This window comes from Kordia sp. (assembly GCF_965283645.1).
GTDB lineage: Bacteria > Bacteroidota > Bacteroidia > Flavobacteriales > Flavobacteriaceae > Kordia.
Genome location: NZ_CBDIPG010000001.1, coordinates 3,618,840 through 3,734,182 on the forward strand (window position 1 = coordinate 3,618,840; position 115,343 = coordinate 3,734,182).

Below are 115,343 nucleotides of genomic sequence, written 5' to 3' on the forward strand. Positions count from 1 at the left end.
GTCGTCACGAACTGATGTTATTAGCTTGAATGGAAGTTCAAAAGCAGTAGTCAAAAAAGGATAACTAATCAAAATTAAGAACATTCACGCATGTGGATGTTTTTTATATATTTCTAATTTTCAGAAATATAACTATCTAAAAGATCGCGAATATCACTGCTTTTAGGACTTGGAGCATTCTTGTGGATAAGCTGACCATCTGCATCGAAGATTAAATATCTAGGAATCGTTTTTAATTGTAATTCCCTAAAAAAGGTAGCTTTCGGATAATTTATCGCCAGCAGACTATGTTTGTAATATATGATGTTTTCGTCTTTAGCGGCTTTTTTCCAACTCTTAAAATTAGTATCAATGGAGACAAACAAGAATACAATATTCTTGTCTTCATACTCCTGTATTAACTTTTTAGAATCTGGCATTACTTCTCTACAAGGAACGCACCAACTTGCCCAAAAATCTACATAGATGATTTTTCCTTTATGGCTTTGAATGACTTCATTCAAGGTTTTTCTTTCCTTTGCTAGATTGGTAAGATTCACATCAGCCGTTTCGGTTTTAAGTGAAGAAAAATCAAGTAGAAAATCTTCTAATATTCTATTTACCAAAATGCTGTCTTTTACCTCTTGTTTAAATCTATTAGAATACTTTGTTACTTTAGATTGGTCGTAGTTTTTTATAATATTCCTTGTGGTGTTGTAGAGGAGATAGTTTTTAATTTTCTTCGAGAACAGGCTACTGTGCTCTATGGAATCATATAAACTTAGATAATCAGGTGTACTCTGATATCCTTTTTTGAAATATGAAATATCAAAATGTTTAAAGGTGAAACTGTTTAAGAAGTGTTGGTAGCTCTGAATAAACAGCAGTGAATCATTTTTTAATTCAATTTCATCAGCTTTGTAGTCAGAATGAATAATCTTATTCTTGTAGTGAATGGTAGTTTTTAGAAAAGAATAATAGTCATTTGAAAGTTTTTTTAAAGCATATAGAGAATCAAGAGTTTCCTCTTTTTTAATAATATTCTCTTTTAAAACATTTCTATACGCTTTTTTCTCTTCCTGTGTTCTAAACCTTTTATCATGTTCATCGTAAAATTCAATAGCACCCTTATAAACCGCATGAGATAGGTTGTAATCTACTTCAACATTATAATCATTCTTTTTTGTGCTATTTAAAATAGAAACATAAGGAGCATCATTTGGATAGTTAAAGACTATCGTGTCGCCAACATTAACCTTGTATGAGGAATCGTAATAGAAATGATATCGATGATTAATAACAAGAGGAGTATCCGTATTGATGGTAATAGTGTCACTCTTATGAACATTGTGAGGATTCAAAAAGACTTTTTCATAGGTATTACTATTTGTATATGATATGGGTTTGTCTCGTTTTAAGGTATATGAACCATCTGAAGCATAGAGCGTATCTTTCTTATACGACCTTTGATTAAAGATGAGAACAACTTTGTCTAATTTCACAATCTTTTCTACCTCTTTCTTAGAAACTTTATCTTCTTTACAAGAAAGAAACATAATAGCAATCAATAGAAATATAATATTTTTCATCCTAAATAGTTAAATTAGAGGGAGAAAAAGTTCTCCCTCAATAGGTTTAAATTTTTACATCCAAGCTAACCAACTAGCTGTTGAACAGCCTTCGCAACACCAACGACCTCCACCAGAAACAAATGCTTGTGCTTCTTTCTTAGAGACATTGTGTTTGTACTGTCCACCTCCACAAGAATCATCATGTTCTCCAGGAATATTACAAGGAATAAAAGCTGAACACGTTCCTGTTCCATTTCCTGCAATAACAATATTTTGTTCTGTCTTGGTTAAAATAGTAATTCCTTCTAACTTTAAAATGTTTTGTAACATAATTTATGTTTTAATTATTAAAATAGTATTCTTGAACATTTAGAGACACTCAAGATGTATGTCTTATTTAATTGAAATACTGATGTTCAAGCAATGTCTTTTAAAACCAAAGTTTGATTTTAAAAATAGATAAAGGCTATTATTAATGAGGTTGGGAGTAGTTATTGTAAGATAAAATGAACACTATTATTGCAATATTTTCGTTAATTAGTAAAAATTAACGCTTCACAAATATAAATAAAAAACTTACATATTGTTGAAATATTGTATAGGCGTCGAGTTTTTTCAATAAGCGTTAAAAAAAACAGCTATTTACTCCTTAATTATCTTATAAGTAGATACTCGATTTTCGGTATCAGTTATTTTCAAGATATATATTCCCGATGATATGTGATTCATATTAAGTTTTCCATTCTCGTAGTTACAGGAGATTTTTTGTCCTTGTAGATTGCGTACTTCTACATTCACAATCTGAGCCTTAGTTTCAATCGTTAAGAAGTTTTGAACGGGATTTGGATATATCTTGATTGCTGATACTTCAAACTCATTTACTCCAAGTAAGCTACACATTCCACTATTGAAATCTGAAACTGTTGGATTGTACAAGTTGCTTGTAACAAAATAAGCTCGTGTCAATCCGTTGTTAATAGCTGTTTCAACAGCACAAAAATCTTCAAGAAGTGTATTTCCTGTAAATTGTATATCAGCTTCAATATTGGTAAGCGATTCAAATCCTTCTAACGAAGTTAACAAGTCGTTATTAATGATCTGAAAATCTGTAACAAGAGCTCCATTACCAATAGATTCAACAGAACTAAGGGCAGATAATGTTGTTAGATTGGGATTGTTCTCAATACGAAGTGAATTGCCAATGATAGTTATATTACCAAGACCATTTAATGAAGTTAAATTAGTATTATAGATATTCAATTGATCTACATCCAAGAAGTTATGGAGACCAATAAGGTCAGTCAAAAGGGCATTGCCATCAATGGTTAATCTTCCCGATGTGTAATTTGATAGTGCGGAAAGGGAAGGGATCATATCATTGTCTTTAATGGTTAATCTTCCCGATGTGTAATTTGATAGTGCAGAAAGGGAAGGGATCATATCGTTGTCTTTGATCGTCAGCGTATATTGAGTAAAGTTATTTAGGAAATCAATATTAGTTAATGATGGGTTATTTTCAATGAGAACTAATGCAACACTTGATAAGTTCGTGTTGAGCCCACTAAGTGTTTGAAGGTTATCATTGTTCATAATCCGAATGGTTCCTGAAGCTATAAATAATCCACTCATGAGCATATTTTCTAAGCCTGAAAAGTTTGTCAGAGCATCATTGTCATCAATAACTAGATCTCTTACAACACGTTCAATAGTGATATTTGAGAAGCTTGTTAGATTATCATTGTTAATAATGAAAAATCTGAAAACATTATTATCAGCCGACAGATTTTCTAGTGATACTAAGGATGAATTATTTTCAATAAGGACTTCTGAACCATCGAAACTCAAGTTCGCAATAGTCAGTAAGTTATCGTTATTGAGAATATTAACGTCACAGCTAATTAAGACAGTATGAAGCCCATCAAGATTGCTAAGCATATCATTGTTGTCAATCGTAAGATCACCGACAAGATTTGGCGTTGCAAAAAATGCTTCCATATTTCCTAAGGCTGATAATGATTGTAGTAAGGCATTATCCTTAATTCTTGTAGAAGCAAACAGACTCTTAAGATTCTGCAAACCTTGTAAAGATGTAAGATTATCGTTGTCACTAATTTCAAAAACATCACTCTCACTTTCTATTCCAATAGTATGTAGAGAACTTAATGGTGATAGATCACTAATGTCTGTGCTCGTTCCGGCCACTTGTGGAACGATACCAAGTGAACCATTTACTTTAGAATATCCCATAGCTCCGAAATCATTAACTTCTTGTTGTGACGTAATAACTGCGTCACCATCAAACTCACGATATGCACCACCACTTTGTGCCCCTTGAATATTATCAATGTAACAAGTAGTTGTAGCAGGGAAGTTATTATAGATGTATACTGAGATTTTCCCATACTGACTGAGCACCACTGGTTCAGTATTATGAGGAAATAGATTCAATGCATTATCAAAATCAAAAGAAAGTGTTTCCCAACCAACGACTCCAGAAGTGGTCGTTGATATTCCAATTGGATGTCCTCCAAATTGTTCACTATCGAGAACCAAAAACACCTGTACTGACTCATTGGTAATATTATAGTAATCAAAAGTTATCGTATTGTTATTAGGATCACTCACATCAATAAGCGTAGCTAATCGTAATTCGTATTTACTAAAATTTCCACCATTATTATTATTAATGATTTCAGCTACATCATTGCTAGGGTCGTTTGGGTCAGTGATTAAATTGAACTGGGCTGGACTGGCAATTGGGTCATTAATGAATTGGTGTAGTGGATCGGAAAAATTAAGCGGTAACTCTTGGGAGAAAGCTGGAGAGTCAAGCAAAAGTGCACAAAAAAGGAGTAAAAGTTTCTTCATAATGTTCAGATTTAGATTACACGTTTAACAAACATAGTAAAAAAACATTTACCCAACAATTTTGTTGGGTAAATAATCAACCAATACTCCTACTTTACGAAATAACTTAAGATTTCATTGTTTGAAGGATAAAGAACTAGCGGAACTAATTCTAAGTATTGGTAAGCGTATACGTGAATTGAGAAAGGAACAAAACATGACCCAACTTGATTTAGCAGTTAAGGCAGGCATGGAAGAAAACGCCGTTCAACGACTTGAAACAGCTCGGACGAGTCCTACAATTAAGACTTTGCACAGGATTGCAAAAGGATTGAATGTTGAGTTAAGAGAGTTGTTTTAGTTTCTTCTAACAATAAAATGTTTGATTACAAACGTGAAGGATTTACATTTTTCAATTCTAAAACTCCCTTGTCTGTAATAATTATTTATACTCATAAATGGATTATCAGCTAATACATAATCATACTTGCCAATAGGCATATCTATAATATTGGCATACTCAGTTGGAAGGACACTGTATGAGGCTATTCTTTTTCCCTCTTTTTTTAAACTTATATAGTATTTTATCTGAGATTCATTTTTAAAATAGTAATCTCCTGTTTTTAATTCTTCACAATTTTTATCAGTAGTTTTTTGATTATTTTCTACTTCATTTTTATCAATTCGGTAATTCTTCGTTGTTTTATTTTTTGCTTCAAAATTTGTTTGGTCTAAAATTAATTTCATGTTTTCATCAAGACTTACATTGCTAATCATCGCTGAAAGCTGTCTACCTGTTTCTACATCAATAATTTTTATTCGAATACGAAGTTTATGTAAACCATAATCAACTGTTCCAGTAACTATTGCATCAGCAGACGTAATCATACCAACTTGTTTAGCGGTTTGAGGGTTGATAAAACCTTCTTCATTCCATTTGTGCTCTTCGGAAAGTTGTTCAATATGGTCTCTATCAATAACATTGAAGCCTTTACTTGCATTGGTAAAGTGAATTGAAAAATCTCGTCCAATATAATCTCCAAGTTCATTTTTCTTTCCACGAGTACTATGGAAAAACCATACAGCGATGTTAAGTTTTTTGGTTTTCTTGACTTTGAGTGCTGTTTTTTCAGCTAGCTGTTCCATTTGTTTATCATATTCGGTTTCTTGTGCTGTCCCTAAGGAAAAATGTAATAGAAATATGATGGTTAGTAATTTAAAATAAATTTTTTTCATTTTTTAGTTTATTTAGAGTGTTATTTTTCGCTTTATTTTTAGTAGTTCCATTTCCATATACTGTCTTTGAATATGAACCCATGACTTCTCTGGTGCTTGTAGAAAAAAGGGTGTAATTTATTGTAAGAGTACAGGCTATTCTGCTCACAATAACAGTACTTTTACTAAACACATAATCTACCTTTCCAATACAGAGATAATCTATATATGTATTCAAATCTGCTTTAAAGTAATTTTTATCTAATGCCTGTAAATGAGTTACTATATCTTCGGATAATTTGGCTTTAGGAATAAGCGAAGCTGTAATGGTGTATCCTTTTTTTCCATACTGTTCTTGTATAATATTTGTTACATCTCTTTCGACTGTATAGAGACTATCTACTATCATTACACTAAGTTGCTTTTGTTCTGGAATATTTTTTAGTGAAGTATTGAGTAAATATGGTTTTACAGGAATTTTTGTATTTTTTTCTACAAATATGGTTTTAATTATTTCTCTTGTTACAGGTTTTAGGACTTCATTGGTTTTTGGATGAACACCCAGTGTATTATAAAACTCTAATGTCCCTTTATAATGGGCATACCATACTTTTGGTTGATTTTTAGAATCAAAGAAAGGTGTATTTTCATCAGGAATAACCCTATTGAGATCACTTACAATAATATCTTTAGTGTTGATAGTAATATGGGGTTGAGTTGTTTTTTCTTGCAATGGATTATCTCCTTTATTATTAATACTCAATGCAACTATGCTTACCAACGCAACAACGATAGCGACTATTGATACGAGAGCAACGACGGAAAATTTATTCGTTGACTCTGGATTTTTTTGGTCACTTTCAGAAGCGATAATTTCATCATCATTTTTCCTTTCTTTATGAGAAGACTTTTCAAGTTCTTTTTTATCTATAAAAGGAACGTCTTTTTCAAAGTCAATAGATGGACTATTTTCAAGAAATTGTTTGTATGACTGAAAATTTATGTATCGAAGTAATGCATCAATAGAATCATTACTAGGAGTCGTTTGTTTACCAAGATCAAGAAAAAAATAGTTAAAATAATTTAAGAGAGATTTATAAGTCAGCGTATTTTTAACTATTGGATGGTCTGCAATTTTTTTAGACAATTCAGTTTTGTTGGTTGTCTCTGGATTGTCATCTTTCCCTTTTTTAAAAGTTAAGCCGATTATTTTTTTTAAAATCTCTAAGTCCTTCATTGGTTGTTATGGAAATTACATGGAATTGATATTTATTGGCGTATGGTATCACTACTTAGTTCTCTCATGTTTCCATAACGCTTCTATGGAAATTTAGTCTTCTTAGCATCTATTTAAGTCACATTTGCATTGTATTCAATGAAATACAACTTTGTGCACAAAGACTCGTCTTTCAGTCCAATTGGTGGCGAGCCAAATCCGGATCAGGACATTTTAAAATAAATGTCATGATTAAAAAAATCAGTATTATTATTCTATTGTGTTTAACACAAGGAATGCAGACATCTTGTACAATGGATGACGATCATATCGAAGTCCCTGTAGAGCAAAGTACAGGAGACGAAGTTGACGACCCTGCTAAACCAGATGATGATGACTAATAAGTTATCTCAGTAAAAGCAAATCCCTACGTGTTAGGGATTTGTCTTTATTAGATGAAGAAAGTTACAATAATTATTTATATTTGAGGTAATTATTATCCCACTTTGTATGAATAAGTTTCGTATTACCTTATCTACACTTCTCATATTTTTCACACTTTTAATTCATGCTCAATCAAATAATTCTAATGTAGATAGTGTATACATTAATATTATTTCACTTCTTGAAAGAATAGAGAGCAAAAGCCTTAATGATTCTATTGCATATAATCTGAGCAAAGAAGCATATATATTAACCAAAAGACTTAACAATGATTCATTAAAAAATAGCGTGCTAAAAAAATGCATTTTATTTAGTTACAGAAATGATGACTGGAAACAATTTAATGTATTTAGAGCAGAACAATTACCAATAACTAGAAGGCTTTCAGATTCTCTGGCAATTGCTAAGAATTTTGATTATGGAGCATATTATCACAAAGTAGTTACTAACAATCTTGATAGTGTATATAAATACTACTACAGCAGTTATAAAATATATGATGCACTCAAAGACTCCTTAGGTGCAGGAAAGATGAAGCTCAATATAGCTATTGTTAAAAAAAATGTACACGACTATAAAGGAAGTGAAATTGCTTCTGTTGATGCACTAAAGTATTTTCTACCAATCAAAGAAGAAAGAAGAATTGCTTCAACGTACAATAATCTCGGTATTGTTTTTAATCAGTATAAAGATTGGAACAAATCACTCGAATATCATCAAAAATCTGCTGAGATACGTGAACGACTTGATAAGCGAATATATTATCTCCAATCCTTGAATAACATAGGGAAAGTATACAAAGACATCGGTGAGTATAACAGATCAAAAGAATATTTTAGGGAGATACTATCAAATGATTCTATTATATCTCAAGCTAAACATTTATGGTTTAAAGCTGTTGTCATTGATAATCTTGCACATACCCGATTTAAAGAAAATTCAGATTCAAAAGTACTTTCTGATTTTATGGAAGCATTGAAAATTAGAGAAGATAAAAAAGCTTTTTCTGGAATGGTTATCAGTTACATTCATCTAGCGGAATATCATAAAGAAAAAGAAGATTTCATAAAAGCAATAGATTATGCTGAAAAAGCTGAACAATTAGCCCACGAAACTCATAATTATAGAGATTATTTAGAATCACAAGAACTCCTTTTAGATGTATACGATGCGGATAAAGCTAAACAATTGATGAAGCGATATATCTTCGTTCGAGACAGTTTGGATAAGGTTGATCGAATGCAAGAAAATAGATTTGCAATTATTGAGTTTGAAGTAGATGCGAAAGATAAACAGATAACGTCACTTGAAGCGACAACTAAAAAAGATAAATGTTTTATTACGTTTTTGGTAATTGGTTTTATTCTGTTAATATCCTTATCGACTTTCTTAATAAATAAGAAGCTTAAACAAGGAAGAAAACTAAAATCTGAATTAAAGAAAACCGAACATCAATTATTAGAACAAACACAAGATCAAGTAACTCCCAATGATGAGAATCTAATTCAATACCATCAACACTTAAGTAATACATATAATATCAGCAAAAAGCTATTGGAATACTGGGCTCTTAAAGCCAATAGATTTACCAATCAACAAATCGCAGAAAGATTAAAAATTACACTCGGAGCTACCAAAAAAAGAAATACACTTTTACTACATAAAATTTTTGAAGTAGAAGAAAAACAAGAGATTGATAAATATTTTTTATTAAATCTCTATGCAGAAAAACTACGGGAATTCAAAAATAGGACATGATTTCTTAACAGGTTGATTTGCAAAGAAACAAAAGGTATCCGAAAAGGGATACCTTTTAAATTCATTCGCCACAAAAGGCTAAAACCATACTTTCTTATAAAGAAGATTTATTAGTATTGAACGACACGATCCTAAAAAGTGTATCAATATGTATAAAAAAATACTTCTCTTTTTTCTTTTACTCTGTTCACAGCATATCTATTCGCAATGTACAAATGATTGTGTTCCTCGTTGGGGATTAGCAACGTATGTATATGACCGAGTTTACGATTATAATAATCCTGACAACTATCCGTCAATAAATTACCCTGTTCCATTTCTTGACTTATACAGCTCGAATCCAACAATAGATAAGAAAATACGTGTATTAAGCTACCTTGACTATAATGATGGAATAACGGTTCTTAGTCACCTTTCTTCTAATGGTTATTTTCTTCCAACAGGAACGGTAAGTAGATATGAAGCACTAGCAGTCATCATGGAAGCGTGGGATATTCAGCCTGACTATACAGGTTCAGTTCCTTTCAATGATATCGGTCAAAGCAACCCATACTTTGGCTACATAAATGAAGCGGACGATAGAAATTTTCTTGATGGTTTGTTTGGAAGTAATTTCAATGGAAATTACGGAATAACGTTTAATGAAATGCAGACCATTATTTCTCGGGTAATGAATTCAAACTTTCATCCAGTTTCAAATTCAACACTTTTAAATCCGAGTAATTATTTCATGCCCAACAATTATACGCCTCAAAACCTTGGTATGGCTCGTGGTTTAGAACAAGGTGTATTTAGTCACTACGCTAAAAATAGTTTTGTCATTCCTGATAGAAAATTGAATTTAAACTTTTCTCATTATTACAGTACTCAAATGGTTGAGCTTCCTGAGTCATACTTTCCCATAAAACCCTTAGGTCGTGGTTGGACACATACATACAACTCTTATGTCATACGAGAAGATAATGTTGGCGAAGATTCAGTTGATTATTACTATATCGTTTGGGCAGACGGAACTATTCATATTTTCAATGAAGATGATGAGGAATATGTCAGCAAAGGAGTCTATGATGATTTTGATGAACTTAATAACGATAGATTGCGAATAGAAAAAAAAGATCAAACACGGTATTATTTTGAAAAATTAGACAACGACCAAAAAATATATTACCTCGTAGAAGTAAGAGACAAAAATGGAAATGAAATCAATATTGAATATCAGACAAGTGATGTTGATAATGATTTTGAGCGTATTGAATACGTTGAAGCACCTTCGGGAAAACGTCTAAACTTTTACTACCACAACAATACTGATCTTATTGATTACATAGATGATCCCATAGGAAGAGTTATACGATTTACATACAATGAAGAGCGATTGAAAAACTTTTACGATGCTAAAGATCAAAGAACAAGATATTACTATGTTTCAAATGATGAAGGCGCTCCCGAACAACATCAGTACAAACGTTTTTTACTCAGAAAAATAAGACTTCCCGAAAATAATACCATTGAAGCAGAATATGATGACGATGAAGACGGAAAACTTGAACACTACACAATAAATAACAATGAAGCTGTAGATGTAGATGTTCAATTTCATTATGGAGACAGCAATCCTATTACGGCAGATGTTTCTGTGCCAATGCCCAATGGTGGAAATCAAAACTATCATTATGAGTTCAACGGAGACGGAATGATTACTCAGTTTCAAGATGACGTTAACGACTTAGACATTACCTATCCTTCTTCTTCATCAAGCTTAACACCACTACTACCAACCAATGTTGACCTTAACGGTTTAGATATTGATTACGAATATGACGATAGGGGAAATGTAACTGAAATACAAAAGGAAGGCATTACCGATGAAGATTTTTGGTATGACAACGATAACAATCTTATTCGTTATGAAGATGCAAATGGTAACAACACTTACTTTAATTATGATAACAACAGCAACTTAACTTCAATTGAAGATGCTTTGGGTCACTATGTATCCTTAACTTATGATAATTACGGGCAATTAACGTCAATTACTAACCAAGAAGGAATTACAGTTAACTATACCTATGAAAACGATGGTGCGGTTTCTACCATTACGGCTCCAGAAAATCTAACATCTTCTTTTACCTATGATGGGGTAAATAGAATGCTCACTAAAACAATCAACGGATTAACTTCTTCGTATACCTATGATCCTAATGATAATCTGAATACTCAAACAAATTCTATCGGATTAACAACAAGCTTTAATTACGATGAGAATGACAATATGGTTTCAATTATCAATGCCAACAATATAGAAACAAGTTTTACCTATAACGATAAAGATCAGCTAACAAGTGAAACCTTCGGTTCATTAGTAAAACAATACATCTACAATGATGACGGAACCTTGGATAAATACATCAAACCAAGTGGTGCAGAAATAGAATATGATTATTTGAGTGATGGAAAACTCAATGGTGTCGGAACTATTACTGATCTTGACTATTACGGCTCAGGAAAAAGAAAAGACTTAATCAAAAGTATCGCAACAAATGATATCCGATATAATTTTGATTATGATCCATTAAATAGATTGGATGAAGTCGTTAATGACGATACCAATGAAACGGTAACGTATGATTATGATGATGTTGGAAACATTACTAAAATAACATATCCAAATTCAAGTTCGGGCGTGTCCGTAGAAGCACGCTATACCTATGATGTTAAAAATAGACTCATACGAGTACGAGCAAGAATCAATGGAAGTAATACAACCATTGCAGAATATCAATACCGTAATGATGATTTAATCAACAATATAATTTATGGAAATGGAATTACTACATATTTTTTCTATGATGAAGCAGGGAGGAAAACAGGAGTAAATCATACAGGAGTAAATAATAATCCACTATATAAAGAAGCTATTGAAATTGATAACAGAGGAAATATTATCAATCAAGGTGTAGAATATGAAGTAGCCTATGAGCACTTACATTTTAGCCCTAATACCAACGAACAAAACTTCAGTTACAATGAAAATAACCACATAGAAGGATCATATTCATTCAATGATGACGGAAATTTAATTTCTGATGGATATGCAACACATACATACAACATAGACGACCAACTTATCAGCCGATCAGCAAGTAGCGAAAATTTTAGCTTTACTTATGATGCCTATGGAAATAGAGTGTCAAAGACACATACACCCAATCTAGGAACGCGACGTTATATTTGGGATATTTTAGCTCAAAATATTATCCAAGAAACGAATGCTAGTGGATCGAATGTGCTCAGTAATCATATCTATGGTTTAGGTTTGGAGGCAAGTATCTCATCAACTGGCTTTATTCGTTACTATCATGGAGACTTACGTGGAAATGTTGTAGTAGTAAGTAATCAAGATGGAGAACGAATCAGAGACTACGTTTATGATGATTTTGGGAATGTAAAGCGTTTTAGCGTTGGATACAATCCTGACAATAATCCATTTACATTTTTAGGGAAGTATGGTATCATTGAAGACGATGGAGATAAAGGTCTCTATTATATTCGGGCACGATATTATGATGCAAGTATCGGTAGATTTTTAACCCAAGATCCAATTTGGAGTACAAATTTGTACCCGTATGCGGATAATAACCCGATTAGTAAGATTGATAGGAATGGTAAGTTTGTAGAAACTGCTCTTGATGTTATTTCACTGGGAATGAGCGCTAATGACTTTAACAATGATCCTAGTTTGACAAATGGTCTATTTTTAGCTTGGGACCTGGTTTCATTAATACCAGGAGTGCCTGGGAGTTGGGCTTTAAGAGGATTAAAATACGGTAACAAACTAATCGGTTCTAATACTCTTGCTAGATCAGCATACAAAGCAGTAGGCGAAATTACGACATCTATTAAAAATCAAGACCTTTTAAATCATTTAAACTCTTCATCAAAAGGAAATTGGGTTAAGGTTTATGAGGCAGGAATATTAAAAGGGAAGAAAGTCGAGATGCATTTTTTTAGAAACAATAATACAGGAGAAATATTTGATTTAAAGAAAAAATATGATTATTGGCATCAACAATATTTTAACAAGTTATGAATAAAAAATTAAGAAAAAATTTAATAGATCAAGCGATGAATGATTGGATTAATTACCATTCATCTTTCAATGATTATGTAAAAGATATTGAAGGATTTATAGAAGGGGAATCTACATTTGAGAATATTCAAAAAAAGCTTAATAATATTGATTTTAATAAACATGCATGGCAAGCAGAATCCTTAACACAAATTATAAAAATTTTTAATGCTGATAAAACTCTACAATCTCTAAGAGAAATTAAAAACTGCTAATAAAAATGAAAAATTTAATAAACATACTATTATTCATTATCCCAATCACACTCTTCGCACAAGTTCACGAAGAACAACGCATGTATGAATACGACAACCTAAACCGCTTGGTAAAGGTTGTTTTTTATAGCGGAATCGTTTACGAGTACAACTATGATAATCTTGGGAATCGCTTGGGTAAAACAGTAGATGTCGAGCTCCCGTACAACAATTTTACGGTAAATGCCATTGGTTTAAGCTGTATCAACTCAAACGATGGAAGTGTCATTATTGAAGCGTTAAGAAAAAATATATACGTGGTTCGCTTGGTAAATAGCGATAGTAATGTAGCGCAAACAATCACTTCACAAGCTATCAATAACTGGGAATTGCAGTTTGATAACTTAGATGGTGGCGAATATTATCTATATATCACTATTCAGGATATACCTGAAACTATATTTCAAAAAACATTTATTCTTAACATTGACGAACCTGAACCTTTAGAAATTGTGAATAGAATAGCAAACAACGGCAATAGTTTTGATATAGATTTCATTCACGGAACAGCTCCATATACGATAACAATCAATGGAGAAGTTATTGGAACAACCAGTAATTCAAGCTTTAATTTTGAGGGAAAAAATGGAGATATCTTAGAAATTACATCTTCTAAAGCATGTGAAGGAAAATATACGGAAATATTGAACATCGCTGACATGATTACCTTGTATCCCAACCCAACCAAAAAAATGCTGTTCTTTTCAATGCCATCTTCTTTCAAAGAGACCAATGTCATCATCCAACTCTTTGATATCAATGGAAAACAAGTTGGAAACTTTACACCAACTATTCAAGATGGAAAAACTAACATTAATATTGAATCACTTCCATCGGGCGTATACATTGTTAAAATTTCATCAGTCAACAATCAAACATTTAAAATCATTAAGCAATGAGAAAATTGTTATACATATTCGTAATTACAATCTTTGTGTCTTCATGTACTGATGATGAAATAGAAAACAATAACATTGCGCCGAATCCACCAAGCTTAATATTACCAAGTAATAATTCAACAGTGCTACAACAATACGAAGATCAAGAAGTGTTTTTTGAGTGGACAAACGCAACCGATCCAGATGATGATATTGTAGGCTATCGTTGGTATAGTGACACAGATCCAAATTTCAATAATCCGTATCATCATTTTACAACCACAAACAATACAACGGCATATTTTTACCCAAATCAAACGTACTATTGGAAAGTCCGAACCATTGACAGTAATGATAACATGAGTAATTATAGTCAAACATGGTCATTTTATTTAGATGGTTACAACGATCCACCATTTGAACCAATGTTGATCTTTCCAATTAATGAAACAGAATGTTCAAACAGTTATCTTACTTTTCAATGGAATAATGTGAATGATCCACAAGGAGATTCGGTAACATATAAATTACACATCGATACATCTCCACAATTTGATAATTCTCCTGATATATATAATGCATTTGGGAATAATAATTACACTTTAAATTTACCACTTGGAACGGCTCTGTATTGGAAAGTAGAAGCTTTTGATGGACAGGAAAGTTCATTTAGTGAAACAAGAAGTCTGTATACACAAGGAAATGGTGTAGTAAATTCAATTCCACAACTTCAATACCTAAGTCCTCAAAATGAAGCTGTCATTAATGGAAATTCCATAACACTTTCCTGGATAGGAAGTGACCTTGAAACCAATGGTTCAAACCTTGTGTATAGAGTATATGCTTCTCAAGTAGGAACGAATCTAGTTTTACTTCAAGAAAATAACAACATACAATATACACTTGGTAATCTCTCGTCTGGCTTGGACTATCAGTGGTTAATATATGTAACGGATGAAGATGGAGCGACCAATGTTGGAGATATACGAACCTTTAGTGTGCAATAAAAAATAACTAAAACTACAATAGCCTTATGTTTTCAATAATATACTTACTACAGAACATTCTGTTTATCCTTATAATCATTGGAGTTCTTAGACTCATTTTCGGAAAAGCTATACGAGAATATCATTCCAATTGGAGTACGCTCATTGATGGCTTCAAATACTCATCAGAAGATTTTTACGACAAGGTAAAAAAGGAGTTGTTATCTAAAGAAATTCAAGGCATTTCTACAACGTATATTTATCGTAATATTGGTGGATTGACATCAGGACAAAGAAAGTATTTAAGAGTTATGTGGAAAGAGTATGAATATGATATATGTGCATCTCCTTTTGGAACAGGCTTCTTTATCTCATGGTGGTTATTAACTAAAGATTCTTTAGCAAATAGACTCATAAAACGGATTCCGTTTGTGGGTAATTTTTTAGCTGACAAGCTATACCCAAAAACCTATTACAAAATAGATACGGCTTCCATGTTTATGACCTACGCAAACGCAACTGTTCAAAAAATAATTAAAGACATTATGAATGAAAAAGGAGTACGTGCCTTAACCGAACTTGAAAAGCAACCGGTACTCAACAACATATTCAAACGCTAGTGAATGCTGTCTTTAAGCGAACAAGCAACCCTTAATTTCTATCAATGGGAATATCAAGGTCGTGGTTACTGCCTCTTTGATACTCCCGTTCATATAGAACCGCCATATCTTCCTTTTCATCATGCTCATCTTTCATATGATGAATATATTGACGATGGTGAAATTCCTTCTCTGTTTAATCAGATAATAAGTATTTTTGATACACCAAAACAAGAGAAACAAACAAAGGAGGTTATCATTGAAGCCAACTTTCTGTCGGTAGATGAAGTTCCTAATCTGTGTGGAATTTCAGTATCATTTCCCAAAGCTTACGACATATCATCAACCATTACTACTGAATTCCTGAATATGCTTTCATTTAGTGAGCATAACATTTCATTTGAAATAATTGGTACTTACGACAGTATCAGCATTCAAATCGTAAGCAGTATTAATGATATGGTTCGCATTAAATCTCAACTCAAAGCATATTTTCCTCTTGCCATACTCAAACCTACTGACACTGATAGCCTTGGTTTTGATGATAACCGAACTATCGCAATATGCGACTTTGGATTACATAATGAATTTGTTCGTCCTATTCATATACCTCAATCGTTCAGTATTGACCCTTTAACGTCAATCATTGCTACCTTAGACACATTGAGAACAAATGACCTTGTCGTATTTCAAATGATATTTAAAGGAGTAACAGCTCCTTGGTCACGCGATATTCCTTATGCGGTAAGTGATGGAAGTGGCGGGTCATTCTTTTCTGATAGCCCTGAAATGTTAAGTTGTGCAAAAGAAAAAATATCTCAACCATTGTTTAGTGTTGTCATGCGTATTGCAAGTCAAGGAGCAGATGACCATCGAAGTCAGTACCTAGCAAGTGAACTTGCTCGAAGTATCTCTAAGGTATCACGTTCCAATTTCAACAGCTTAATTCCACTCTCCAACGAGGGATACGACTATGATTTTCATAAATATAACTTATTAGATAGAATTAGTAACCGATTTGGAATGATTCTCAACAGTAGTGAACTAACAACGTTTGTTCACTATCCGAATAAGACGATAGTTTCATCAAAACTTGGGATTCAGGGCGGAATGACTAAACGAGTAACAGAAGAATATATCAACAAAAAATATACTCTTGGAATTAATCATCATCATGGAGAATCACATATCGTAGGTGTTAATGATGAAGCACGATTACGACATACGCACATTATTGGCTCAACGGGAGTTGGTAAATCGACACTCATTGCTAACATGATGATTGAGGATATGAAGCATGGAAATGGTTGCTGTCTTTTTGACCCACATGGAGATATTGTTGAAGATGTTCTTTTGCGAATTCCAGAACATAGAAAAGATGATGTCATTCTCATTGACCCTTCAAATCTTGATTTCCCCATAGGATTTAATTTACTACACGCAACTACCGAAGCCGAGAAAATGGTGTTGAGTTCTGATTTAGTTTCTGCATTCAAACGTTACGCAACATCATGGGGGGATAAAATAGCTTCAGTTCTCTCGCAAGCTATCAATGCGTTCTTAGAAAATTCTGAAGGTGGAACACTCATTGAATTAAAACGATTTCTCCTAGAAGATACATTCAGAAAAGAATTTTTACAGAACGTAGATGACCCATCTATTCATTACTATTGGGATAACGAATATCAATATGCTAAAAGAGGAATTGCACCATTGCTAACAAGAATTGATACCTTCCTACGTCCCAAGGTTATTAGGTACATGTTTGCTCAAAAACAAGGCGTTGATTTTAAAGCCTGTATTGAACAAAAAAAGATTATCCTTATCAAACTATCACAAGGACTTATTGGAGAAGATAACAGCTATCTCTTAGGTTCGTTATTCCTTTCTAAGTTCAACCAAGTAGCGCAAGGCAGACAACAACTTTCAAAAGAACAACGTCATCCGTATTATATCTACCTTGATGAATTTCAAAATTTCATGACCAAATCAATTACTTCGATATTGAGTGGAGCGAGAAAATATGGTTTGGGATTAATCTTAGCACATCAAGAATTAGCACAAATTGACGACCCTAAAATATTGAATTCTGTTATCTCAAATCCATATATACGAATTTGTTTTCGTTTGGGAGATCGTGATGCCAAACAATTGGAGAATGGTTTTTCTTCCTTTGAAGCATCAGATTTACAAAGTTTAGGAACAGGACAAGCTATTATTCGTATTGGTAGTTCAAATAAGGATTGTAATATTTCTACGCAGATGCTTGCTGAGGTTAATGATACATCTACAATAATACGTGAATCAATAATCGAAAATTCTCAAAAAAACTATGGTAAACCAAAGGAAGAAATTGATGAGATATTAGAATTATTGCTACCTAAACGATCCGTTAATCATAAAGAGAAAACAGTAACAAAGATTCAAGAGAAGGAGCCTAAAGAGGATTCACAACCGCAAGTGACAAAGGAACAAACACCAATAGTAAACGAGGTTAAAGATGATAGTAATGATGAAGTAAGAACCAGTATTTCCGAAGCAGAAAAAAAGAAGTTAATAGAAGACGAAGAAGTTTCATTGCGAAATAGGGATCATAGTTACTTGCAAAATGTCATTAAGAAAATAGGACAGGAACGTAACTTTATTTCAACCATTGAAAAAGAAACAAAAGAAGGTGGAAGAATTGATATTACCTTAGAAAAAGATGCAATAAAAATTGCCTTTGAAATATCCATTACCAATAAGCCTCAATATGAAGTAAAGAACATCAAGAAATGTCTAAACAATGGATATCTTCCTGTGGTTATGATTTCAAAGAATAAACATCACTTGGATAAGATTGAAGCATTGGCAAAGCAAAAGCTCTCTGAAAAAGATTTTTCACAAGTATTATTTATCCAGCCTGATAGGATTGCTGAGGTACTTGATAGTATTGATGTAAATACGCAAACACGCCAAGAAGTAATCAAAGGATTTAGAATCACAACCGAGATAAATGCAACACCATCAACCGATGGAAAAAGTATTAGAGAACAGATTGTGAAGCTTCTTACCAAGAAAAAATAATAAAAACATATTACCTTGGATTCATTTTGGAGTCTTTGTAAATTTAGGTAAACGTAAAATAACGATAATATGAATGTAGGTATATATGTTCGTGTAAGCATTATTGATAAAAAGAATCAAGAGAGTCCTGAAATACACGAAAACAGAGGAAGAAAGTACGCAGAATTAAAAGGATGGAATGTAACAAAAGTATATACACTTCCTAGTATTTCGGGAAAGTCTACTATCAATCATAGTGAAACTAAGCGAATGCTCGAAGATATTAAAAGTGGAACTATCCAAACGCTCATCTTTAGTAAGCTTGCTCGATTGGCTCGTAATACTGAAGAATTAATCTACTATTCAAATTACTTTCAGAAGTACGAAGCCAATATGGTTTCTCTAGGGGAACATATTGATACATCTACTGCAAGCGGGAGATTATTCTACACAATGATTGGAGCGATGGGACAGTGGGAACGTGAGAACAATTTGGAGCGTATAATGGCTTCCATCGAAACAAGACGCGAAATGGGAAAAGTTGTTGGAGGTATTGCTTCGCATGGATATAAAATTGAAAACTCATATTTAGTGATCAATGAAGAAGAAGCACCTGTACGAAAACTTATTTATGAACTATTTCTTGAACACAAACGAAGAACTACTGTTGCTCGAATATTGAATGAACGAGGATATCGAACTCGACTCAATAAGAAATGGACAGATATGACAGTCAAAAGACTCATAAAGAATTCAGATGCAAAAGGTATTCGTAAATCAAATTTTAGAGGAAAGCGTACACCAGAAAATCCAAGTGGATTAAAACCTAAATCCGAATGGATATTTGATCCATGTCCTGTAATAGTTTCAGAAGACTTATGGGAATCATGCAACGCTATCTTAAGAGAACAAGAGGAAAAGAGCAATCAAAGAAAACCTCTTAATCAGCGAGTTCATTTATTTACAAGTTACTTGTATTGTCAAAACAATCACAAAATGTCGTTAGTAACTAAAACTAATAAATATACCTGTGTTCAATGTAAGCAAAGAATTGATAAAGATGACTTAGAAGAAATCTTTAAAACACGACTCGAACAATTTATTATTTCAGAAGAAGAAGTAAACAAATATTCTCAATCAAGTAACGAGGAAATTCAATTGAAAAAAGATGAAATTGAATTTGCTGAAAACAAAGCCAAGAAAGTTGATGAGAAAATGGATAGATTATTAACGCTCAATATTGAAGGAGAGATTCCTGTAAAAGGATTCAAAAAACATTATGAGCAATTATTAGAACAAAAAGATCAAATAGAATTGAATATTCAAACCTTACAAAGAGAACTTCAAGAGATGCTAGAAGCAAAAAGTTCTTTCTCCGAAGTGTTGCATCAATCAAAAGATTTATACAGTAAATGGCATACACTTGATCGTCCAGAGAAACGATACATCGTACAGTCAGTAGTCAATCGAATTGAATTCGATGGCAAGAATATAAACTTCAACTTAAAACAAATAGCTCCGCTATCTTCTTTGGAATTAAGTCAGAATGCCCAACACAATGGCACAACCTAATTGCGTGGAACAAAGTGGCAGAAATTGCAGAACAATACTTAGTAAAAGGAAAAGAAATTGCAATTGAAGGCAAATTAACAAATCGTTCCTACGAATCCAAAGAAGGCGAGAAACGTTACGTAACAGAAGTTGTTGTCAATGAACTATTAATGCTGGGGAAATAGATTCTTGGAATCTAATGTGGGTCTGTAAAGCGACTGATTCTTAGGAATTGGTCGCTGATTTCAGTATTGAATTCTCGCTGATTAATTTTTATAAAAAAAAGAAAGTAGTATCTTACAGGATGAAATCTATAGATTCCAATCATTTTATTTTTTAACTATGTACAAACACACCAAAAACAAAAACCAAAATAGTTTTCAATCTGTTGCAGAACAAAGAACAATTCAACAAAAAAGGAAACATCCAATTCAGTTAGTTGATAATAGAACTTCTTCTAAAAAAGCAAAAAATATGTTTAATACTTCTAAGGAAGTGATTCAAAAAGCGGATGATTGGAAAACTGGTAGTTTGAAAAATGAACATAAAAAAGCAAAAGAATACCCTGAAAGTTATTTAGCTTCTGGCGCAAAAGCAGTTGCTTCTGGAGTGGTAGCTGGTGGATTGGGACTAGTAGCTGGTGCGGCAGCAACTACCGCAGGAATTGCAGGATTGGCTGGCGCTGGCGCTTACGGACTGTATAATTTATGGAATAGAAAAAGTCATGCAGATAATACGCATACATTACATCATAAAGTAGCAAAATCTAAATTGGAAGATCATTATGGTAATTTACCGTCAGGGCAAAAACCACAAATGTTAACTGCTATGGGACTCGATCCTGGAGATGGTAGAAAAGCTATAAAATCATTTCGACCAAATCTTACACTAGGAAAAGCTCCTGATAAACGCTCCATTACTGATCCTGGTCAAGGATTTGATGGAAATGTATCTAAAGATGGATCTCATACACCGCGATCAAGACATTTAAGGCGCGTAGATCAATTGATAGACGGTGGAGGAAGTCATGCAGATATAAATACTGCATTAAGTGATTCATTAGCCGCACATAATGGTAGATTAGATACTACTTCAAACAAAACAGAAATAGATAAACGTAAAAGAAAGTTAAAAATGGCATAAGTACATCAAAGGATAAATAAAGTTTTGAATATTATTGATCACCTTCTTTTTCCTTATCCTTTTTGTTCTCTTTTCCAGTTGCTTTATTATTAGCATCTAAGCTAAAGATAGTTGCAGTATCAATATTTTCAGTATCAAATTCTAAATAAAAACCATGCAAGCCTTTAGCTTCATTCATAATTTCAGAATGTAGCTTACTAAAACTAATAGAATCGCCTTCGATAGTTAATGAAGTTGCGCAGAAGTTGCGCAATTTTTTTTGCAAATTATCATAATCAATATAAGCATTTGCATTTTGATGAATACTTATTTTTTGTTCAAACGTACTTAGTGATAAGCCAAAGAAAGACGCCATGGCAGTACAGGTAAGAAACAATGCTTTAATAAAATGTGAAGTGTTTTTCCAACCTTCTTGTGTAATTAAAAACAATGCTAATGCTGATAAAATAGAAAAAACTAAAAATAATGTTGATGAAGTAAAATGATACTTATATAACTTTAAAAAAGTAATTTCGTGTTGCTCTTTATATTTTTGAAGTGCATTATTCAGTTTTACCAAACTCTTTGATTGATTTTCAGTGGTAGCCACACAATTTTTAAGTCCTTCTTCTACATGGAGTTGGCTTACTTCATCCATTGGTTCCATAAGCTCTTTTCCCTCTTTTTCAGCATGATCCCTCAAAAGAAAAATCCCTACAGTAGTTAACACTAAAATAATAACAATCAATAATACGCTTTCTTTGAGTTGCTTTCTTTTTAACGTTTGTGCATCAGTTTCCATACGATTGGTATTGGTTTTGTGCTATTAAAGGTAGGAAAAAGATTGGAAATCACAGAAAACGAATATCAATAACAAAACCTAAGACGAACCGAAGCTTGTCTTAGATTTAGATTAATTAGTGTAAATAGTACTAATGATACGTTGTTAACATTCAGCTCTAGTAATATGATCACATATTCCAATACTCATCTGAACGCAAGGTCTTGTTGTGTATCGGATAGTAGGATCGCAATCTCTCGAATGAGGATTGCAATTAAAAGAAACGGGTCCTTTTCCTATTACTTCAATAGGAGAAAAATTAGAAATAGAATTTTTGTTAAGCTTTAATGATTTTAGATTCTTTTTTTTCATTACTTAATAATTTAGATACATCCCTAAATTTTAGAAATACGTATTAGGAATATTGACGCTTTTTCATGAAGAGTCATTTTTAATTATTTGTTACGAAAAAAAAGTGTAATTTTTTAATTGTTTAAAAAAGAGAAAGTTATGATTGTAAAAACTATTTCACTCGCTTCAAACCATCAATATCTTCAATCTTAATTTGTTTACCTTTAGTAGAAATTAAACCGTCTTTTTTAAACTGAGATAAAATACGAATAGCTGATTCTGTTGCCGTACCAACAAGATTAGAATAGTCTTCTCGTGAAAGAATAATGGAAAGCATGCCATCATCTGTTGTTCCAAAAGTAGTATAAATATATAGAAGTGCCTCTGAAAGTCGCTGTCTTACAGGTTTTTGTACCATATTCACAATGACATTGTCAGATTCTCTCAAACCTATAGCTATGCTTTTTAAAATATCCATAGAAAAGTTTGTGTTTTCGTTTAAACTACGTATAATTTCGCGCTTCGGAATAAAACATACTTGCATATCACTTAGTGCTGTTGCGCTCAAATTAGCACATTCTTTACTCACTAAAGAACGTTGTCCTAACAAATCACCTTTCACAACCAATTTTACAATTTGAATATTTCCGTTGGCACTCAATTTAGTCAATTTGCAAATGCCTTTACGGACACAAAATACACCATTCATTGTGTCACCTTCATTAAAAATAGGTTGTTCTTTTTTGATGACTTTAGATGTTTTACAATCTGAAATACGAATCAATTCTTCTTGGGTCAAAGATTTTAAAGAATGAAACTCTTTTACAATACATTGCTCACACTTATTCATAGCACGAAGTAAAGAATTATTAAAAAATTAAAGCATGACAAATATCATATTTTAAGATGGATTCATTTGTAACCTTTGTTACCATCTTATTTTAGGTATAAATGAGCAATAGTATGAATAATCAAACTACATGTTTTCATTGTGGTGATGCATGCATATCAACAGTCATACAACTAGAAGAAAAATCATTTTGTTGTTATGGTTGTAAAACGGTGTACGAATTATTTTCGGAAAATGATTTGTCGTGTTACTACGATTTACAAGCGTCTCCAGGAGCTATTCCAACAGAAATTAAAGGAAAATATGACTTTCTGTCGGAACAAAACATCATTGATAAATTACTAGAATTTAATGATGATACCACACAAATAGTTACGTTGTACATTCCGCATATTCACTGTAGTTCGTGTATTTGGATTTTGGAAAACTTGCACAAACTCAAATCAGAAATTTCGTCTTCACAAGTTAACTTTGGTAAAAAAACTGTTCGAATTACATACAATGCAACAACGTTTTCATTAAAAGAAACGGTGTTATTATTAAGTCAAATAGGCTACGAACCATACATCAGTTTAGAAGATTATTCAGCAGGAAAAAACAAAGTAAATAGGGCATTAATTTACAAACTTGGAATTGCAGGATTTGCCTTTGGAAACGTCATGTTTTTGTCATTCCCTGAATACTTTCAAGTCAGTGGATTTTGGATTGAGCAATACAAACCTGTCTTTCGTTGGTTAATGTTTGCCTTTTCAATTCCAGTGGTTTTTTATGCCGCACAAGACTATTTTATCTCAGCTTTCAAAGGCTTACGAGCTAAATTACTCAATATCGATGTGCCAATTGCATTAGGAATTTTAGTATTATTTGTAAGAAGTTCTATAGAAATAATGTTCGATTTGGGTTCAGGATTCTTTGATAGCCTTACGGGATTGGTCTTTTTTCTATTATTGGGTAAATTCTTCCAACAAAAAACATACACATTCCTATCGTTTGAACGCGATTACAAATCGTACTTTCCAATTGCGGTTACGAAAATTTCTAATGGAACAGAAACACCAATACAAGTGTATGATATTGAAAAAGGCGATCGTTTATTAATCAGAAATCAAGAGTTAATTCCTGTTGATGGAATCTTAATTAACGGAAATGCACAAATTGATTACAGTTTTGTCACAGGCGAATCGGAAACGGTTCAAAAACAATCGGGCGACAAAATATTTGCAGGTGGAAAACAAACGTCAGGCGTTATAGAAATGGAAGCCATCAAATCGGTAGAGCAAAGTTACCTCACACAATTGTGGAGTAATGCGGTATTCGACAAAAACAAAGAAGAAAGCTTTACAACCTTAACAAATACCATTAGTAAACACTTTACAATTACGGTACTTTCTATAGCGTTTATAGCAACTATTTTTTGGTTATTTTACGATCCAAGCAAAGCAATGAATGTATTTACAGCTGTCTTAATCATCGCGTGTCCGTGTGCAATTGCATTAGCCGCACCATTTACATTTGGAAACCTATTGCGCATTTTTGGAAAGTTAAAATTCTATGTAAAAAACGCAGGTGTCATAGAACAATTAGCGGCAATCAATACAATTATTTTTGACAAAACTGGAACGATTACTTCAAATCAAAAAAGTACGGCAAGTTATGACGGTGAACAATTAACCAAAGTTGAATCAACGCTGTTAAAAAATACCTTACGTGGTTCCAATCACCCATTAAGTAGGACGTTGTACAACATTTTAGAGGAACACAATATTGTAACGCTCGATCATTTTGAAGAACACCTTGGAAAAGGAATGACAGCAAGTTATCACAACACAAACATCAAAATTGGTGCGGCAACGTTTGTTGGTCATACAGAAGAATCAACTATTTTAAATACAACGGTTCACATCAGTACAAACGAAACGTACAAAGGAAAATATACGTTTTACAATTCGTATCGAAAAGGACTCTCAAAACTGTTTAACAAGCTAAAAAAAACCTACGATTTAGCAATTCTTTCAGGAGACAATGAAGGCGAACGTGAAAACCTAAAAAAACTATTACCATCCAAAACAAAACTCATCTTCAATCAAAAACCTGATGACAAGCTCGAATACATCAAATATCACCAACACGAAGGTGCAAAAGTACTCATGATTGGTGATGGTTTAAATGATGCTGGAGCCTTGGCACAAAGTGATGTCGGAATTGCTTTGTCGGAAAATGTAAATGTATTTTCTCCTGCGTGTGATGCCATTTTAGATGCTTCAAAATTCAATCAATTAGATCGATATGTGAAGGCTTCACAATCGGCAATCAACATCATCAAATGGAGTTTTGTGCTTTCGTTTATCTACAACACTATTGGACTTTATTTTGCCATTACAGGACAATTAGCACCAGTTATTGCGGCAATCTTAATGCCATTGAGTTCTGTCAGTATTGTAGTATTTACAACTATTTGCACATCTTTCATAGGAAGAAAGCTTACGTAAATTGAACACTGAATGGAGCCGAAGTTCAAAAGATAATTAGTCCTTAATTACAACAAATGTCTAGTCGAGCGCAGTTGAGACTCAATACAAGTAGTAAGTCAACTAACTTCTCGACTGCGCTCGAAGTGACACATTAAATCTTACCACTTCTTATCAAGAATCATCCTAAACTAAACATAACGACGCATAAAATCCAAAACATGATAAATGTCATTTTTTAAAAAATCATACGCCCGTACTTTTGAACCATAACTTCAATAGGTATGAGTGTTATATATGTTTTACTAACCATAAGTATTGTTGTCGCAATCTTCTTTTTCGTGGCGTTTATCATAGCGGTTCGAAGCGGACAATTTGACGACAGTTACACACCATCGGTTCGAATGTTATTTGAAGACGAATTGGTCAAAGAAAAAACAACAAAACAAAACTAACTACAACAATAAATCAGTATAATTATGGAACTCCAACAATTTTATTACGATAATAAAATCGTTAAAAAATTCATCTACGCAACCATCGTTTGGGGAATCGTTGGAATGTTAATAGGTTTACTATTAGCGTTCTTATTTTTATTTCCAACTTGGTTTGAAGGTGTTTCTTGGCTAAGTTTTGGTCGTCTACGTCCATTACACACAAATGCAGTAATCTTTGCCTTTGTCGGGAATGCCATTTTTGCGGGTGTTTACTACTCGCTACAACGATTGCTAAAAGCCCGAATGGCAAGTGATTTGCTCAGTAATATCAACTTTTGGGGATGGCAATTAATCATTATTGGAGCCGCAATTACACTTCCATTAGGATACACAACTTCCAAAGAATACGCCGAACTCGAATGGCCTTTTGATATTGCAATTGCTATTATTTGGGTTGCGTTTGGTACAAACATGATTTGGACCATCTTAAAAAGAAGACAACGTCACTTATACGTAGCGGTTTGGTTTTACCTAGCAACATTTGTTACGGTTGCAGTATTACACATATTCAACAGTTTAGAATTGCCTGTAAGTGCTATGAAAAGTTACTCGGTATATGCAGGAGTACAAGATGCGTTGGTGCAATGGTGGTATGGACACAATGCAGTAGCATTCTTCCTAACAACACCATTTTTAGGACTGATGTATTACTTCATTCCCAAAGCGGCAAACCGACCAATTTACTCGTACAGACTATCCATTGTGCATTTCTGGTCGTTAATTTTCATATACATCTGGGCAGGACCACATCATTTACTATACACAGCGTTGCCAGAATGGGCGCAAAACTTAGGAGTTGCGTTCTCAGTAATGTTACTCATGCCTTCTTGGGGAGGAATGATCAACGGATTACTAACACTTCGTGGCGCATGGGATAAAGTACGAACTGATCCTGTGTTGAAATTCATGGTAGTAGCAATTACAGGGTATGGTATGGCAACCTTTGAAGGGCCATTATTATCCTTAAAAAATGTAAATGCTATTGCACACTTTACCGATTGGATTATTGCCCATGTACATGTTGGAGCCTTAGCTTGGAACGGATTCTTAGCGTTCGGTATGATCTATTGGTTGGTGCCAAGACTATTTAAAACAAAACTATTTTCTAAAGGATTGGCAAATGCACATTTTTGGATTGGAACCTTAGGAATCATCATGTATGCATTGCCAATGTATGTTGCCGGATTTACACAAGCATTCATGTGGAAACAATTCGGAGACGACGGACGATTGGTATATGGAAACTTCTTAGAAACGGTTACAGAAATAATGCCAATGTATTGGATGCGTGCCATAGGAGGTTCATTATACATATTCGGAATGTTCTTCTTAGCATATAACATTGTGATGACAATTGTTAGATCTAAAAATAAAGTAACAGACGAATTAGCAGAAGCACCAGCATTGCAACGTGTTTCTAAAAAACGTACCAAAGGAGAAGGATGGCACACGTGGTTAGAACGTAAGCCGATAAAACTTACCATCTATGCTACAATTGCAATTTTAATTGGTGGAATTGTACAAATTGTACCAACCATCATGATTGATTCTAACATTCCAACCATTGCGGAAGTCAAGCCGTACACACCATTAGAATTGGAAGGTAGAGATATTTACATCAGAGAAGGTTGTGTGGGTTGTCATTCACAAATGATACGACCATTTAGAAGTGAAGTAGAACGCTATGGCGAATATTCTAAAGCAGGAGAATTTGTGTACGATCATCCATTCTTATGGGGAAGTAAACGTACCGGACCCGATTTGCATCGTGAAGGTGGATTAAAATCAGATTCATGGCACTTTAAACACATGTATGATCCGAGAGGAATAGAAGAAAAATCTATTATGCCATCGTATCCTTGGTTGATACGAAATGCCTTAGACAGATCGATGACGCAAGACAAAATGGAAGCTATGGTTACACTTGGTGTTCCGTATTCGCAAGAAGAAATTACAGATGCGTTGAAATCAATGGACGAACAAGCATTAGGTATTGTACGAAACCTATACGATGATCCTGATTTAAAAAAATCATTTGAAGAAGCTAAAAAAGCAGCGGCTGAAACTGGAGAAACATTCATTCCTGTAAAAGATCGTGAAATTACGGCACTCATTGCCTACTTACAACGCTTAGGAACGGACATTAAAGTAAAAGACGAACAAACAACACAAAAATAAGTAGCATGCTAAAATTTGTAAAAAATCATATGGAGAGCATCACAGGGATAGAAATATATCCACTCATCTCCTTACTCATCTTCTTTACCTTTTTCGTAATACTATTTTGGTGGGTAATCACAGCAAAAAAAGAATACATCACAAAAGTGAGCAATATTCCATTAGACAATCAACATAACAACCAAACACTATGAGAAATCTAATTCCATCCTGGATTCGAGTCTTAGTCATATTCTTCCTATTATTTGGAGGTATTGAATATTTCATGGACTCTGGAGATCGACCAGCATTTATGGCAGAACCAATGGTGATGCTATTCTTGCTCTTAGTTTTATTAATACTAATAGCAATTGAAGGTATTGTAGCTGCTTTGGAACGTATTTTACTAAATAGTTTAACACCAGCTCAAAAAGAAGCCTATTTAGCAAAGAAAAATAAAGTTCCAGAATTTAAATGGGTTAAAGAAACGTATAAGAAATTACTCGGTTCAAAACCAATTGAAGAAGAAGCCGAAATTATTCTAGATCATAATTATGACGGAATTAAAGAGTTGGATAACAACTTACCACCTTGGTGGATATATAGTTTCTACATCTCTATCTTTTTTGCTGTAATTTATATGGTTAAATATCATGTATTCAATGGAGAAAATCAATATGATGAATTGGCGGTTGAATATGTTGAAGCTGACAAAGCCTATCAAGAATATTTAAAAACAGCCAAAGATTTAGTAGACTATAAAACGGTTGTGGTACTTACAGAACCTAGCGATATCAATGCAGGAAAAGCAATATTTACCAAAAACTGTGTAGCGTGTCATTTAGTAGATGGTGGCGGAAGTATTGGCCCAAACCTAACAGATAAACATTGGATTTTGGGTGGTGGCATAAGCAATGTATTCAAAACAATTTCAGAAGGTGGACGAAGCGGAAAAGGAATGGAAGCTTGGAAAAAACAGCTAAAACCATCTCAAATAGCGCAAGTAGCAAGTTATGTGCTGCATTTTCAAGGAACAACACCTGCGGTACCGAAAGCTCCTGAAGGAGAAATTTGGGTTCCAGAAGTTTTAGAAGAAGAAGTAGATGAAACTCCTAAAGTAGAAGAAAATATCAACGTAAAAGATTCAATACAAGTACTAACGGAAACACCAACAAACTAACATAGTTACTGTGGAAACGCCAGAAAACGAAAAATTTAGAGATTCCATCGGAACGATAAATGAAGAAGGAAAACGCGCTTGGATATTTCCAAAAATGCCAAGTGGAAAATACTATGAATGGCGAAAAATTGTCAGTTACATATTACTCACATTTTTAGTAGCGGCGCCTTTTATCAAAATAAACGGAAACCAATTTTTGTTATTCAATGTGTTGGAAAGACGTTTCAATATTTTCGGATTTCCATTTTGGCCACAAGATTTCCACTTGGTAGTGATTTCCATGATTATTGGAGTCATATTTATCACACTATTTACGGTTGCTTTCGGACGAATATTTTGCGGTTGGATTTGCCCACAAACCATCTTTTTAGAAATGGTTTTCAGACGTATTGAGTATTGGATTGATGGCGACAGAGGAAAGCAAATTCGATTGGATAAACAAGCTTGGAATGCTGAAAAGATAAAAAAACGACTCTTAAAATGGTGCATCTTTTTAGTGATTTCGTTTCTAATTGCGAATGTGTTTTTAGCCTATTTAATAGGAAGTGATCAACTGATACAAGATATTACAGACGGACCTTTTAAACATTTAGGAACGTTATTTCCATTGCTAATTTTTACAGCAGTATTCTACTTTGTATTTGTATGGTTTCGTGAGCAAGTATGCATTATAGCGTGTCCTTACGGAAGATTGCAAGGTGTATTATTAGATGATAAATCAATATTGGTGGCGTACGATCATAAGCGTGGAGAAGGCGAAAATGGACGTAAAAAATTTCGGAAGAATGAAGATAGAGCCGAATTAGGCAATGGCGATTGTATTGATTGTTTTCAATGTGTAAATGTATGCCCAACAGGAATTGACATCAGAAACGGAACACAATTAGAATGTGTCAATTGTACGGCTTGTATTGACGAGTGCGATACCATAATGGAAAAAGTAGACTTGCCAAAAGGCTTGATTCGGTATACAAGTGAATCTGAAATTGAAAAGAAAGAGAAATTCAAATTTACACCACGATTAAAAGGATATACCGCAGTTTTGGTCATTTTGACTGGAGTTTTAATAGGAATGTTGATGATTCGGAATGATGTAGAAGCAAACATTTTACGATTATCAGGTCAATTATATGAAACAAAACCAAATGACAGAATCAGTAACGTATTTACCTATAAACTTATAAATAAAACAACAGATTCTATAGATGAGGTACATTTTAAAATTCGAAAATACACAGGCGGAACGATAAAACCTGTGACAAACGCTGAAAATTTTGTCATTCCAAGACAAGGAATTGCGGAAGGCACGTTGTTTATAGAAATTCCGAAAAGTCAATTGAAAAACGGAAAAAATAAAATTACAGTTGATGTGTATAGTAAAGATGAATTGATAGAAACAACTTCGGTAAATTTTATTGGTCCATCAAGTTATAACTAAGTTACCGTGAAAACGGGAATCTAAAAATTGTATCGAGAACTACTTTGAAATAATAAAAAAGGGTAAGTGTAAATATTCTCGCAATGACAAAAACGAAGACTAAAACCGCATTAAGGATTGAGGCGACATCCTTTTATCGTCAGTTTGAGTGAATTTGATGGATCAATAGCGTTGAGACAACAAATTTGTATCGAAAACAAGATAAAAGATATAGCTGAAAGCCTGACCTTCGTTTTTTCGAAGGAAATGCCATAAAAAACAACACACATGAAGATAAATTGGGGAACAGGAATCGTATTAGCATTTATAGGCTTTATAAGCTTCATAATGTACTTTGTGATTAATATGAATATTAAAAAACAATACGATCATGATTTGGTAACGGAATCATATTACGAAGCCGAATTGAAATATCAAGGTGATATTGATAAGTTGAAAAATGCGCAAAAATTGCCTGAAAATGTTTCGTCGGAACGTATCAGTTCGGGAATTGTATTGAAGTTTCCAACATCGTTAACTGAAAAAAAAATAAAAGGAAAAGTGTTCCTATATAGACCATCGGGCAAACAGCACGATTTCGAAATGCACATTTCGTTATCTGATCACACATTGCTCATACCTGACAATCGTTTGCTAGATGGTCGTTGGGACATAAAAGTAGATTGGACGTACGATGACGAAGCGTATTTGTATAAGGAGGTTTTGGTGTATTAGTAGAAAAAGGTTAAAGAGTTTTTGTTTGGAATATTGTCACTCTCATGTCATTCCTGCGAAGGCAGGAATCCATTCTACAGATACATAGATTCCGCATCAGGTGCGGAATGACAAAGAATAAAAAAATAAGTTTTTTTGATGTTGATATCAGGTTTCATATTAGGATTGTTAGGAAGTTTTCACTGCGTTGGTATGTGCGGACCAATTGCGTTTATGTTGCCTGTAGATCGTACAAATAGTTATAAAAAAGCAGCACAAATATTTTTGTATCATATGGGACGATTGTTGTCGTATGCAACGATTGGACTCGTATTTGGGTTGCTTGGAAAAAGCATTTACATTTTTGGTGTACAACAAAAACTTTCTATTGTAATTGGTGTGTTAATGATTGTTGCCATTAGTCTTCCATATAAAACATTTAGTAAGTATAACTTCTCGAAACCTATTTTCAAAATCATTTCAAAAATCAAGTCAAGTTTAGGCGCACAATTCAAAAAGAAACGCTTGGATACATTTTTCACCATCGGTTTTCTGAACGGTTTTTTACCGTGCGGATTGGTTTATATGGCGGTTTTTGGTGCTATAGCAACTGGAAGCATTTACCAAGGAAGTTTGTATATGCTATTGTTTGGTTTGGGAACAATTCCGCTCATGACAACCGCAATTTATTTGGGTAAATTTTTAAATACTTCTATAAAACAACGCATTCAAAAAGCGATTCCTGTATTAGTAGTTTTGATAGGTGTTTTGTTTATTTTTCGCGGTTTAGGATTGGGAATTCCGTACATTTCTCCTGCACCAAATGCTGGTTTGGTTACGAATACGATGAATTGTCATTAAGCTTTTCATAAAGTTTGTTCACTTTTGGTTGAATAATCCAAATGCCAATGAAATAAAACCATAGTAAAAAGAACTCTCCTAAGAATTCACTAAACTCAACTTTTCTTTGTACTTCTGCGGTTTTTATGGTTTTAGAAACAAAATATAATGTATGAAAAATACAAAACATAGAGAATAAGTGTAGCGGAATGATAAGTGCATAAATCCACTCAAAACCTTCTTGTGATGTTGCAATAATTCCTGCCATGTGAAGCATAATAAATGTGATATAAGCTAAAGGGATAAAGAAAAAAACTTTGAATTTAGTCACGTTCATTTTAATCGTTGAAGGAATACAGTGTTGCAATCCAATAGCTATGGACCAAAACCAGCCAAAAAATATAGACATAAATACGATCATAATTAATGGAAAGATTTGAAAAAAATCTATAAAATTTTCAGGATCTGGATTTGTTTCGGTACCAAAAGTTGAAAACATCGTGTACATTATGTAAAATTGAAAAAGTAATGGAAGTCCAAGTAATATGATGAATAGTTGCCAATGTTTTGCCTTTAAAAAAGTGTGTATCATATAAATTTATATTTGTGAAGCGTTGTTTTACACTTGTAACTGATTTGCTTATGTAGTTACAACTAAAACTATATTAATTTTAGCCAAGATCAAAATAAATTTCTTCAATTTTAATAGTACAAAAACTTCTTTAACTATGATAAATAGTATAGTTATTCCTGTAATTTTTGGGTGTTTTTAGTATAGAAATTAAAACCTACTTGAGGTGAAGTATTAGCGAAAAAGAATTTTATGCATTACCAATTGTTGATGCTTGACGCGAAAGATGCTATTGAGAGGAGAACATTTTTAACAAGGGCAATTAGGGAATTCTTGAAAAACCTTTATTGGTTGTGTAGCTTTTTAAAAGTCACGAATATCTTCAGACATTTCGTTTTTCCAAAAATCTATTTTGTCTTTATACATTCTGGTTATCGGAAATCCGTCAGCTTCTTGTTTTGACGACCATGTTAAATGCACAACGGCAATGCTATCATTTTCTAGTTTTAAAATAATGTCTTTGTTCGTTGTTTTTTTTGCAATTAGCTTCACATTTTTATCATATAAAACATGGTTTTTTGGTAATTCAAGTTGAAGTTGAGTAAGTAGCGTTTGTTTGTGTTCTTCTTCTATTTCGGTAGCATTCCAATACGGTTCTATAAAATTTAGCTCAAAAATAGACGTGTTTAGTACATCTTCTAAATTTCCTTTTTTCAGTAAATCAATAATTGTTTTTTCAATACAATCTCTTGTCAATTCTTCCACAAAAATATCAGGTGGAATTTGATACAAACCATTTATATTGGTATTGTTTTGCTTATCATAATTAATGGCAGTTTGTAAAAATTGATATGTCCAAACATTAATTCCGTAAAACCTTCCGTCTAAAGTGTCAACGCCAACATTAGCAAAATTATTTTCTATGTTTTCCCAATTACAGGTCTCTTCAAATTCGAGCCATAATTTGAAAGAAACACCATTGCTTTTGACAATTTTATCTCTTAACGGATTGGGTTTAAAAGTTGCTTTTTTTTGGTTCATTAGAGTTATTTTTAAGACTTTCAGTAGTGTGACAAAAGTTTTTGGGGTTTAGTAACTTTTATGAGCTATAACGTGTAACGTTCAAAATTTACTATTGTTAATAATAAATAAGGCAACGTCTTCCTTACACTTCATACTTCAAGAATAATTTGGTTTTATCAGAGTCAAATATTAGCGTTTTAGTTAAATTTACGAGAATTCAATGAATATCGAAAGTAATTTAACACTAGACATAAAAAAAGCAGAAAATCTTGTTATTGATTTTCTGCTTTTACACAATTAATAAGATTAACTAACAATCTTAAATTTTGAATGTCATTACTGGTAATGTAGAATGATTTGCAATATCTTCCGAAATACTTCCTTCAAAAAAGTGTGCCAAACCTTTGCGCCCGTGCGTTGCTACCGCAATTAAATCTGCACTTTTTGTGCTTGCAAAATTCAGAATGCCTTCTTCAATAGAATAATCGCTTACATAATGCACATTTTCTATTGCATCGGTATGTCCGTCAGCAATCTTTAAAAAGTCTGCTACGCGTGTTTCCATTTCTACAGAACTTTTAAAACTTGCGCCAGGTAAGTTTACATATACTAAGTGTAATGTAGCGCCAAGTTTTGAAAATAAAGCACTTGCGTTTATATATGGTTTAATGGCTTCTTTGGAAAAATCGCAGGCAAGTACAACGTTTTCAAAGTCCATCAAAATTGGATTGTATTTTACAACCAACACAGGAATATCTGAATGGCGTACTACTTTTTCTGTGTTCGATCCAATAAATACTTCTTTTATACCACTTGAACCGTGCGAGCCCATCACAATTAAATCGGCATTGTGTTCTTTGGCAACATCATTCACTTCACCAAATACCTTAAAATGCTTTACAATAGGCGTTACTTTCACATCTTTTAAATACGGTTTGTCTAAGAAATCTGTAAATTTTTGTTCGGCTAATTTTAAAAAGAAAACGGCTTCTGCTTGTCTGTTGCCATCCGAATCAGAAATAAGCGCATTAGACAATTCTAACATATGCAAAGCCAATACTTCTGAATCGTATTTTTTTGCTAAAATAGCGGCGGCTTCTAATGCAAATTCTGAATGTTTGGAGAAATCTACGGGTACAATAATTTTTTTCATGTTTAGTTTTTTTAAATGGTCATTGAGAATAATTGCGTCGCTGGTTTTTTTCGTTGTAATAATACGTCAAAAGCCATGCAAATGTTACGTACAAAAGGTTTTCCTTTTTTGGTAATGTATAGTGTGTTATTGTTGATGTTTATTAACTCGTCAGCTTCAAACTCTTGGAGTTTCAAACGGATAGATGATAATTCGGGAATGGCTGTAATTTCGGCGTTTAAAGAAGTTTTAAAGTGGCACATTAAGTTTAAAATATGCTTTCTAATGATTAAATCTTCTTCCGTAAGGATATGACCTCTAAATACAGGAATAATATCTTTGCGTAACAATTCGTAATAGGTTTCAATATCTTTTACATTCTGAGCAAAACCATACCAACTATCACTAATGGAAGAAACGCCCAAACCAATCATGGCTTGTGTTTTGTTAGCTGTATAGCCCATAAAATTACGATGCAAACGCTTTTCAATCATAGATGTGTAAAGTGCATCCGTAGGCAACGCAAAATGATCCATGCCAATATCAACATATCCTGCTTCTTTCAATAAAGATTTGCCCAAATTGTACTGTGCTGTTTTTTCGTTAGCTGTTGGTAAATCTTCATCTTTAAAACCACGTTGTCCGTTTCCTTTTATCCAAGGCACATGCGCATAACTGTAAAAGGCAATGCTATCGGGCGCTAATTCTTTTGTTTTAGCAATGGTTTCCGTTACATGTTCTGTGGTTTGAAAAGGCAACCCAAAAATAATATCATGTCCAACAGACGTATACCCAATAGTTTTAGCGAGTTTGGTAACTTTTTGTACATTTTCAAAAGGTTGTATACGATGAATGGCTTTCTGAACCGTTTCATTATAATCTTGTACACCAAAACTCACACGTCTAAATCCTAAGTTGTATAAGGTTTGCAAATGCGTTTCGGTTGTGTTATTTGGATGTCCTTCAAAGCTAAACTCATACGTTTTAGCAAGTGTAGCTTTGGCAAGAATGCCTTCAATTAATTCTTGTAAATTTTCTGGTGAAAAAAAAGTGGGCGTTCCACCGCCAAGATGAAGTTCTTTAACCATTGGTTTGTCCTTCAAAACGTCACAGTATAACGCCCACTCACTCAAAACTGCTTTCATATATGGAGTTTCTACATCGTGCCTTTTTGTTATTCGCTTGTTACAACCGCAAAATGTACATAAGCTTTCGCAAAAAGGCAAATGAATGTAGATACTTATTCCTTCTGTGTCATTACTTTCTTGAAACGATTTTTGTAATGAAGTTTTCCATTCTTCCAACGAGAATGTATCTAAATTCCAATATGGAACAGTCGGATAGCTTGTATATCGCGGACCTGCCACATTGTATTTGTTCACTAAATTGCACATACCTGATAATTATACTTCAAAGGTAAATGTCAGTTTTTGGCTGTCATATGATATTTATCATGTTTGTAGAATTATGCTAAACTTTTAATAAAATTTTTAAGCGATTTTTGATGCTCAATAAGATTATTGTAGCTTGTTCAATATATATATTCACTAATACCAAAAGTAACTATGAAATATTTGCCAATTATTTTATGTATCGTTTTAATTAGCTGTAAAAGTGAATCAAAAACGGAAGTAAACAATGAAAATACTGTTGTTGAAATGTGGAATAATTATGTAAAATCAAATCCTGAATTTAAAAAAGACGAACAACCAGATTCATGGTATTTTCATATGAATAGAGAAGATGCAAATAGACTTGCAATATTGACTTTAGAAGGTAAAAAACAAGCTTCATCGGGTTTGTACACTTGGTATAAAGAAGCAAATGCTGACTTGCCAACAGTTGGCACCAAACATATCATCACAGATTTTGACGGGAAAGCAACAGCAATTATTGAAATTACAAAAGTAGATACCATTCCGTTCCATAAAATTACAAAAACACATGCTGAAAAAGATATGGGAACAACTATTGAACCACTTAAAAAGTGGAAAAAATCACATTGGGATTTTTTTGAAAGTGCCTTAAAAGAAAGTGGAGAAAAACCAACAGAAAATATGTTGGTTGTTTGTGAACAATTTAAAACAATTTGGCCTCAATGATAAGCAATATATTTTACGATATTGTTAAGCATTCCGTAATGTAAGGTAGTGTGTATATTATTGACTACTTTTACAAACACAATCTTAACTTTTATTCACTAAAGTTCCCGACGAATGTCTTTAATTACAAAAGAATATTACAACAGAGATGTATCATGGTTACGCTTCAATCATAGAGTTTTGCAAGAAGCCGCAGATTTACGAAATCCATTGTACGAACGCATTAAATTTTTAGCAATTTTTTCTTCTAATTTGGATGAGTTTTTCAAAGTACGTGTATCTGCTATTCGTCAAATAAAAAGATTAGATAAAAATTTACGTAAAAAACTCATTACAAAGCCTAATAAGTTATTGCGTAAGATAAAAAAAGAAGTTGATATACAACAAGAAGAGTTTGGGCGTATTTTTAAAAATCAAATCATTCCCGAACTTGAAAAAGAAGGAATTCTTTTAACCGATTGGACGCGTTTTACAACTGCACAGCAACAATTCGCGAAAGCATATTATCAAGAAAAATTACAACCACAATTGCCGTTGGAAAATCGTGATTCTTCAGAAGATATTTTTATTGAGAACGAAGAATTATACTTAGCATCTGTACATGAAGGAAATTTAGTAGTTTTCAAAATTCCATCAGATACCGCCCGATTTGTAGTACTTCCAATTGAAAATGACACACATCATATTACATTTATTGATGATGTTTTAAAATACAAGTTGTCCGAAATATATCCTGAAAATACATTTTATGCAGTGAAAGTTTCGCGTGATGCAGAATTATATATAAACAATGAATATTCTGGAAACTTATTAGAAAAAATAAAAGATTCTTTAAGCAATAGAGATACAGGTCAGGTAACACGTATGCTGATCGATCAAAAAGCACCTGAAGTGTTATTGAACGAACTTAAAAAAGAACTCAGCGTAAACGAAACAGATGTTGTTTTGGGCGGAACGTATCACAACTTTAAAGACTTTTTTGGTTTTCCGAATCCGACCGATAAAAAATTATCTTTACCCGAATTACCGCCAGTTCGAAACAAAGAATTATCTAAATATAAAAGTATATTCACGGCAATTACAGAGAAAGATCGTTTGTTGTACTTTCCATACGAATCGTTTGACCATGTTTCCGAATTGTTAGAAGAAGCCGCGGCAGATGAAGACGTAACAAAAATTAAAATTACCTTGTATCGCGTTGCCAAAGAATCTCGTTTGACAACAGCTTTGGTGAATGCCTGTAATAATGGTAAAAAAGTCACCGTTTTTGTAGAAACCAAAGCACGATTTGATGAGCAGAATAACATCAAATGGGGAAAAATATTAGAAGATCACGGCGCACGAGTAATTTACAGTTATCCAGGTATCAAAGTACATTCGAAAATATTATGTATTGAACGAATAGAAAACGAAACGCCTAAACTATACGGATATATTGGAACAGGAAATTTCAATCAAAAAACAGCAACATTGTACACCGATTTTTGCTTGATGACAGCAAACGAAAAAGTGACTTCTGAATTGATTCAAGTATTTCAAGTATTGGAACGTGAAATTATTATTCCGAAAAGTAAAAAGTTGCTTATTTCACCATTTACAACTCGGAGTACATTTTTGGAGTTGATTGACAACGAAATTGAACATGCAAAAGCAGGAAAAGAAGCGTATATCACTCTAAAACTCAACAGTCTTCAAGATCCACGTATGATTGATGCGTTGTATGAAGCAAACAATGCAGGTGTAAAAATTGATATGGTCATTCGTGGAATGTGTTCGTTAGTGCCTGGCATTGAAGGACAAAGTGAAAATATTACTATTAAAAGTGTGTTGGGACAATTTTTAGAACATGCACGTGTGTATATTTTTGGAAATGATGGAAAGGAAAAAATGTATATTGGTTCAGCCGATTGGATGACACGAAATTTAGAACATCGGATTGAAGTCATTACACCAATTTTAGACAAAGACATTCACCAACAACTTCGTACGTATGTACAATGGCAATTGGATGATTCGGTAAAAGCTAGAATTATTGATGCCAAGCAAAAAAACAAGTATGTACAGGAAGATTCAAAAGCTATTCATTCACAAGAAAAGGCGTATCAAGAACTTACGATTTTGAATCGTTAATTTGAAGATATGTAACATTCAATTGCGCAATTATACCAATAAAGTATAGAAAAAATGTGTAAATGGAAAGAATCGCTTTTGATGTAGTAACTCCAAAAAAAGGAGTTGTATTTGATATTTCAAAATCAGGAATACTAATGCTTGTAGGTTTTGTTGGACTTGGATTCTTACTTATTTTCGGAGCGATTTTCCATAAATTTCATGAAATCATTATACTTGATTATCTAGCAGTTAAATTGATATTCTTTGCTTGCTTAATTAGTATTCTAATAGGGAATTTCACCTCTTTTGGAGATTATGATGGAAATGATCTTGCTACTACTAGCGTTCTATTTTTTGATGAAAACGAAATTACTTTTGATTATACAGAAACGTTTCCGCTTTCAGAAATTGCCCATATTAAATTTAGAATTTTCGACTACAAAGGAGTTCGAAAAGCAAGAAGTGCTCTGCAAAGTCTTGGTGCAGATAATTACCTAGAATTTAAACATGAAGGTGAAAAACATAAGTTTCAATTTATCATTGAATCTGAACGACATATGCAGTTGCTCACGGAAAAATTGATTCCAATATTAAAAGAAAAAACGAAAGTTACATATTAATTTATACAAAATGATTTAATACTCAAATACGAAATTCGTGTATTTGTGGCTGAAATTCTGTAACAAGATGATTATTTAGTATTCAGTTGTATCATTGCCAAGTAAAAGTATAAATCTGTATTTTTGAAAAAAAAAGGTATGACCTCAACTTCGTTTCTACAATTCGTAACCAACTTAGGAAAGCAATCGTTACATGTATTAGATGCAAATATCTCTAAGTCAGACTATATTGCGTTGGATTTATCGGTAACAAATGAAAAGTTGAAAACGGTTGCTGTTTCTTCTTCTGAAAAGCTTGGAAATTACATTGATACTCATATTGCTGAAAACCATGCAAAAGTGGCGTTTGGCGGATATTTGGAAACGCGTGGTATTTATAATAGAAGTGAGTATTTTAACGATCAAAATCCAGCAACTGAACGCAATATTCACTTAGGTTTAGACTTGTGGATTGCCGCAGAAACACCCATTTATACACCGTTAGATGGTGAAGTACATAGTTTTCAAAATAACACCAATTTTGGTGATTATGGTCCAACAATCATTCTAAAACATACTATTGAAAACGTTGAATTTTATACGCTTTATGGACATGTAAGCTTGATTTCAATTTCAACTTTAACAGTCGGACAACAGTTTACAAAAGGTGCACAAATTGCAACATTAGGTGATGCAACTGTAAATGGAGATTATCCGCCGCATTTACATTTTCAAATCATAAAAGATATACAAGATTATAAAGGTGATTATCCAGGCGTATCTTCTCAAAACGATGTAGCATTCTATACACAAAATTGCCCTGATCCTAATTTGTTATTGCAGTTAAAATAGTCTACACTTCTTCAATTGTATTTCCTGCTTCGTCCAACCTTAGAAACGGATTAAAAGCAATTTCCCAAAGATTTTCATCCAGATCGGCAATATAACCACTGTAACCGCCCCAAAAAACATGTTCAGGTTGTTTTACAATTTTCACACCTTTATTGGCTAAATCGGTAATAATTTCGTCTACTTCTTCTTTAGTGTGTGTATTGTAAGCAAGTGTAAATGCTTTAAACCCTGAGCCTGTTGGATCAACAGTGGCATCTTCCGCAAGTTTGTCTTTTGGATATAGTGAAAGTAACACTCCATTTAACTGAAAAAAAGAGATATTTTCATTACTGGCATTGGTCAGTTTCCAGCCAAATTTTTCTTTGTAAAAAGCGGTAGAAATTTCGAGATTATTGACACCTAATCCGATGATGGTGACACGTGGTTGCATATTTTGTATTTTTTAGTAGGGTTAAAATGTTATAATTTCTACATCATCACCCTGATCACTTTCATAAATGGCTACATTTCCTAATGAATTGATTGAAGATAACCTGAATTTTTTTAATGTTTCTATGATAAACCAATAAAAGCAAAAATCATCCTCATCTAAAAACTCTTCCGAAACTTCTTCGTCTTGATATTTTGTAAAGGTTACAACACTATAGCTACAATCTTCTAAAATAGTATCTGTTTGTGGATCGTACCAAAGGCAAGAAACATAGCTATTGGTTGTATTAATGTATAACAGTAAATTTTGAAATGCTTCAGGAATTAAAGGAGCATTGATAAGTTGATTATTAATAATAGTTGCAAGCTCCTTATATACATCTTTTTCATCAAATGTCTCTGAATATTTTTCATAGAGAGGTGTTTCTAATGATGCAACTTTTGCTTTGAGTTCTTGTAATGAATTGAATTTCATAAAGGTTGATTAGTTAAAAAGGGTTGTTATATATACAACTCCATACATCCAACCAATATACAAAAATGTATAACCGAACGCATACATAACAGCCAATCCAATATCGCCTTCTGTATGTGAAGCTTTAGAAAAAACGAGTCGCATGGCTCTAAAAAAGATCCAATACAACATAGCTAAAATTAGTGCTATGGAAAACGAAAGTACGGTTTCTAAAACTATCAGTAGAAAGACTAATATGATTGAAACTACAATCCACATTACAATAGATACTATGACGCCACCAATACCATCGCCAATATCAAAAACGGATGTACCTTCAGGAGTAAAGCCTTCACTCAACTTTTTCTTAAACTCAAAACCTTTTAGTTTTGGAAAGTTGTCTTCAATTTCAATGCCTTTGTATAATCCGTAGCTTAGAAATAAAAACAATACAGTTGCTATAATTCCTAACGACATGTAAAAGTTAGCTGTGATACTTCTCTGCAAATTGATGCCTGTAAGATACACGATGAGCGCCGTTACCGTAATGACCAATAACGAAACAATAAAAACAGATTTTCCTCTAAGATATGTTTTGTTGGGTTTCATGAAAAATATAAAAGATTTTCAGTACAATATGATGTTAATCATCGAATCCTTGGTACTTAATGCCCATAATTTCTTCGTATATATGACGGCTATCCGTAAAAGGTTTCAGTTTTTCTAAAACCTCAATAAGTACTAGTTGCATTGTACACTGAAGACTTTCGTCTACATCGTCTAAATAATGCCAAACATACTGTTCTAAAACGGTTTTTCTAAGTTCTTCATCCATAATTCCAGCGGCTAGAAAAGCATTTTCTGCGTCGGCGCCTTCATGACTTGTCATAAATGTTTTTACTTGGACAAGCATCACTTTTTTCTTGTCGTTTACCAACTGTTGTCTGATATCATTTTCTAATTCGTGATTTGTTCTGTCTTCTTGCGTTGGTGAAGTTTCTTCCGTTTTTGGTTTTACCTTGGAAGCACTTGAAAATAATTTTTTAAAAAAACTCATACTGTGTTTTAGGAATTGAAGTTCATGAAGCTTCTAATTTAGTAAATACAAATTAAATGAGCGATTTTAATTTTATGATGTGGTTGTTTTTTCTTTTTTTGATAATATCTAGAAACTCAGTTACTTCAATACTTTCCTTTAAAATGTTTGATGAATTTTTCAGAAAGGAAGATAGGTAATTTCTTTGAAGTTGAAAATGTTGGGGTTGTGGTTTCCCGTAAAGAGGAGAGGTTTACTGACAATATGTGATCAAATACAAAAGGAAACGGCTTTGCGTACTTCGGCATATCAGTAGTGTTAACAAGTGGCAGATTGCTTCGCTATCGCTCACAATGACGTGAAAAATCATCATTTTACGAAATTCGCAATAAAATCATCAAATAAAACCATTTTATTACGAAATTCGCAATAAAAATGCTTCCGAAACCTTCTCGCATCAATGCGGCAAGCTTTCCGACGCGTTTGAAACGTTCTCGCAACGATGCAGGAAGCTTTCCAACACATTTGAAACGTCCCTGCAGTCATGCAACACACTTTCCAACGCGTTTTATTTCGTCTCGCAGACCTGCGAGAAGCTTTCAAACGGATTTTATTTTGTCATGCAACACAGCGTGATGCTTAATTTAATGTCAGCTCAATGTGAAAATACAGTAGTGTTCTTTTGTTTTGTGTTTATCACATTAAGGACAGCCGAGATGATATCAAACACAAAAAACTAGCTTTTTAAATACGTATTCCGTTGCAAACCAATTTCGATTTTCTTCCGAAACCAATTGGCAACATGTTCTGTGTTTTCAACGTCTACTTTAAAATCGTCAATAATGGTTGGATGAAATTTAGCAGTCGTTTTTGCCGCCCAACCAACACCTTGGCGTATTTCCTTGTCTTTGGTATTTGCCATAGTCAACAAGAGTTTAAAAACTGTAGACACATTCTTTTTATCCAATCCTTTTTTGATGGCATAATGACTTCCCGCGCCTAACGAACGAATGACCCAATTGATTGGATGTTTGGATAGTTTTTTTAATACAGGAATAGTCTTTTTTGGGTCGTGCAATAAAGAATATCCATAGACGCGTTCGCCAATAATATCGCATACATACCAAATATCTGCTTTAGAAATATACTCGGTCGCCTTCTCCATAGATTCTGAAAAATGTTCAGTCAATCTTTTTTGCAATAAAATCCCTAATATCACATTGCCGCCTTCTGTTTTTAGTGCATGCACACCATCACAAAGCGAAATGTGTTCTCGTTGTGGAATGCGTTCATACAATTGTGCAGCACAAAATTCTAACAATGGAAATTTCACCTTTTGCGAAAGAATGTGTACTTGTAATGTGCTAATGCATCCTGCCAAGTGATCAATTTGATACGCGGTAAAACATTTTTCAAGCAACACGTTAATATCAGATTTTCGAGTAATTGTTTTCAATGATGTATGCTATATTAGATAACTATTATTCCTTTGTTTGTGCTTTATTTTGACAGTATTCTGCTAGCTTTTTTGGAGCATCAATGTCGCCTAAATTTGCGGCGCGTGTAAAGTATTCACAAGCTTTTTGTACATTTTCTTTTTGTAAATAGATTTCACCCAAATAATAATAACTAGCACTATTGTTATAGTTTCCTGTAATAGATTTTTCAAAATCAATAATTGCAGGTTCGTACGCTTCATTTTTGTAGTAACTTAAACCACGCCAATAGTAAAGTTCGCATTCTTCAACTTCATAGCCTGTTTCATCTGAATCATCAAAAGCAGAAACTAGTTCAATTTTAATTCCTTCAGGTGTAGCCGAACAAGCAACTACATATTCAGATTGCAATGCTTTGGAATAGTATTTAATTCCTTCTTCGTAGTTTTCTATTTCATTATAGTTTGCCGCAAGGTTAAAAAGTGTAAGCGTATTATTGGGTTCTAATTGTAGCGCTTTTCTATAGTCAATTGTACTTTCTTTTATTTCCCCAAGCATAGATTTACAGTAACCTCTAAAAATAAGTGCATCTTTAAAATCAGGGTTTTTGGCAATAGCTTTGTCGAGTAACGCAATAGCACTTGGATAATCGTCTTTATCTTCATGATGTATAGCGCGATTGTAATAATCTTCTTCTGTTAGAAAACCACAAGAATTTAAGATTAAAAATAGAAGTAATACATAGAATGATGTTTGTTTCATAGGAAGAATGAAGATATATAGAAATTTATTCTCTCGGCAATACATACAAATAGACCGAAATAAAGTGACACATACTACCAATTAATACGAAAATATGAAAAATAGCATGATTGAAAGGTAATTTTCGAATGCTATATAAAACTGCGCCAATGGTATAAGCAATGCCACCAGCAAATAACCAAAATAAACCTTCGCTTGATAAATTTGCTAGCAATGGTTTAATGGCAAATACAATAATCCAACCCATAAATACATACATGGCGGTAGAAAGTTTGTCAAACTTGCCTGTAAAGAAAAGTTTTAGGGTAATTCCAACCGCCGCAAATGCCCAAACCGTTCCGAAAATAATCCAGCCAGTTGTGCCTTTTAAGGTAATAAGCGCAAAAGGTGTATACGTTCCGGCAATGAGTACATATATTGCCGCATGATCAAATACGCGCAATCGATTCCGCAAATTGGGTTTGGTTGCTTTGTGATACAACGTAGAAGCCAAATACAATATAATAATACTTACTCCGTAAATGGTAATACTTACCAAATGCATTGTTTCGCCATATTGGAAAGCACGTTGTACTAAAAATATTAATGCGATAAAGCCTAATAACACGCCCAAACCATGCGAAAGGATATTGAGTTTTTCTTCTAATGGTGAATAGTAAACGGCTTCTTTTTCTGGTTTCAAATGGTGTTTGTTTTTATAAATTGAAGATGGTTATTTTTAATGTTCGTGAAAGTATATGATATTGATACGTACTTGATTATAATACAAATTTCTTCCCATAATCGTTCACGATAAAATTCAAAACAACAATTTACGACAAATATACAGTACCTAAATTAGATAGCAAGTTCTAAAAAGTTGATCTGTGTATAATATAGATTCTTGTATTGTGTTAAAAAACTCACAAAACTTATAAATAAGATATGCTATTTTTTGTTTACCCCCTTTTTTTTAATTTCTTTATACTATCAATCTATTAAAAATGAACATTATGAGACAAAAAAACAGCACTTTAGGCACAATTCTTATGAAAGAATTAAGTAATGAAGAATTACTAGAAATCAAAGGAGGTTACAATCCATGGTTGGATAATGATGATACGAATGAAGATGATTAATCTCAAAAAATAAAAGCTATCTTTTAACAAGATAGCTTTTTTTATGTTAGTACAGTAATACGTATTGAAATTAAGAAATCACTCTTCATCGTGACTAGTATAAAATACGAAACTTAATCGTGTTCTCTATCTTTTTCAACGCCGCTGTTACTTTTTTGTTATACTCTTTATCTACATCCACAATTACATATCCTACTTTACTATCCGTAGATAAATATTGTCCTGTAATGTTGAGTTCATACTTTGCCAATACTTTGTTGACCTTCGCCATGATTCCTGGAACATTTTTGTGAATGTGCAAGAAACGGTGTGCATTGTTTTGTCGTGGTAAACGAATATTTGGAAAGTTGACCGCATCAACCGTATTTCCGGAGTTTACATATGCCATAATTTTATTCGGAACAAAATCAGCAATATCACGTTGTGCTTCTTCCGTACTTCCACCAACATGTGGCGTTAAAATTACGTTGTTCAATCCTTTAAGTGGTGTTTCAAAATCGCCGTTAGCTCTTGGCTCCTTTGGGTATACATCTACAGCCGCACCCGCAATTTTTTTACTTTCAATAGCTTCTTTAAGCGCTTCAATATTTACGACAAAACCTCTTGATAAGTTAACCAAAATAGCGCCGTCTTTCATTTGATCAAATTGTGCTTTTCCAAAGAAATCTCTGTTTGCGCTATTGTCATCAACATGTAATGAAACCACATCTGAAAGTGCCAATAACTCGTCTAAAGATTTACATTTTTGTGCGTTTCCAAGTGCCAAACGATCTTCAATATCGTAGTAATGAACCAGCATTCCCATCGCTTCCGCCAGCACTGATAATTGTTTTCCGATATTTCCATATCCAACAATTCCGAGTTTCTTTCCACGAACTTCGCGTGAGCCTTTTGCCGTTTTGTTCCATTGTCCGTTGTGCAATTCGGTACTTCTAGGAAATACACTTCGCATCAACATTATAATTTCTCCAATTGCCAATTCAACCACCGAACGTGTATTACTGTACGGCGCGTTAAAGACCGCAATTCCGTTTTCCTTACACGTTTCCAAATCAATTTGCTTGGTTCCGATACAGAAAGCACCAACGACTAATAATTTTTTAGCGGCGGCAATTACTTTGGGTGTTACTTGTGTTTTGGAACGAATTCCTAATACGTGAATGTCTTTTATTTTTTCGATTAAATCGTCTTCAGACAAACTATGCGATAATATTTCTACACTAAAACCATCATCAGCCAAACGATCAAACGCGTCTGAGTGAATGTTTTCTAGTAATAGTATTTTGATTCTATTTTTTGGGTAGGATATGTTTCTTGGTAAATCATTTACAAATAAAAACTCATCCAAATTTGGAGTTACATGATCAGCTTTTTTTACCGCTTTGTCACGTGCTACATTTTCCGTGAACGCAAAGAACTTGTCTGCAACGCCAGCTTCACGCATCACATAATCGCTGTAACCATCACCAATAACTTGAATTTCTCCATCAAGATTTATGTCTTTTAAACACTGAATTTTTCCATTATGTTGTGATAATACATTGTCAGCGTCAAATCCGATAATATGACCTTCATCATCAAAAGTAAATGTATTTGCATACACACGATCAGATGGAATGTTATAATCTTTCACGATTGGATCGATAAATTCTTTAAATCCACATGAAATTACATAAATGTCATCTGAAAAGTCTTCAAAAAACTCTTTATTGCTTTCAATTGAAGATGATACTTGTTGACGTAATTTCTGTATCAATTCATCCAAGTTTGACTTGTGCGCGTTTAATAATTTAATACGTTGCTCTAAGGATTCTGTAAAGGAAATTTCACCATCAATTCCGAGGTTGGTAATTTCTTGAATTTCTTTAATAATTTCGTCTTTCTTCGGATTATTAGCCAAGGTAATTTCGGCTAAAACATCGAGTGCTTCTACACTTGTAAGTGTACTATCGAAATCGAATACGTAATTTTTTTGAGCGATTTTCATGATCTGTTAAAATAAGCGGTAAAAATATTAAAATCATTTCACAGGAACGATGCTTTGTGCAATATTCAATTAACATTTCTAATAGTTTTGTTGATAAGAAGGTATTATGCTTTCAGATTGAAAGAAAACCTTTTATTTTAGTTCGTTTTTAGTTTTGTAGGATGTTGCCTTATATCAAAAATAGTTATGATAGATTGTGAATGCTATACAGCTTTTTAGAAAGCTAAAAAATCGTCAAGCTGAACTTAATTCGGTTTCTCGTCACAATTGAAAATAGTTTGATGAGATTCTGGATCGAGTCCAGAATGACGCTTCAAGAAGCTCAAAATATTCCCTTTCGGGCAAATCGAAAGGGAATGAGAGCACTCTAATTACTAAATTATGGTAGATTGACCAACTTTTATGTTTCCTGAGTTGATATGTAAAGCTCCTATGTCTGCGATAAATTCTTCAATAAAAGTTCCTACGTTTTCTGTAGAATAACCGCCATTTGCATTTAAATCCGGTGTGCAAATTTCTAAATCAATTGCACGTTCTACGGCATTTCTAACCGTTTCTGCTTCGTCTGCTAATCCAAAATGATCCAACAACATAGCCGCGGATAGGATGGAAGCAATTGGGTTGGCAATGCCTTTTCCTGTTGCTTGTGGATACGAACCATGAATAGGCTCAAATAATGCATATTTGTTACCAATAGAAGCCGAAGCCAATAATCCAATTGATCCGCCTATGACACTGGCTTCATCAGAAATGATATCACCAAACATGTTTTCGGTTAAAATCACATCAAACTGACTTGGATTGAGCACCATTTGCATGGCGGCGTTGTCTACAAATAAAAAATCTAATTCAACAGCTGGATAGTGTGAAGCCATTGCAGTAACTACTTTTCGCCACAAACGAGATGTTTCTAACACATTGGCTTTGTCAACCAGTGTTAGTTTATTGTTTCTGCCTTGTGCCGCTTTGAATGCTAAATGTGCTACACGTTCTATTTCTTCTTTTGAGTATTCGCATAAGTCGGAAGCACTTGTGCCGTCTTCACTGAGTGTTTTCTTTCCAAAGTAAATTCCGCCAGTTAATTCGCGATAAATAACAACATCCGTATTTCTTATAATTTCTTCTTTTAATGGAGATTTCTCCAATAAGGTGTCATATGCTTTTACAGGGCGAATGTTTGCATACAGTCCTAATGCTTTTCGCAACGCCAATAACCCTTGTTCGGGACGTACTTTTGCCGAAGGATTGTTGTCGTATTTCGGATCGCCAATAGCGCCAAATAATACCGCATCTGCATCCAAACACAAGTCTAATGTTTTTTCGGGTAATGGATTTCCTGTTTCGTCAATAGCAACAGCACCAACTAACGCATCTTCAAATGTGAAGTTGTGTTGATACTTTTCGGCTACAGCCGTTAATATTTTTATAGCTTGATGTGTAACTTCAGGTCCAATTCCATCACCTGAAAGTACTGCAATGTGTAAGTTCATAGTTAAAATATGTGTTGTTGTTCAAACGCTTCAATTTTGTCAAGATTACTGACTAAAAAGTCAATATCATCGTATCCTTTTAAGAGACACATTTTTTTGTACGGATCAATGTCGAATGTTGTGTTAAGATCATTCCCAACTGAAAGTGTTTGTGCTTCTAAATTGATTTCTATTTGCGTTGTTGGATCGTTTTGTATGGTTTGTAATAGTGTTTTTAAAAATGTTGGCGCTACCTGAATTGGCAACACATGATTGTTTAGGGCGTTTCCTTTGAAAATGTCTGCATAAAAGCTGGAAACAATTACGTTAAATCCAAAGTCTTTTAATGCCCAAGCGGCGTGTTCTCTACTGGAACCACAACCAAAATTATGTCCTGCAACTAAGATAGAACCTGCATATTTGTTTTGATTCAATACAAAATCAGGATTTGCATTTCCATCTTTTTGAAAACGCCAATCTCTGAATAAATTTTCACCGAAACCAGCGCGATTTGTTGCTTTTAAAAAACGTGCAGGAATAATTTGATCTGTATCTATATTTTCTACAGCTAACGGATATGCCGTAGATGTAAATGTGTTAAATGTGCTCATACGCTAAATTTTATGCTTCTTCCAAAACTGGAATGGTTACATCTACAATTTCTCCAGCAATTGCAGTTGCTGCCGCTACTAACGGACTTGCTAATAAGGTACGTGCGCCTTGTCCTTGTCTGCCTTCAAAGTTTCGGTTTGAAGTAGAAACGCAATATTCGCCATCAGGAATTTTATCGTCGTTCATGGCTAAACATGCCGAACATCCTGGTTGACGTAGTTTGAAACCTGCCGCTTCAAATACTTTGTCTAACCCTTCTTCTTGAATTTGTTTTACTACCAATTGCGAACCTGGCACGAGCCAAGCATTGATGTTTGATGCTTTTTGTTTTCCTTTTACATAGTTTGCGGCAACTCTAAAATCTTCAATTCGTGAGTTGGTACAACTTCCAATAAAGACATAGTTTACTTTTTGTCCAACTAAAGATGCACCTTTTTGGAAATTCATGTAGTGTAATGATTTCTCCAAATTGATATCTTTTGCTTCAGGAATGTTGTCTGTTAATTTCATTCCCATACCTGGATTGGTTCCGAACGTAATCATTGGTGTAATGTCGGAAGCATCAAATGTATATTCTGTGTCAAATTCTGCGGAAGCATCTGTTTTCAATGTTTTCCAATAGGCAACTTTCGCATCAAAATCTGCACCTTTTGGCGCAAACTTTTTATCTTTTACATAGTTGAATGTTGTTTCGTCTGGTGCAATCATTCCGCCACGTGCGCCCATTTCAATACTCATGTTACAAACCGTCATGCGTCCTTCCATGGACATGTTTTCAAATACATCACCAGCAAATTCTATAAAATGCTCAGTTCCGCTATCGGTTCCAAGTTTTGAAATGATATAGAGAATTACATCTTTTGGCAATACATTTTCATGTAAATTACCATTGACAGTAACTCGCATCTTTTTTGGTTTTTTTAGTAATAGTGATTGACTTGCAAATACTTGTGCTACTTGACTTGTTCCGATTCCGAAAGCAATTGCGCCAAAAGCTCCATGTGTTGAGGTATGACTGTCGCCACAAACCATGGTCATGCCAGGTTGCGTGATTCCTAATTCGGGCGCCATTACGTGCACAATTCCGTTGTATTTATGACCTAATGCATATAATTCAATTCCGTGTTCATCACAGTTTTGTTGTAGTTGTTGTAATTGGTTTCGTGATAATTCGTCTTTTACAGGCAAATGTTGATTTACCGTTGGTGTGTTATGATCGGCAGTTGCCACAATTTGTTTTGGTCTGAAAACAGGAATATTTCTACTTTTCAATTCATTGAACGCTTGCGGACTCGTTACTTCATGAATTAAATGTTTATCTATGTATAAGATTTGTGGACCATTTGGAATGCTGTCTACCACATGTGTATCCCAAACTTTGTCGAATAGTGTTTTTTTCATAATCTAAGCATACATCCTTTTAGCAACCAAATTCATTTTTATGATCTGATGAATATCGGTATCTGTGACTTCTTTGTTTTTGTCGGCAAAATTTAAAAAGTCAATATATATTTTGTCTAATTCTATCTTCGTTAAATCGTAGCCTACATTTTTTGCTCTGTACGCCAATGCAGCTCTTCCGCTACGCGCTGTTAATACAATAGAAGAAGTTGCAGCGCCAACATCTTTTGGATTCATAATTTCGTAGGTTTCTCTATTTTTGATCACACCATCTTGATGAATTCCAGAACTGTGTGCAAATGCATTTGCACCAACAATTGCTTTGTTTGGCTGTACAGGCATTCCCATTGTGTCAGAAACCAATTGACTTATACTTGTCAACATTTTGGAGTTGATGTTTGTGTTTAATTCTAAACTAGGATGTTGTTTTAAAATCATGGTTACTTCTTCCAAAGATGTGTTTCCTGCACGTTCGCCAATTCCGTTGATGGTACATTCTATTTGTCGTGCACCATTTAAAACGCCCGCAATTGAATTTGCAGTTGCCAATCCTAAATCGTTATGGCAATGACAAGATAGAATTGCGTTGTCAATTCCAGTAACATTTTCTTTTAAATATTTTATTTTTGCGCCGTATTCGTCAGGCAAACAGTATCCTGTCGTATCAGGAATGTTTAAAACTGTTGCGCCAGCTTTGATGACAGCTTCGCATACGCTGGCTAAGAATTCGTTGTCACTTCGTCCAGCATCTTCTGCGTAAAATTCTACATCTTCCACAAAAGATTTTGCGTATCTTACGGCGGCGGCGGCACGTTCTATAATTTGCTCAGGTGTTGCTTTGAATTTGTATTTCATGTGCGATTCGGAAGTTCCGATACCTGTGTGAATTCGCGGTCTTTTTGCGTATGTTAGTGCTTCTGCTGCAACTTTGATATCGTTTTCAACGGCTCTAGTGAGTCCGCAAACAGTAGCGTTTTTTACCAGTTTGGCAATTTCTTGAACCGATTGGAAATCTCCAGGACTCGATACAGGAAATCCAGCTTCAATAACATCAACACCTAAAGTGTCTAGTTGGCCAGCAATTAGCAGCTTTTCAGCAGTGTTTAGCTTACAGCCTGGAACCTGTTCGCCATCTCTTAATGTGGTATCAAAAATATGGACTCGATTTGAACTCATGTACTAAAATTTTTAGCGTTTATTTCTTTTTATCCATACGAATGTATACTTTGTGTTTCCGAAAGTGCATGATCTATTGTTCGATTTTACACTAGCTAAAACCCTAAAAAAGTAATTTAAAATATTGGTTTTCAGTATTTTAAAAATAAATTTTTACAATGTCAAACCAACAAAAGGAATCATTATTTATTTTGATTAAATCGTTGTCGAAATCTGAGAAACGACAATTTAAACTCTATGTTGGTCGATTTGAAGGAAATACAAACGCAAAGTTTTTAGCATTGTTTACTTTTTTAGATAAGAGCAATGTATACGATGAGCAAGCTATTTTGAAGAAGAAAATTGTTACAAAACAGCAATTATCAAATTTAAAAGCAAATTTGTATAAACAGATTTTAAGAAGTCTTCGCCTAAATCCTGCACAACATAATATTCGTATTACCATTAGAGAACAACTCGATTATGCTACTATTTTGTATAATAAAGGCTTGTATTCGCAAAGTTTAAAGTTGTTGGATAAAGCCAAAGTGCTGGCGTTAGAACACGAAGAGAAGAATATTGCATACGAAATTGTGGAACTCGAAAAAATTATAGAAACCCAATATATTACCAGAAGTATTTCCACACGAGCAGATGAATTGTCTGAACAAGCAAAACAATTGAGTATTCAAAATGTATTGACAAGCAAACTTTCGAATTTATCGCTTCAGTTGTACGGTATTTTATTGAAAGTTGGATATGTAAAGAATGAAAAAGATCATGAAGAAGTAACCACCTATTTTCACAATAGATTGCCAAAGTTAGATTTGAATGAACTCGGATTTAGAGAACGATTATGGTTGTATAAAGCATATTTATGGCATAGTTTTTTGACGCAAGATTTTTTGTCAAGTTATCGGTACGCCAATAAATGGGTGGATTTGTTTAAGGCATATCCAAAGATGATTGAAATAAACCCTGTGTTTTATTTGAAAGGAAATCATTATTTGTTGGAATCGTTGTTTTATATACGACATGAAGTAAAGTTTAAAGAAGTGTTGCTACAATTGGAACACGATATTGAAAACGATGTCATTCCGCAGAATGATAATACGAGCGTGTTGAGCTTTTTGTATGTGTACATGAATAAACTTAATTACCACTTTTTGACAGGAACGTTTAGTGAAGGTTTGTATTTAGTAGAAGAAGTGAATAAACGCATTGCCACTTTTGAGAATCGAATTGATCAACATCACGTGATGATTTTTTATTATAAAATTGCTTCGTTGTATTTTGGAACAGGCGATAATAAGAATTGTATTTTGTATTTACAGAAAATCATTACTGATAAATCATTGAAAGTACGTGAAGATTTGTTGTGCTTTTCTCGAATTTTGAATTTGGTTGCGCATTATGAATTAGGCTTGGATTACCATTTGGAAACACAACTAAAAAGCACATATAAGTATTTGTTGAAAATGGACGATTTGCACGAAGTTCAGAAGGAAATGATCAAGTTTTTGAAAAGTTTAGGCGATATTTATCCACATCAAATTAAGAATGCTTTTAAAGAATTACACGCTAAGTTGAAACCTTTTGAAGATGATCCGTACGAGCGAAGAGCTTTTTTGTATTTAGATGTGTTGTCGTGGTTGGAAAGTAATATTGAGAATAAACCCGTTGCCGAGATTATTCAAGCGAAAGCGAAGAAATTGATACGATAGATTCGTATCCGTTCTTTTAATGTATCCGTTCAGCGATTAGCTGTAATAAAAAAGTTTCTCGTTCAACAGACATTCCTTTTTTATCATTTGTAGCCATTGTCTTTTTATTGTGTTTTATGGCTTCATGAATGTTAATCCATAGCGCTTTCATGCCGTTCTTTTTTTCATAAGACTCCAGATTTGATTTGCCCAATTCTTTATTAATATCGCATGTGTAGCAATACGAAATCATATGCTGAACGTCATAATCGGGCTTGTACCATGGTCTGTATTCTTCATAAATACCAAAGGGTTTAATGTTTCTAATAGCTGTGGCTCCAGTTTCTTCACTAAGCTCGCGCATCATTCCTTTGATTTTATCTTCGCCCGAATTTAGGCCTCCACCAGGAAGACTATAATCTTCATATCGTTCTGTGTACATTAGTAAAATACAATCATCTTGAATAGCTATACTTCTTGTGGCTAACCTTGTGAAAATAGATTTATTTTCTAGCGTTTTTATTTCAGGATGATAATGAGTTTTTAAATTTTGCATTTTGATGAAGTGTACTAAAAGTTCTTAGTGTGAAAGATGCCGAACTAAATTCAGCACATAAAAAAGACGATTGAAAACTCAATCGCCTTTTTGTAAGCCTAAACTATTATTTTTTTATTCTGCTGGACTTGCCGTTGCAGGTTGTACTGTAATTGCTTGCACATCTCTGTCAAACAAATACAAACCACCTTTGTCGTCTCCGATTAAGTTGATTTTGTCTAAAATTGTTCGCGCTAACGCTTCTTCTTCAATTTGTTCAGCTACATACCATTGTAAAAAGTTGTGCGTTGCATAATCTTGTTCTTGCAAACTGATATGAACCAAATCGTTGATACTTTTTGACACTTTTACTTCGTGATCAAATAGTTGTTGAAACATTTCTTTAAGCGAACCGTATTCTAATGGTGGCTTTGATAATTCTGAAATCGTAGCATGTCCGCCGCGTTCGTTTATATATTTTACAAATTTTAACATGTGTTGGCGTTCTTCATCGGAATGCATATACATAAATGAAGCTACACCTTCAAAACCTTGAACTTCAGCAAAACTTGCCATGGCCAAATATACTTGTGAAGATTCTGATTCTATTCTGATTTGTGCATTTAATGCACTTTCCATATTTTTTGATAACATAACTCTTTTCTTTTTTTGCGGTTATGTAAAAATACGTATAAACCGTGAGCTTTGCTTGCTTGCGGTATAATTTTAATTTATTCTAACTAAAGGGAAAGTGATTGTGTGAGTTTGATATAAATATATTTACATCATATTGATTTTTAATGGTATAATTAAAATGTCAAATCGAGCACAGTCGAGATTCTATTAAGCAATAGTATTCTTTAGCTTCTCGACTGCGCTCGAAGTGACAAAGGATATATTTTGTTACACTAAGTGATTAATAAGTAGCGATTTTATATCGAACTTCGATTAATTAATTGTCTCACCATTGTTCACATCATCTTCATCAGGATTTACAAAAACGAGTTTACCTTCTGGCGTTTCAGTCATTAAAATCATTCCCTGACTTTCAACTTTGGCAATTACTCTTGGTGCTAAATTGATGAGCACGGTTACTTTCTTACCAATGATTTCTTCTGGTGTAAAGCTTTCTGCAATTCCAGAAACAATGGTGCGTTTGTCCAAACCTGTATCAACTAATAGTTTTAGTAACTTTTTCGTTTTACGAACTTTTTCAGCTTCTATAATGGTTCCGACACGGATGTCTAATTTTGTGAAATCGTCAAAAGTTGCCGTTTCTTTTTGTGGAATTACTTCTTTGTTTGCCGCTTCGTTTGCCTTTTTTGTCGCTTCAAGCTTGTCTAGTTGTGCTTGGATTTCTTTGTCGTCAATTTTAGCAAATAACAATTCGCCAGGATTAATTTTATGTCCTGCCGGAATTAAAACGTCTTTCGTTGCAATATCATTCCAACCTAAATTGGCATCAAGGTTTAATATGTTTTTTAATTTGTTTGATGTAAATGGTAAAAATGGTTCTGATACTACCGCAATCGCCGCAGCAATTTGAAGCGCTATATACATGATTCCTTTTACCGTTTCAGGATCTTCTTTGATTTTTTTCCAAGGTTCGTTGGCTTGTAAAAATTGATTTCCAAGTCGTGCTAAGTTCATTAATTCCTGACTTGCTTCACGGAAACGATATCTTTCTATGGAACTTGAAATGACTGCTGGAAAATGTTTTACTTGCGTTAATTCTTCATATTCACCAGTATATGCTGGAACAATTCCATCGTAATATTTATGTGTTAATACCACAACACGGTTGATGAAGTTTCCTAAAATGGCAACCAATTCGCTGTTGTTTCGGGTTTGAAAATCTTTCCAAGTGAAATCGTTGTCTTTACTTTCGGGTGCATTCGCGGTTAACGCGTATCGCAACACGTCTTCTTTTCCTGGAAAATCTTGTAAATATTCGTGCAACCAAACTGCCCAGTTTTTAGACGTAGATAGTTTGTTTCCTTCTAAGTTTAAAAATTCGTTGGCAGGCACATTGTCTGGCAAAATGTAATCGCCATGTGCTTTTAACATTGACGGGAAAATGATACAGTGAAATACAATATTATCTTTTCCTATAAAATGTACCAACTTCGTGTCTTTATCTTTCCAATACGGTTCCCAATCTTTTCCTTCGCGTGCGGCCCATTCTTTCGTTGCCGAAATGTAACCGATTGGCGCATCAAACCAAACATATAATACTTTTCCTTCTGCACCTTCTACTGGAACTGGAATTCCCCAATCTAAATCGCGCGTTACGGCACGTGGTTTTAAACCATCATCAACCCACGATTTTACTTGTCCGTATACATTTGGTTTCCAATCTTTTTTATGCCCTTCAATTATCCATTCCGTAAGGAAATCGCTATATTTATCTAAGGGTAAAAACCAGTGTTTTGTTTGTTTCAACGTTGGTACGTTTCCTGTAATTGCCGATTTTGGATTTATGAGTTCTGTTCCACTTAACGAGCTTCCACAATTTTCACATTGATCGCCATAGGCTTCTTCGTAGTTACATTTTGGACACGTTCCAACAACAAAACGATCTGCTAAAAACTGATCTGCTTCGGCATCGTATAATTGTTCGGTAATTTCTTCAATAAATTCACCGTCTTTGTATAGTTTTTTGAAAAATTCAGAAGCGGTTTCATGATGAATTTTCGCAGATGTACGCGAATAGTTGTCAAACGAAATTCCAAAGTCTTCAAACGATTGTTTAATGATTCCGTGATACTTATCAATGATATCTTGTGGCGATACACCTTCTTTTTTAGCGCGCATTGGAATGGCAACTCCATGTTCATCACTTCCACACATAAAGGCAACATCATTACCTGTTAGGCGTAAGTAGCGGGCATAAATATCAGCAGGAACATACACACCAGCCAAGTGTCCAATATGAATAGGACCATTTGTGTATGGCAAAGCGGCAGTGATTGTATAACGTTTTGGATTTTGAGTCATTTCGTTTCGTTTCAATTCAGTAAGATTAGATTTTCTATGTATAGAAAACCGTAAATTAACGTGCAAAAATAAGGATTTACCCCCAAAATTGTAGATTTATCGGGGTAATAATTCGACTTAATTTCACAAAAACGATATTTTTTGCAGATCGTCTAAAAATGATTTTTGTTTGAATGGAAAAAAAGAATCTGTATTTTTTCTTATACTTTTAATATATGAACCAACCCAAACCACTACGAAAAGGAGCAACTGTCGGTATTTTATCTACGGCACGAAAGATTTCCATTGCTGAAATACAACCTGCTATTGAACTATTGCACAGTTGGGATTTGAAAGTTGTTTTAGGAACAACGATTGATCTTGAAGAAAATCAGTTTGCTGGTGACGATATGACACGTACCTTAAATTTTCAACAGTTTTTAGATGATGAACAAATTGATGCCATTTGGTGTGCACGTGGCGGCTACGGTACAATTCGTGTGATTGATGCACTTGATTTTTCACGATTTGTAGCAAAGCCCAAATGGATTATTGGCTATTCAGATGTAACTGTTTTACATTCTAAAGCACAACAATTGAATTTTGAAACCTTGCATGCATCAATGCCAATTAATGTTGCAAAAAATTCGACTGAATCTATCGAAAGTTTACGAAAAGTGCTATTCAGCGAACCCCTAAATTATACAATTCCGAGTGTTTCTTATAATAAAAAAGGAAACGCAAAAGGTGAATTAATCGGTGGAAATTTGAGCATGTTATATAGTATGACAGGTTCTGATTTGAATCTTGATACGAAGGGAAAGATTTTATTTTTAGAAGATTTGGATGAGTATTTGTATCATATTGATCGCATGTTGATGAACTTGAAACGAAACGGTTATTTTGACGGTTTAGCTGGTTTGATTATTGGCGGAATGACCGATATGCATGACAATACGATTCCGTTTGGAAAAACTGCACATGAAATTATTTTAGATGTAACTTCCAACTACGATTTTCCTATTTGTTTCAATTTCCCAGCTGGACATTTGGATGATAATCGTGCCATGATTTTTGGAAAAGAAGTTACGTTAAAGGTTGATGAAAAAGTTGAATTGAAATTTTAGCTTTCCTTTTGACTTAGAATAAAAAGGTAATCTCCTGTGCGATTTTTATAGTTCTGCATAATGGTATTGATTTCACCTGAATTGATATCTTTTTCTAACAATTGAAGTCCTTTTTCAACTTCTTCTTGATTGGCTAATAGAGAAAATGAAGAAATTCCGTTTCTGATGTTTTCATCTAAATATAGTGTTGGATTTTCTTTCCCAACATATAAAAATTGATCTTGTAAGTTAGGTTGAATGCTATATTTTTCAGTGTAAATGTTTTTGAAACCAGCCGCTTGCATAGCATTTTTTATGTGTGCCAACGAAGGCATTTGTTGTATAGAATCTTTCAACATTTTAGGAAAGTAATGATTGAGCCAATATCCCTGCATTTGTATAGGTGTTGAGGTGAAAAACACCAAGTTTGCATATGATTTCATCACACGGTGTAATTCTGAAAATCCTTTTTCTAAACTGTTCCAATGATGTAATGTGAGCGTTCCTACAACACCTTCAACGCTATTATTTTCTAATGGAATGTTTTCTGCCATTCCTTGTTTCCATGTAATATTCGGATGTGTTTTTTTGGCATTTTTTAGCATTTTTTCTGAAGGATCAATACCCATAAATTGCACATCTTTTTGATGCAGTTTTGCAGTATAATTTCCTGTGCCACAACCAATATCTAAATACAAACCTTCGTTTATGGCATTTAAATGATATTGAAGTCTTTCAACTATGTAAGGATCAGCTTTTCGGGTGTTGTTGTATCCGTTTCCAATATGATCGTATGTTGCTTTCATATCGTATGATTTTTAGGTTAGTTTAAAGTTAGTGGCTATTTTGAGTGTAATCAATTGTTTTTTATCATAAAAACTAATAGTACTATGTATATTTTCTTTTGCAAACTTTTGATTCACAACAATAAGATACGTATTTTATTCGAAATTAAAGTATACATCGCATGGCAACACATAACGATTTAGGAAATGAAGGTGAACAGTTGGCTGTTAATTATTTACAGAAAAATGGATATGATGTTTTAGAAAGAAATTACCGTTTTCAGAAAGCGGAAGTTGATATTATTGCACAAAAAGAAAATACACTTGCTGTTGTAGAGGTAAAAACGAGAACTTCGGCAGATTTTGGCAATCCAGAAGATTTTGTGAAGCCAAAGAAGATTAAATTGTTAGTGAAAGCTATAGATGAATATGTTGTTTCCAATGATTTGGATGTTGATGTAAGATTTGATATTATCGCAATATTACATGAGAAAAATAATGTCACAATAAAACATTTAGAAGATGCATTTTATCATTTTTAAAATTCACTGTTATAATTATAACAATTTGTTTTGAAACTTCTTTTTATGTTTGTATTTTTGCACTCTACTAAAATTATAGACTAAATGAAAACCATTTCCTCAATTGTAGAAGACTACATAAAAACCAAGCCGTTTTTATCGAGTGCATTATCACAAGGAATCATTAATTTGACTTCACTTTCACGGTTGATAAAACCAGAAATTGAGCATCAATTAGGAAAAGAAGTGAAAAACGGAGCTATTGTTATGGCTTTGAAACGATTGTCATCGGAATTAGAATTTAGAGTAACGCATCGTGTGTTGAAATTTGTTCGAAATATTGGAGAAATCACAGTCCGATCTGCCTTAAACGATTATACCTTTAAAGTTTCTGAAACATTATTAAAGAGTCAGGCGGCTTTTATGTCCGAAATTGAAGGATTGAATACTGTGTTTTATACTTCTTCTCGTGGTGTTAATGAATCGAACATTGTGGTAAGTAATGAAGTAGCGGAATTAGTAGGCAAGATTTTTAAGCATGAAATTTTATTAGAAAAACAGGAAAATTTATCTTCAATTACAGTCAAATTACCAAAAGATAATGTAAATGTTCCAGGTATTTATTACTTCATTTTCCAGCGTTTATCATGGGAAGGTATAAATATTTATGAAGTTATTTCAACAACAAATGAGTTTACAATTTTGGTAAATGATGAGCAAGTAGATAAGGCTTTTACCGTAATTAAAAACTTGAAATCACTTTAGTATTATATATTGAATTTTCTGCGCGTATTTACATCTAAATTTAAAAAATAGGTGTTTCTACGCTATTCAAGTTGAATATAAATTCGGTTCTTTGTTTTGTAAATACGTGAGATTTAAGTAAATTTAGAAAAGCATTGAAAATTGTTAATTAGCCAAACACTTTCAATAAGTATTTAATTCTTTAGTTATTTTCAACAGCGTTACCCCTAACGACTACCTTTAATAGGTTCTGTAAAGAATCAATAATAGACAATAATTGCATTTTGATTTTACTCATGTTAGTAAAGATGATAGACCGTACACAAAAGTGTCTGTTCGTTTTACAGTAAATACGATAGTAAAAAAACAATATATATCTGTTGCAAGACTTTGTGTTTTGTTATGGAATAAAGATTCGCGAGGAAGATTATGATTTCTGTTTAGTAGATACGATAAATTGAAAGGGTATTTTTCTTTTTGAGAAATTCATTTATCAGATTCTGAAATTTAAAACTCCAAAGCGTAATTTAGTTTTACGAGAAATCCCGCTCAGCAATGAGCGGGATTTTATTTTAGTGAAACTCAATATTGCGAAGTCTGAAATACGCACTTAATATTGCGAAGCGTTTTTCATAAAAAAAGCGAACTTAAAATTTAAGTCCGCTTTCCAATACTAATCTAAAAACATTCAACTTTTACATTTTCTTTTATGGTCTGCAATGTGTGATAATAGATCCACAACCTAAGTTGAAATTAGATCCACAGTTACAGTCTGTATGTGGCAATGAAGGCGGACAATTATCTGTTATTCCAACGGGATCAGATTGTGAACCATTTCCTGGTGCTCTTCCTCCAAATACAGTAGTTAAATTTGAAACATTGTTTTTATTTAAGTGTAAACTATTTACTTTTATTTTTTTCATGATTTTCCTTTTTTTAATTTATTGACAATAGCAAGATTTGTTACATCTTGTAATCCAGCTTGTTCCACAGTTGTATGTTCCATCTGTGCCGCATGCGTTAGTTCTTCCACCTTTTACATCAGTATCATTGTTGATGATAGAAATGGTTTTTTTAGTAAGCTTTAAGCTTTTGAGATTTTGTTTTTTCATTTTATTTGAGTTTTTAGATGCAACTATTAACAAGGACTCGCCAAGTTAGAAGTTCCTGTTGGATCCGGATCTACACAACCGCACGTATCTTGTAATCGCGTATCACAGCCAACAGTACAATTATAATAAGTAGCACTTCCACCACCAATAGTTCCTGTATCTCCAACTGGACAGATTCTTACAGACTCAAATCTAGTTCCTCCTTTAATAGTTAAAGAATTAAAATTTGAGATTGAATTTTTGTTAAGTCTTAGACTTTTAAGATTTTGTTTTTTCATTTTATTTGTTTTTTAAAATTTATACAATAGGACTAACCTTGACTTTTACTATAATTGAAAAATTAAGATGAGTTTACTGAGTTAATAATTAAGAATGAATAGAAATTCATAATATTTAAGATGTTAACAATCGATAGTGCAATCTATGAAAGTAGTACAAATATGATTTGGAGCGGTCATGTCACAATGCAAACAATTTGTTTGTTCAGATGGACTACAATTATTGCACTCAGTTTCAAAATGTGATTTTGTCGGTCTACCGCCTGAAACATTTTTAAAATTTGAAATCGAACTTTTGTTTAATTTTAGACTTTTGATATTTTGTTTTTTCATAATCTTAAATATTAATGTTTGTAAATGAAGAACTATACGGCTCTTCTTGGTTTGCATTCGTAATTAGCACAACCTTGAGAAGTACATCTATTCGTAGCACCTCCAATAAGATTGTTTTGTGTGCTTACTGCTGCAATCGTGAATTTTTTAAGGTCAATCTTTTTCAATGACCATGTTGCTTTTTTCATAATTATTGTTTTTAATAAGTGTATGTGTAAAAAATATAAAGAGACGTAAGTCTACTTTAGTAAAGGTCTAGTGATTATAGTGTTATTAACACATTGCATCATAGCTAGCGGCTGTACAACCTGCAAGACAATACGTAAGTTCAGATGGACTACAAGTACATTCTGTTTGACGAAATGATAATGGTGGTCTACCTCCTAAAACTTCTTTTAGATTTGAAATAGAGTTTTTGTTAAGCTTTAAACTTTTTGGATTTTGTTTTTTCATAATTTCTGTATGAGGTTTTATTAATAATTTTTTCGTTGTGAAATAATCACAGTACCAAAACAATGAATAAATTGAATATCAGTCAATTAAAGCAAATGATGATTCCTTGAATTCCACCTTTAATTCCGTGAATTATCGGAAAACTCATACTGTTTTTGAAAATAATTGAGAACCTTTTGAGTTATATTTGTCATAAATACAAGGATTTACATGAGGAAGCTTTTACTGTTTGGGTGCCTATTTTTTATAGGAATGATTCTACATTCACAAGAAAAAGACATATTGGGAGATGAAGTGATAGCATTGAAAAAAAAGGTGCTAGATAGAAAAGTACCCATTGAAACGGCAGCAATTCTTATCTACGACTATTTAGAAAAAGCCCAACAAAGCAATCGGAAAGAACTTATAGGAAGAGCGTATTATTTGCTAAGTGTTAAAAATACTGACTTACAGAAAAAAGCACAGTTTATAGATAGTGCGCTGTTTTACACTAAAGAAATAAAAGGAGATTCTTTATTTCCCATGAAAGCGTATTTCCATAAAGGAGTGTCTTTGCGTTTGGAGAATGATTATCAAGGTGCTTTAGATAAATATATATTGGCAGAATCTTTAGCAAAAGCTATTGGCAATACAGGATATCAACATCATGTAAAATTTAATATAGGATTGCTAAAAAGGAGATTAGGAAACTATGAAGAAGCCGTTAAACTATTCAAAGAATGTCAAGCTTACGAAGAAAGTAAAAAAGACATGAATGTGGCTCGGTATGAAAATATATTGTTTCAATTGTCATCTATTTATTACGAATCAGGACAAGTGGCTAAATGCTCGGCGATTAATTTACAGGGTATTCAATTGAAATTGAAGAAAGATAAACTTGGTTTGTATTATAATTTTGTAGTCAATGAAGGTATCAATTTACATATAAAAGAGCAATACGAATCTTCTATAGATAGTATAGAAAAAGGAGTTATTCATTTAAAAGAATCACACCAAGCAATTGCTAATCTTTACCTGGCAAAAAGTTACTATGCTTTGGGAAAAAAAGAAAAAGCAGTATTCCTTTTTAAAGAAATAGATAGCTTTTTTAATAAAACTCAAGACTTGTTTCCGCCACTACGTGAATCCTATGAATATTTAATTAAAAATGCAAAAGAAGAAAAGGACAAAGAACAACAATTATACTATACAGAGCAATTATTGGAGGTTGATAGCATGATTCATGCAAACTATAAGTATTTGGTGAATACCATTGTGAAAAAATATGATATTCCAGAATTAATTGAAAGTCGTAATAATTTAATAACAGATTTAAAAAATGATAAAAAGCAAATTATCATTGGAAGCATACTATTAGTACTATTGATAGTAGGTTTAATGTTAGTATATAATTATAAATTAAAACAAAAATATCAAAAACGATACAATCTCATAATTGCACAATCAAACACAATTACAGAAGAAATAACTATTACAAAAGATGCCGAATTACAACCTGTAATCAAAGATATAGATAAAGATATTGTACAAGAAGTTTTAGATCAACTTGATAAATTTGAGCAAGAAAAACACTATCTCACCAATCAAATCTCATTAAAAGAAGTTGCGAAAATTGTAAATACAAACTCAAAATACTTATCAAAAATCATCAATTCATACAAAGAAAAAAACTTTGCAACCTACATCAATGATTTACGAATTGATTACTTAATAGACCGTATGCAACACGATCCTATATATCGAAAATATACCATTCGTGCCATTGCGGAAGAAGGTGGTTTTTCAAATCCGGAAGGATTTTTTAGAGCGTTTCAGAAAAAGACTGGATTAAAACCTTCGTATTTTCTTAAAAAAATTAAGGAAAGTCAACAAAAAAAACAATAATTCGCGGAATTATAGCTTACGGAAGTCGCTTTTCTCTTGTTTTAAAATGTGAATAATTTAGTTTTGAATACATTAATTTTAAAACCATTATTAGTATGAAAAGAATTAAAAAAGTATTAAAACTAAAAAGAATTAAAATTGCAAATATGAATTTCATTACAGGTGGAGGCAATGAAGGTCATGAGGAATCTAAGGTAATTACATGTCAGAGTGAAGATCCTAAAATTGACTGTTCTGGAACACGAAATGAAGCATCAGATATTCATAATCCATGCAGTGACACTTGTTTTACGAATCAATCAGATACCCGAACTATTTTTATGTCCATGACTTGTTAAAAAAAAATATAATTATGAAAAAAAACAGAAAAGCATTACAGTTTAAAAAAATTAAAATAGCGAATATTACTCTTATTAAAGGTGGAAACAATGAAGACACGAATGTATCTGTAGGAGTTGCATGTGGAAGTGATAATCCCAACACTGTTTGTGATGACACACGAAATGAAGCATCAGATATTCAAAATCCGTGCAGTGATGCTTGCCTTCAAACTGCTAATCGACCAAACAATAATTCTGTGGGCAAAGATGTTTGTTTCCTAGGTTATTGTTTGCAACCATAACTACGGACTTTGATGAAGGAAAAATTTAAAATTCAAAAAATTATGAAAAGAAATAAAAAAGTATTGACGTTCACAAAAATTAGAATTGCGAATATGAACCGTATCAAAGGTGGAGGCCATGTACATACATCTGAAGCTATCGAATGTGAAAGTAATGATCCTAAGGCTACTTGTGGCGGAACTCGATTTGAAGCAACAGTTCCAGAAAACCCATGTAGCGATACTTGTTTAGGAAGTCGTATAGTCAATTCAAGAGATCAAGAAAAATGCTTCCGTACTTTCTAAAAAATAAAATGGCGTTTGGTAGTTAATAATGATACAAAAGCGGGAATAACGATGCGTAATTAGTTGTTCTCGCTTTTTTAAGTTTATACTATAATTCAGTGAATTGTCGTGAAATTTGGAATTAAAACACGTAAGTCATTTTTCTTTTCAACTATATTTGTTCAAATTCAAGACAGTCTTTATGAAGAAGTTACTACTGTTTACAATTATATTATTTGTGGGAATGATTATGTTCGCACAAGAACAAAATACATTATTGCTAGAGGAATTCGGATCTTTACGAAAGGAACTTCGAAATAAAGAACTAAAACCTGAGCAACGAAAAAAACGTGCAACTGCATATTTAGAAAAAGTAAAAAAATCTAATCGCAATGAACTTATTGGAAGAGGTTTTTATCTACTAGCGAGCAACAATCCAAACATAGAAGAAAAATTACAGTATTTAGATAGTACAATATTCTACACCAAAGACATAAAAGGAGACGATGTTTTTCCGGTACAAGCCTATATGAACAAAGGCGCTACCTTATATAATCAAAAAGATTTAAAAGGAACTATAGACAACTTTATAAAAGCTGAAGGTGCCGCCGAACGAAACGGAGATATAGAATTCCAATTTGATATAAAATACAATATTGGGTTTCTTAAACGCCATATTGGAGACTATAAAGAAGCTGAAGCATTACTTCTTGAATGCAAAGCATATGAAGAAAATATTAAAAAGAAGTACAGTCTTAGCTACATTTCAATACTATACCAATTGTCTTCTATTTATTTTGAAATGGGCAGAATAGAAGAAGGAAAAGCTATTAATGAAGAAGGTATTTATTGGTCAAAAAAGAAAAAGAACGATCCTATGTATTATTCCTTTGTCATGAATGAAGGAATCAATTTAAATAAAAAAGGAGATTACGGAGCTTCTTTAGATAGTTTACAAAAAGCACTTCCACATGTATTACCAGAAAATGTGTCCTTTATGAACTACTATTTAGGAACTACCTATTACAAGCTAGATCAAAAAGAAAAAGGATTGCTTTATTTTAAAAAAAATGATTCCATTTTAAATGCTACAAATGATTTATATCCATCTTTAATTCCTGCATATGAATATCTAATAAGCGACAGTAAAAAACGCAAAGATCAACAAGCGCAGTTATATTACACCAATCAATTATTAAAAATTGACAGTATTACAGACAAGGATTATGGATATGTTTTAAAAACGATTGTAAAACAGTATGACATTCCTAAATATGTAGCCGAACGAGAAAAGATAATTATCAATTTAAGGAACCAGAATGAAGCCATTGCAAACAATGCAAGATGGATGATTACTCTAAGTTTACTAGTATGTGCGTTGGCTTTTATTGGATTACTTTATTATTATCGTTTAAAAAAGGATTACAAAAAGAAATATGAAGCACTTATAAATAATTCTACTTCTGTTATAGAAGAGCAAATTGAAATTAAAGAAGCAAAAATGCAGCCTGTTTCAATGGAAATTGATGATAAAATAGTTCAAAATATATTGGAAAAATTACATCAATTTGAACAAGAAGAAACATACCTTACCAATCAAATTTCATTAAAAGATGTCGCAAAAATTGTAGATACAAACTCCAAGTATTTATCAAAAATTATAAACTCTCATAGGAATAAGAATTTTGCAAGTTACATTAACGATTTACGAATTGACTATTTTGTAAGGCAAATTCAAAAAGATTCTACTTATCGAAAATATACAATTCGGGCAATTGCAGAAGATATAGGATTTTCCAATCCTGAAGGGTTTTCAAGAGCGTTTCAAAAGAAAACTGGGTTAAAACCTTCGTATTTCATTAGAAAAATTATAGAAGACGAAAAAAACAAGTGACGATTCACGGAATTATTGTATTTAATTACCTGTTTTCAAGGTTATTTTGATGCGAGATTAGTAGTTTTAAATCAAAATTTATTAAAATCGATTATTATGAGAATTAAAAAGAAATCCCTCAACCTAAAAAAGTTCAAAATAGCAAACCTTAACCAAACATTTATTTATGGAGGAACCGGAACAACAAGTGTTGCAACAACTTCGGTAGATTGTACACGACCTTCAGATCCGCCAGAATGCTATATATATAGTGAGCCGCTAGTAACCTGTACATCAATTGGTCAGTTAAAATCGCTAGAGCGAGAAGGTGCTGAGTGTAAAGGAGAAGTTGTTGGGTCACTAAACAACGGCGGCGGTACTCATAACTGTGCTCCATAACTTTTTGTAGTTACAGTATAAAAAATATCAAAACAGAGGAATTTTAAATTCCTCTGTTTTTTTTATAATTCAAAAAAAATGACTCCTAATTCCTTTAATTGCATGTTGTAAGTGCTTTAGCATACTTTAAAATCAACTTAAAATAGATACATTTAGACCATACCTTAAAACTGAAAAAATGAAACACATTTACATTACAATTTTACTATTCACCACAGTGTTTTGTCAAGCTCAAATTGTAAACATACCTGATGCGAATTTTAAAAATGCCCTTATCGGAGATGGATATGATGAAAATGATGATGGCGAAATACAAGTTTCTGAGGCAACATCAGTACAAATTATGTATGTAGCTGGTGAAGATATTACAGACTTAACAGGTATTGAAGCTTTTATAAACCTAAGAAGACTATCTTGTCAAAACAATCAAATTACAAGCTTAGATTTAAGTAACAATCTAAGTTTAGAGGACGTAATCGTATTTGGAAATCAGCTTACGAGTCTTAATTTAGGGAACAACACTATTGTTTCAAGCCTAATATGTTCCTCAAATCAATTAACAAGTTTAGACTTAAGTAACAATACAAATTTAGTTACTGTAACTGCTACTTACAACCAACTTACGAGTTTAAACTTAACCAATTTATCACTATTGGAAAACTTACGGGTAAGTTATAATCAATTTTCAAACTTGGATTTAAGTCCAAATGTCAATTTGGGAGTTTTAGAATGTGATAGCAATCAACTTACCAATCTAAACTTAAGTAGTAATCCTAATATATATGCTCTGTTCATAAGAAATAATCAATTGCAGATGCTCAATGTTACTAACAATCCGCAACTAACACGTATAATCTGTCCAAATAATCAGCTTACAGAAATAGATTTGAGCAATAATGTGAATATAACAAGTATTGATCTTTCATCCAATCAATTTATGAGTATAGACATAAGTAGTTTGGTTAACTTAGAATATTTAACCTTAGATGATAATCTAAATTTAGAATACCTAAACTTTAAGAGTGGAAACAATGATGATTTTGATGTTGCTGATCGTGCTTCTCTCGAAAATTTACCAAACTTGGAATTTGTATGTGTGGATGATATAAACTCAAACTTCACATCTAACTTTCAATATTTAATCGATCAAACAATCGTATTCACAGAATATTGCTCTTTTACGCCTGGAGGCGAATTTTATGAAATAACAGGAAATACAATGTTAGACGCAAACAACAATGGTTGTGATGTTAATGATAACGCGTATGCAAATCTCCAATTAGACATTACAAACGGAACCGAAAATGGCGTCTTTTACAGTAACGAAGCAGGAAGCTATACTGTGCCAATTCAGGCAGGAAACTATACTATCACACCTCAATTTGAAAATCTAACCTATTTTACAGCAACTCCAGCAAGTATTACAGTAGATTTTCCAACGGATGCAAGTCCAGCCATACAAGATTTTTGTATCACACCTAATGGAATTCACAATGATGTAGAAATAACAATAGTTCCTACAGAAGTAGCGCGTCCTGGATTTGAAGCATACTATAAATTAATATACAGAAACAAAGGAAACACAACGCTATCCGGAAACATTACTATTACATTTAATGATGATGTGATGAATTTGGTAACAGCTTCTCCAACTGTTGACACACAAACTACAGGAAACTTAACGTGGAACTATGCCAACCTAGAACCGTTTGAAACAAATGAAATTCTATTCACAATGTTGCTAAACACACCAACAGATGCAACATTTCCAGTAAATGGAGACGACATATTACCATTTGTAGCAACCATAAACCCTGTAAATGGTGATGAAATTCCAGATGATAATGTATTTGAACTAAATCAAATAGTTGTCAACTCTTTCGATCCAAATGATATCAGATGTTTAGAAGGAAATGAAATTGCAGAAGCACAAGTTGGAAAATATGTACACTATCTTATACGATTTGAAAATACAGGAACTGCAAGCGCTGTAAACATTGTTGTAAAAGATGTTATTGACACTAACAAATTTGATATTTCATCTGTAACGCCTTTAAATGGTAGTCATAACTATGTAACCAGAATTGTAAATGGTAATGAAATAGAATTCATCTTTGAAAACATTCAACTTCCGTTTGATGATGCTACAAATGATGGATATGTATTGTTCAAAATAAGAACAGTACCAACCTTAGTTGTAGGCGATACATTCAGCAATCAAGCTGAAATCTACTTTGATTTCAACGCGCCTATAATTACAAATACTTCAACAACAACGATAGAAAATAACTTAAGTGTAAATGAATTCGATAACAATAAAATAATTGCAGCATATCCAAATCCTGTAGAAAACGAATTGTTCTTTGGAACAAATCAACACATAGAAAAAATTACAGTGTACAATCTATCTGGGAAAGTGGTACAACAATATAAAGCAGCATCTTCATCGTTAAACAAAATAGACGTAAAAAGCTTGTCGAAAGTTTTATACTTCGTAAAAATTCAAACGGCTAACGGAACGCAAACGCAAAAAATAATTAAGCAATAATTAGCCCATAGTTCAATAAAAAAGGCTTGTAACTAATTTAAGTTACAAGCCTTTTTTTATCTTTTATAAAATATAATTGATGTCAGATCGAATGAAATTCTCAAAGAATATCGTATCGAGATTAAATAATTATATCTATCAAACTCACGTTGCTTATTCTTTAACTTCCTCTTGGAAAAACTCTTCCAACTCTTTTACACCATACGGTTTTCCAATAATACGTTTGTCTTTATCCAACACAAAAAATGTTGGAGTAGACGTTACATTATAGGTGTTTCCAATTTCATTATCCCACTTTTCCAAACCTAAAATATGTATAAAATCTGGGTAGAAAGAAATTTCATTTGCCCAACTTGCGCGTTCGTCTTCCAAACCAACAGCAATTACTTTAAACTTGTCTTTATCCTGACTTTCTACAAAAGCTTTCAACTTTGGAAACTCTTTCAAACAATGCGAACACGTACTACTCCAAAAAACGATGATATAATTTTCTGAACCTTCTTGTTCGCTCAATTTATATGTTTTATTATCTTTTACCCACGTAATTTCTGGAGCAACCACACCAAACGCTAAACGCTTGTGAGTTTCCAATCTTTTTATCAATTCGGCATCATTCAATTGTTTGGCAATCGGAAGTAAATACGTATCTGCAACATAAATAGCAATAGCTTCATTTTCCAACACTACCATTTGTTCCCACAATACAGTAAACAATGTTTTTTGGTAGTCCAACGGAACCGTTGCTATCTTTTTTGAAACAACTTCAATATTTTTCTTATACGCTTCAATTAACTCTTTTCCTGTATAGTCTTTTAATGGCAATGCCGTAAATACATAATTTGAAATCTTATCAGCAATAAAATCTGAATTTTGCAATTGCGGATTCAAAAAATCAACATGATCAAAATAATGTTTTCTAATATTTTCAACCATTTCTGCAGGTTCTTCATATTTCATTGGAATATACGCGCTGCTTGCTTTTATAAAGTCATAAACGATTGTTCCTGCGGCTTCTTTCTCAAAAATATCTTGTGTATCCTGTAAAGTTTTAAAAATGGTTAAAAACGCTTCCTTGTCGGTTTGTCCACTTTGATAAAATTCATTAATTTCTCGCTTAATCATATTCACACTTGAAAAATAAGAAGTATTCAACTTATTTTCTGTAGATTCAGTAAAATCAGAGCCTTCTTCATCAAATACAAATGTAATATCTTCTGCTCCGCTATAAATAAAATCGAAATTCTCAGATTCTTGTGGCATTCCATATACCAAACGATACATGCCTTTTGGCGCGTCTGTTGCAAACGTATAGGTTAGTTTTCCGTCAACAATTTTTCCGTTGTCAATATATTCTTGATGTGTTGTTTTTAGTTTATATAAAATAAACCATTTATATTCCTCAGCAGGAGAAAATGTTCCTGAAATGCTTTTCTGTGCCTGCGCAAATAGTGGAATTATACACAGTATTAAAAGTAATTTTCTAATCATATTCTTTATATTTTAATCAAGTCGTTTTTAAGTCACAAATAATACTATCCAATAATTAAGCCAAACCAATTACGTTGCTTTTTGTAATACATGCAATGCTTTTTTTATGGACGTAATACGATCAAAAGTAAGCAACAAACGCAATCCGTTTCTAGTTTGCTTCTCTTTCATGCTACAAATTGATGGATTTTGCTGTACAAATTGTAGTACTTGTGTAAAAATAGGACTTTGGTAGAAATCCGATTGTTGATCAGAAATAAAATATCCAACCATTTTTCCTTTTTTCATGATAATTTTTTCCAAACCTAATTTTGTAGCCATCCATTTCATACGAACCGAATCTAGCAAAGCAATCGCAGGTGCTGGCAATGGTCCAAATCTGTCAACTAATTCGTTTTCAAAAACTTGCAATTCTTCTTCAGTTTTCAAAACACTCAATTTATTATACAAAACCAACCGTTCTGTAACGGTATTTATATATGCATCAGGAAATAATAACTCGAAATCTGTATCAATTTGAGTTTCTTTCAAATACACTTTTTCCTTCTTACCTTCTTGTGTTTCGTATAACTCTTTAAACTCGTTATCCTTAAGTTCTTCAATGGTTTCGTTCAATATTTTTTGATACGTTTCAAAGCCAATTTCATTGATAAATCCACTTTGTTCACCACCTAATAAATCTCCTGCACCCCGAATTTCTAAATCTTTCATGGCAATATTAAAACCACTTCCCAACGTTGAAAATTGTACCAACGCATTAATACGTTTGCGTGCATCTTGCGTCATTACAGAATCTGGCGGCGTTATAAAATAGCAAAATGCTTTTTTATTGCTTCGTCCAACACGTCCACGCATTTGATGTAAATCGCTCAAACCAAAATTATTAGCGTTATTGATGAAAATAGTATTCGCATTTGGAACATCCAAACCACTTTCAATAATGGTAGTAGATACCAACACATCAAACTCTCCGTTCATAAATGCTAACATAAGTTTTTCAAGCTTCTTTCCGTCCATTTGCCCGTGTCCAATTCCAATCTTAGCATCAGGAACCAAACGTTGAATCATTCCGGCAACTTCTTTAATATTTTCAATTCTGTTATGAATAAAAAATACTTGTCCACCACGTTGAATTTCATAACTCACCGCATCACGAATGGTTTCTTCTTGAAAACGAATTACATTGGTTTCAATCGGATAACGGTTTGGTGGCGGTGTATTAATTACAGATAAATCACGTGCGGCCATCAAACTAAATTGCAATGTTCTCGGAATTGGCGTAGCCGTTAAGGTAAGTGTATCAACGTTTTCTTTGATGGTTTTTAATTTATCTTTTACAGCAACACCAAATTTTTGCTCTTCATCAATAATTAACAAACCAAGGTCTTTAAATTTCACGGCTTTGTTAACCAATTGATGCGTTCCAATCACAATATCAACATTTCCATTTTCAAGACCAGAAATTACAGTATTTCGTTGTTTCGTTGATCGGAATCGATTCAGATAATCTACCGTAATTGGCATATCAACCAAACGTTCGCTAAAGGTTTTAAAATGTTGAAAGGCTAAGATAGTTGTCGGAACCAAAATAGCCACTTGTTTTCCGTTATCAACGGCTTTAAACGCGGCTCTAATAGCCACTTCTGTTTTTCCAAAACCAACATCTCCACACACCAATCTGTCCATTGGGCGTTCACTTTCCATGTCAGCTTTTACATCTTCCGTAGCTTTGGATTGATCGGGCGTATCTTCATAAATAAAAGAAGCTTCTAACTCGTGTTGTAAATGTGTATCAGGTCCGTACTGAATTCCTTTTTTCATACGTCGCTTTGCATACAACTCAATCAAATTATAAGCAATATGCTTTACGCGTGCTTTGGTTTTTTGCTTGAGTTTTTTCCAAGCGCCAGAACCGAGTTTGTATATTTTTGGAGGTTTACCGTCTTTTCCGTTAAACTTCGTAATCTTGTGTAATGAGTGAATGCTGAGGTATAAAATATCGCGTTCGCCATAAATAAGTTTGATGGCTTCTTGCTTTTTCCCTTCCACATCAATCTTTTTTAAACCGCCAAATTTTCCAATTCCATGATCAATATGTGTTACATAATCGCCAATTTCTAAATTGGTCAATTCTTTCAGCGTAATGGCTTGCTTTTTGGCATAACCATTTTTCAAATGAAATTTGTGATAACGTTCAAAAACTTGATGATCTGTATAACAAACTACTTTTTGATTGTGATCAATAAATCCTTGATAAAGCGGAAGTACAATGGTTTCATAATGTACTTTTTGCTCTACATCATCAAAAATATCATGAAAACGTTTCGCTTGTTGTTCACTTGTGCAGGTAATGTAATTTTTATATCCTTTGGCGTGATTTTCGTCTAAATTTTCAATCAATAAGTCAAACTGACGATTGAAAGAAGGTTGCGGCGTTGTATTAAATGCTACAAATGTAGCTGCTTTTAACAACGGATTCGCAGTCAATTCTACAATAGTGTACTCTAAAAATTGACGTTGTAATAATTCTTTTGTGCAGAATAATTCTTCAGGTGTATTGTGTTTTATTTCTTCTGATAATTCAGCGAAAGCGGCATTGGCTTTGCTAAATAATTTATCAATTCGACCAAAAACTAATTCTGTATTTTTTGCAAAAACAACTGTTTTTCCTGGAATGTATTTTAAAAAGCTTTCGCGAGATTCCTGCAAGGCTTTGTTTTCAACATTTGGTATAATGCTAATCTTTTTTACTTTTTCTGTAGACAGTTGCGTTTCCACATCAAACGTACGCATGCTATCAACTTCATCACCAAAAAACTCAATTCGGTAAGGTTCATCGTTTGAAAATGAATACACATCTACAATTCCACCACGAACGGAGAATTCGCCAGGTTCTGTGACAAAATCTACGCGATTGAAATTGTATTCAAACAAGGTTTCATTCACAAAATCGATAGAAAGTTTATCATTTAATGAAATCTTTAATGTGTTTTTTTCAAGTTCTTTACGTGTGACAACTTTTTCAAATAACGCATCCGGATACGTAACAATTAACGATGGTTTTTTACGTGAATTGATTCTGTTCAACACTTCGGCACGTAACAATACATTTGCATTGTCGGTTTCTTCAATTTGATACGGTCTGCGGTAACTTCCAGGATAAAAAAGCACATCTTTGTCATTCAGTAAATGTTCTAAGTCATTTAAATAATAAGCGGCTTCTTCTTTATCATTTAAGATGAATAAAAACGGCATTTCGCTTTGCTTGAAAACTTCCGAAACAACAAATGATAAACTTGATCCTGTAAGGTCTTTTACGTGTATTTTTTCTTGATTTTTGGCAATAGCTTGCCCCAATTTCCTAAGTTTAGGAGATTGTGAAAAAAGTTGCGAGATTTTAGTGATACTCACGTTTAAAAAAATTTAGACACAAATATACTATGCAGACATTATAATCTATAGAAAATGAGGCTAAAATTTTGTGAAAAAAGCCCAGAGAATAATTATATTTGCAAGACTAAAAATTAAGAAATGTCTATATCAGATTTATATTCAAGTGGATTTCGTGAGCGAAATCAAGATCATTTTGCTGCAATTGTTCGTGTAGCAATGAGTAATGGCATAATTTCAGATGATGAAAAAGCCTTTTTAGATAGAATGGCTAGAAATTTAGATATCTCTGAAAATAATTATAAAGAGATTTTAAAAGATTACCAATCGCATCCTGTAAATCCTCCAACAATGTATAACGAACGTTTGGATCGTTTGTACGATTTGTCGCGTATGGTATATGCAGATCATCAGTTAGGACCAAAACAAACGGCTATTTTAGAGCGTTTAGCAATTGGATTAGGATTTTCCCCAGAAAACGTTCCATATGTAGTTCACAAAGCATTAATGTTAGTGAGCAAAGGTGTTGATTTAGATGATTTTAAAGACGAAATCAAAAATATGAATCGTTAATTCAGAACGATTTTTAATATAAAAGTAAAAAAACCGAACTTGAAAGAGTTCGGTTTTTTTATGTGTCATTCTGCACTTGATGCGGAATCTACTACTTTAAATGTTTGTAAATTTTCCTTAATAACGTAGTTTCATCAAATGGTTTTTCAATGATATCATTCATGCCCATTTTTTTGTAACGCTTTTTATCGTCGTCATATAAATTTGCTGTAATTGCTAGTATTGGAATGGTTTTACAGTTTTGTACAGGAAGCGAACGAATCATTTTGGTTAGTTCGTCTCCATTGGTTCCAGGCATGCGAATGTCCATCAAAATTAAATCGTATTCGTTGTGAATTACGCTTTCAATTACATCTTCACCATTGCTAATAATATCTAAAAAGAAGTGTCCTTCTTGCGCTAAAATTTTCAAAACTGCCATTTGTGCCAATTCTGAATCTTCTGCCAATAACACATTGTATTTCTTTTTTGATAAAGAGTTTTTATGTTCAATGTCCAATTTGTCTTCTAACGAAGTATTTTCTTGATTGATAGGATATTTGAAATTGATGTTTATTTTGAACGTCGAACCAATACCTTCTTCACTTTCTACAACAATTTTTCCATCCATCAACGCTACCAATCCTTTTACAATGGACAATCCAAGTCCAGTTCCTGAATATTTTTGAGTATTGTTGAGTTGTGTAAAACTGTTGAAAATCAACGCTAGTTTTTCAGTAGGAATTCCTATTCCTGTATCTTTTACACTAACATTTAAGTTTACTTTTCGCGCTCTTCGTTGATTTTCTTTAACTGTAAAAGTAACTTTTCCTGTGGTTGTGAATTTAAACGCGTTTTCTAATAAGTTTTCAAAAACCTGTTTAATGCGTGTTTTATCACCTTCAAAATAACGTGGAATTTTTTCGTCGAAATCTACTTCAAATTCAATATTCTTTTGCCTTGCTTTTACGCTATATGTAAATTCTAGCATTTCAACAAGTTCATGAAAGTTGAATAATTCTTCTTCAATTGTGAGTTTTCCAACTTCAATTTTAGACATTTCTAAGATGTCTCCAATCATATTTCTTAAATGATCTCCAGAAGATTTTATTACTTCTACATAATCTTGTTGTTCGGTGGATAGATCTGTTTTTTGTAATACAGAACAAAATGCAGTAACACCAGTTAATGGATTGCGCAATTCATGACTAAAGTTAGCAATAAATGTATTTTTGAAATCTTCTTTTTCTTTGAGATATTTATTTTGAAGCTCTAAAACTTGTGAGTTGATCACAGATTCGTTTCTACTTTGTGCAACTTCTTGATAGTATTGATAATGATCAGAAAAATCGTGAATAATGATCAATGTTGGTTGCTTATTGGCAAACGTTTTGAACTCAATATCGCACGTAAATTCTTGTTTGTCTTTATTTTCTAAATGTATACATGTAAATTTAATGTCATTGTCTTCTGCAGTATCAAAAAAGGTAGCAAGTCCTTCAAAAAAAGCACTTAAGTTGCCAATTTCATCTCCTTTTTTAAGGGAAAACAAAACATCATCACTTTCTAATATTTTCCCTTCGGTATCAATAGTTATAAATTGCGTCCTAGGGTGAAAATAGGTTGCTCTGTACGTTTCTAACATAGTAATTATTTCACAAGTTCTTTTGCCAATGTCGTAAATAAGTCATCTACCTTGTCACCTGTTTTTGCGCTCGTAAAAAAGTCAGGCTTCACACCAAAAGTATCTTTATTTTCTTTAAGATATGTTTTGGTAACCAAGTCTGCTTTGTTTCCAACTACTTTCAGTGGTGTATTAGCGTATTGATCTGTTAAATAGGTAATATCGTTTTCTAAATTTTCAAATGTTGCAGGTCGCGTTACATCAAACACATAAATAAAACCATGTGTTCCGAGTAAATACGACGCTCTTGTTTTTTTGATGTCATCATATCCTTCCAAATCCCAAATAATAAGAGAAACGGTTTCGTCAGGTTCAATTTCGACTTCTTTTTTTAAGATATGAACTCCAATAGTTACTTTATAATCGGTTGTAAACGTATTTTCAACAAATTGTCGAATTAACGAAGACTTTCCAACACCAAAGTGACCGAGTAAAATTATTTTTTTAGAGGCTTTCATTCGTACTAAAGTAGAATTCTAATTCGTTAGTAATATCTTTTTCCTTGATTTCACTTAAATCATCAAATAAATTAAGGAAATTATCTGTAAAATTAAAGATTATATCTTGGATTTTGTTCTTAAAGGTAAGATTATATTCTCCAGAAATGGCAACAGCAACGTAAAAAGATACAAAGCTCTGAATATGAATGTGATACAATTCGTACTCGATGAGTTCTAAATTTTGACTTTTTTCATTAAAAGCATCTTCTACGAAACTTTTAATTGCGGTCAACATTCCAGAAATCATGTCCTTATCAATAGTTTCTGTTTTTGCATATTGACCAATGAGCATGCCTGAATTTTTTTCAATAACTAATACTTGCTCAACTTGTGAAATTGCCGATAATTCGCTGAGTAATAGTTCTTCTTCTTTAACACCACCAAACCACGATCTGAATTTTCGTTTCCAACTATTTGCCGAGAAACTATCTTCCAATTGCGTGTTAATACGTTCAGTAAGCAAGCTAATTTCTTGTGAAATATACTTCTTAATCATTTTACCCATAATTGGATACAATGCTTCTACAACTTGATCTTTGGAGTTTTTAATTTGTTCAGCAAGCGTTTTCGTAATTGTTGGCCCAAGTGTTTTAGGAATCTGTTTGGTAAACTCCTCAAGCTTGTCGTCAATAATAGGATTTACTTTTTTGGAAAGCTTTTGTTGCTCATTTATAAGTTCTTCGAGCAGCTTAATTTTAGCATGTATTGATTCCGTATACACACGATCATCCGTGAGTAATAAATCTTTTAAAATCGATAGTTTATCGTCTTCCGTCATAAATACACACTAAGATTTATGTTGGACTTTATTCTTTTCCTATTTTTTCGCCAAGGCTTACTAATAATTGTCCTAATTGTCTGCGGTCTACTTTCTTTTCGTCCATATCATCCAATTTATTTTCAATATTAGATTCCAATTCTGTAATGCGAATATTTAAGTCAGTACTAAGATTGTCAATATTCTGAATTAATTCTGAACGCACTTCTTCAATAAGATTTTCTAATGCTTTCTTTTTGGCAAGAATATCATTTTTGATAGTATCAAACTCAGAATTATAAGCTTGAATATTTTCTCCAAAAATTAAATTTTTGATTGCTTCAATCTTAGTTGATGGATCTACAAAACCAGGATTTCCCTGATCAGCATCTGTGGTATTTTTACCTTTTGTCGCCATTTAGAAGTATTTTATTGTGCTAGGGTTATACACAAAAGTAATAATTTTTGTGAAAGTTAATACTTTTCCTATGAGTTCTTCATAAACTCCTTGGCTTTTTCTACCATTTTACGACTTCCTGTAAAAATTGCAACACGCTGGTGTAACTCTGTTGGTTTTATATCTAAAATACGTTGAAAGCCGTCTGTAGCCAATCCGTTTGCCTGTTCAGCTAAGTATGCCATTGGATTACATTCGTATAATAAACGTAGTTTTCCGCTTGGCGCTTTGGAAGTTTGCGGATAAATATAAATTCCGCCTTTTATCAAATTTCTATGGAAATCAGATACCAATGAACCTATATAACGAGAAGTATAAGGTCTGTCGCCTTCTTCTTCCTGACAATATTTTATATAATTTTTTACACCTAATGGAAAATGCGCATAATTTCCTTCATTAATAGAGTAAATGTTTCCAGTTTCTGGGAATTTCATATTCGGATGCGATAAATAAAAAGTTCCAATTGCTGGATTTAGTGTAAAACCATTTACGCCATGTCCAGTAGAATATACCAACATCGTAGACGTTCCGTAAATTACATAACCAGCCGCTACTTGTTTGTTTCCTTCTTGAAGAAAATCTTCTATTTTTACTGGTGTTCCAACAGGTGTAACTCTTCTGTAAATAGAAAAAATAGTTCCTACAGAAACATTCACATCAATATTAGAAGAACCATCTAATGGATCCATCAAAACAACATATTTATTCTGATTGTTTTCGTCTAAACTATTGATGGCAATAAATTCATCATTTTCTTCAGAGCCAATTCCGCAGACAATATTTCTATTAATCAATGTCTGAATAAACTTGTCATTAGCATAAACATCAAGTTTTTGCTGATCTTCACCTTGAATATTCGTTTCGCCAGCCGCACCAATAATATCAACTAAGCCAGCTTTATTTACTTCGTGGTTTACAACTTTTGCCGCCAGTCGGATAGAATTTATCAATCTAGAAAGTTCTCCTGAAGAATACTTAAACTCTTCTTGATTCTCAATAATAAATTCTCCTAACGTTTGATTTTTTTTAGCCATTTTATCTACTTTGTTTCTCAGATCACAAATATCGATAATTTTGTATAACTATAACGTTTTCGTAGAAATTATAATTTTTGCCTTGCTATCTTTGTACAAACATTTCAAAAATTATGAACTATACAATCCGAAAAGCCGTTGAAGCGGATGTTGCAAATATCTTTGGTTTAATTGAAGAACTTGCCATTTTTGAAAAAGAAGCCGATGCCGTAATCATTACACCAGAAGATTTGCGAAAAGACGGTTTTGGAGCTTCACCAAAGTTTCACTGTTTTGTAGCGGAAACGCCAGAAGATGTCTTAGGAATCGCATTGGTATACATGCGCTATTCAACTTGGAAAGGAGAAGTATTGCATTTAGAAGATTTAATCGTAAGCGAAAAAGCACGTGGAAAAGGAATTGGTGGAAAACTACTAACGGAAGTTATCAAATTTGGAAACAGTTTAGGGGTCAAACGAATTGGTTGGGAAGTGTTAGATTGGAATACGCCAGCGATTGAATTTTACGAACATATTGGTGCTGATGTAAAACGCGATTGGCATGTAGTGCAACTTGATGAAGAAGGAATTGAGCGTTATTTAGCTAACAAGGAATTATAAATTTTGAATGCTGAATTTTAAATTAGTACAAAATCAACAATCGTACATCTAAATCGTCACTTTGAGTGATTTTCGACAGAAAATTGTATCGAGAAGTTGTATGAAAACAAATAGACTAAAAAACAGATTCCTGCCTGCGCAGGAATACAAAATAAATTTTGTAATGAGAATATTCAAATTTGGTGGTGCATCCGTAAAAGATGCAAACGGCGTTAAAAATCTTGTAAAAGTATTGCAAGAAGTTGGATACAATGATACACTTATTGTGGTTTCTGCTATGGGGAAAACTACAAACGCAATTGAAGTTGTCATTAAAAACTACTTTGAAAAAAGTAATGAATTGCAAGCTTCCATTCAAGAAATTGCAAAATACCACAATGAAATTCTATTAGAATTATTTCCAAACGAAAACCATCAAATCTATGGAAAAGTCAAGCGGTTTTTTGAAGAAATGCAAGGATTTTTAGGAAGAAATAAATCGCCAGATTACAATTATGTGTACGATCAATTGGTATCTTTTGGTGAATTAATCTCAACCACAATTATAAGCGCGTATTTAAATAGTATTTCTATAGAAAACACGTGGTTAGATGTTCGCGAAATGATCAAAACTGATACAAATTACCGTGATGCAAAAGTGCATTGGGACATAACACAGGAAAATATCAAACAAAAAGTAAATATTGGAAAGCTCAATATTTCGCAAGGTTTTATAGGAAGTGATGCTAACAACTTTACGACAACATTAGGACGAGAAGGTTCCGATTATACGGCGGCAATTTTTGCATACTGTTTAAATGCTGAAAATGTAACCATTTGGAAAGATGTTCCAGGTGTTTTAAATGGCGATCCACGCTATTTTGAAAACACACAACTATTACACAATATCTCTTACAGAGAAGCAATTGAGTTAGCGTTTTATGGCGCATCTGTCATTCACCCAAAAACATTACAACCATTACAGCGCAAAGAAATTCCGTTGTATGTAAAATCGTTTTTAAATCCAAAAGGTGATGGAACTGCAGTAACAAAAGGTGTCGGAATTAAACCAAATATTCCATGTTTTATTGTAAAAAAGAAGCAAGTATTAATTTCACTTTCTTCCTTAGATTTTTCATTCATTGTAGAGGAAAACATCAGTGAAATTTTTAAGCTATTGAGTGATTGTAAAATGAAAGTTGATGTCATTCAAAACTCAGCAATTAGTTTTTCGGTGTGTGTAGATAATAAATTCAATACCTTAGAAAAATTACTCAATACCTTACGTTCAAAATTCAAAGTAACTCATTATGAAAACGTGTCTTTATACACCATAAGACACTTTACGGAAGCAGCTATCAAAGGTTTGCAAAAAGATAAAGAAATTCTATTAGAACAGCGTGCAGAACAAACGATTCAGCTAGTTGTGAAATAAATCATACAAATTAAGGTTGTTTTCCTATATTTGTAATTCGCCTTAAAGTAAATATATGGGATTGGTAACTGCAAAAGAAGTTGCAAAAGCGATCAAATTAGATAAATACGGTTTTATTGGAACCTTCGTAGGTTGGATTCTGATGAAGGTATTACGCATATCTAATTTGAATAAAATTTACGATAAACATAAGCATCTGAACGACTTAGAGTTTTTAAATGCTTTGTTAGATGAATTTCAGATTAAGTTTGAAATTCCTGAGGAAGATTTAAAACGGCTGCCTAAAGACGGCGCATATGTTACAATTTCCAATCATCCATTGGGTGGAATTGACGGAATTCTGTTGCTAAAACTCATGATTGAGCAACGACCCGATTATAAAATCATTGCAAATTTCTTACTACACCGTATTGATCCGTTGAAACCTTACGTAATGCCAGTAAATCCTTTTGAAGAACACAAAGGAGCAAAATCGAGTTTGGCAGGTTTCAAACAATCCATTATGCATTTGCGTGAAGGAAAACCATTAGGTGTTTTTCCAGCAGGAGAAGTTTCAACCTATAAAGATGGACGATTAATTGTTGATAAACCTTGGGAAGAATCCGCAATGAAATTGATTCAAAAAGCAAAAGTTCCCGTTGTTCCAATTTATTTTCATGCAAAAAACAGTCGTATATTTTACAGACTTTCCAGAATAAGCGACACTTTCCGAACAGCAAAATTGCCTTCTGAATTACTCACACAAAAAAATAGAGTCATCAAAGTTCGTATAGGAAAGCCAATTACAGTAAAAGCGCAAGACGAATATACAGACTTAACAGATTTCACGGAATTTTTACGTAAAAAAACATACATGTTGTCCAATACGTACGAAAAGGAAAACTTGCTAAGCAAAGTGCTAACGTCGTTAAAAATGCCCAAAATACCGAAAGCGCCAAAAGAAATAATTACACCAATTTCTGCAGAAGTTATTCAGGAAGAAGTAGAAAGCTTGTCAAAAAATCATCACTTATTAACAAGTAAAAATTATCAAGTATTTCTAGCGGAAGCTTCCGAAATTCCAAACCTATTGCGTGAAATTGGACGACTTCGCGAAATTACATTTAGAGAAATTGGAGAAGGAACAAATCAAGCAATTGACTTGGATAAATTTGACTATTACTATCACCATATGTTTTTATGGGATAACGATGCAAAACGATTAGTTGGCGCCTACCGAATGGGCTTAGGAAGTCAAATTTATGCAAACTTTGGAATTGATGGTTTCTACTTGCAAGACTTATTTCGCTTTGAGCCAGAATTGCACAAAATGATGAGTGAATCCATTGAAATGGGAAGAGCATTCATCATTAAAGAATATCAGCAAAAACCAATGCCACTATTCTTGCTTTGGAAAGGAATCGTACACACAACATTGCGTTATCCAGAACACAAATACCTAATTGGAGGTGTAAGTATCAGTAATCAATTTTCAAACTTCTCAAAGTCACTGATGATTGAATTCATGAAATCGCACTATTACGATCCATACATTGCACAATACATTCATCCTAAAAAAGAATTTAAAGTAAAGCTGAAAGATGCTGATAAAGACTTTATTTTTGACGAAACTGCAGCCGATTTAGTAAAGTTTGACAGAATTATCGACGAACTTGAACCAGGAAGTTTGCGTTTGCCAGTACTTATAAAAAAGTACGTAAAACAAAACGCAAAAGTAATCGCTTTCAATGTAGATCCATTATTCAATAATGCAGTTGATGGACTAATGTATATTCGTATTGCTGATCTTCCAGAAAGTACGGTAAAACCTGTTATGGAAGAATTTCAAGCAGAACTAGAACGCAGACTCAATGATAATGAAGAAGAAGAATAGAGTTTTTCAATTTTATATTCATTTGATTAAAATATTAAAATATAAAGAGTAATGTTTCTTTTTCCGAAGTACAGTAATGATTTTTCGTTAAAAATTTTTGAAGCCTTGGAGAAATGTAAATTCATGAATACCTTGATTTAAAGATATAAATGGATGAACTAAAAATTCCCTTTCTTTTGTGAAGCCTGTGCTGAACTTGATTCAGTATTCTTTGGGAAAGCAAAGAAAAAGAAAAACTAAAAATAAGATACATGAAAATAATATCATACAATGTAAACGGAATTCGTGCTGCCATCAAAAAAGGATTCCTAGAATGGCTACAACAAGCAAACCCAGATGTAATCTGTATTCAAGAAACGAAAGCACAAAAAGAACAACTCAACTTAGAAGCTTTTGCAGAAGCAGGATACAAATATAACTATTGGTATAGCGCACAAAAGAAAGGCTATAGCGGTGTTGCAATTCTCTGTAAACAAGAACCAAATCATGTGGAATACGGAACAGGAATTGAAACCATGGATTTTGAAGGAAGAAATTTGCGTGTCGATTATGACAATATCTCCATCATGAGCATGTACTTGCCATCAGGAACCAACGATGCACGACTAGGTTTCAAGTTTCAATACATGGACGAAATCAAGGAATACCTAACAAATCTTCGAAAAGAAATTCCAAATTTAGTCGTTTGTGGCGATTACAACATCTGCCATGAAGCAATAGACATTCACAACCCGAAAATGAAAGGTGTTTCAGGATTTTTACCAGAAGAACGCGCTTGGATTGGAAGTTTTATCGATAGCGGATTCATTGATTCATTCCGTCATTTAAACAAAGAACCACACCATTATAGTTGGTGGAGTTACCGTGCAAATGCGCGAAACAACAACAAAGGTTGGCGAATTGACTACAACATGGTCAGTGAACCATTAAAAGAAAACATTACAAGAGCAACTATTTTACCCGAAGCCAAACATTCAGACCATTGCCCAATTTTAGTCGAAATAGACGCTTAACCTGTCATTCCTGTGTGGTCACTGAGTTTATCGAAGTGAAGTCAGGAATCTATCAGAAGTTATTAGTTCAAAGTTTAACATACTGATTAGGGCATTTCCTCCGACAAAAACGGAGGTCAGGCTTTCACTACTCGCTTTTTGAAAACTGTCATTCCTGCGTAGGCAGGAATCCACCTTTCAAAAGAGCTCAAACAAACCGTTCTATCCTTAATGCAACATCAAACACACTAAGGGAAATAAAAAACCGAAAAAGAATTTAAAAATGAAATACACAACATTACAAAATACAGATATAAAAGTCAGCAAAATTTGCCTAGGAACGATGACTTGGGGAAATCAAAACACAGAAGCCGAAGGTCATGCGCAAATGGATTTTGCGTTTGACAAAGGTGTTAACTTTTTTGATACTGCCGAATTATATCCTGTGCCAGCAACTGCTGAAACCTATGCCGAAACAGAACGTATTATCGGAACTTGGTTCAAAAAAACAGGAAACCGTGACAAAATAGTTTTAGGATCTAAAATTGCAGGTCCAGGAGATTATACAGCACACATTAGAACAAATGGTTTTAAGCCAGAAGCCATTAAAGATGCGATTGAAAATAGCTTAAAACGTTTGCAAACGGATTACCTAGATTTGTATCAATTGCATTGGCCAGAACGACAAGCAAATTTCTTTGGGCAACGTGATTATGTTCACAATCCAAATGATCCTTGGCAAGATAACTTTAATGAAAGTTTACACACGTTAGATGAGTTGATCAAAGAAGGTAAAATTCGTCAAGTTGGAATCTCAAACGAAACATCTTGGGGAACAATGCGTTACCTAGAAGAATCTAAAAAAGGATTGCCGCGTATGGTTACCATTCAAAATGCGTACTCTTTATTGTGTAGAAGTTTTGAATCTAGTTTGGCAGAAGTTGCCATGCGTGAAAACATAGGTTTATTAGCGTATTCACCACTTGGTTTTGGTGTTCTTTCAGGAAAATACTTAGGTGGAAAAATGCCAGAAAAAGCACGGTTAACTTTATTTCCACGATTTGCACGTTACAGTGGAGAAGAAGCAACAAAAGCAACGGAAAAATATGCAGCGCTTGCTAAAAAGCATAATTTAAGTTTGCCGCAAATGGCATTGGCGTTTGTGAATCAACGACCATTTTTAACAAGTAATATTATTGGTGCAACAAATCTTCAACAATTAGAAGAAAATATCGGAAGCATCAATGTAGAGTTATCAGAAGAAATTATAAACGAAATTAACGCGATTCATAATAGTATTCCGAATCCAGCACCTTAAAAGAGATCGCTTCGCTGTTGGATCGCTTCGCTGTTGGATCGCTTGGCTTTGGTTCTTAAAAATCTTATCAGTCGTCAAGGAGTGAAATTCTGGAAAAATTTTGTGTCGAGAACACTTTAGAGTTATGATGTTATTTCTACGAAGGCAGAAACCCATAGTGCTTAAAAAAATAGATTCCATATCATCAAGTACGGAATTACAACTAAAAAAGGGAATAGACATCACGTCATATTCCCTTTCTTGGTTTTTTAGGTAATCTTACAGATAATTAACTCTGCATTATACTCGAATATTGTTTATTAAGAATATTTTAAGGGTTATTTTCGATAAAATGTCGATTTTAATAGGCAATATTGATTTTTTTCTATTAGAATAAATGCGAAACTAAATCTTCAATTTTAGAAACTAATACGATCTCAATTTTTGTGTTTTTAAGTGATATTTTATTATGCTTTGATGTAAAAAAGCGGGTAAATCCTAGTTTTTCAGCTTCTAAAATTCGTTGATCAATTCTGTTTATTGGTCTAATTTCACCTGCCAGGCCAATTTCTGCCGCAAAACAATTTGTCTTTGAAATTTCTTCATCTTCATTACTTGATAAAATTGCCGCAATAACCGCCAAATCAATGGCAGTATCATCAATACTGATTCCGCCAGTAATATTTAAGAAAACATCTTTTGCCGCCAATTTGAAGCCAGCACGTTTTTCTAACACAGCTAACAACATGTTTAAGCGTTTTGCATTATACCCAGTTGTGCTTCGTTGTGGCGTTCCGTAAACTGCGGTGCTTACCAATGCTTGAATTTCTATCATTAATGGTCGTGCGCCTTCTAATGTTGCCGCAATGGCTGTTCCGCTGAGTTCGTCTGCGTTTTTAGAAATTAGAATTTCGGACGGATTGCTAACTTCGCGTAAGCCATCAGATAGCATTTCATAAATTCCTAATTCGGATGTTGAACCGAAACGATTTTTTAACGAACGTAAAATACGATATACATGATTTCGATCGCCTTCAAACTGTAAAACCGTATCAACCATGTGTTCCAAAATTTTTGGACCGGCAATGTTTCCGTCTTTTGTTATATGCCCAATTAGTAATACTGGCGTTCCGCTTTCTTTGGCAAATTTGATCAATTCGGTAGTACATTCTCTAATTTGAGAAATACTTCCTGCGGACGATTCTATATAATCAGAATGCAAAGTTTGAATGGAATCAATGATGACAATATCTGGTTGAATTTCGCCGATTTGCTTAAATATGTTTTGCGTTTTTGTTTCAGTCAACACAAAACAATTGGAGTTTTTTTGACTGATGCGTTCTGCGCGCATTTTTATTTGTTTCTGACTTTCTTCACCAGAAACATATAGTGTTTTGTAGGGTAATTTTAATGAAATTTGTAGCAACAACGTACTTTTTCCAATACCAGGTTCGCCGCCTAATAGAATAAGTGAACCAGGTACAATTCCGCCACCTAAAACTCTGTCCAATTCTTGATCGGAAGTTGGTAAGCGTTTTTCAGTTGCTGAACTTATTTCATGAATTAGTGTAGGTTTTGAAACACGTGAAACACCTTTTTCTTGCTTTTGCCAATTGGCTTTTACTTCTTTTTGAATGACTTCTTCTACAATCGTATTCCATTGTTTGCACGAAGTACATTGTCCTTGCCATTTTGCGAATTGCGATCCGCAGTTTTGACAGAAAAAGGTTGTTTTTACTTTTGCCATATTACCAACCGAAGTCTTGTTTTAGTTTTTCTGCTTTGTCTAGCATTAAATCTTTTGTGATAAAATCAATCGCATTCATGCTAAAGCCATTTTGATACATGCGCAACGCTTTTTTAGGCTTTCCTTCTTTTTCATGGAATTCTCCCATAAAAAAGTGAAATAATGCAGTATCAGGATATTCTTTTTTGCCAAGTTTGGCTAAAAGTTTTAAATCTTCTAAATTATTTTTCTTGCGTATAGCCGAATAAATCGCCATAAAGTCATTGACAGAAACACGTTTTTCGAAACCAAATAGGTCTTTAATCGTTTCATATTTGTCTGTTAAATATACATATGGAGACGTACTGAGTTTTGAAATGGTTTCCTTGTATTCTTTTACGCTAATTGGGCGATACATAGAAAATATTTGACTCATTGCTCTTGGAATTGCTTGTACGGCTAATGAATTGTGATTTGCTTCTGTAAAATCGTCGAAATAGTAAAAGATGTTGTCTTTTTTTAATTCTTTCAAAGAAGTGTTTAACGCACGAATTCTTTTGCCATTTTTTTTTGTGTCTTCTTCCGCTGTAGCGAGATAGAAAAACTTTTTGGTTTCAAACTCGCTTAAACGTTTTGAAATACGCTCTTCCATTTTTGGAGCAAATGCAGGACTTAGGTTTATGTAAGCATCAAACAACGGAACTTCTTTGAATAAGTAATAGTTGATGAAATTTGCAGTATGATCATGTCCAACAATCATTTTGAAGTTTGCCGTATTGTAATTTTTTTCTATGTATGGAACTAATTCCATGCTGATGAATTCAAAAAACTTGCTTCCTTTTTCAGTTGGCAATCCGCTTGCGTCTTCGTACATGCAATCGCGTTCACGATCTTCTGTTTTGTATTGATTGATTCCAACTACAATAGATTCGGGCATTTCATCCCAATAACTATAAAATCGGGTATTAGCTACAACACTTTCAAAGAGGTAATTCGCGTCAAGCACAACAATAATAGGATATACTTTTTCATCTGAATATCCTGAAGGAATATACAGTTGAATATCTCTAGTTTCATTTAGTTTTTCTGATTTGAATTGTTCAATTTTTGTTTGTGCGTTTGTGTAGCTAACACATACAAATGCAATAAGTAGCAAGATGTACTTTTTCATGTTTAGAAATAGGTTGGTTTGTGATAGCAAGGTAAAGATTATTTTTTGCTATTAAAAATTGGTAAATAAAGAAATGACAATCCACCTAAAACTATGACCATTAGGGTTTGTGAAGCCCACATGATCCAACCAAAAGCTTCACTTGGTGTATCAGGAATGTTGAATAATGAAAACGCTGCCGCAATAGCTAACGGATATGCGCCAATTCCGCCATTGGTAACCGCAATACTGAAGCTTCCGGCAATAAAGGCAATAACAATAGCGCCAATAGGGACATTTCCTTGCAATTCTTCTACGGACAGCATTGTTACGTAAAACATAAAAATATACATTGTCCAAATGAAGATGGTATGAAAAATAAACGCCCATTTGTGCTTCATTTTTAGAATGCTAGTAGCACCTTCATACACGCCAATGATAAAGTTTTTTATTTTTAATGCGATTCCTTTTTTGGCTCTTTTAATAAATATAATAAGCATAATTCCGCCAACAATCATGGCAGAAAGTAATAAGATTATTTTTGTGAGATCGAACTTTTTCATGAGCAAGTCCCAAATGAAATCAAACTGCATAAAAAGTGTTGCAGTGATTACAAAAAGCATTACAATTAAATCAGCAACACGTTCGGCAACAATAGTTCCGAAGCCTTTTTCAAAAGGAACATTTTCGTAGTTTGTAAGTGTTAGTGCGCGCAAAGCTTCTCCTGATCTTGGAATTCCTAAGTTTGCTAAGTAGGCAATAAAAACGGCCATTATGCTATTCGGATATTTGGGTTTGTAGCCCATAGGTTCTAACATGTAACGCCAACGATATGCGCGTGATAAGTGACTTAGTATTCCACAAAAAACACCAAGAGCAACCCAAGTATAATCTGCTTTTTCAAAATGATCGATGAGTTCGTCAAGCGGCGTTTTTGATAGTGAGTACCAAACTAAAAAAACTCCCAAAAAAATTGGAAGTAGTATTTTTACTGTTTTTGATACTGTTTTTTTCAATTATGTGAGTGTGTTGTCAGCTTCATTAGGGAAAACCAATGCGGGTTTAAATTGTTTGGCTTCTTCAATATGCATCATGGCATATGTGATAAGAATAAGTACGTCACCTTTGGCAACTTTTCTTGCGGCGGCACCATTTAAGGTAATTTCTCCGCTTCCTCTTGGTCCTGGAATTGCGTATGTTTCAAGTCGTTCGCCATTGTTATTATTTACAATTTGAACCTTTTCTCCTTGAATAATATTAGCGGCATCCATAAGGTCTTCATCAATGGTAATACTTCCAATGTAATTTAAATCGGCTCCTGTTACTTTTACTCTGTGTATTTTAGATTTTACTACGTGTACTTGCATGGGGCAAAGTTAGTGTTTTTAATGTTTTTAATTCAATGCAATGTTATCTATTAAGCGAATGTTTTCAATAAAAGCGGCAATGAATATGCGATACGTTTCGTTTTTGGATTTTCGTTGTACAGTTTTTAAATTTTTGATATTTGCAATTTCAACATATTCCAAGGTTAATAACGGATGTTTTTCAAATTGTTTATGAACCCATTCTTTTACTTTGCTTGCACTTTTTGTGCCAAACTTTTCTTTTGCTTCTAAAAGTGTTTTGTAGATAAAAGCACTTTCCGTTTTAGCTTTGTTTGATAAGCGTTGATTTCGAGAACTCATAGCTAAACCTGATGCTTCTCTAAAAATTTCGCAACCAATAACATTGACAGGCAATTTGTATTTGGAAGCTAATTTTTTGACAATCATTAATTGCTGAAAATCTTTTTCTCCAAAATACGCATTGTCAGGTGTTACGATTTCAAAAAAGCGTTTTACAATTGTTCCAACTCCGTCAAAATGCCCTGTTCTAAATTTCCCTTCCATTTCAAATTCGAGTCCGTCAAAACTAAATTTTTCCGAATTTACATCAGAATTATAGATATCTTCCACACTTGGAGCATATACAAACACATTATTTCCTAAAGTTTTTAAAAGTTCAACATCGGCGTTTAATGTTCGCGGATATTTTTGTAAATCGCTACTGTTGTCAAACTGAGTTGGATTTACAAATATACTTACGAAAACGACGTCATTGTCAGTCATAGCATTCGATACGAGCGATAAGTGTCCTTCGTGAAGTGCGCCCATTGTGGGAACAAAACCAATTTTTTTTCCTTCAGACTTTAGTCCTTCAATAAATGGTTTTAAGGTATTTTGAGTGTAGTATATAGTCATTTTACAAAAAATTAACAGCTTGCAAATTTAATATATTACTGTTAATCTGCATAATTTTTGTAATTTTGCATGTTTTACGCTTAATTATAAAAGGAAAAGGATTTTATGAATAATAAAAGAGTCTTATACGTTTCATCTGAGGTAGTACCATATTTGCCAGAAACAGAAATTTCGTCAATGTCGTTTGAAGCACCAAAAATGGTAAACAGTAAAGGTGGGCAAATTAGGATATTTATGCCACGATTTGGGAATATCAATGAAAGAAGACATCAATTACATGAAGTGATTCGCTTATCAGGGATGAACTTAGTAATTAATGACATGGATATGCCACTAATTATAAAAGTAGCTTCTATTCCAAAAGAGAGAATTCAGGTTTACTTTATTGATAACGAAGAATACTTCAAGCGTAAAGCTACATTTACAGATGAAGAAGGGAACTTATTTCCAGATAATGATGAACGCGCCATTTTCTTTGCAAAAGGTGTTATTGAAACTGTAAAAAAATTAAATTGGGCACCAGATATTATCCACGTTCATGGTTGGATGGCTTCTTTATTGCCTTTATATTTAAGAAAATATTATAAAGATGAACCGTTGTTTACAGATAGTAAAATTGTAACTTCGGTCTATAAACAAGAATTTGATGGAACTTTAGATAAAGAAATGCTAAACAAAATCAAGTTTGATAATATCGGTGATGGTAATGTGGAAATATTAGCTGAACCAAACTACTCTAACCTTCTTAAAGTTGCTGTGGATCATTCGGATGCCGTGGTAATTGCATCTGAGGAAATTCCTGCTGATGTTCAAGAATATCTCACAGGTCTTGAAAAGCCAGTTCTTGAATATAAAAACAGTGAAGAATTTGCCGATGCATACACAGATTTTTACAATACAAAAGTTTTAAATTTAGGTTAATTAAATTACACTATGAACAAATTGAAGAAGACACTCACAGGTGCCTCAGTAGTATTATTAATACTCGTAGGCTTTATTGCGTGTGACGATGAATTTAGTACAGTTGGAGGCGAGATTATTGAAAACAACAACTTTTCTACAAATCTTTTTGACGAAACAATTTTAACGGTTTCCAACAGACGTATAGCGCCAGTACAAACAAACGGTATGCCTACCTATCAATTAGGTAAAAATACAAATGATATTTATGGCGATGTAATGGCAAGTCTTACACTACAAGCAAATTTAATCACAGGAAATGAAAATCCTGAATTTGGAGAACTATCTCAGGAAGAAGAAGATGAAGATGCTACTGATTTAGATGAAGATGAACAAGTAACAAAAGTATACTTAAATATTCCATACTATAGTACAAGTACCATAGAAAGCGACGGAACTATTACAACGGCCGTTGATTCTATTTATGGAAATAGAGATGAAGCTTTTACTTTTACAGTAAAAGAATTCACATACTTTTTGAGAACTGTAGATGAAAATGGAGATTTGCAAGCGTATTACTCAGATGAAGACTTTTCAAGTTTTACTGGACAAACATTATTTCAAGATGATATTATCATTAATGAAGATGAAATTGAGGTTACTGAAATAGATAATGATACAGGCGAAGAAGTAGTTGTTGAAACATTATCACCAAGAATAAGAGTTGAACTTGATACACAGTTTTTCCAAGAAAGAATTATTAATAATGAAGGAAGTATAAAACTTTCTAACAATAACATATTTAGAGCAGAAGATTTATTTAGAGGATTGCAACTTACTATAGGGCAAGATTCAGACTTATTAATGATGCTCGATTTTCAAAATGCAAACATTGTTATTGAATATCAATATTGGAAGCTTGAAACACAAGGAAATGACGATCCGGATGATGATGATGTAATACTTCAAACAAGTTCTTATGCATTAGGATTATCTTCAGGAAATATCATTAACACTTTTACGCAACTAGAGCCGTTTCCAGATGTGGAAGCGTCAAACGACAATATATTTTTAAAAGGTGGACAAGGTTCAATGGCTGTTATAAATCTTTTTGGAGCCGATACAGACAACAATGGAATTGCTGATCAATTAGAAGAAATTAGAGAAGAAAACTGGATCATCAATGATGCAAATTTGGTGTTTTATATAAATGAAAATGAGCAAGGTGATGAACAAGATCCGCAACGAGTTTATTTATACAATATGGATGATAATATTCCATTGCGAGATTATAGCGTAGATGAAACGGTAAATGCAGTATCTCCAGGACTTTCTAAGGTTATACACGGAGGAATTTTAGAACGTGATGATGATGGTGATGGCGTTCAATACAAAATCAGAATTACAGAACATATCAATAACTTAATCAGAAACGACTCTACCAATGTAACACTTGGATTGGTTTCTTCTTCTGACATTCGTGTCATTACAAATGGACGTGAAAATACTGGAAGTTCTGAACAAGAATTTGTCCCAACAGTATCAAACATGAATCCATTCGGAACGGTGTTATATGGAAATACAGCTGCTTCACCAGCAGATAAACGATTAAGTTTAGAAATATTTTATTCAATCCCAGAAACCAATTAAATATCAATAAGTAAGAAAAAATTATGTGCGGAATTGTAGGTTATATAGGTCATAGAGAAGCGTATCCTGTAGTGTTGAAAGGATTAAAAAGACTTGAATACAGAGGATATGATAGTGCAGGTGTTGCTATTTACGATGGTAAAAATATTAAACTATCCAAAACAAAAGGAAAAGTAGCTGATTTAGAAACTCGTGTACAAGAAGAGATTTCTAATGAAGGTACATTAGCTATTGGACATACACGTTGGGCAACTCACGGAGAACCTAATGATGTAAACTCACATCCACACTATTCTAACTCAGGTGAATTGGTAATTATTCACAATGGAATCATTGAAAACTATGAGCCATTAAAGCAAGAGTTAATAAATAGAGGGTATACATTTCACTCAGATACTGACACTGAAGTATTAGTGAATTTAATTGAAGATGTAAAAAAGAACGAAAATGTAAAACTTGGTAAGGCAGTTCAAGTTGCTTTAAATCAAGTAGTTGGAGCGTATGCAATTGCTGTATTTGACAAGAAAAAGCCAGACGAAATTGTAGTAGCACGTTTAGGGAGTCCGTTAGTAATTGGAGTTGGAAAAGACGAATTCTTCATTGCTTCTGATGCGTCTCCATTTATAGAATACACAAACAATGCTATTTATCTTGAAGATGAGGAAATGGCAATTGTACGAAGAGGTAAAAAAGTAAAAGTGCGTAAAATTAAAGATGATTCTTTAGTTGATCCGTACGTACAAGAATTACAATTAAACTTAGAGCAAATTGAAAAAGGTGGTTACGATCACTTTATGCTAAAAGAAATATACGAGCAGCCAAGAGCAATCTTGGATACGTTTAGAGGAAGAATGTTAGCAAATGACGGCATCATTCGTATGGCTGGAGTTGATGACAACATTGAAAAATTCTTAAACGCAAACAGAATACTAATCGTTGCTTGTGGAACATCATGGCATGCAGGATTAGTAGCTGAATATGTATTTGAAAACCTAACAAGAATTCCTGTTGAGGTTGAATATGCTTCTGAATTTAGATACAGAAACCCAGTAATTACTGAAAATGATGTTGTAATTGCAATTTCTCAATCTGGAGAAACGGCAGATACAATGGCGGCTATAAAGCTTGCAAAAAGTAAAGGAGCCTTTGTATTTGGAGTATGTAACGTAGTTGGATCGTCAATTTCAAGAGAAACACATGCTGGTGCATACACACACGCTGGTCCAGAAATTGGAGTTGCTTCTACAAAAGCTTTCACAACACAAATTACAGTATTAACGTTAATCGCATTAAAACTAGCGCAGAAAAAAGGAACGATTTCTACATCAGAATTTCATCAGTATTTATCTGAAATGGACGCAATTCCTGCAAAAGTTGAAAAAACATTAACATCAGATAGCCATGTAAAAACGATTGCAAACATCTATAAAGATGCTACAAACTTCCTTTACTTGGGAAGAGGATACAACTTCCCTGTAGCGCTAGAAGGTGCATTAAAACTAAAGGAAATTTCATATATCCATGCAGAAGGATATCCAGCGGCAGAAATGAAGCACGGACCTATTGCATTAATTGATGAGCAAATGCCGGTAGTTGTTATTGCAACACGTAAAGGTCACTATGACAAGGTGGTAAGTAACATTCAAGAAATCAAATCTAGAAAAGGAAAAATTATTGCTGTAGTAATGCAAGGCGATAAATCAATAAAGAAAATAGCGGATTACGTTATTGAAATTCCTGAAACACTAGAATTGCTAACGCCTTTATTAACAACAATTCCGCTACAATTATTGTCGTATTATATTGCAGTTATGCGTGAGTGTAATGTAGACCAACCAAGAAACTTGGCAAAATCAGTTACAGTAGAATAAGTTTAAAATAATAACACTTTTTTTACAGATATCTCAAAAAAGTGTATATTGTTCTCATAATAACTAAACCAAAAAGACTTATGAGAACCTTTTTATCAATCTTAGCTATGTTGGTTTGTGTGGGTATGTTCGCACAAACCAGCGTCAGCGGAAAAGTTGTTGATAGCGGTAACCTTCCTATTCCTGGCGTAAATGTTGTCGTAGTAGGAACTTCCACAGGAACAGTTACTGACTTCGATGGTAATTTTAAATTAAGCGTAAACCAACCATTGCCTTTCAAAATTAAAGCAAGTAGTGTTGGGTTTGATACCGCTACAGTAGAAATTACAAAAAACAATCAAGAAGTAACAATTGTTCTTCAAGAAGGAACCGAATTAGACGAAATCGTTTTATCAGCCTCTAGAACACCAGAAAGAATACGGGAATCTCCTGTAACAGTAGAAAGAATGGACGCAAGAGCCATTAAAAACTCTTCTTCTCCAAGTTATTATGATGCCTTAGAAAACTTAAAAGGTGTAGATGTTAATACAAACAGTTTAACGTTCAAATCTGTAAACACTAGAGGTTTTGCTACATTTGCTAATACTCGATTTATGCAATTAGTAGACGGAATGGACAATTCTTCTCCTGCCTTAAACTTTGCTTTAGGAAACTTATTAGGAATGTCTGAGCTAGATGTGCAAACAGTAGAATTACTTCCAGGAGCTTCTTCTGCGTTATACGGAGCAAATGCCTTCAACGGAATAATGTTCATGCGTAGTAAAGATCCATACGAAAAACAAGGACTTAGTTTCTATGCAAAAACAGGAATGACTTCTTCGGAAAATGCAGGTGATAATAATTTTATTGATTTTGGAATAAGAGGTGCATATGCATTTAGTGATAAATTAGCTATAAAAGCATCGTTCTCATTCTTAAATGGTACAGAGTGGTTTGCAACAGATTATACCAACTATGATGCCGCTACAGGTGATGCCATTGCAGGAAACAGACAAACAGACCCAAACTTTAACGGATTAAATATCTATGGAGATGAGGTTTCTACAACACTAAATTTTGATTCATTATCTGGTGCACCAGCAGGAACTTTTGGGTTGTCTGACGTATCAAGAACAGGATACGAAGAACGTGATTTAATGGATTATGATGCAGAGAGTGTAAAAATGGATTTAGCATTGCACTACAAACCTTTTGCTGATGACTTCACAATTATATGGAATTCTAAAGTTGGTAGAGGAAACACAATCTACCAAGGAGCAAACAGATACTCTATCAAGGATTTCTTTATGCAACAACACAAATTAGAAATTCGTAATAATAACTTCTTTATAAGAGGTTATGTAACTGCCGAAAAAGCTGGAAACTCATATGATACACGTTTTGCGGCAATCAATGTAAACAGACGATGGAAATCAGATCAACAATGGTTTACAGAATATGCTACAGGATATTTAGGAGCTATCACAGGAGCAATTCCAGGGGTAACACCAGGAAACCCTGATGCTGCACATGCGTTTGCAAGAGGATTAGCAGATACAGGTCGTTTTGAGCCAGGCACACCAGAATTCCGCGCAGCATTAAATGGAGTAACGGCTGACGGAGATTTACTCACAGGAGCTAAATTTATTGACAACACAAAACTATATCATTCAGATATAAACTATAACTTTTCACACTTAATTGACTTTGCTGACATTCAAGTTGGTGGATCATACCGTGAATATGTATTAAACTCTGAAGGAACCATCTTTACAGATTATGACGGACCAATTAGATATGACGAATATGGTGCATATGTACAAGTTCAGAAAAAATTTATGGAAGATAAAATGAAATTCACAGGATCTATTCGTTATGACAAAGCACAAAACTTTGACGGAAACGTTTCTCCAAGATTATCGTTAGTATTCTCTCCAGATGAAGCTAAAAAGCACAACTTTAGAGCGTCTTTCCAAACAGGTTTCCGTAATCCAACAACACAAGATCAATACATTGGTTTAGATGTTGGAAACGCAATCTTAGTAGGTTCGGCTCCTGATAACTTAGATCGTTACACAACACGACCAATTACAAATAACTTCCCAGCAGGATTAGAAGCATTCGGATTGGACAGAACCGTTACACTTTCAGGAAATGATGCATACAACAATTCATTCACACTAGCATCTTTTCAAGCGTTTGGAGCAAGTGCCGCGGCAGGAGCGCCAAATCCAGCATTACTACAACAAGCAAATGTGCAATTTGTAAAGCCAGAACAAGTATCTGCTTTTGAAGTTGGATACCGTGGAATTGTACTTGATAACATTGCAATAGATGTAAGTGCATACTACAACGCATACAAAGATTTCATTGCGAACAGAACAGTAATTGTTCCTAACTACGGTAATGTAAACTTATCTGATGTTACTGATTTAACGCCAGTAGGTGGAGCACCAACGCCAAATGCACTAATTGCGGCAGGTAATGGTGACTTTACGCCTTTCCAGTTATATTCTAACTCAAATGCAGACATCAATTCGTATGGTGTTGCAATTGGTGCAAATACGAAAGTATTTGGCGATTATGATTTTGGTGTAAACTATACGTATGCAAAACTTGATTTTGATCAGGCAAGCGATCCAGATTTTGAAACAAACTTCAACACGCCAGAGCATAAAGTAAAAGCGTCTTTTGGAAACAGAAATCTTTTCAAAAACTTCGGATTCAACATCAACTGGAGATGGAATGATGCTTTCTTATGGGAATCAACATTTGCTGACGGAACAGTATCAGCACGTTCATTAGTTGATTTTCAAATTAACTATCGTTACAAAAAGTCAACGTTCAAATTAGGAGCGGCAAACATTTTAGGGCACGAATACGTAAGTGCGCCAGGAGTTGGAACCATAGGTTCTCAATACTTCATCTCTTGGGTAATTAACTAAATAAAACATACTTTATAAAATGAAAATAGGCTACCAATTTGGTAGCCTATTTTTTTATATATAAAACAAATTGAGATTTATTCTATGGTATTAATTTCCTCCACCACACAAACATATAGTGATGAACGATTCTCTTACGAAACAATGTGGTTTTACAATTGCAGAAGGACACACAAAAATATTTGTAATATCTGTTCCTCCAACTAATTCATTATTGTCTAAGTTTGAGATTGCTTTCTTGTTTAAATTTAATGATTTAAGATTTCTTTTTTTCATAATATAAAATTGTAAGGTTAACTTTAAAAGTGAACTGAAATTGTCCACTCGTGTAAATGTTTATTACTAGTTTGTTGGAATAGTGCAAATACGTGGGTCACTTTCTCTTATGAAACAAATAGGTTTTACAATTGCAGAAGGACACACAAAAACATTTGTAGCACCTGTTCCTCCAACTAATCCGTTATTGTCTAAGTTTGAGATTGCTTTCTTGTTTAAATTTAATGATTTAAGATTTCTTTTTTTCATAATATAAAATTGTATAATTTAACTTTAAAAAGTGAACATTTAATGACACTCACTAGTGTGTCCATTCTTCGCGAAAGAATATTGTTTGAAAACATCGTTTTGCCTAGGAAACGATATTTTACTCGGTTTTAATGTGAAAAAAGGGAAATAGGTTTTTTGTATTTCAGTATTGAAATATTTAGGAAGTGAATCTTTTATATCTATATTAAAAAGAAAGAAAAACGTGCGTAAAAAAGTACGTGTACAGTGCGTTTGTCCATTTTTCGGTATAAAACAAAAGATCTCCATATCTTATAGTTCCGAAAAAACAGATTTGTTACCCAGTTTTGTTGACTTTTTTTTGAAAAGATTAAAACTTTAACTTTTGGAGTCTTGAATTTGTTTCCTTTTACGAATAAAAAAATAGACAATCAATACAATTAGTAGAACGCCAATTATAACAAAAACAATTGATGTAGTTGTATGTTGTTGTTCAAAAACAATTGGGCTAGTTTCTCCTAACACATAAAAACTTCCCCAATAAAAAGGCGCACTCGTAAAATAATTGGAATGGTGTAGAAAATCAATTTTTGCTTGTTGTAACGCTTTGTGTTTTGGCAATCCTGCTTTGATATGTGTATAAAAATAACCCATAAACTCAGGTGTTGTTTTATCTGAAATTTCCCATCTGCTCAATAGTAAACTTTTAGCGCCTGCATACTGAAATGCGTTTCCTAAACTCTGAATTCCTTCCGCTTTATTAATCTTGCCATTTCCAGTATTACACGCGCTCAAAACGACCAAACTAGCAGGAATATGTAAATTGTACACTTCATGTCCAAACAATTGATCGTCTTCATTCGTGCTTCCTTTAGAAAAATAAATCTTCAAATTATCCGAATTTTGATTGTCAATATCTCCGTGAAGTGCCAAATGTATAATCTTAAACTTGTCTGCATTTTGCTTAAAATTCATCTCATTGGCGCTCGTTCCATAAAAATAAGAACCTTCTAAAATCTTAGAAATTGCGTTAATTTCTTTGCGCGTTCCAGGCAAATCGATCTTAGAGTTTCGTACATCTGACAACATTGCTGCTGAAGTATTTTCGTGAATACTGTCTTTGCTTGTATATGAAAACGCAAGGCAATCGCTTTGTAAAGTACTGTCTTTCTTTTCGTTTTTTTCAAATAATAAACTTGCGGCATTAGCATAACTTATAGCATACTCATACAATAAATATGAAGGATTTTCATTGTTTTTAGAAGTTGTTGTCAACAGTAAATCGAACTGTAAATGCCAAAGCGATTCATCTGGAATAATAATCAATTCATTACCCACAAAACGATCTTTAATCGGAACCAATAATTGTTCATACAAATACAACGCGTTTTCTGTATACGTAGCATTATCTTTTGCAACAATACTCGTGTTAAATGCTATAATACGTTCGTCTACATCATCAATCTGTAATTTTTCTACATGAAATGTATGTTTCGAAATGATAAAAGCATACACGGTATTCTGATCTTTAAAAAATTCTAAAAGCGTTGTGCTGTCCGTTAGTTTTTCTTGAAGTGTTGCAAGTTCAATGACAGTATCTTCATACTTCATTTTATAATACTTTGGAAACTGAATTTCAATACTTTTTTCTAGCGAATCTTTTCGTTTCTGAACATCAAAAAATTTGCCTTCCAAAGTGTACAAGTTTGCAGTATCTGTTTCCTTTTTAGTGGATTTCATCAAAATTTTAGATTGCAAATCGGCAAGTTCATCATTAATATTCTTCTCTAATGTCAAAATAGCTGTGTGAAGATTGGTGTTACGTTTTGCTTCAGCTTTCTTCAATAATTCTCTTAAAACATATGCTTTGCTTTTTTCGGAAGCATAAAAAGTTGCGACTAACGAAACATTGGTTGTGTCCAATTCATGAAGCATTAAAGTTGTTTGTATATTTTTAGCATACACAGTTTTTACAGTTTCGGAAAACGTAATCTTATCTTGATGATTTTGTTTTGAGTTTCGAACCAAGTTGATAAAAGAAACAGCTTCTTTAAAAAACAGATTGCTTTTTGCTAAATATTCCTTTTTCTGTGTTTCTTCAAACAATAATAAGTGTATTTCTCCTTTTGTTTTAATGGTTTCGAGTAATAAAGTAGGATCTACATGATTTGCATATGGAAAACGCGTTTTCATGTGTATATTAGAGGAAAAATTATTTTCATACGCTTTTTCATTAAACAATAAAGCTTTGTCAAAATTCTTCATGGCGGCATGAATTTTCGCAATATTATTATAATTACGAATTGTATGTATGTTTTTCTCACCATGAATTTTCCGTCTAATTTCCAATGACTTTTCATTGTATACAAGTGCTTCTTCGTAGTTTTTAATAGTGTAATACACCTGTGAAAGATATTCATACAGATACGACACCATTACATAGTTTACTTTTGGTGCGCTCAAGGCAATATTCAATGCTTTTTTAAGATACGGAATGCCTTTTTCATCACCATAAATAGTTCCGAGTTGACTGTACGGAAAAAACATTTTTGGATGATTGGCGCCATAAAATTTAGTTCCTAAATCCAAGGTTTTTTTAGTGTGAAACAACGCTTTTTCTTTCAAACCTTTTCGTTGGTAAATAGTGCCAATATTGAAATGAATGCGCACTTGCTCGGCATGATTGTCAACTCCGTAATTGTGAATACTGACGCTTAGTGCTTTGTTGTAATACTCCAAACTTTCGTTAAATTCTTCTTTAACGGAGTAAATTAATCCGAAATTATTGTACACTTTTCCAAAATATGGATGATTGTTTTTATATACGTTTTGTGCTAACTGCGCTGTTTTTTCAAAAAAGGCAAGTGCGGCGTCATATTTACCCAAATCATAGTGTATAAAACCTTTTGTTTCGTAAATATTGGCATGTAGAATAGTGCGTTGTGGAGTTTCTTTTGCATCTATTGATAAAGCAGCAGCTAATTTTTCTAAGGCTTTTTCAAACTGTCTATTTCTATGAAAAGCAACACCAAGGTTGAAATATGATTCGGCTAGGAGAAGTTTTTCATCTTCAAAATAATCCAAACGAATTTGTAATGCATTTGTATGATTTGTAAGTGAAAGCTTCGGATTGCCAATTTTTCCTATCAATTGCCCAATATTATCCAATGCGTTTGCTTCTTCTCGTTTTCCTAATTCTCCTGCTTTTCTACTAAAATACAATGCTTTTTCTGCATATTGAAACGCTTCTTTTACTAGTGATTTGTAATTGCATGCTTGCGAAAGAGCATTGTAAGAAGCTGCTATGGTAACATTGTTAAGCGTGTTTTTTGAGAGCTTTAGTGCTTCCTGAAACGACAATGTGGCTTCGTCATAGGTTCCGTAAAACAACAACTCTTTTCCGTTTGCTAAAAAACTTGTTGCAATTGAATCTTTTTGTTGCGCATGTGTTGTTATAACAAAGAATATACAGATGAAATAGATGACGTTCTTCATTTATTTTTTAAATTTAATTTCTTCATCAGATTCAGAAGGTATCTTTATGTATAAGGAAGCTTTTTCATGATTATTTTGGTCTAAATACATCAAACCTTTATACCAATTTGAAATATCTGGCGCATAAGTTTGAAGACTATCTAATGTGGAAAATGCAGTTTCAGTTTGGTTCAATTTATACCTTGCTAAAGCGCGCATGAGCAACACATCTTTATACTGTTTGGTTGACATGTTATACTTTTCAAGAACAATTAAAATGCTATCATACTTTTTATATGTGTAAAAGTGTAGTGCTTTTTCCAAAGACATTTTAATTGCGTCTGACGGATTGCTTCGCAACGTAAAATCCAAACCAACATTTTTACGCCATGCATTTTCTGTTAAGCTTGCATAATCAATGTGATCATCTTTAGAAAAATACCAAACTATTGAACAGAAAACCACCAACAATGCCGCAATACGTGTGATAAATTTCAAAGTAAACCTACGATTTGATTTCTGTATTGCTGTTTGCTTTTCTTTATATTGTGTAATAGCGATTGTAATGTTTTCTTTCAATTCTTTTGTTTGAGAACTTTCAAGTATCTTTTTATAAGCTTCTACTCGAGCGTGTGAATCATTTGTAGCAAAACTCCAATAGGTTTCGCCCAAATACGCTAACAGTTGTTCTTCTAAAACTACTTGTTCTTTAAAAGAAATATCTGATTCCATTCTTGCCACAAAAGAAATATGTTCTTCTTTGGAAAGTGTATTTCGTAAAAAATGTTCAATCAATATATCGTCTTCCATCTTCATAAATCTTTTAAATTAGTATAGCGGCTATCTTTTTGAATCAATTCAATCAAACGTTTCTTGCACTTAAAAATACGTTGTCTCACTACATTTTCAGAAGTATAGCCAAATTTTTGTAGAATGTTATTATATGGTGTCTTTGCAAAAAATAATGTCAACAACTGTTTGCAATTATCAGAAAGTGATGCTAATTTTTCTGTAAACAAATCATACCGTTCTTGTTCAACAATGGCAAAAGCTGTTTGCGTATTGTCGTCGCTTAAATTTTCAATAACGTCAAGATCGTTTGTAGTTAACTTGGAAGCATTCAACTCGCGGCGCCATAAATTTTTACACACACTAAAAAAATAATATTCAAAAGAACCCGTAATCTCAAAAGCTTCTTTTCTGTACCGAACAATAAGTTGCAACAATGCTTTCTGAAAAATATCATCGGCGTCACCAACACGACCATTATTGCTTAGCACAAAACGCTCAATCTTAGGAAAAACTTCTTGATATAGTAAAATAATATCGTCTTGTTTTCCCTCTGAAAGTCTTTTTAAAAAAATAATTGGTTCATTCATCATATCGTAACTACACGCATGTATACATATAAATATAACGTTGCATTAAAAATGTTAGAATCAAATAAGTTGGGGGAAATACTAATAATTTGTTGTGTTGAATCACAATTTTGATGCTTGAAATATAGAAATAAATTTGCAGATGTTGTGTTGAGAAGATGCCAAATAAAAATCATTTTGGAAATTATGAACCACTTGTGACGTCAATAAATAGGTTCAGAAACAAAGGATTTTTCAGAATAATAAAAAAACATAGTGAAAAGACTACTTATTTTAATTAATAAAATATATCTTTGCACCGCGAAAAAAGGTCATGTTTTAGCATAAAATATGGAATCCATTTTTCAGTATTTAATAACCTAAACATTAAACACTTAAGTAATGTCAAAAGTTACAGGTAAAGTTGCACAAATTATAGGTCCTGTTGTTGATGTAGAATTCAGCGCTGGGAACGAACTTCCAAGAATTTACGATTCATTAGAAATAGCGAAAGCAGATGGTACAAAATTAGTACTTGAAGTACAATCACATATTGGTGAGAATACTGTTCGTACAATTTCTATGGATTCAACAGATGGTTTAAGTAGAGGAACAGACGTTGCTACTACTGGAAATCCAATCAAAATGCCTATTGGCGACGATGTATACGGTCGATTATTTAACGTTATCGGAGATGCAATCGATGGATTAGGAGAATTACCAAAAACAGGTGATGATGGATTATCTATCCACAGACAAGCACCAAAATTTGAAGACTTATCAACTTCTACAGAAGTTTTATTTACTGGTATTAAAGTAATTGATTTAATTGAGCCGTATGCAAAAGGTGGTAAAATTGGATTATTTGGTGGTGCCGGAGTAGGTAAAACAGTATTGATTCAGGAGTTAATTAATAATATCGCAAAAGGTCACGGTGGACTTTCAGTATTCGCAGGAGTAGGAGAAAGAACGCGTGAAGGAAATGACCTTTTACGTGAGATGTTAGAATCAGGAATTATCAAGTATGGTGATGATTTTATGCACTCAATGGAAGAAGGTGGATGGGATTTATCTAAAGTAGATAAAGACATCATGAAAGAATCGAAAGCGACATTCGTTTTCGGACAAATGAATGAGCCTCCTGGAGCACGTGCACGTGTTGCCTTATCAGGATTAACAATTGCAGAATATTTCCGTGATGGAGCAGGAGACGGACAAGGGAAAGATGTACTTTTCTTCGTTGATAACATCTTCCGTTTTACACAAGCAGGTTCTGAAGTATCAGCACTTCTTGGACGTATGCCATCAGCGGTAGGATACCAACCAACATTAGCAACTGAAATGGGTGCAATGCAGGAACGTATTACTTCCACTAAAAAAGGATCAATTACATCTGTACAAGCGGTTTACGTACCTGCGGATGATTTAACGGATCCAGCACCAGCAACAACGTTTGCGCATTTAGATGCAACAACAGTATTATCTCGTAAAATTGCTGAACTTGGTATTTACCCAGCGGTAGATCCATTAGATTCTACATCAAGAATCTTAACAGCAGAAATCTTAGGAGATGAGCACTATGATTGTGCACAACGTGTAAAAGAGTTACTACAACGTTACAAAGAATTACAAGATATTATTGCAATTTTAGGTATGGAAGAATTATCTGAAGAAGATAAAATGGCAGTAGGTAGAGCAAGACGTGTACAACGTTTCTTATCACAGCCTTTCCACGTAGCAGAGCAATTTACAGGTCTTAAAGGTGTATTAGTAGACATTAAGGAAACGATCAAAGGATTCAACATGATTATGGATGGAGAATTAGATCACTTACCAGAAGCTGCTTTTAACTTAAAAGGAACAATCGAAGAAGCGATTGAAGCTGGAGAGAAAATGCAAGCGGAAGCTTAAGTCGAAGAAGCAATGCTGCATTTAATTTCAGCATCTCTTAAATTGAAGCCAGAATAAACATTAAAAAGACCCTGAAATAAATTCAGGGTAGTTAAACAAGTTTAACTATGTATTTAGAAATAGTATCACCAGAAGCGACTTTATTTAGTTCAGAAGTAGATTCTGTAGCAGTTCCAGGAATTAATGGAGAATTTCAGATGCTAAACGGTCACGCACCAATAGTATCACTATTAAAAGAAGGAATCGTTAAAATTCATACGCACACGCAAAGTCATTTAGAATTAGATGATTTACACGGACGTATAGTTCCTCACTATGATGATGATAAAATCCTAACGATAAACATCAGCTCTGGAACTATTGAAATGAAAGACAACAGAGTAATTGTACTTGCAGATTAATTTTCTAATTTCAAGTCAAAACATACAAAAGCATCAAACTATCAAGTTTGGTGCTTTTTTTATAAAACTCAATTTTTGAGAAGTCTTCAAGCGAACTCAAAATTGTAGGTTGAACTAATTTCGCCGAAAAGCCAATAACAATATCATTACGAGAAATTTATAATTCCGAAATAATCTGTAAATCAATAATTTAAACTTTACAAATTGCTTCATTCCATTTGCAATGATAACTTTTTAGACAACTTTCTTTAATTTAATATTCTTGAAAAGTTACATCTAAATAAATTTCTCCTTATTTTAGTTTTAAAGCGAAATATTTACATGTAAAATCTCTGATTCCTATCAAAGGAACTAAATGTTAAGATTAAACTTTATGAAAAAATGGTCAAAACGAATTGGATTACTACTGATTATTACACTAGTTGGAATCATTTGTTGTAACGCATATGTAGAAATTAGTGCCAAAGGTAAAACGTTCAACACAACGGCTGACATTCCTGTACATAAAGTTGGTTTGCTCTTAGGAACTGGAAAATATTTAAGCAACGGAAATGTCAATCTATTCTATACATACAGAATCAACGCGGCTGTCAAATTATATAAAGCTAAAAAAGTTCGCTACATTTTAGTAAGTGGTGATAACGGAAGTAAAGCCTATGATGAACCAACAACATTCAAAGAAGATTTAGTAGCCGCAGGAATTCCTGAATCACAAATTATTTTAGACTACGCAGGCTTCAGAACATTAGATTCTGTAGTTAGAAGCAAAGAAATATTTCAGCAAGAAAACATTACGATCATTTCGCAACAATTTCATAATGAACGCGCCATTGCTATTGCAAAAGCCAAAGGAATCAACGCGGTAGGATTCAATGCAAAAAATGTTGGTGGTAGAAGTGGTTTCAAAATAAAAGTTAGAGAAATGCTTGCGCGAGTTGCTATGTGTCTTGATTTAGTTATCGGGAAACAACCTAAATTTTTGGGTGATAAAATCACAATTCCGAAATAATACCAGATCAATTACAATTCCTAAAAAATTTCCGCAGATAATCAGTATTTTTATACCATGAAAGATGAAGTCATCATATCACAAGGAAAAAGATCACTTTGGCATAATAGTATAGCCGCATTCCTATATACTGTTGTAATTGGTTGTATTTTGCTTTTCTTTTTTGGGTTAGAATTTTCTTTCGATAGAAAATATGTAATACGGCAAATGGATTACCTACAACTAGGATCTTTGGCACTATTTGCCGCTTTTTACTATTCTGTAATTCAAGCCTACTATTTCGATTTCAAAAACAATTTGTTTAAGCATGAACGTTCATTTTTGTGGTTCAAACTTGGAAAATGGAATCCATTACCAGAGCTTGAATACATTTCTGTATTTCAAAAAGAAGAAGGTGTTTTCGAAATCAACTTATGGTATGTTGGAAACAAACATTTCAAAATATATCACATGTTTGATGAGCAAGAAGCAATGGAAACGGGCAAACAACTAGCCACATCTTTACGAATAGACTTATTAGACGCTACAGTTGCCAACGATTCAAAATGGGTTGAACTATGAAAACGCCCAAAAAACTACAAGCGAAACTTCAAGAACGAACTCAAAAAAATACGTTGCGAAGGCTTTCAACTGAAAAAAAGACAATCGACTTTTCTTCAAACGATTACCTAGGTTTTGCCAAATCTGAAACAATTTTCAACAAAACGCATCAATTCTTAGTTGATCGAAATCTACAACAAAACGGCGCAACAGGTTCACGTTTACTTTCGGGAAACTCTAAACTATACGAAGAAGTAGAAGCGCACATATGTACATTTCACAACAGTGAAGCAGCGTTACTATTCAATTCTGGATACGACGCAAATATTGGCTTCTTTTCGTCAGTTCCACAACGTGGAGACGCAATCTTTTATGATGAATACATTCACGCGTCCATTCGTGATGGAATCAACATGAGCAATGCCAAATCATACAAATTCAAACACAATGATTTAGACGATTTAGCAAAAAAAATAAACAATAGTTCACAAAAACTTAGTACGTTAAATCAGGACATATACATTGTTACAGAATCTGTATTTTCCATGGATGGAGATTCGCCAAACTTACAAGAATTGATAACATTTTGTAACAAAAATAATTATTATCTCGTTGTAGATGAGGCACATGCATTAGGTGTTTTTGGAACTCATGGAGAAGGCTTATTGCAAAAATTAGGTGTAGAACAAGAAGTCTTTGCCAGAATATACACGTTTGGAAAAGCATTAGGTTGTCATGGAGCTGTAATTTTAGGAAGTAACGAATTAAGAACATACCTAGTTAACTTTGCAAGAAGCTTTGTGTACACCACAGGATTATCGCCACATGCTGTTGCAACCATCAAAATTGCGTATAATGAACTCGCAGAAACAATCGCTACAAAGCAGTTAAAAGATACAATTGCTACATTCAAGCAAGCAACACAGCAATTAAAATTTATACCCAGCAATTCAGCAATTCATTGTTACATTATATCAGGAAATAAAAACGTAAAAAAAGCAGCGACGCAATTGCAATCAAAAGGATTTGATGTAAAACCAATAGTGTCGCCCACAATTCCAGAAGGAAAAGAGCGTTTGCGGTTTTGTTTGCATGCGTACAACTCAACAGAAGAAATTGAAGAAATGATCAACACACTCACAAGTGTACATTAAAACAATACTAATACTATGGAGAACAGTTTTTACACAATAGCGGCTTTTGATTACACGGCAGAAGCGCAAGTAATGAAGGGGAAATTCATGTCGCAAGGTATTGAGGTTTTTCTAAAAGATGAACACACGCTGGATGCCGATCCGTTAATCAGTCATGCAATTGGTGGTGTAAAATTGCAAGTGCATATCAAAGACAAAGAGGAAGCAATGGCTTTGTATAATGAACTCCGTGAGTATGAAGTTGACAGGCAAGGAAATAGACTCACATGTCCAAACTGCAAAGAAAATAGAGTTTTAATTGCGCCACCACTAAAAAAATTCCTCTATCTACTATTTCCATTTTTCGAACCAACACGATATTTGTGTGGCGATTGTGGAGAAATATTTAAACCTAAACAAAACTAATGCAACAAAAAATATTTGTCACAGGAATTTCTACAGAAGTAGGAAAAACAGTTGCTTCGGCAATCTTAGTTGAAGCGTTAGAAGCCGATTACTGGAAACCGATACAAGCTGGTGATTTGGACAATTCGGACAGTCATAAAATTGAACGATATATTGCTAACTCAAAAACGAAAATTCATAAAAATAGTTATGCGCTCAATACGCCAATGAGTCCGCACGCTTCCGCAGCAATAGACAATGTAACAATTAATATCAACGAAATTAAAGAACCAAAAACGAAGCGTCACCTTGTTATAGAAGGTGCTGGCGGAATTTTAGTGCCTGTAAACAATGAACAAACAATTTTAGATATTATAAAGCCTGAATATCATGTAATTGTGGTTTCGCGACACTATTTGGGAAGTATCAATCATACATTATTAACCGTAAATTTACTCAAAGAAAAAGGATTTAAAGTTTCGATTATTTTTAGTGGAAACGAGCATCCAACCACAGAAGCTATCATCAAAAAAACGACCAATGTTCCTGTCATTGGACGCATTGAAGAAGAACCTTATTTTGATCAAAATGTCATTCGCGAATACGCGGAATCATTCAAAGAAAAACTAGCATGAGTTTACAAGAAAGAGATAAAAAACACCTTTGGCATCCGCTAACGCAACACAAATCGCATCCAAATCATATCGCCATTACAAAAGCAAAAGGCGCTGTATTATACGACGAAAACGGAAACGAATACATTGATGGAATTGCTTCTTGGTACACTTGCATGTACGGACATTGTAATGCATATATCATTGAAAAAGTGCAACAACAAATGCAAACGTTAGATCATGTGGTCTTTACAGGATTTACCCATGAACCAGCAGTTGAACTCTCGGAAAAACTCATCGACATTTTACCTGAAAATCAAGAAAAACTATTCTTTTCAGACAATGGTTCTACAGCAATTGATGTCGGAATTAAAATGGCGTTGCAATATCATTTCAATCAAAATGAAAAACGCACAAAAATTATTGCTTTAGAAAATGGTTTTCATGGGGATACCTTTGGCGCAATGTCAGTTTCTGGATTATCTGTGTACAACGGACCGTTTGAAGAATTTTTTATTGATGTCGCTCGAATTCCTGTTCCGAATGCTGAAAACATTGAAGAAGTAAAAGCGCTTTTTACAAAATTGATTACCGAACATAAAGTTGCCGGATTTGTATATGAACCCTTAGTGCAAGGAGCCGCTGCAATGCAAATGCACGAAGCTGAGTATATTAATGAAATTCTAAAAATTGCACAAGTACATAATGTTGTTACCATTGCAGACGAAGTAATGACAGGTTTTGGGAAAACGGGCAAAAATTTTGCTTCAGAATACATAGAAACCAAACCAGATATTATTTGCTTATCCAAGGCGTTAGCTGCCGGAATGGTGCCAATGGCAATTACGAGTTGCAGTCAAAAAATATACAATGCTTTTTATGCCGATGATATGAAAAAAGGCTTCTTTCACGGACATACCTATTCTGGAAATCCTGTGGCGTGTAGTGCCGCTATAGCGGGAATTGACTTGTTGCTATCGGAAGCTATTCAAAACAACATGAAACGAATTGAAGCTTCACACCAAGTGTTTGATCAAGAAATAAAAAAACATCCGAAAGTAGGTTCAACACGACAACTTGGGCAAATTTTCGCATTGGATTTAAACATACAAATGGAACGTTACGGAAACTTACGTGACAAACTATTTAACTCTTTTATGAGCAAAGGTGTTTGTTTGCGTCCGTTGGGAAATACCATTTACATATTAGCACCTTACATTACCACAGACGCGCAATTGAAACAAATTTATACTTCCATAAGAGAAACATTGGATGAACTTTAAAAAATCACTCTAACAAGTTGAGACTATCTTTACTTGTAGTAAAATACACCTTCATTTTACTATAAGACCATTCACTATTATTTTTTGTGCCAATTACATGTAGCATGGCTTCGCCTTTTGGCCCTTTTAGCGGAATACTAATATCTGCGTCACTAGCACTATTTGAAATAGAAATCTGTCCTTGAATCAATGCAGATTGTTCAATAGGTTCGCCCAATTGTTCAATAACATAGCTGTTATTTGTTGCAGCTTCAAACGCATCAACATACGGAGTAGATTCTTTCAACATAGAAGTTACCGTAAAAAACATGGCTACAATAAAAATAACAAACACTACAATGAGCGTTAAACAACCAGTTGGTACAAACCATTTCCAGTTGCGTTGCCACCAATTCTTTCTAGGTTCGTGTAAAGTATCGTGTTGATCCATGTGTTTGTTTTTAAGGTTCTATTTATAAGTTCTAAAATACAGAAAAAGTTACAAGCTGTACTGTTTGACAATCTTAAATATATAAATTTCTTTACAAGAAAGAGCTTTTCAAATGTTAGCAAATCATATGATTTCTTACGATATTAGCAATCTCAATAAAAACGACTATGATGCAGGAATGTATTTCTATAACAGGTTTGGGTTCCATATCTCCACTAGGAACCTCAGCTATAGAAATTTGGGAAAACTATACAAAATCATCTCATTGCTTTAGTAAAGAAAATGATGATGAATATACGGCGGCACTTTCTGAAAAAACAAAGGAAGAAGTTGAACGTTTAAAAAGTTCTAACACAAAATATAAAAACTTAGACAATAGTGTTTTATATGCGATAATTGCTGCGCGAAATGCTGTAAAAAATGCCAATTGGAATACAGAAAGCGACTTTGGAATCAACATAGGTTCATCTAGAGGTGCAACAGCATTATTTGAAAAATATCATGAAGACTTCTTAAAAAACAAGCAAGCACAAACCCTAAGTTCGCCAACTACAACACTAGGAAATATTTCATCTTGGGTTGGGCACGATTTGCAAACAAGTGGTCCACAAATATCACATTCCATAACGTGTTCTACAGCATTACATGCATTGCTTAACGGAATTGCTTGGATACAAGCGGGCATGGCAACAAAATTTTTAGTTGGCGGAAGTGAAGCGCCATTAACGCCTTTTACCATTGCACAAATGAAAGCATTACACATTTATGCAAAAAAACAAGCGACATATCCGTGTTTATCGCTCGACTTAGAAAAAAAGCAAAATACCATGATTTTGGGTGAAGGTGCCGCGGCAATATGTTTAGAAAAAGGAGAACACGCCAATGCTTTAGCAAAAATACGAGGAATAGGATATGCAACGGAAATTCTAAAACACAATACTTCTATTTCGGCAGATGGTGCATGTTTTGAAAAATCGATGCGGATGGCTTTAGGGAAGTATTTACCAGAAGAAATAGACGCGATAGTACTGCACGCGCCAGGTACAATAAAAGGTGATTTAGCCGAATTCAATGCAATAAAAAAAATATTTTGTAACAAAATGCCAAATCTCACTACGAATAAATGGAAGATTGGTCACACATTTGGTGCTTCAGGAATGTTAAGTGTAGAACTCGCAATACTTATGATACAACATAAAAAATTCATTTCTATTCCTTATATTGACCATGTAAAACCACCAAAACCACTAAAAAATATCTTGGTAAATGCGGTTGGTTTTGGAGGAAATGCCGTTTCTGTATTGCTAACACGAGACTGATTTCAATAAAAACAGTAACAATTAAAAACTTTTAACTATGGGAGAGTGGTTTTCAACATTGACATATTTTGAGCAATTCTACTGGGTTATTGCAGGAATTTCATCTACAATCTTTGTATTTGTACTTATCACTACATTTTTAGTCGGTGATGCAGATGGCGTTGATGGTGATGTAGATGCTGAAATAGAAGCTGACACAGGTATCGATTTTCAATTCTTTTCGTTCAAAAACTTAGTAGCTTTCTTTACTATTTTTAGTTGGGCAGGAATTTCTGCTATGGATGCAGGCTATGGAAAAGGCGTTACACTCATAATATCCATTATTGCAGGACTCATCATGATGTTTATCATGGCTTCCTTAATTTACTACATTAGTAAATTGGTCAGTAGCGGAACACTCAAACTTGAAAATGCTATTGGAAATGTTGGAGAAGTATACCTAACTATTGGTGCCAATCGTTCCAAAGTAGGGAAAGTTCATGTCACTGTTCAAGGAGCTTTGCGCGAATTGGATGCGTTGGCAGACAGTGCAGAAACACTAAAAACAGGAACCATGGTAAAAGTAAAAGAAATTACAGGAACCGGAATATTAATCGTACAACCATTAAATCATCAAATATATGACACACCTATTATTGCAAACCGATAGTGGAAATCCACTTGCAGGCGCATCTTCATTAATCCTATTTGTCTTTGCAGGTCTTTTTATCTTTATCTTAATCACGGTATTTATCCGTAGATACAAACGTTGTCCTTCGGATAGAATCTTAGTCGTATACGGAAAAGTAGGTGGCGGACAATCGGCCAAATGTATTCATGGTGGCGCGGCATTTATTATTCCAGTTATTCAAGATTATGAATTTCTAGATTTAACGCCAATTTCAATAGAAGTAAACTTAGTAAATGCTTTAAGTAAGCAAAATATTCGTGTAAACGTACCTTCACGATTTACTATTGGTATCTCTACAGAACCAGGCATTATGCAAAATGCGGCAGAACGTTTATTAGGATTAGGTCAAAACGAAATTCAAGAACTAGCACAAGAAATTATTTTCGGTCAGTTACGTTTAGTAGTAGCTTCAATGGATATTGAGGAAATTAACAATGACCGAGATAAATTCTTAACAAATATTTCTGATAGTGTCGAATCAGAATTAAAGAAAGTAGGTTTAAAATTAATCAACGTAAACATTACGGATATCGTTGACGAATCTGGATATATTGAA

The 115,343-nt window shown here is 33.4% G+C and carries 106 protein-coding genes and 1 pseudogene (2 of these 107 cut by a window edge); 57 read left to right on the forward strand and 50 right to left on the reverse strand.

Annotated features, from left to right (window positions below; all coding sequences use genetic code 11):
* Positions 1-64: the 3' portion of a hypothetical protein gene (locus tag ACQ654_RS15890; protein ID WP_430411329.1), read on the forward strand. 428 nt of this gene lie to the left of the window's left edge; 64 of the gene's 492 nt are visible here — the last part of the coding sequence; its start codon lies off the left edge, out of view; the stop codon is at positions 62-64.
* Positions 65-113: 49 nt separating this feature from the next.
* Here ACQ654_RS15890 and ACQ654_RS15895 read toward each other — a convergent pair whose 3' ends face one another.
* From ACQ654_RS15895 to ACQ654_RS15905, 3 genes are all read right to left on the reverse strand, one after another.
* Positions 114-1,568, reverse strand: a complete 1,455-nt coding sequence (locus ACQ654_RS15895; protein WP_430411330.1) for a TlpA family protein disulfide reductase — start codon at positions 1,566-1,568, stop codon at positions 114-116.
* Positions 1,569-1,622: 54 nt separating this feature from the next.
* The gene (locus tag ACQ654_RS15900; protein ID WP_430411331.1) at positions 1,623-1,880 is read right to left on the reverse strand and encodes a hypothetical protein; all 258 of its coding nucleotides are present in this window, start codon (positions 1,878-1,880) and stop codon (positions 1,623-1,625) included.
* Between the two features lie 312 nt (positions 1,881-2,192).
* On the reverse strand, positions 2,193-4,418 hold the full coding sequence (locus ACQ654_RS15905) for a T9SS type A sorting domain-containing protein (RefSeq protein WP_430411332.1): 2,226 nt from the start codon (positions 4,416-4,418) through the stop codon (positions 2,193-2,195).
* 121 nt (positions 4,419-4,539) lie between these two features.
* Between ACQ654_RS15905 and ACQ654_RS15910 the strand changes: the two genes are divergently transcribed.
* The gene (locus tag ACQ654_RS15910) at positions 4,540-4,758 is read left to right on the forward strand and encodes a helix-turn-helix domain-containing protein (RefSeq protein WP_430411333.1); all 219 of its coding nucleotides are present in this window, start codon (positions 4,540-4,542) and stop codon (positions 4,756-4,758) included.
* On the opposite strand, the gene ACQ654_RS15915 is transcribed toward ACQ654_RS15910, so the two are convergent.
* The gene (locus ACQ654_RS15915; protein WP_430411334.1) at positions 4,755-5,633 is read right to left on the reverse strand and encodes a FlgO family outer membrane protein; all 879 of its coding nucleotides are present in this window, start codon (positions 5,631-5,633) and stop codon (positions 4,755-4,757) included. The two genes, ACQ654_RS15910 and ACQ654_RS15915, sit on opposite strands and share 4 nt — an antisense overlap.
* The gene (locus ACQ654_RS15920) at positions 5,614-6,849 is read right to left on the reverse strand and encodes a hypothetical protein (protein WP_430411335.1); all 1,236 of its coding nucleotides are present in this window, start codon (positions 6,847-6,849) and stop codon (positions 5,614-5,616) included. Before ACQ654_RS15920 ends, ACQ654_RS15915 begins: the two co-directional genes overlap by 20 nt.
* Before the next feature lie 489 nt (positions 6,850-7,338).
* On the opposite strand from ACQ654_RS15920, the gene ACQ654_RS15925 reads away from it, so the two are divergent.
* From ACQ654_RS15925 to ACQ654_RS15970, 10 genes and pseudogenes are all read left to right on the forward strand, one after another.
* On the forward strand, positions 7,339-9,030 hold the full coding sequence (locus ACQ654_RS15925) for a tetratricopeptide repeat protein (protein WP_430411336.1): 1,692 nt from the start codon (positions 7,339-7,341) through the stop codon (positions 9,028-9,030).
* A gap of 148 nt (positions 9,031-9,178) precedes the next feature.
* Complete coding sequence (locus tag ACQ654_RS15930; protein ID WP_430411337.1) at positions 9,179-13,120, forward strand: RHS repeat-associated core domain-containing protein; 3,942 nt, start codon at positions 9,179-9,181, stop codon at positions 13,118-13,120.
* On the forward strand, positions 13,117-13,374 hold the full coding sequence (locus ACQ654_RS15935; RefSeq protein WP_430411338.1) for a hypothetical protein: 258 nt from the start codon (positions 13,117-13,119) through the stop codon (positions 13,372-13,374). Before ACQ654_RS15930 ends, ACQ654_RS15935 begins: the two co-directional genes overlap by 4 nt.
* A 5-nt stretch (positions 13,375-13,379) precedes the next feature.
* Positions 13,380-14,312, forward strand: coding sequence for a T9SS type A sorting domain-containing protein (locus ACQ654_RS15940; RefSeq protein ID WP_430411339.1), 933 nt, complete (start codon positions 13,380-13,382; stop codon positions 14,310-14,312).
* Positions 14,309-15,298, forward strand: coding sequence for a hypothetical protein (locus ACQ654_RS15945; RefSeq protein WP_430411340.1), 990 nt, complete (start codon positions 14,309-14,311; stop codon positions 15,296-15,298). Before ACQ654_RS15940 ends, ACQ654_RS15945 begins: the two co-directional genes overlap by 4 nt.
* Before the next feature lie 26 nt (positions 15,299-15,324).
* Positions 15,325-15,897, forward strand: a complete 573-nt coding sequence (locus ACQ654_RS15950) for a hypothetical protein (RefSeq protein ID WP_430411341.1) — start codon at positions 15,325-15,327, stop codon at positions 15,895-15,897.
* A 348-nt stretch (positions 15,898-16,245) separates the two neighbouring features.
* A complete protein-coding gene (locus tag ACQ654_RS15955) occupies positions 16,246-18,942 on the forward strand; it encodes a type IV secretory system conjugative DNA transfer family protein (RefSeq protein WP_430411342.1) in 2,697 nt (898 codons plus the stop codon).
* Positions 18,943-19,011: 69 nt separating this feature from the next.
* A complete protein-coding gene (locus ACQ654_RS15960) occupies positions 19,012-20,493 on the forward strand; it encodes a recombinase family protein (protein WP_430411343.1) in 1,482 nt (493 codons plus the stop codon).
* A pseudogene (locus ACQ654_RS15965) lies at positions 20,472-20,657 on the forward strand (single-stranded DNA-binding protein); the annotation flags it as partial. The gene ACQ654_RS15960 and the pseudogene ACQ654_RS15965, both read left to right, overlap by 22 nt.
* Positions 20,658-20,814: 157 nt before the next feature.
* A complete protein-coding gene (locus ACQ654_RS15970) occupies positions 20,815-21,615 on the forward strand; it encodes a hypothetical protein (RefSeq protein WP_430411344.1) in 801 nt (266 codons plus the stop codon).
* A gap of 31 nt (positions 21,616-21,646) precedes the next feature.
* Here ACQ654_RS15970 and ACQ654_RS15975 read toward each other — a convergent pair whose 3' ends face one another.
* Together ACQ654_RS15975 and ACQ654_RS15980 are read right to left on the reverse strand one after the other, a co-directional pair.
* A complete protein-coding gene (locus ACQ654_RS15975; protein WP_430411345.1) occupies positions 21,647-22,396 on the reverse strand; it encodes a hypothetical protein in 750 nt (249 codons plus the stop codon).
* A 502-nt stretch (positions 22,397-22,898) separates the two neighbouring features.
* Positions 22,899-23,576, reverse strand: a complete 678-nt coding sequence (locus tag ACQ654_RS15980) for a Crp/Fnr family transcriptional regulator (protein WP_430411346.1) — start codon at positions 23,574-23,576, stop codon at positions 22,899-22,901.
* Positions 23,577-23,689: 113 nt separating this feature from the next.
* On the opposite strand from ACQ654_RS15980, the gene ACQ654_RS15985 reads away from it, so the two are divergent.
* From ACQ654_RS15985 to ACQ654_RS16020, 8 genes are all read left to right on the forward strand, one after another.
* Positions 23,690-26,065: a heavy metal translocating P-type ATPase gene (locus tag ACQ654_RS15985; RefSeq protein WP_430411347.1), complete on the forward strand. Its 2,376-nt coding sequence runs from the start codon at positions 23,690-23,692 to the stop codon at positions 26,063-26,065.
* 263 nt (positions 26,066-26,328) lie between these two features.
* A complete protein-coding gene (ccoS, locus tag ACQ654_RS15990) occupies positions 26,329-26,499 on the forward strand; it encodes a cbb3-type cytochrome oxidase assembly protein CcoS (protein WP_430411348.1) in 171 nt (56 codons plus the stop codon).
* 24 nt (positions 26,500-26,523) lie between these two features.
* Positions 26,524-28,719 (forward strand): cytochrome-c oxidase, cbb3-type subunit I, encoded by a 2,196-nt coding sequence (ccoN, locus tag ACQ654_RS15995; protein WP_430411349.1) that lies wholly within the window; start codon positions 26,524-26,526, stop codon positions 28,717-28,719.
* Positions 28,720-28,724: 5 nt separating this feature from the next.
* Positions 28,725-28,913 carry a CcoQ/FixQ family Cbb3-type cytochrome c oxidase assembly chaperone gene (locus ACQ654_RS16000; protein WP_430411350.1) on the forward strand — a complete coding sequence of 63 codons (189 nt, stop codon included), beginning with the start codon at positions 28,725-28,727 and terminating at the stop codon, positions 28,911-28,913.
* Positions 28,910-29,878: a cbb3-type cytochrome c oxidase N-terminal domain-containing protein gene (locus ACQ654_RS16005; protein WP_430411351.1), complete on the forward strand. Its 969-nt coding sequence runs from the start codon at positions 28,910-28,912 to the stop codon at positions 29,876-29,878. Before ACQ654_RS16000 ends, ACQ654_RS16005 begins: the two co-directional genes overlap by 4 nt.
* Positions 29,879-29,888: 10 nt before the next feature.
* Positions 29,889-31,316: a cytochrome c oxidase accessory protein CcoG gene (ccoG, locus tag ACQ654_RS16010; protein ID WP_430411352.1), complete on the forward strand. Its 1,428-nt coding sequence runs from the start codon at positions 29,889-29,891 to the stop codon at positions 31,314-31,316.
* A 267-nt stretch (positions 31,317-31,583) separates the two neighbouring features.
* Positions 31,584-32,030, forward strand: a complete 447-nt coding sequence (locus tag ACQ654_RS16015; protein ID WP_430411353.1) for a FixH family protein — start codon at positions 31,584-31,586, stop codon at positions 32,028-32,030.
* Positions 32,031-32,168: 138 nt separating this feature from the next.
* Entirely contained in the window at positions 32,169-32,870 is a 702-nt protein-coding gene (locus ACQ654_RS16020; RefSeq protein ID WP_430413032.1) for a sulfite exporter TauE/SafE family protein, read from the forward strand.
* On the opposite strand, the gene ACQ654_RS16025 is transcribed toward ACQ654_RS16020, so the two are convergent.
* The 4 genes from ACQ654_RS16025 to hemN all read right to left on the reverse strand — a co-directional run bounded on the left by ACQ654_RS16025 (position 32,845) and on the right by hemN (position 36,969).
* Entirely contained in the window at positions 32,845-33,441 is a 597-nt protein-coding gene (locus ACQ654_RS16025; protein ID WP_430411354.1) for a hypothetical protein, read from the reverse strand. The genes ACQ654_RS16020 and ACQ654_RS16025 overlap by 26 nt on opposite strands.
* Before the next feature lie 342 nt (positions 33,442-33,783).
* Entirely contained in the window at positions 33,784-34,461 is a 678-nt protein-coding gene (locus ACQ654_RS16030; RefSeq protein ID WP_430411355.1) for a hypothetical protein, read from the reverse strand.
* A 301-nt stretch (positions 34,462-34,762) separates the two neighbouring features.
* Complete coding sequence (locus ACQ654_RS16035) at positions 34,763-35,596, reverse strand: universal stress protein (RefSeq protein ID WP_430411356.1); 834 nt, start codon at positions 35,594-35,596, stop codon at positions 34,763-34,765.
* Between the two features lie 11 nt (positions 35,597-35,607).
* The gene (hemN, locus tag ACQ654_RS16040; protein WP_430411357.1) at positions 35,608-36,969 is read right to left on the reverse strand and encodes an oxygen-independent coproporphyrinogen III oxidase; all 1,362 of its coding nucleotides are present in this window, start codon (positions 36,967-36,969) and stop codon (positions 35,608-35,610) included.
* A 171-nt stretch (positions 36,970-37,140) separates the two neighbouring features.
* On the opposite strand from hemN, the gene ACQ654_RS16045 reads away from it, so the two are divergent.
* The 4 genes from ACQ654_RS16045 (at position 37,141) to ACQ654_RS16060 (ending at position 41,240) form a co-directional block, all read left to right on the forward strand.
* Positions 37,141-37,677 (forward strand): ASCH domain-containing protein, encoded by a 537-nt coding sequence (locus ACQ654_RS16045; protein ID WP_430411358.1) that lies wholly within the window; start codon positions 37,141-37,143, stop codon positions 37,675-37,677.
* Positions 37,678-37,791: 114 nt separating this feature from the next.
* Entirely contained in the window at positions 37,792-39,807 is a 2,016-nt protein-coding gene (ppk1, locus tag ACQ654_RS16050; protein ID WP_430411359.1) for a polyphosphate kinase 1, read from the forward strand.
* 62 nt (positions 39,808-39,869) lie between these two features.
* Positions 39,870-40,409: a hypothetical protein gene (locus tag ACQ654_RS16055; RefSeq protein WP_430411360.1), complete on the forward strand. Its 540-nt coding sequence runs from the start codon at positions 39,870-39,872 to the stop codon at positions 40,407-40,409.
* Between the two features lie 138 nt (positions 40,410-40,547).
* Complete coding sequence (locus ACQ654_RS16060; protein WP_430413033.1) at positions 40,548-41,240, forward strand: peptidoglycan DD-metalloendopeptidase family protein; 693 nt, start codon at positions 40,548-40,550, stop codon at positions 41,238-41,240.
* 1 nt (position 41,241) lies between these two features.
* Here the strand turns inward: ACQ654_RS16060 and ACQ654_RS16065 are convergent, their stop codons facing one another.
* The 7 genes from ACQ654_RS16065 to trhA all read right to left on the reverse strand — a co-directional run bounded on the left by ACQ654_RS16065 (position 41,242) and on the right by trhA (position 46,039).
* On the reverse strand, positions 41,242-41,670 hold the full coding sequence (locus tag ACQ654_RS16065) for a VOC family protein (protein WP_430411361.1): 429 nt from the start codon (positions 41,668-41,670) through the stop codon (positions 41,242-41,244).
* Between the two features lie 21 nt (positions 41,671-41,691).
* Positions 41,692-42,144, reverse strand: coding sequence for a hypothetical protein (locus ACQ654_RS16070; protein WP_430411362.1), 453 nt, complete (start codon positions 42,142-42,144; stop codon positions 41,692-41,694).
* Positions 42,145-42,153: 9 nt separating this feature from the next.
* A complete protein-coding gene (locus ACQ654_RS16075; protein ID WP_430411363.1) occupies positions 42,154-42,732 on the reverse strand; it encodes a hypothetical protein in 579 nt (192 codons plus the stop codon).
* Positions 42,733-42,766: 34 nt separating this feature from the next.
* Positions 42,767-43,180 carry a hypothetical protein gene (locus tag ACQ654_RS16080; protein ID WP_430411364.1) on the reverse strand — a complete coding sequence of 138 codons (414 nt, stop codon included), beginning with the start codon at positions 43,178-43,180 and terminating at the stop codon, positions 42,767-42,769.
* A gap of 715 nt (positions 43,181-43,895) precedes the next feature.
* A complete protein-coding gene (locus tag ACQ654_RS16085; protein WP_430411365.1) occupies positions 43,896-44,615 on the reverse strand; it encodes a DNA alkylation repair protein in 720 nt (239 codons plus the stop codon).
* A gap of 25 nt (positions 44,616-44,640) precedes the next feature.
* Positions 44,641-45,357, reverse strand: coding sequence for a tetratricopeptide repeat protein (locus tag ACQ654_RS16090; protein WP_430411366.1), 717 nt, complete (start codon positions 45,355-45,357; stop codon positions 44,641-44,643).
* Positions 45,358-45,382: 25 nt separating this feature from the next.
* Positions 45,383-46,039: a PAQR family membrane homeostasis protein TrhA gene (trhA, locus tag ACQ654_RS16095; RefSeq protein ID WP_430411367.1), complete on the reverse strand. Its 657-nt coding sequence runs from the start codon at positions 46,037-46,039 to the stop codon at positions 45,383-45,385.
* 310 nt (positions 46,040-46,349) lie between these two features.
* On the opposite strand from trhA, the gene ACQ654_RS16100 reads away from it, so the two are divergent.
* Entirely contained in the window at positions 46,350-46,475 is a 126-nt protein-coding gene (locus ACQ654_RS16100; RefSeq protein WP_430411368.1) for a hypothetical protein, read from the forward strand.
* Between the two features lie 94 nt (positions 46,476-46,569).
* Here the strand turns inward: ACQ654_RS16100 and serA are convergent, their stop codons facing one another.
* The 5 genes from serA to ACQ654_RS16125 all read right to left on the reverse strand — a co-directional run bounded on the left by serA (position 46,570) and on the right by ACQ654_RS16125 (position 53,120).
* Positions 46,570-48,462 (reverse strand): phosphoglycerate dehydrogenase, encoded by a 1,893-nt coding sequence (gene serA / locus ACQ654_RS16105; RefSeq protein WP_430411369.1) that lies wholly within the window; start codon positions 48,460-48,462, stop codon positions 46,570-46,572.
* Between the two features lie 374 nt (positions 48,463-48,836).
* Positions 48,837-49,952 (reverse strand): 3-isopropylmalate dehydrogenase, encoded by a 1,116-nt coding sequence (gene leuB / locus ACQ654_RS16110; protein ID WP_430411370.1) that lies wholly within the window; start codon positions 49,950-49,952, stop codon positions 48,837-48,839.
* Between the two features lie 2 nt (positions 49,953-49,954).
* The gene (gene leuD, locus ACQ654_RS16115) at positions 49,955-50,542 is read right to left on the reverse strand and encodes a 3-isopropylmalate dehydratase small subunit (RefSeq protein ID WP_430411371.1); all 588 of its coding nucleotides are present in this window, start codon (positions 50,540-50,542) and stop codon (positions 49,955-49,957) included.
* A 10-nt stretch (positions 50,543-50,552) separates the two neighbouring features.
* On the reverse strand, positions 50,553-51,944 hold the full coding sequence (gene leuC, locus ACQ654_RS16120; protein WP_430411372.1) for a 3-isopropylmalate dehydratase large subunit: 1,392 nt from the start codon (positions 51,942-51,944) through the stop codon (positions 50,553-50,555).
* A gap of 3 nt (positions 51,945-51,947) precedes the next feature.
* Positions 51,948-53,120 (reverse strand): 2-isopropylmalate synthase, encoded by a 1,173-nt coding sequence (locus ACQ654_RS16125; RefSeq protein WP_430411373.1) that lies wholly within the window; start codon positions 53,118-53,120, stop codon positions 51,948-51,950.
* Positions 53,121-53,278: 158 nt separating this feature from the next.
* Between ACQ654_RS16125 and ACQ654_RS16130 the strand changes: the two genes are divergently transcribed.
* Entirely contained in the window at positions 53,279-54,823 is a 1,545-nt protein-coding gene (locus ACQ654_RS16130; protein ID WP_430411374.1) for a hypothetical protein, read from the forward strand.
* A gap of 16 nt (positions 54,824-54,839) precedes the next feature.
* Here the strand turns inward: ACQ654_RS16130 and ACQ654_RS16135 are convergent, their stop codons facing one another.
* The 3 genes from ACQ654_RS16135 to metG form a co-directional block, all read right to left on the reverse strand.
* Entirely contained in the window at positions 54,840-55,244 is a 405-nt protein-coding gene (locus ACQ654_RS16135; protein WP_430411375.1) for an NUDIX domain-containing protein, read from the reverse strand.
* 228 nt (positions 55,245-55,472) lie between these two features.
* Positions 55,473-55,991, reverse strand: coding sequence for a ferritin (locus ACQ654_RS16140; protein WP_430411376.1), 519 nt, complete (start codon positions 55,989-55,991; stop codon positions 55,473-55,475).
* Positions 55,992-56,285: 294 nt separating this feature from the next.
* Positions 56,286-58,334, reverse strand: coding sequence for a methionine--tRNA ligase (gene metG / locus ACQ654_RS16145; protein WP_430411377.1), 2,049 nt, complete (start codon positions 58,332-58,334; stop codon positions 56,286-56,288).
* A gap of 215 nt (positions 58,335-58,549) precedes the next feature.
* On the opposite strand from metG, the gene ACQ654_RS16150 reads away from it, so the two are divergent.
* Positions 58,550-59,440 carry a S66 peptidase family protein gene (locus ACQ654_RS16150; RefSeq protein ID WP_430411378.1) on the forward strand — a complete coding sequence of 297 codons (891 nt, stop codon included), beginning with the start codon at positions 58,550-58,552 and terminating at the stop codon, positions 59,438-59,440.
* On the opposite strand, the gene ACQ654_RS16155 is transcribed toward ACQ654_RS16150, so the two are convergent.
* Positions 59,437-60,225: a class I SAM-dependent methyltransferase gene (locus ACQ654_RS16155; RefSeq protein ID WP_430411379.1), complete on the reverse strand. Its 789-nt coding sequence runs from the start codon at positions 60,223-60,225 to the stop codon at positions 59,437-59,439. The genes ACQ654_RS16150 and ACQ654_RS16155 overlap by 4 nt on opposite strands.
* Before the next feature lie 161 nt (positions 60,226-60,386).
* On the opposite strand from ACQ654_RS16155, the gene ACQ654_RS16160 reads away from it, so the two are divergent.
* Positions 60,387-60,746 (forward strand): YraN family protein, encoded by a 360-nt coding sequence (locus ACQ654_RS16160; RefSeq protein ID WP_430411380.1) that lies wholly within the window; start codon positions 60,387-60,389, stop codon positions 60,744-60,746.
* Between the two features lie 84 nt (positions 60,747-60,830).
* On the forward strand, positions 60,831-61,490 hold the full coding sequence (locus tag ACQ654_RS16165; RefSeq protein ID WP_430411381.1) for an aspartate kinase: 660 nt from the start codon (positions 60,831-60,833) through the stop codon (positions 61,488-61,490).
* 686 nt (positions 61,491-62,176) lie between these two features.
* Here ACQ654_RS16165 and ACQ654_RS16170 read toward each other — a convergent pair.
* The 5 genes from ACQ654_RS16170 to ACQ654_RS16190 form a co-directional block, all read right to left on the reverse strand.
* Entirely contained in the window at positions 62,177-62,392 is a 216-nt protein-coding gene (locus ACQ654_RS16170; RefSeq protein ID WP_430411382.1) for a hypothetical protein, read from the reverse strand.
* 18 nt (positions 62,393-62,410) lie between these two features.
* Positions 62,411-62,581, reverse strand: coding sequence for a hypothetical protein (locus ACQ654_RS16175; RefSeq protein ID WP_430411383.1), 171 nt, complete (start codon positions 62,579-62,581; stop codon positions 62,411-62,413).
* 26 nt (positions 62,582-62,607) lie between these two features.
* Positions 62,608-62,859 (reverse strand): hypothetical protein, encoded by a 252-nt coding sequence (locus ACQ654_RS16180; RefSeq protein WP_430411384.1) that lies wholly within the window; start codon positions 62,857-62,859, stop codon positions 62,608-62,610.
* A gap of 365 nt (positions 62,860-63,224) precedes the next feature.
* Positions 63,225-63,380 (reverse strand): hypothetical protein, encoded by a 156-nt coding sequence (locus ACQ654_RS16185; protein WP_430411385.1) that lies wholly within the window; start codon positions 63,378-63,380, stop codon positions 63,225-63,227.
* Positions 63,381-63,465: 85 nt separating this feature from the next.
* Positions 63,466-63,645 carry a hypothetical protein gene (locus ACQ654_RS16190; RefSeq protein WP_430411386.1) on the reverse strand — a complete coding sequence of 60 codons (180 nt, stop codon included), beginning with the start codon at positions 63,643-63,645 and terminating at the stop codon, positions 63,466-63,468.
* A gap of 210 nt (positions 63,646-63,855) precedes the next feature.
* Between ACQ654_RS16190 and ACQ654_RS16195 the strand changes: the two genes are divergently transcribed.
* The 7 genes from ACQ654_RS16195 (at position 63,856) to ACQ654_RS16225 (ending at position 71,235) form a co-directional block, all read left to right on the forward strand.
* Positions 63,856-65,529 (forward strand): helix-turn-helix domain-containing protein, encoded by a 1,674-nt coding sequence (locus ACQ654_RS16195; RefSeq protein ID WP_430411387.1) that lies wholly within the window; start codon positions 63,856-63,858, stop codon positions 65,527-65,529.
* A gap of 95 nt (positions 65,530-65,624) precedes the next feature.
* On the forward strand, positions 65,625-65,867 hold the full coding sequence (locus tag ACQ654_RS16200; protein ID WP_430411388.1) for a hypothetical protein: 243 nt from the start codon (positions 65,625-65,627) through the stop codon (positions 65,865-65,867).
* Between the two features lie 14 nt (positions 65,868-65,881).
* On the forward strand, positions 65,882-66,151 hold the full coding sequence (locus tag ACQ654_RS16205; protein ID WP_430411389.1) for a hypothetical protein: 270 nt from the start codon (positions 65,882-65,884) through the stop codon (positions 66,149-66,151).
* A gap of 42 nt (positions 66,152-66,193) precedes the next feature.
* A complete protein-coding gene (locus ACQ654_RS16210; protein WP_430411390.1) occupies positions 66,194-66,436 on the forward strand; it encodes a hypothetical protein in 243 nt (80 codons plus the stop codon).
* 181 nt (positions 66,437-66,617) lie between these two features.
* On the forward strand, positions 66,618-68,309 hold the full coding sequence (locus ACQ654_RS16215) for a helix-turn-helix domain-containing protein (protein ID WP_430411392.1): 1,692 nt from the start codon (positions 66,618-66,620) through the stop codon (positions 68,307-68,309).
* A 96-nt stretch (positions 68,310-68,405) separates the two neighbouring features.
* Complete coding sequence (locus ACQ654_RS16220) at positions 68,406-68,687, forward strand: hypothetical protein (RefSeq protein ID WP_430411393.1); 282 nt, start codon at positions 68,406-68,408, stop codon at positions 68,685-68,687.
* A gap of 178 nt (positions 68,688-68,865) precedes the next feature.
* The gene (locus ACQ654_RS16225) at positions 68,866-71,235 is read left to right on the forward strand and encodes a DUF7619 domain-containing protein (protein WP_430411394.1); all 2,370 of its coding nucleotides are present in this window, start codon (positions 68,866-68,868) and stop codon (positions 71,233-71,235) included.
* A gap of 153 nt (positions 71,236-71,388) precedes the next feature.
* On the opposite strand, the gene ACQ654_RS16230 is transcribed toward ACQ654_RS16225, so the two are convergent.
* The gene (locus ACQ654_RS16230; RefSeq protein ID WP_430411395.1) at positions 71,389-72,723 is read right to left on the reverse strand and encodes a TlpA family protein disulfide reductase; all 1,335 of its coding nucleotides are present in this window, start codon (positions 72,721-72,723) and stop codon (positions 71,389-71,391) included.
* Between the two features lie 69 nt (positions 72,724-72,792).
* Positions 72,793-76,080, reverse strand: coding sequence for a transcription-repair coupling factor (gene mfd / locus ACQ654_RS16235; RefSeq protein WP_430411396.1), 3,288 nt, complete (start codon positions 76,078-76,080; stop codon positions 72,793-72,795).
* Positions 76,081-76,254: 174 nt separating this feature from the next.
* Between mfd and ACQ654_RS16240 the strand changes: the two genes are divergently transcribed.
* Positions 76,255-76,686: a TerB family tellurite resistance protein gene (locus ACQ654_RS16240; protein ID WP_430411397.1), complete on the forward strand. Its 432-nt coding sequence runs from the start codon at positions 76,255-76,257 to the stop codon at positions 76,684-76,686.
* 91 nt (positions 76,687-76,777) lie between these two features.
* Here ACQ654_RS16240 and ACQ654_RS16245 read toward each other — a convergent pair whose 3' ends face one another.
* From ACQ654_RS16245 to fbp, 5 genes are all read right to left on the reverse strand, one after another.
* Entirely contained in the window at positions 76,778-78,310 is a 1,533-nt protein-coding gene (locus ACQ654_RS16245; protein ID WP_430411398.1) for an ATP-binding response regulator, read from the reverse strand.
* A 5-nt stretch (positions 78,311-78,315) separates the two neighbouring features.
* Positions 78,316-78,807 (reverse strand): Rab family GTPase, encoded by a 492-nt coding sequence (locus tag ACQ654_RS16250; RefSeq protein ID WP_430411399.1) that lies wholly within the window; start codon positions 78,805-78,807, stop codon positions 78,316-78,318.
* Entirely contained in the window at positions 78,794-79,627 is an 834-nt protein-coding gene (locus tag ACQ654_RS16255; RefSeq protein ID WP_430411400.1) for a cell envelope biogenesis protein OmpA, read from the reverse strand. The genes ACQ654_RS16250 and ACQ654_RS16255 overlap by 14 nt, the downstream gene beginning before the upstream one ends.
* Positions 79,628-79,655: 28 nt before the next feature.
* Positions 79,656-80,024, reverse strand: a complete 369-nt coding sequence (locus tag ACQ654_RS16260) for a fructose 1,6-bisphosphatase (RefSeq protein ID WP_430411401.1) — start codon at positions 80,022-80,024, stop codon at positions 79,656-79,658.
* A gap of 68 nt (positions 80,025-80,092) precedes the next feature.
* Positions 80,093-81,097 (reverse strand): class 1 fructose-bisphosphatase, encoded by a 1,005-nt coding sequence (gene fbp, locus ACQ654_RS16265; RefSeq protein WP_430411402.1) that lies wholly within the window; start codon positions 81,095-81,097, stop codon positions 80,093-80,095.
* A 113-nt stretch (positions 81,098-81,210) separates the two neighbouring features.
* On the opposite strand from fbp, the gene ACQ654_RS16270 reads away from it, so the two are divergent.
* The 5 genes from ACQ654_RS16270 to ACQ654_RS16290 all read left to right on the forward strand — a co-directional run bounded on the left by ACQ654_RS16270 (position 81,211) and on the right by ACQ654_RS16290 (position 87,293).
* Entirely contained in the window at positions 81,211-81,696 is a 486-nt protein-coding gene (locus ACQ654_RS16270) for an N-acetyltransferase family protein (RefSeq protein ID WP_430411403.1), read from the forward strand.
* A gap of 163 nt (positions 81,697-81,859) precedes the next feature.
* The gene (locus tag ACQ654_RS16275) at positions 81,860-83,110 is read left to right on the forward strand and encodes an aspartate kinase (RefSeq protein WP_430411404.1); all 1,251 of its coding nucleotides are present in this window, start codon (positions 81,860-81,862) and stop codon (positions 83,108-83,110) included.
* Between the two features lie 55 nt (positions 83,111-83,165).
* The gene (locus ACQ654_RS16280) at positions 83,166-84,983 is read left to right on the forward strand and encodes a GNAT family N-acyltransferase (RefSeq protein WP_430411405.1); all 1,818 of its coding nucleotides are present in this window, start codon (positions 83,166-83,168) and stop codon (positions 84,981-84,983) included.
* A 251-nt stretch (positions 84,984-85,234) separates the two neighbouring features.
* Entirely contained in the window at positions 85,235-85,996 is a 762-nt protein-coding gene (locus ACQ654_RS16285; protein WP_430411406.1) for an exodeoxyribonuclease III, read from the forward strand.
* Between the two features lie 262 nt (positions 85,997-86,258).
* The gene (locus ACQ654_RS16290) at positions 86,259-87,293 is read left to right on the forward strand and encodes an aldo/keto reductase (protein ID WP_430411407.1); all 1,035 of its coding nucleotides are present in this window, start codon (positions 86,259-86,261) and stop codon (positions 87,291-87,293) included.
* A gap of 367 nt (positions 87,294-87,660) precedes the next feature.
* Here ACQ654_RS16290 and radA read toward each other — a convergent pair whose 3' ends face one another.
* Genes radA through panC form a run of 5 tightly spaced genes read right to left on the reverse strand, consistent with a single transcriptional unit; the run spans position 87,661 to position 92,391 of the window.
* The gene (radA, locus tag ACQ654_RS16295; protein ID WP_430411408.1) at positions 87,661-89,019 is read right to left on the reverse strand and encodes a DNA repair protein RadA; all 1,359 of its coding nucleotides are present in this window, start codon (positions 89,017-89,019) and stop codon (positions 87,661-87,663) included.
* Position 89,020: 1 nt separating this feature from the next.
* Complete coding sequence (locus ACQ654_RS16300; protein ID WP_430411409.1) at positions 89,021-90,169, reverse strand: alpha/beta hydrolase; 1,149 nt, start codon at positions 90,167-90,169, stop codon at positions 89,021-89,023.
* A 38-nt stretch (positions 90,170-90,207) separates the two neighbouring features.
* Positions 90,208-91,164 (reverse strand): lysylphosphatidylglycerol synthase transmembrane domain-containing protein, encoded by a 957-nt coding sequence (locus ACQ654_RS16305; RefSeq protein ID WP_430411410.1) that lies wholly within the window; start codon positions 91,162-91,164, stop codon positions 90,208-90,210.
* On the reverse strand, positions 91,165-91,515 hold the full coding sequence (gene panD, locus ACQ654_RS16310; RefSeq protein WP_430411411.1) for an aspartate 1-decarboxylase: 351 nt from the start codon (positions 91,513-91,515) through the stop codon (positions 91,165-91,167).
* A 27-nt stretch (positions 91,516-91,542) separates the two neighbouring features.
* Entirely contained in the window at positions 91,543-92,391 is an 849-nt protein-coding gene (gene panC / locus ACQ654_RS16315) for a pantoate--beta-alanine ligase (protein ID WP_430411412.1), read from the reverse strand.
* A gap of 105 nt (positions 92,392-92,496) precedes the next feature.
* Here panC and ACQ654_RS16320 point away from each other — a divergent pair, with 105 nt between their 5' ends.
* From ACQ654_RS16320 to ACQ654_RS16335, 4 genes are all read left to right on the forward strand, one after another.
* Complete coding sequence (locus tag ACQ654_RS16320) at positions 92,497-93,312, forward strand: glycogen/starch synthase (protein ID WP_430411413.1); 816 nt, start codon at positions 92,497-92,499, stop codon at positions 93,310-93,312.
* Between the two features lie 12 nt (positions 93,313-93,324).
* Positions 93,325-94,941 (forward strand): DUF4270 domain-containing protein, encoded by a 1,617-nt coding sequence (locus ACQ654_RS16325; protein ID WP_430411414.1) that lies wholly within the window; start codon positions 93,325-93,327, stop codon positions 94,939-94,941.
* Positions 94,942-94,964: 23 nt separating this feature from the next.
* Entirely contained in the window at positions 94,965-96,812 is a 1,848-nt protein-coding gene (glmS, locus tag ACQ654_RS16330; protein WP_430411415.1) for a glutamine--fructose-6-phosphate transaminase (isomerizing), read from the forward strand.
* Positions 96,813-96,892: 80 nt separating this feature from the next.
* Positions 96,893-99,736, forward strand: coding sequence for a TonB-dependent receptor (locus ACQ654_RS16335; protein WP_430411416.1), 2,844 nt, complete (start codon positions 96,893-96,895; stop codon positions 99,734-99,736).
* A gap of 90 nt (positions 99,737-99,826) precedes the next feature.
* Here ACQ654_RS16335 and ACQ654_RS16340 read toward each other — a convergent pair whose 3' ends face one another.
* From ACQ654_RS16340 to ACQ654_RS16360, 5 genes are all read right to left on the reverse strand, one after another.
* Complete coding sequence (locus tag ACQ654_RS16340; protein ID WP_430411418.1) at positions 99,827-100,012, reverse strand: hypothetical protein; 186 nt, start codon at positions 100,010-100,012, stop codon at positions 99,827-99,829.
* Between the two features lie 66 nt (positions 100,013-100,078).
* Positions 100,079-100,261 carry a hypothetical protein gene (locus ACQ654_RS16345; protein WP_430411419.1) on the reverse strand — a complete coding sequence of 61 codons (183 nt, stop codon included), beginning with the start codon at positions 100,259-100,261 and terminating at the stop codon, positions 100,079-100,081.
* Positions 100,262-100,618: 357 nt separating this feature from the next.
* Positions 100,619-103,735, reverse strand: coding sequence for a CHAT domain-containing protein (locus ACQ654_RS16350; RefSeq protein WP_430411420.1), 3,117 nt, complete (start codon positions 103,733-103,735; stop codon positions 100,619-100,621).
* Positions 103,736-104,524 carry a hypothetical protein gene (locus tag ACQ654_RS16355; protein WP_430411421.1) on the reverse strand — a complete coding sequence of 263 codons (789 nt, stop codon included), beginning with the start codon at positions 104,522-104,524 and terminating at the stop codon, positions 103,736-103,738.
* A 2-nt stretch (positions 104,525-104,526) separates the two neighbouring features.
* Positions 104,527-105,096 carry an RNA polymerase sigma factor gene (locus ACQ654_RS16360; RefSeq protein ID WP_430411422.1) on the reverse strand — a complete coding sequence of 190 codons (570 nt, stop codon included), beginning with the start codon at positions 105,094-105,096 and terminating at the stop codon, positions 104,527-104,529.
* A gap of 378 nt (positions 105,097-105,474) precedes the next feature.
* On the opposite strand from ACQ654_RS16360, the gene atpD reads away from it, so the two are divergent.
* From atpD to bioA, 8 genes are all read left to right on the forward strand, one after another.
* Positions 105,475-106,983: a F0F1 ATP synthase subunit beta gene (gene atpD / locus ACQ654_RS16365; protein WP_430411423.1), complete on the forward strand. Its 1,509-nt coding sequence runs from the start codon at positions 105,475-105,477 to the stop codon at positions 106,981-106,983.
* Positions 106,984-107,090: 107 nt separating this feature from the next.
* Positions 107,091-107,384 carry a FoF1 ATP synthase subunit delta/epsilon gene (locus tag ACQ654_RS16370; protein ID WP_430411424.1) on the forward strand — a complete coding sequence of 98 codons (294 nt, stop codon included), beginning with the start codon at positions 107,091-107,093 and terminating at the stop codon, positions 107,382-107,384.
* 373 nt (positions 107,385-107,757) lie between these two features.
* A complete protein-coding gene (locus ACQ654_RS16375) occupies positions 107,758-108,393 on the forward strand; it encodes a SanA/YdcF family protein (protein WP_430411425.1) in 636 nt (211 codons plus the stop codon).
* 57 nt (positions 108,394-108,450) lie between these two features.
* Entirely contained in the window at positions 108,451-108,954 is a 504-nt protein-coding gene (locus ACQ654_RS16380; RefSeq protein ID WP_430411426.1) for a hypothetical protein, read from the forward strand.
* Positions 108,951-110,087 carry an aminotransferase class I/II-fold pyridoxal phosphate-dependent enzyme gene (locus ACQ654_RS16385; RefSeq protein ID WP_430411427.1) on the forward strand — a complete coding sequence of 379 codons (1,137 nt, stop codon included), beginning with the start codon at positions 108,951-108,953 and terminating at the stop codon, positions 110,085-110,087. Before ACQ654_RS16380 ends, ACQ654_RS16385 begins: the two co-directional genes overlap by 4 nt.
* A 15-nt stretch (positions 110,088-110,102) precedes the next feature.
* Positions 110,103-110,492, forward strand: coding sequence for a DUF2007 domain-containing protein (locus ACQ654_RS16390; RefSeq protein WP_430411428.1), 390 nt, complete (start codon positions 110,103-110,105; stop codon positions 110,490-110,492).
* On the forward strand, positions 110,492-111,106 hold the full coding sequence (bioD, locus tag ACQ654_RS16395; protein WP_430411429.1) for a dethiobiotin synthase: 615 nt from the start codon (positions 110,492-110,494) through the stop codon (positions 111,104-111,106). The genes ACQ654_RS16390 and bioD overlap by 1 nt, the downstream gene beginning before the upstream one ends.
* The gene (gene bioA / locus ACQ654_RS16400) at positions 111,103-112,368 is read left to right on the forward strand and encodes an adenosylmethionine--8-amino-7-oxononanoate transaminase (protein ID WP_430411430.1); all 1,266 of its coding nucleotides are present in this window, start codon (positions 111,103-111,105) and stop codon (positions 112,366-112,368) included. The genes bioD and bioA overlap by 4 nt, the downstream gene beginning before the upstream one ends.
* A gap of 4 nt (positions 112,369-112,372) precedes the next feature.
* On the opposite strand, the gene ACQ654_RS16405 is transcribed toward bioA, so the two are convergent.
* Entirely contained in the window at positions 112,373-112,798 is a 426-nt protein-coding gene (locus tag ACQ654_RS16405) for a cytochrome c oxidase assembly factor Coa1 family protein (protein ID WP_430411431.1), read from the reverse strand.
* Positions 112,799-112,968: 170 nt separating this feature from the next.
* On the opposite strand from ACQ654_RS16405, the gene ACQ654_RS16410 reads away from it, so the two are divergent.
* The 3 genes in view from ACQ654_RS16410 to ACQ654_RS16420 are tightly spaced (at most 37 nt apart) and all read left to right on the forward strand, a layout consistent with a single transcriptional unit that may run on beyond the window.
* A complete protein-coding gene (locus ACQ654_RS16410; protein ID WP_430411432.1) occupies positions 112,969-114,117 on the forward strand; it encodes a beta-ketoacyl synthase N-terminal-like domain-containing protein in 1,149 nt (382 codons plus the stop codon).
* A gap of 37 nt (positions 114,118-114,154) precedes the next feature.
* A complete protein-coding gene (locus tag ACQ654_RS16415) occupies positions 114,155-114,766 on the forward strand; it encodes a hypothetical protein (RefSeq protein ID WP_430411433.1) in 612 nt (203 codons plus the stop codon).
* A protein-coding gene (locus ACQ654_RS16420; RefSeq protein WP_430411434.1) for a flotillin family protein crosses the window boundary here: on the forward strand, positions 114,738-115,343 show its beginning. Its footprint extends 837 nt past the window's final position; the window shows 606 of its 1,443 coding nt (coding positions 1-606); it begins with the start codon at positions 114,738-114,740; its stop codon lies off the right edge, out of view. The genes ACQ654_RS16415 and ACQ654_RS16420 overlap by 29 nt, the downstream gene beginning before the upstream one ends.

Excerpts from the sequence above, each read along its gene's own strand:
- ACQ654_RS16200 (WP_430411388.1), top strand. The coding sequence starts at position 65,625 with ATGAAAAGAATTAAAAAAGTATTAAAACTAAAAAGAATTAAAATTGCA.
- ACQ654_RS16185 (WP_430411385.1), bottom strand. The coding sequence starts at position 63,380 with ATGAAAAAAGCAACATGGTCATTGAAAAAGATTGACCTTAAAAAATTC.
- metG (WP_430411377.1), bottom strand. The coding sequence starts at position 58,334 with ATGACTCAAAATCCAAAACGTTATACAATCACTGCCGCTTTGCCATAC.
- ACQ654_RS16275 (WP_430411404.1), top strand. The coding sequence starts at position 81,860 with ATGAGAATATTCAAATTTGGTGGTGCATCCGTAAAAGATGCAAACGGC.
- ACQ654_RS15955 (WP_430411342.1), top strand. The coding sequence starts at position 16,246 with ATGCTTTCATTTAGTGAGCATAACATTTCATTTGAAATAATTGGTACT.
- ACQ654_RS16140 (WP_430411376.1), bottom strand. The coding sequence starts at position 55,991 with ATGTTATCAAAAAATATGGAAAGTGCATTAAATGCACAAATCAGAATA.
- ACQ654_RS16000 (WP_430411350.1), top strand. The coding sequence starts at position 28,725 with ATGCTAAAATTTGTAAAAAATCATATGGAGAGCATCACAGGGATAGAA.
- ACQ654_RS16195 (WP_430411387.1), top strand. The coding sequence starts at position 63,856 with ATGAGGAAGCTTTTACTGTTTGGGTGCCTATTTTTTATAGGAATGATT.
- panD (WP_430411411.1), bottom strand. The coding sequence starts at position 91,515 with ATGCAAGTACACGTAGTAAAATCTAAAATACACAGAGTAAAAGTAACA.
- ACQ654_RS16410 (WP_430411432.1), top strand. The coding sequence starts at position 112,969 with ATGCAGGAATGTATTTCTATAACAGGTTTGGGTTCCATATCTCCACTA.
- ACQ654_RS16370 (WP_430411424.1), top strand. The coding sequence starts at position 107,091 with ATGTATTTAGAAATAGTATCACCAGAAGCGACTTTATTTAGTTCAGAA.
- ACQ654_RS16375 (WP_430411425.1), top strand. The coding sequence starts at position 107,758 with ATGAAAAAATGGTCAAAACGAATTGGATTACTACTGATTATTACACTA.
- ACQ654_RS16280 (WP_430411405.1), top strand. The coding sequence starts at position 83,166 with ATGGGATTGGTAACTGCAAAAGAAGTTGCAAAAGCGATCAAATTAGAT.
- ACQ654_RS15950 (WP_430411341.1), top strand. The coding sequence starts at position 15,325 with ATGTTTTCAATAATATACTTACTACAGAACATTCTGTTTATCCTTATA.
- ACQ654_RS16165 (WP_430411381.1), top strand. The coding sequence starts at position 60,831 with ATGAAAACCATTTCCTCAATTGTAGAAGACTACATAAAAACCAAGCCG.
- ACQ654_RS16180 (WP_430411384.1), bottom strand. The coding sequence starts at position 62,859 with ATGAAAAAACAAAATCTTAAAAGTCTAAGACTTAACAAAAATTCAATC.
- ACQ654_RS16030 (WP_430411355.1), bottom strand. The coding sequence starts at position 34,461 with ATGAACCAAAAAAAAGCAACTTTTAAACCCAATCCGTTAAGAGATAAA.
- ACQ654_RS16130 (WP_430411374.1), top strand. The coding sequence starts at position 53,279 with ATGTCAAACCAACAAAAGGAATCATTATTTATTTTGATTAAATCGTTG.
- ACQ654_RS15915 (WP_430411334.1), bottom strand. The coding sequence starts at position 5,633 with ATGAAAAAAATTTATTTTAAATTACTAACCATCATATTTCTATTACAT.
- ACQ654_RS16190 (WP_430411386.1), bottom strand. The coding sequence starts at position 63,645 with ATGAAAAAACAAAATCCAAAAAGTTTAAAGCTTAACAAAAACTCTATT.
- ACQ654_RS16205 (WP_430411389.1), top strand. The coding sequence starts at position 65,882 with ATGAAAAAAAACAGAAAAGCATTACAGTTTAAAAAAATTAAAATAGCG.
- ACQ654_RS15930 (WP_430411337.1), top strand. The coding sequence starts at position 9,179 with ATGTATAAAAAAATACTTCTCTTTTTTCTTTTACTCTGTTCACAGCAT.
- serA (WP_430411369.1), bottom strand. The coding sequence starts at position 48,462 with ATGAAAATCGCTCAAAAAAATTACGTATTCGATTTCGATAGTACACTT.
- ACQ654_RS16415 (WP_430411433.1), top strand. The coding sequence starts at position 114,155 with ATGGGAGAGTGGTTTTCAACATTGACATATTTTGAGCAATTCTACTGG.
- ACQ654_RS16255 (WP_430411400.1), bottom strand. The coding sequence starts at position 79,627 with ATGACGGAAGACGATAAACTATCGATTTTAAAAGATTTATTACTCACG.
- ACQ654_RS15940 (WP_430411339.1), top strand. The coding sequence starts at position 13,380 with ATGAAAAATTTAATAAACATACTATTATTCATTATCCCAATCACACTC.
- ACQ654_RS15920 (WP_430411335.1), bottom strand. The coding sequence starts at position 6,849 with ATGAAGGACTTAGAGATTTTAAAAAAAATAATCGGCTTAACTTTTAAA.
- ACQ654_RS16210 (WP_430411390.1), top strand. The coding sequence starts at position 66,194 with ATGAAAAGAAATAAAAAAGTATTGACGTTCACAAAAATTAGAATTGCG.
- ACQ654_RS16270 (WP_430411403.1), top strand. The coding sequence starts at position 81,211 with ATGAACTATACAATCCGAAAAGCCGTTGAAGCGGATGTTGCAAATATC.
- ACQ654_RS16015 (WP_430411353.1), top strand. The coding sequence starts at position 31,584 with ATGAAGATAAATTGGGGAACAGGAATCGTATTAGCATTTATAGGCTTT.
- radA (WP_430411408.1), bottom strand. The coding sequence starts at position 89,019 with ATGGCAAAAGTAAAAACAACCTTTTTCTGTCAAAACTGCGGATCGCAA.
- ACQ654_RS16080 (WP_430411364.1), bottom strand. The coding sequence starts at position 43,180 with ATGAGTTTTTTTAAAAAATTATTTTCAAGTGCTTCCAAGGTAAAACCA.
- glmS (WP_430411415.1), top strand. The coding sequence starts at position 94,965 with ATGTGCGGAATTGTAGGTTATATAGGTCATAGAGAAGCGTATCCTGTA.
- ACQ654_RS16070 (WP_430411362.1), bottom strand. The coding sequence starts at position 42,144 with ATGAAATTCAATTCATTACAAGAACTCAAAGCAAAAGTTGCATCATTA.
- ACQ654_RS15985 (WP_430411347.1), top strand. The coding sequence starts at position 23,690 with ATGAATAATCAAACTACATGTTTTCATTGTGGTGATGCATGCATATCA.
- ACQ654_RS16135 (WP_430411375.1), bottom strand. The coding sequence starts at position 55,244 with ATGTACACAGAACGATATGAAGATTATAGTCTTCCTGGTGGAGGCCTA.
- hemN (WP_430411357.1), bottom strand. The coding sequence starts at position 36,969 with ATGTGCAATTTAGTGAACAAATACAATGTGGCAGGTCCGCGATATACA.
- ACQ654_RS16290 (WP_430411407.1), top strand. The coding sequence starts at position 86,259 with ATGAAATACACAACATTACAAAATACAGATATAAAAGTCAGCAAAATT.
- ACQ654_RS15925 (WP_430411336.1), top strand. The coding sequence starts at position 7,339 with ATGAATAAGTTTCGTATTACCTTATCTACACTTCTCATATTTTTCACA.
- ACQ654_RS16160 (WP_430411380.1), top strand. The coding sequence starts at position 60,387 with ATGGCAACACATAACGATTTAGGAAATGAAGGTGAACAGTTGGCTGTT.
- ACQ654_RS16355 (WP_430411421.1), bottom strand. The coding sequence starts at position 104,524 with ATGGAAGACGATATATTGATTGAACATTTTTTACGAAATACACTTTCC.
- atpD (WP_430411423.1), top strand. The coding sequence starts at position 105,475 with ATGTCAAAAGTTACAGGTAAAGTTGCACAAATTATAGGTCCTGTTGTT.
- ACQ654_RS16340 (WP_430411418.1), bottom strand. The coding sequence starts at position 100,012 with ATGAAAAAAAGAAATCTTAAATCATTAAATTTAAACAAGAAAGCAATC.
- bioD (WP_430411429.1), top strand. The coding sequence starts at position 110,492 with ATGCAACAAAAAATATTTGTCACAGGAATTTCTACAGAAGTAGGAAAA.
- ccoN (WP_430411349.1), top strand. The coding sequence starts at position 26,524 with ATGGAACTCCAACAATTTTATTACGATAATAAAATCGTTAAAAAATTC.
- ACQ654_RS16240 (WP_430411397.1), top strand. The coding sequence starts at position 76,255 with ATGTCTATATCAGATTTATATTCAAGTGGATTTCGTGAGCGAAATCAA.
- ACQ654_RS16055 (WP_430411360.1), top strand. The coding sequence starts at position 39,870 with ATGGAAAGAATCGCTTTTGATGTAGTAACTCCAAAAAAAGGAGTTGTA.
- ACQ654_RS16045 (WP_430411358.1), top strand. The coding sequence starts at position 37,141 with ATGAAATATTTGCCAATTATTTTATGTATCGTTTTAATTAGCTGTAAA.
- ACQ654_RS15960 (WP_430411343.1), top strand. The coding sequence starts at position 19,012 with ATGAATGTAGGTATATATGTTCGTGTAAGCATTATTGATAAAAAGAAT.
- ACQ654_RS15900 (WP_430411331.1), bottom strand. The coding sequence starts at position 1,880 with ATGTTACAAAACATTTTAAAGTTAGAAGGAATTACTATTTTAACCAAG.
- ACQ654_RS16405 (WP_430411431.1), bottom strand. The coding sequence starts at position 112,798 with ATGGATCAACACGATACTTTACACGAACCTAGAAAGAATTGGTGGCAA.
- ACQ654_RS16285 (WP_430411406.1), top strand. The coding sequence starts at position 85,235 with ATGAAAATAATATCATACAATGTAAACGGAATTCGTGCTGCCATCAAA.
- ACQ654_RS16245 (WP_430411398.1), bottom strand. The coding sequence starts at position 78,310 with ATGTTAGAAACGTACAGAGCAACCTATTTTCACCCTAGGACGCAATTT.
- ACQ654_RS15895 (WP_430411330.1), bottom strand. The coding sequence starts at position 1,568 with ATGAAAAATATTATATTTCTATTGATTGCTATTATGTTTCTTTCTTGT.
- ACQ654_RS16220 (WP_430411393.1), top strand. The coding sequence starts at position 68,406 with ATGAGAATTAAAAAGAAATCCCTCAACCTAAAAAAGTTCAAAATAGCA.
- ACQ654_RS16360 (WP_430411422.1), bottom strand. The coding sequence starts at position 105,096 with ATGATGAATGAACCAATTATTTTTTTAAAAAGACTTTCAGAGGGAAAA.
- leuC (WP_430411372.1), bottom strand. The coding sequence starts at position 51,944 with ATGAAAAAAACACTATTCGACAAAGTTTGGGATACACATGTGGTAGAC.
- ACQ654_RS16150 (WP_430411378.1), top strand. The coding sequence starts at position 58,550 with ATGAACCAACCCAAACCACTACGAAAAGGAGCAACTGTCGGTATTTTA.
- ACQ654_RS16350 (WP_430411420.1), bottom strand. The coding sequence starts at position 103,735 with ATGAAGAACGTCATCTATTTCATCTGTATATTCTTTGTTATAACAACA.
- ACQ654_RS16320 (WP_430411413.1), top strand. The coding sequence starts at position 92,497 with ATGAATAATAAAAGAGTCTTATACGTTTCATCTGAGGTAGTACCATAT.
- leuD (WP_430411371.1), bottom strand. The coding sequence starts at position 50,542 with ATGAGCACATTTAACACATTTACATCTACGGCATATCCGTTAGCTGTA.
- ppk1 (WP_430411359.1), top strand. The coding sequence starts at position 37,792 with ATGTCTTTAATTACAAAAGAATATTACAACAGAGATGTATCATGGTTA.
- ACQ654_RS16300 (WP_430411409.1), bottom strand. The coding sequence starts at position 90,169 with ATGAAAAAGTACATCTTGCTACTTATTGCATTTGTATGTGTTAGCTAC.
- ACQ654_RS16075 (WP_430411363.1), bottom strand. The coding sequence starts at position 42,732 with ATGAAACCCAACAAAACATATCTTAGAGGAAAATCTGTTTTTATTGTT.
- ACQ654_RS16065 (WP_430411361.1), bottom strand. The coding sequence starts at position 41,670 with ATGCAACCACGTGTCACCATCATCGGATTAGGTGTCAATAATCTCGAA.
- ACQ654_RS16385 (WP_430411427.1), top strand. The coding sequence starts at position 108,951 with ATGAAAACGCCCAAAAAACTACAAGCGAAACTTCAAGAACGAACTCAA.
- bioA (WP_430411430.1), top strand. The coding sequence starts at position 111,103 with ATGAGTTTACAAGAAAGAGATAAAAAACACCTTTGGCATCCGCTAACG.
- ccoS (WP_430411348.1), top strand. The coding sequence starts at position 26,329 with ATGAGTGTTATATATGTTTTACTAACCATAAGTATTGTTGTCGCAATC.
- ACQ654_RS15975 (WP_430411345.1), bottom strand. The coding sequence starts at position 22,396 with ATGGAAACTGATGCACAAACGTTAAAAAGAAAGCAACTCAAAGAAAGC.
- ACQ654_RS16035 (WP_430411356.1), bottom strand. The coding sequence starts at position 35,596 with ATGAAAAAAATTATTGTACCCGTAGATTTCTCCAAACATTCAGAATTT.
- ACQ654_RS15945 (WP_430411340.1), top strand. The coding sequence starts at position 14,309 with ATGAGAAAATTGTTATACATATTCGTAATTACAATCTTTGTGTCTTCA.
- ACQ654_RS16175 (WP_430411383.1), bottom strand. The coding sequence starts at position 62,581 with ATGAAAAAACAAAATCTCAAAAGCTTAAAGCTTACTAAAAAAACCATT.
- ACQ654_RS16230 (WP_430411395.1), bottom strand. The coding sequence starts at position 72,723 with ATGATTAGAAAATTACTTTTAATACTGTGTATAATTCCACTATTTGCG.
- ACQ654_RS16325 (WP_430411414.1), top strand. The coding sequence starts at position 93,325 with ATGAACAAATTGAAGAAGACACTCACAGGTGCCTCAGTAGTATTATTA.
- ACQ654_RS16260 (WP_430411401.1), bottom strand. The coding sequence starts at position 80,024 with ATGGCGACAAAAGGTAAAAATACCACAGATGCTGATCAGGGAAATCCT.
- fbp (WP_430411402.1), bottom strand. The coding sequence starts at position 81,097 with ATGGCTAAAAAAAATCAAACGTTAGGAGAATTTATTATTGAGAATCAA.
- ACQ654_RS16390 (WP_430411428.1), top strand. The coding sequence starts at position 110,103 with ATGGAGAACAGTTTTTACACAATAGCGGCTTTTGATTACACGGCAGAA.
- ACQ654_RS16250 (WP_430411399.1), bottom strand. The coding sequence starts at position 78,807 with ATGAAAGCCTCTAAAAAAATAATTTTACTCGGTCACTTTGGTGTTGGA.
- ACQ654_RS16005 (WP_430411351.1), top strand. The coding sequence starts at position 28,910 with ATGAGAAATCTAATTCCATCCTGGATTCGAGTCTTAGTCATATTCTTC.
- ACQ654_RS15905 (WP_430411332.1), bottom strand. The coding sequence starts at position 4,418 with ATGAAGAAACTTTTACTCCTTTTTTGTGCACTTTTGCTTGACTCTCCA.
- leuB (WP_430411370.1), bottom strand. The coding sequence starts at position 49,952 with ATGAACTTACACATTGCAGTACTTTCAGGTGATGGAATTGGACCTGAA.
- ACQ654_RS15980 (WP_430411346.1), bottom strand. The coding sequence starts at position 23,576 with ATGAATAAGTGTGAGCAATGTATTGTAAAAGAGTTTCATTCTTTAAAA.
- ACQ654_RS16215 (WP_430411392.1), top strand. The coding sequence starts at position 66,618 with ATGAAGAAGTTACTACTGTTTACAATTATATTATTTGTGGGAATGATT.
- ACQ654_RS15970 (WP_430411344.1), top strand. The coding sequence starts at position 20,815 with ATGTACAAACACACCAAAAACAAAAACCAAAATAGTTTTCAATCTGTT.
- ACQ654_RS16335 (WP_430411416.1), top strand. The coding sequence starts at position 96,893 with ATGAGAACCTTTTTATCAATCTTAGCTATGTTGGTTTGTGTGGGTATG.
- ACQ654_RS16225 (WP_430411394.1), top strand. The coding sequence starts at position 68,866 with ATGAAACACATTTACATTACAATTTTACTATTCACCACAGTGTTTTGT.
- ACQ654_RS16170 (WP_430411382.1), bottom strand. The coding sequence starts at position 62,392 with ATGAAAAAAATAAAAGTAAATAGTTTACACTTAAATAAAAACAATGTT.
- ACQ654_RS16125 (WP_430411373.1), bottom strand. The coding sequence starts at position 53,120 with ATGAGTTCAAATCGAGTCCATATTTTTGATACCACATTAAGAGATGGC.
- ACQ654_RS16380 (WP_430411426.1), top strand. The coding sequence starts at position 108,451 with ATGAAAGATGAAGTCATCATATCACAAGGAAAAAGATCACTTTGGCAT.
- ACQ654_RS16155 (WP_430411379.1), bottom strand. The coding sequence starts at position 60,225 with ATGAAAGCAACATACGATCATATTGGAAACGGATACAACAACACCCGA.
- ACQ654_RS16100 (WP_430411368.1), top strand. The coding sequence starts at position 46,350 with ATGAGACAAAAAAACAGCACTTTAGGCACAATTCTTATGAAAGAATTA.
- ACQ654_RS16090 (WP_430411366.1), bottom strand. The coding sequence starts at position 45,357 with ATGAAACAAACATCATTCTATGTATTACTTCTATTTTTAATCTTAAAT.
- ACQ654_RS16020 (WP_430413032.1), top strand. The coding sequence starts at position 32,169 with ATGTTGATATCAGGTTTCATATTAGGATTGTTAGGAAGTTTTCACTGC.
- ACQ654_RS16060 (WP_430413033.1), top strand. The coding sequence starts at position 40,548 with ATGACCTCAACTTCGTTTCTACAATTCGTAACCAACTTAGGAAAGCAA.
- ACQ654_RS16025 (WP_430411354.1), bottom strand. The coding sequence starts at position 33,441 with ATGATACACACTTTTTTAAAGGCAAAACATTGGCAACTATTCATCATA.
- ACQ654_RS15935 (WP_430411338.1), top strand. The coding sequence starts at position 13,117 with ATGAATAAAAAATTAAGAAAAAATTTAATAGATCAAGCGATGAATGAT.
- ACQ654_RS16345 (WP_430411419.1), bottom strand. The coding sequence starts at position 100,261 with ATGAAAAAAAGAAATCTTAAATCATTAAATTTAAACAAGAAAGCAATC.
- panC (WP_430411412.1), bottom strand. The coding sequence starts at position 92,391 with ATGACTATATACTACACTCAAAATACCTTAAAACCATTTATTGAAGGA.